Below are 111,963 nucleotides of genomic sequence, written 5' to 3'. Positions count from 1 at the left end.
CTGACGTTCTTCTTGCGTAACGTCTTGAGCCATTGGCGGATGCGCGCGGCGAACACCGGGTCATCCAGGAACAACCACGACTCATCGAGGATCAGCAACGTCGGCGCGCCGTCGAACCGCTCCTCGAAGCGCGCAAAAAGGTAATGCAGCACGGCCAGCACCGCAGCCTTGCTGTGCATCAGTTCCTCCATCTCGAAGCCTTGCACGTCGGCGCGGCCCAAGCGGTCGTGATCGGCATCAAGCAACTTGCCGTGGGCACCGCCGAGCACGTAGGGTGCAAGTGCCTGGCGCAGCGCGTTCGATTGCAACAGCACCGACAAGCCGGTCATCGTGCGTTGTTCCATCGGCGCGCCAGCGAGACTCCCCAGCGCCGACCAGATGGTCGCCTTCTCGTCGGGACCAATGGCCACGCCTTCGTGCGTCAGGCGGCCTTCGATCCACTCGCTGGCCCAGGCGCGATAGCCCTCCTGGTCGATCCGCGCGAGCGGCTGGAACGCGATCGCGCCATCCGTGCCGAGATCGTAGTGCTCGCCGCCGAGACCCAGGATGGTGGCGCGCATCGAGCGGCCCATGTCGAACGCGAAGATGCGCGCGCCGCGATAGCGCCGGAACTGCATCGCCAGCACGGCCAGCAACACCGACTTCCCCATGCCGGTCGGGCCGACGACCAGCGTATGGCCCACATCACCGATGTGCGTGACCAACCGGAACGGCGTGGCACCATCGGTGCGCGTGACGATCAACGGCGGCCCATCGAGATGGGCGTTCTTCTCTTGTCCCGCCCACACGGCCGATACCGGCATCAAGTGCGCGAGGTTCAACGTCGAGATGATCGGCTGACGCACGTTGGCATAGGCATGGCCCGGAATCGAGGAGAGCCACGCTTCCACTGCATTGAGCGTTTCGGGAATGGTCACGAAGCCGCGGCCCTGGATGGCACGCTCGACCCTGCGCAGCTTTTCGTCGGCGGCTGCCGCGTCGGCATCCATCACGGTGACGGTCGTGGTCACGTAACCGAAGGCCACCTGGTCGCCACCAAGCTCCTGCAGGGCGGCATCGGCATCGCTCGCCTTGTTGCTGGCGTCGGTATCGACCAGCGGCGATTCCTGCTGGAAGATCGTTTCACGCAAGAGCGCGACGACGTTCTTGCGCTTGGCGAACCACTGCCGGCGCAACCGGCCCAACTCTTTCTCGGCCTCGGCCTTGTCCAGGCACAGGAAGCGTGTGGACCAGCGGTACGCAAAGCCCAGGCGGTTGAGGTCATCGAGCATCCCCGGCCAGGTCGTCGTCGGGAAGCCGCGCACTGTCAGCACACGCACCTGCTCGTCACCCAGCATCGGCGCCAAGCCACCCACGAGTGAGGTGTCGGTCAGCAGCGCGTCCAGGTGAAACGGCACCTCGGGCACGCCGATGGCATAGCGGCGCGTCGAAATGCAGCCGTGCAGGTAGGTCAACGTCTCACTGTCGTCCAGCCAAGCCATCTCCGGCATCACGCCATCGAGCAGGTCGAACACGCGGTCGGTTTCGGCGACGAAGGCGCTCAGCCGGTCGCGCCAGTCCACGCCTCGGGTCGGCGTGTTCTCGTAGAGCAGCTTGCCGGCCCGCGCCCGCGATTCCTCCTGCGGCAGGTACAGCAGTGTCAGGTGATAGGCGCTCTCGAAGTGGCTGTCGGTTTCCTCGAACGCGGCGCGGCGCTCCTCGTCCACCAGCCAGGACAACGGTTCTGGAAAATCCGAGTGCGGGTAGTCCGCGGCCGGCCAGCGTTCGGCCTCGGTGAACAGCGCCCAGCCCGAGCCCAGTCGGCGCAGTGCATTGTTCAAGCGCGCGGTCGTGGCGATTAGTTCGCTCGGCGTCGCACTATCGAGGTCCGGCCCGCGAAAACGTGCGGTGCGCTGGAACGCGCCGTCCTTGTCGAGCACCACGCCCGGCGCGACAAGCCCTGCCCACGGCAACCAGTCCGCGAGCAGCGCGGGACGTTGACGGTATTCGGCAAGGTGCAACATGACATCAGCCTCACACGTCCAGCAGCGGTCGATGCTTAAGGTGCCGCGCGAAGACGGACATGAACTGCGGATCGACTCTCGCACCCCACACGGCGAGCGAATGACCGATCAGCCACAACGCGATACCGGGAATCCACAGTTGCAATCCCAGCCCCACGGCGGCGGCCAGCGTGCCATTGGCGATGGCCACGGTGCGCGGCGCGCCGCCCATCAGGATCGGCTCGGTGAGCGAACGATGCAGCGGCACCTCGAAGCCGGTGGCAGTGGACTCGTTCATGCCACCACCGCACCGCCGGAGAAGCTGAAGAACGACAGAAAGAAGCTAGACGCGGCGAACGCGATCGAGAGTCCGAATACAATCTGGATCAGGCGTCGAAAGCCGCCGCTGCTGTCGCCAAAGGCGAGCGTGAGGCCCGTCACGATGATGATGATGACCGCGATGATCTTGGCGACCGGCCCCTGGATCGAGTCGAGGATGGATTGCAGCGGCGCTTCCCATGGCATATTCGAGCCAGCCGCATGCGCAACCGTTGCCGCCAGACACGTCAGCAGGAGCAGCAGCCACGGCAAGGTTTTACGGAAAAACGGATCGTCGTAAAGGCGGGTTTGCGTCATGACGGGACTCCTGCTGTGGCGGCGAAGGAAGACGAGGAAGCAGGCGAAGCGCCTAGCACGGCATCGAGCCGATACCCGCGCTCATCGAAACCGACGACACGGGCGATGTCCTGGATGTGACGCGCACGGCTGCGCCCGGCGATGAAGACGACGACGTTGACCGCGTCGGCGATCAGCGCGCGCGGTGGGGTCACGGCAACTTCGAGAATCAGTTGCTCCAGGCGCAACAACGCGCCGTGAGCGGACCCGGCATGGACCGTGGCGATGCCGCCCGGGTGGCCGGTGCCCCAGACCTTGACCAGATCGAGGGCTTCGCCACCGCGCACCTCGCCGACAATCACGCGGTCGGGACGCAGCCGCATCGTGGCGCGTACGAGTTCGGTCATGGACACGACGCCCGGCAATGTGCGCAGCGGCACGTGATCGCGCGCCGCGCATTGCAGCTCAACGGTGTCTTCGAGCACCAGCACACGGTCGCCAGTGGCGGCGATCTCGGCGAGCAAGGCGTTGGCGAGCGTGGTCTTGCCAGTGCTGGTGCCACCAGCGATCAGGATGTTCTGGCGCTTGCGAACGGCACGTACAAGGAAACCCGCTTGCGCGCCCGTCATCATCCCGTCGCTCACATAGCGTTCGAGCGGAATCACCCCGACCGCACGCTTGCGCAGGGCGAAGGCCGGCCCTGGTGCGGCCGGCGGCAGGATGCCCTCGAAGCGTTCACCGGTCTCGGGTAATTCCGCTGACAGCAGCGGCTTATCGGCATGGACCTCGGCGCGCACGTGGGCAGCGACCAACCGGATGATGCGTTCACCATCGGCAGCGGAAAGCCGTACGTCCGTCGGTGCGCGCCCGCTGGATAGCCGGTCAATCCACAGCGACCCGTCCGGATTGAGCAGGATCTCCACCACGTCCGGATCATCCAGCGCGTCGGCGATCAGCGGCCCCATCGCCGTGCGCAACATGCGCACACGCCGGTCTAACGACCGGGCGGCTGGCGTCAGCAGATCATTCGCTTGCGCGTTCATGGTGTCTCTTCCGGCACCAGCGTGTCCGCATCGGCAGCGGCGTGCCGCACCGTGTCGGGCTGGATTTCCTCCACCAGCTCACGTACGAGGCTGTGTCCGCGCAGCAGGTGGCGACCCAGCTGCTCGATGAACTGCGCGAAACGCACCTTGCCTTGGGCGCGGGCCGCGTCCTGATGGGTCTCCGGTACCGGGGTACTCACCGTCAGGTAGTAACGGATGAACAGCGCCAGCGTTTCGATCTGGATAGACTGGTCTCGCTCCAGGCGCTCGAACTGGCGCGTGAGCCGATCCAGCCGTTTGGCGATCGCGGCCTCACGCTGGTCGCCGGCATCGGGCGAAAGCCAGGACGCCAGTGCCGCTGCAACGATGGACGACTTCGAGACACCTTTCTTGGTAGCCAGCTCATCGAGCCGCCGGGCGTGCTCAGGCGGGACGAACAGATTCAGACGGTACTGGCTCATAGCAGTATCCCGTCCGTCTGATCGAGCGTGGCCAACCGCGCCGTGCGTTGCAGGCGTGGGTCGAGCTGGGCGGGCATCGGCAACGGCAAGTCGTCGTCATCGAGTAGCGCTAGGTCGCTGGCCGCCTTATCGGGCGCCGGGACATAGGCCTCCTCGTCGGCCAGCTCGGGTTGGCGCCGCAGGCCACCGTCGTCGGTCGCGCCTTCAGGCAGCGTGATCGTTGCGACAGGCACACTCGGCATCACGGGAATGGGCAGTGCGCTCCAATCGTCAACGCGCCGCGCCGGTGTATCGACGTATGGGCCGCTTGCTAGCGCCGGCGGCGTGAGCACGCGGCGCTTGAAATTGGCATCGGCGTAGTAGCGCAGCTTCTTCGCACGGATCGGTGCATGGCCCGAGACCATCACCACGGCATCGTCGGGCGGGAGTTGCATCACCTCGCCGGGCGTCAGCAGCGGACGCGCCGTCTCCTGGCGCGACACCATTAGATGGCCCAGCCACGGCGCCAGGCGATGGCCAGCATAGTTGCGCTGCGCGCGCAGTTCGGTCGCAGTGCCCAGCGTCTCGGAAATGCGCTTGGCGGTGCGTTCGTCGTTGGTGGCGAACGTCACGCGCACATGGCAGTTGTCCAGGATCGAGTGATTGGCGCCATACGCCTTGTCGATCTGGTTGAGGCTCTGCGCGATCAGGAAACTGCGGATACCATAACCCGCCATGAAAGCCAGCGCGGACTCGAAGAAGTCGAGCCGGCCGAGTGCCGGGAACTCGTCGAGCATCAGCAGCAGACGATATTTGCGCGCGATACCGTCGGAGCCATCGAGCGATTCGGTCAGGCGCCGACCAATCTGGTTGAGGATCAGCCGGATCAGCGGCTTGGTGCGACTAATGTCAGATGGCGGCACGACCAGGTACAGCGATACCGGGTGCTCGGCCGAGATCAGATCGGCGATGCGCCAGTCGCAACGCGCGGTGACTTCCGCCACCGTGGGATCGCGGTAGAGACCCAGGAACGACATCGCGGTAGACAGCACGCCCGAACGCTCGTTGTCGCTCTTGTTGAGCACTTCACGCGCGGCGGAGGCGACGACCGGGTGCGGTGCCTCGCCACAGTGCTTCGTCGTCATCATCCGGTGCAGCGTCAGCTCGAACGGACACGCCGGATCGGAGAGGAAGTTGGCGACGCCGCGCAGCGTCTTGTCGGTGCCCGCATACAGCACGTGCAGAATCGCGCCGACCAACAGTGCATGACTGGTCTTCTCCCAATGGTTGCGCCGCTCCAGCGCGCCTTCGGGATCGACCAGGATGTCGGCGATGTTCTGCACGTCGCGCACTTCATGCACGCCGCGCCGCACTTCCAGCAGCGGGTTATAGGCAGCGGAGCGCGCATCAGTGGGGTTGAACAACAGGCAGTGCGAGAAACGCGTGCGCCAGCCGGCGGTGAGTTGCCAGTTCTCGCCCTTAATGTCGTGAACCACGACCGAGGCCGGCCAAGTGAGCAGCGTCGGCACCACCAGGCCCACGCCCTTGCCCGAGCGCGTCGGGGCGAAGGTCAGGACGTGTTCAGGGCCGTCATGCCGCAGGTAACGCGCGTGATGCAGACCGAGAAAGACGCCAGCGGTGCCGGTCAATCCAGCTTTGCGGATTTCCTTCGCCTCAGCCCAGCGCGCCGTACCGTAGGTGGCGACGCGCCGCGACTGTCGCGCACGCCACACCGACATGCCGATCGCGATAAACGCGGCAGTGAAACCGCTCGTCGCGGCGATGGTACCGCCCTTGAGAAACAGGCGCGGCGCATAAGCGTCGTACCAGTACCACCATTCGAACAGCCGCCACGGGTGATAGAAAGGCATGCCAAACAGGTCGAACCAAGGCGCGCCAAGGCGTAGCTGATAGCCCAGGTGTGCAGCGGTCCATTGGGTCGCAGCCCACGTTCCCGCGACCACAATACTGACAACCACCAGTATCTGGCCGAACAGCACACTGGTCCCGTTCATGCCGGCCTCCGACCTGCTCCATCGTCATTGCGACAGGACGTGCCGCGACCCGGAGCTTCGGCGCCTTGGTCAGTGTCGGTCAAAGACCGTTATCGCGATAGCGAAGATCGAAAACGCAAAATTTCCAGCATGGAAAACGTACAGCGCGTCACGGGGTTTGTGTGCGCACGACGGCGTAGCCAGCAACATGTCTCAACATCACGTGCTGCTTGCCAACGATTCAGAACTTCGGCGCTTCCTTGGGCGGGGTGTACTTCGGACCTTTGCCCATGAACAAGCGATGCCGCGCTTCAGAGGCGGCATTGCATTCGGCCACGCCCATCTTCGCGTAGTCGTTTGCGCACTGTTGTTCGACTTCGTGCAGTCGGCCGGGATGCGCCACCAACGAGTCCACCGTGTCGATGGGCGCGGCCCCGCTGCACCCCGCAAGCATGGCAGTCATCAACACCACGCCGATCTTGTTCATAGGACTTTCTCCTGCGACATGAGGCCAGGCCATTGAGGCGCTTTACGGTTTGTCGCCTGGCAAAGGAGCTTGATCGGATCTAACCCGATCGATGAAATGGCGCAATGCCTCGGATGCTTCACCGTCTGGGTGCAAAAGATACGTCGTCAACATGACGGCGCGGCCGGCCAACGGTCGCGTGACGATCTCGGGATGGCGAAAGTCGTCGATGTGAGTCGCGCTGGTGAGACCGATACCGTAGCCTGCAGCAATCAGTGCAATCAGCATGTCGTGCGTGCGCACATGATCGGCCACGATCGGCTCGGCATCCACGGTGCGCAGCACGCGCGCGATCTGCCGCGCACAGCCTTCACAGGCTTCAGGGTGACAGAGTACCAGCGGATAGCGCAGTAGCTCCCCTAGCGGAATCCGCTTGTGCGCCAGCAAGGGATGACGCGCCGGCACTGCAGCTACCAGTGGATCAAGCCACACCGGCTCGCTGACGATCCCGTCACCTACCTCGTCCGACTGAGCAAAACCCGCATCGTAAAGATCGCTGTGCAGTCCCTTAACCTGCTGCGCGAACGGCGTCTGGAACAAACGGGTCTCCACTTCCGGCTCCTCCGCACGACATTGGGCCAGGAGCGCGGCCAGACGAGATGGGACGATGCCATCGGACACTGCAATGCGCAGCGTGCCGTGGTAGCCGCTCGCGGCCGCCTTCACATTGATCCGGGCCTGGTCGAGTGCGGCGAAGACGCGGCGTACGTCTTCGAGAAACACCTGACCAGCCCAAGTCAGGCGCGTGCTGCGCGTGGTGCGCTCGAACAATTGCACGCCAAGATCGGATTCGAGTTCCTTGATCGCACGCGATAGCGGCGATTGTTCGATATGAAGTCGCTCTGCCGCGCGAGCAAAGTGGAGTTCTTCAGCGACAGCTAGAAAGCGACGCATATGACGAAGTTCCACGGAACAATCCCCAAATTGATAGTGCCAAATAGCTGTTTCGGTCCAATAACGCATCAGCAGCGGGGATGGCCATTAGGCGGCAAGCGACGATCGCTGCTCAAGGCCAGTGCCGCAGGCAGCAACATCATCGCTCCGCTGGTCGCGGCCATGCGATGCCGCCTGCTATTGTGTCCTTATCACACAGAAGTGAGGTTTCATGGCCAACATGTGGCCGAAAAGAGCCTTGGGGGTGATTAGTCGAATTCAATCGTCTCCCCTCCGTACTTCAAGGTGGGCAACCGCTTGTCGTCGATCCCCTGCATCCGCGTTGCGCGCGCGATATTCGCGAACCCGTCGTCGGGTCAAATTTGTTGCGACTTCTCGCACCCCAGCCCGCACGGCGTGGTTTCGACCTGCAGCGTCACGTGATGGATATCGAAGCGCGCTTCCAGCATCTGCGCCAGCCGGAGCCGCAGCTGCTCCGCGTCTGATGCATCACCATCCATGATCACATGTGCCGCCATCGCCGAACGCGTGCTGTTCAGTGCCCATACGTGAACATCGTGCAGCGCTGCCACGCCTGGAGTGGCCAGCATTTCGGCGCGAACTCGTTCGGTATCAACACCATCGGGTGCTCCCTCCATCAAAACATTCCCCGCCTGGCGAAGCAGTATCCATGTCCGCGGTAATACCCACAGACCAATCAGCACGGCGATGATCGGATCGGCGATGTAGAAGCCGGTGAACTTGATGATCAAGGCGGCGGCGATCACACCGACCGAGCCGAGCATGTCGGCCCAAGCTTCCAGATAGGCGCCTTTCACATTAAGGCTTTCGCCGCTACCGGCCCTGAGCAATCGCATCGAAATGAGGTTGACCGCCAACCCTAACAACGCAATAACCAGCATGCCGACGGAGGCCACGGATGGCGGTTCACTGAAGCGCCGCGCCGCCTCCCACAGGATGTAGCCGGCGACGAGAAACAACAGCCCACCGTTGACGAGTGCGCCGATGGCTTCCATGCGCGCGTACCCATAGGTGCGCTTTGCGTCAGGAGGACGTCGGGCCAAGCGCACGGCAGTCAGCGAGATCGTCAACGCGATCACATCGGTAGCCATGTGTGCCGCATCCGACAGCAGGGCCAAGCTGTTGGTGAGCAGACCGCCGATGACCTCGGCGAGAAGAAACGTGCCGGTCAGACCCAGCGCCCACCAAAGCGGCTTCTCGTGCTTGACCTCCGTGCCCACATGATCGTGCCCGGTACCCATCATCTTTCTCCGTTCGTGTAACTGCGCCACGCCATACGGAACACCCGCCAGGCCGAGCGCAGAAACAGCAGCAACAGCGCCGACGCAACCACCAAGTCGGGCCATCCCGCGCTGAACAGGCCAACGCCAGCAGCCGCCGCCAACACAGCGATACCTTCGAACACGTCATTGCGCGAGCATTCCCAGGCCGAAGCCATATTGACGTCGCCTTTGCGATAAGGCAGCAGCAAGCGCAGACACACGGCATTGGCGGCCAGGTTCAGCAAGGCCGCGATACCGATCGCCTCGAAGATCGGCACGCCCGGATGCAGGAGACGCCAGCCAATCTGGATCGCGACCGCGAGCGCAGCGCCGAGAATCAGTGCGCCCTTGAACAGCGCCACCCGAGCCTTCGCGCGACCGCTGGCACCAACTACCGCAAGGCTCAAGAGGTAGGTGAGCGCATCGCCCAGATTGTCCAGCCCACCGGACAACAGCGACGACGAACCACTGTAGATCGCCGCGGCCAGCATCATCACAAAGGTAGCGAGGTTGATCGCCAGAACGATTACCAACACTCGACGTTGCCGTGCCTGCAAGGCCGCAATATCGATGGTGGTAGCACAACACGTATCAGTCATGAACCGGTAACCCGATGGCTTGCATGCCTGCTTCAGGCATGGGAATCCCTCATTGCGGTGGCAACTCTACGCGGCCGCCGCCGCGTTATGAAATGACACCGATGCGGAGGCGGGAGTGCTCCCGCCGCCACGATCAGTCGTTGTCCACGCGCCCGTCGATCGGCCATGCTCGGTCCACCGTGCTCTGGTAGACCCAGCCAGCCACGCTCTGGCCCGTACGCCCGTGCAGCCGGATCAACTGCACCGCTCGTTCGGCTTGATCGTCTTCGCAAAACACCAGCAGCTTCACCTGCTTGGTGACCCGTTCGCCCATTTCGATCGAGTAGCTTTGCTCTTGCTCATTGAGTGCGGTGAGCAAGCCCTTTACGTCGCTCACCGACAGGTAACGGAACCCCGCATCCGCCAAGGCATGGATGACGTCAACGACGCGGCCGCGATGGATAAACGCTTTGACTTCTTTCATGGAGTGTTCTCCTTGGCGGTGCGCCGGGCGGCGCGTTCTTCGATCCAGTCGTACAACACCGGCAACAGCACCAGCGTCAGCAAGGTCGAGGTGATCAAACCGCCGACCACCACGGTGGCCAATGGCCGCTGGGTTTCGGCGCCCACGCCGCTGGACAGCAGCATCGGCACCAATCCGAGGATGGCCACGCTTGCCGTCATCAATACCGGACGCAGCCGTAAGGCAGTGCCGCGCACCACCGCGTCGCGCACGGACAAGCCCTTCTCGCGTTGCTCGTTCAGGAAACTCACCAGCACGATGCCGTTCAACATCGCCACACCGAACACCGCGATGAAGCCGATCGCCGAGGGCACCGACAGGTACTGCCCGGTGATAGCCAGCCCCACGAGGCCGCCGATGGTGGCGAACGGCACGTTGGCGAGAATCAGCGCGGCGTATTTCACCGAGTTGAACGCGGTGTACAACAACACAAAGATGAAGAAGATCGTGGCCGGCACGATCAGCGACAACCGCTTCAACGCCCGCTGCTGATTCTCGAACGCGCCACCCCATTCGCTGTAGTAGCCGGTAGGCAACTTCACCTTGGCGTTGATCGCAGCATTGGCCTCCTTGACGAAGCCGTCGATATCGCGACCGCGCACGTCCATCTGGATCACCGCGTAGCGCTGCAACTGCTCGCGACGGATGAACGAGTAGCCTTCGGCCTCGCTGACCTCGGCCACCTGCGACAACTGCACCAGAGCGCCGCCAGCCGTGCGGATCGGAATGCGTTGGATCGCGGGTAGCGAGTCCCTGTCGGCGTTGTCCAGGCGCACGGTGATGTCGAAGCGCTTCACGCCATCAAGCAGCGTGGTCACCGGCTCGCCGCCGATGCCATTATTCACTACGGTGAGCACGTCGTCGGCGTTGAGCCCGTAGCGCGCCAGTGCATCGCGGTCCACGCGGATGCGAATCTGCGGCTTGCCGATATTGGCCTCCAGTGCAAGGTCGGCCACGCCGGGCACACCAGCCAGTACGTCCTTGATCTTGCCGCTCAACCGATCCAGCTCACCCAGGTCATCGCCGTAGATCTTCAAGGCCAAGGTTGCGCGTACGCCGGAGATCAGCTCCTCGATGCGCATCTGGATCGGCTGGGTATAGCTCACCACCGCAGTGGGCACCGCTGCCGACAGTTCTTTCTGCATCGCTTCCTCGATGCTCTCTAGCGTTTCGCCCTTGCGCCACTGATCCTTGGGCTTGAGCGGCGTATACACCTCCATGTAGTTCACGTCGGCCGTCTCGCCCTTCTCGGCGCGCCCGATCATCGCCAGCGTGGTTTCGACCTCGGGAAATTTCTGCTTGATGAGCGCCGAGATCTGCCTGGAGATGTCGATCGACTCATCCAGCGATGCCGACGGAATCGAGGTGATACGCCACATGATCGCCCCTTCCTTGAGGTTGGGCATGAACTCCTTGCCAAGGAATGGGAACAACGCGAGGCTGCCGACGAGCGCCACCATGGCGATCACCACCACCTGCCGGCGCCGTGCCAGCGACCACGCCAGAATCGTCGCGTAGTGCCGCTTGATGAAGGCTACCAGCCGGGTGTCTTTCTCCTCCTTCGGCTTCAGCACCAGTGCCGCCAACACCGGAATCAGCGTCAACGCAAGGATCAGCGAGCCGGCCATCGCGAAGCTGATGTTGAACGCCATCGGCTTGAACATCTTGCCTTCCAGCCCCTGCAGGCTGAACAGCGGCAGGAACACCACGATAATGATGCCGATGGCGAAGGCGATGGGATTGGCCACCTCGCGCGCCGCCGCCAGCACCGCCGCGGTGCGATCCACTGGATCGCCATGCGCCTTGCGTTCGGCCATGATGCGGTAAGCGTTCTCCACCATCACCACCGCGCCGTCCACCATCATGCCGATACCGATCGCCAGGCCGGCTAGTGACATCAGATTGGCCGACAACCCCGCCTGGCCCATGCAGATGAAGGCGATCAGCATGGCCAGCGGTAAGGCCACAACCACCACCAGTGCGCTACGCAGTTCGCCCAGAAACAGGAACAGGATCAGGGCGACCAGGATCGAGCCTTCGATCAGGGCGCGCACGGCCGTTTCCACCGCGGCATTGACCAGTTCGGTGCGCTCGTACACCGGCTTCACCACCACGCCGGGCGGCAGCGACTGCTTGACCGTGTCGAGCTTGGCCTTGACTGCATCAACCACGCTTTTGGCGTTCTCGCCGATGCGGGCCAGCGCCATGCCCAACACTACTTCCTTGCCGTCGCGGGTGACGGCGCCGGTGCGCGGCGCGCCGGCTTCAGTGATGGTCGCCACGTCACGCACGTAGACCGGCGTTCCGTCTTCGCTCTTGAGCACGATGTTGCCCAAGTCCTTGGCGTCCTTCACCAGCCCCAGCCCACGCACGAGGTATTGCTCGCGACCCACGTCAACGAAGTTGCCGCCCACCTGCGCATTATTCGCCTGCAGGGCCTCGATCACATCCTTGAAGCCGAGCTGGTGCGCGATCAGCTTCATCGGGTCGATGCGCACCTGGTATTGCTTCTCTTGCCCGCCCCACGACGTCACGTCGTCCACACCCGGTGCAGTGCGCAGGATCAAGCGGATGGTCCAGTCCTGCAGTGTGCGCAGATCCATGTCGCTGGGTGCGTTCTTGAGCTTTTCATCGGCGCGCTCGACGGTGTACCAGAACACCTGACCGAGACCGGAGGTGTTCGGCCCCATCTCCGGCTTGCCGTAGCCCGCCGGCAGGCGATCGCCGACTTGCTGCAGTCGCTCGTTGACCAGCTGGCGAGCGAAGTAGATGTCCATGCTGTCGTCGAAATACACCGACACGTAGGACAGCCCGAACAGGCTCACCGAGCGGATTTCCTGCACTTTGGGCAGGCCAGCCAGCGCCGATTCCACCGGCGTGGTCAACAGTTGTTCGACGTCCTCGGCGGCCAGGCCCGAGGCTTCGGTATAGACATTCACCTGCACCGGCGTGACGTCGGGGAACGCGTCGATGGGCAGCTGGCGCACCGCTTGGAAACCCAGGAAGCCGATCACCACGAAGGCGATCAGCACCAGCACCTTGTAACGCAGAGAGAATTCGACCAATCGTTCCAGCATCATTCTTCTCCCAGCTGCGAGCGCAACAAGCGCGCCTTCAGGGCGAATGCGCCCTTGCGCACATACGGCATGCCGGGCTTGAGGCCCTCAGTCACCACCGTCCAGCCGTCGCGGGTGTCACCGGTGACGACCGGCGCCGGCTCGAACTGGCCCTTGCCCTTGGCCACGAACACGGTGGATTGGTTCTGTAGCAGCACGATGGCCTCGGCCGGCACGGCGAGCGCCTGCCGTGTGCCACCGACGGCGATGCGGGCCTCGACCAGTTCGCCCGGATGCAGCAGATCCTTGCGGTTATCCACTTCGATGCGCACCGGCACCGTGCGGGTGCGTTCGTTGGTCTGGTGCGAGCGCTGAATCACGGTGCCGGGCAGCGAGGTGTCGTGCGCCAGCACACGCACCGCGTCGTTCGGCTTGACCTTCTCGGCGTCCGCCGGGGCCATCTGCGCCTCGACCCACACCGAGTCTTCTTTGACCAGGGTGAACAGCGTGCGTCCCGGTTCGACTCGTTCGCCGACCAAGAAATCATCGGTCGTGACGCGACCATTGGCGGGCGCCAACAGGTCATAGCTGCCATCGGCCTGGGCCGAACCGGCCTTCAACAAGCCACGGACCTGGCCCTCGGACAGGCCGTAGGCGCGCAGCTTGGCGCGCGCCTGGTCGCGCTGCACCTTCGCTTCGTTGTAGCGTCGCGCGGACACCGCCTGGGGACCCAGCGCGGCAATGCGCTGCCAGTCCTGTTCGGCGACGATCAGTGTCCCTTGCGTGGCGGCTACTTCCACGCTGGAGAGCACGACTAGGGGCTCGCCAGCCTTAACGACGTCGCCGAGCTTGGCCTTGCGGGTGAGCACTTGGGATTCCACCCGCGGGGAGACCAGCACGGTGGAATAGGCATCGGCCTTCACTTCGCCGGGCGCCTTCAATTCATCGGTCAAGGTGCGGACCGCAGCCTTGTCGACCACGATGCCAGCTTCCTTGATGGCACTGGCATCGAGTGCGAGCGGGTTGGCGGGCGTGGCGTCCTGCGCCCAAGCGGTACCGCTGAGGGCAGCCAGCAGAGCGAGGCGGAGCACGCTGCGGTAGAGGAAAGTCTTGTTCATGGGGAAGCATCCTGGATGCGGCCATCGACCCAGTCGGTCAGACGGCCGGCGGCAGTGAGGTAGTCGAACCAGGCCTGCCAGGCCTGGCTTTCCAGCGCCAGTCCGGACAGCGCGGTGTCCAGGCTTTGCTTGAGCTGGACGAGGTAATCGGAGGTACTGATTTCACCGGCCCGCCAGAGCTTTTCCAGCAGCGCGGTGCGATCCTCGAACGCGGCGGCGCGACCGCCACGAAACGCTTCGGCCGCGCCGCGCAGAGCCGTGTAACGGGCCTGGGTTTCTTGCAGTCCGGCGCGCAACACAAACTGGCGCGAACGCACATCGGCCGCGGCCGCATCGGCTTCCGCCAGGGCGGCATCCACTTCGGCACGTCCGGTATTGAGCACCGGCAAGGGAATGGACACGCTCACCCCGATCACCTGGTCGGTGCGGGGTCCACTGCGCACCTGACCGCCGGTCAGGCTGAGCGTGGGATCGGGAATGCGCGCACGGCGGGCGACCTGTACACCCGCCTCGGCACTCGCTTGCCGGCCGCGGGCCTGGCGCAATTCGGGCAGCTCATCGACGGGTATCGGCGTCATGCTGTCCGCCGCCGGCGACAGGCTATCGGGCAACGGTGGCAAGGTGGTTAGCTGATCGCCGCTGACGGCCTGCAACGCGGCACGGGCCGCCGCTTCGTTGGCCGCGAGCGTGGCTTGTTGTACCTGAGCCTCGCCGAGCGCCAAGCCGGCCAGATCGCGCTCCGGACTGCTGATGTCACCCACCTTGAGCCGCTGTGCGGCCAGGTCGTCGAAGCGTTTCATTAACGCGAGGCGACGCTCACCCAAGGCGCTTTGTTGGGTCGCGAGGGCGGCCGTCGACCACGCCTTCAACCAACGGGCGGCCACGTCGCGACGTCGCACATCGTAGGTCGCCTCGGCAGCACGCAGTTGCGCGTCGCCTTGACTCGCCCGGGCGCGACGCTTGCCGGACAGATCCAGCGGCAGACTGATTCCGGCCGTGCGGCGATTGACGTCGGCGTTCTCTGCGTCGAGCGTGATCGATGGGTTGTACAGCGGCTGGGCGGCAGCACGCGCACGTGCGCGAGCCGCATCGCGATCCGCCCGTGAGGCTTGCACCTCGGGGCTGACTTGCCAGACGCGCTGTATCGCTGCCTGCAGCGGGGAGGACGCCAGGGATCGTGATGAGGCACTTATCGGTGGGGAAGGATCGGATGCGGGCGCGGCATGGAGCATCGCCGCGTACAGCAGGCACACGGCGCTGATCGGCACCGAACGTAAAACAGACATGAAGCCATCTCCTGAAAACAGTCACGGAGCGACGCACCGCACAGGCGGTTTCATCGCGCAACGAAGCGGTTTTTCAGGCGATAGGAGGGCGCAGCAGCGAACCGGTCGCTGCTGGTGTGAAGCCGGAGTGGATGGAGAGCGGAGCAAAGCGCGCGTCCATCTTGGCGAGGGGGAGCGGCGTACTCGCCGGCAGCGTCACCGAATGCGCGCAGGCACAATGGCAACTGCGCCCTTCACCCAGAAGACAGGGGTTCGCATCGTCAGTCGATACAGTACTGACGGCGGTATCCGCCAACAGAGTGGTCGGGGCAGCAGCGGTCGCCGAAGCGAATCGTGCCCCCGGTCCATCGGCCACGCAGATCGAACCGCTGACCAGCTTGATCAGCAGTACAGCCACGGCCAGAACCCACAGACCGCGGTGGCGACGCAGGCGAGTCAGTAATGAGGGCGCAGAACGGGGCATCCGTCGATCCTATACGACAGCCGTGTTGTTAGACAATTTCACTTGGGCGCCGGTCGTGATGAATTCAGACAGCCCCTACCGGCACTGTTTGATTCCTATGAAGGATGGTCTACCCCCAACACGACTTCTGTTGCTGGATCGGCGGACACGGCACGCTGCCGTACGAGCAGAACACGCAGCAGTCCCCCGCCTTGGGCCGGAGCAACTCGCCGCACCCCTCACAGTCGTAGAAGAACTGGCAGGCCTCGGTCGGCATGGTCTCGGTGGCTTGGTGGCCGCAATGCGGACAGGTCAGCGTGCTCTGCAGGATGAGTTCGGTCGTCATGCGTTTCGCCGGAAAAATGAGAGTGGAGTGTTGACGGGGCCTTCGCTAGCCCTTACCAATCGTGTCGATTCAGCGGGCATCCACCGTATCGCTGGCCGTGCGGCAGGACGCGCTGGGTGCTGGCGCCAGCAGATCACGGACCGACACCGCCACCATCAGCAGCAGGCCCGGATAGAGCAGCCATCCGGTGCGATGGCCACTGGCCCGCATCACGAATACCGCCACCAGCACCAGCAGCGGGCCGAGCATACCGAGCGCGGCACGCGGCCACTGCCGGTGACTGAGCCAGCCCAACGCGTTAGCAAGCAGCGCGATGGCAGCGAACGCTGGCAGCAAAATGCGGACAAACAGGCCTTCATATGGGCTTAGCGCACTCAGTCCGATCACCGCACCGAGACTGGCCAAGGCGGGAAAGCAATTCACGCAGGCCGCTGCCGAGACGACACTGCCGATCAGTCCGGCCTTGTCGGCCAGCCGAGTAAGCAGAGACATGGGGTTCTCCTTTCGCGTGGAATACCGATGGTCTAAGGTATTCCCGTAGTCAAGTACGGAGTCAAGCCCATGTCTTCCTCGCGGGATACGTTTTCCATCGGCGCCTTCGCCAAGGCAGCCGGGGTCAATGTCGAAACGATCCGCTTTTACCAGCGCAAGCGCCTGTTGGCGGAGCCCGTCCGTCCGCCGGGCGGCATGCGCCGCTACGGAAACGCGGAGGTCGCGCGGGTAAAGTTCGTGAAATCCGCGCAGCGGTTGGGGTTCAGCCTCGATGAGGTGGCGCAGCTGCTGCGACTGGAGGACGGCACCCATTGCACGGAAGCGGCCGGTCTGGCCGCGCTGCGGCTGGCCGATGTGCGCGGCCGACTGACCGACCTCACACGTATGGAGACGGCCCTCGCTGCGCTCGTCGAACAGTGCGGTGCGCGTCAACGCAGCGTGTTCTGCCCGCTGATCGCCTCGTTGCATGCCTGCTGAAATGACGGCAGGAGGGGGCGACGGGCATGACGTCAGTGAAGCGCATCGGCTGAATGTTGCAGCCATGCCTTGGCCACTTCGCCATGGGCCGTCGCGGAGCATGCCTTGGCGGCCTGTCGTCGCATCCGTTCAGTGCGCGCGCCGCGTGTGATCTGTCCGCTGCGCCGTGCCTTGGGTCAGCTCGGCACGCACGCAATGCGCGTCGACGATCGACGTTACCGTGGCATGCCCCGCCACCGCGAACTGCTGGCGGGGCTGCCCTTTGTTGGGAACCACGAAGGATGTCCGCATGACCTCCAGTCGCGCACCAACCGCCGGCAGCGGCGTGACTCGATAACAGACATCCAAACGCTGGCCATCCACATGGCCAATCCAGCCATCGGTGTAAGCATCGGTCGCGTACGCGACGCGGCCGATGGCGAGGTCCGCGAGCAGCAGCGGGAGGCTGAGACAAGCAGCAAACGATTTCATGGTCGTTCTCCAAAATGACGACCGCAACAACACCGCCACGCGCACGCATAACGTGCGTGGCGGTACTGCTTTCACGACCGCCGGCTGGCCCTCGACAATGGGGGCTAGCCGGCGACGTGGCCTGTCAACGTGCCGGACGGATCGCCGTCACCGTGCTGCCCGCACTGGCCTGGTGGAAGGTGAATTGCACCTCATCGCCCACCTTCACGTGCGTCAGTAGCTCCGGCGAAGCCACCTTGAACGGCATCGTCATGGCCGGCCATCCGATGGCGGCAATCGCCTCATGCTGCAGCGTGAGGGTGCCCTTGGTGGCGTCGACCGCCTTGACCACGCCCACGCCCTGCACGTCGGCGGGTGCGGCTTCGTGCATCCCAGCCATGCCCGGCATGTTGGGATCCATCTGCTGAGGGTGGGCAAACACCGGAGCGGTGATAAGCGCAGCGGTGATCGCGAGGGTGATGCATGGCTTTTTCATGAGTCAGTTTCCTTGTGGGTTGGGGTGAAGTGTGGCGTTTGCCTTGCTGACTTTGTGCAGGCGATGACGAACCAGCAGGCGGTACGCCGCGGGTATGACGAGCATGGAAAGCAAGGGTGCCGTGACCATGCCGCCGATCATCGGGGCGGCTATGCGCTGCATCACCTCCGAGCCGGCGCCATGGCCGAGCAGAATCGGAAACAGGCCGGCGAGGATCACCGCGACGGTCATCGCCTTCGGGCGCACGCGCTGCACGGCACCTTCGCGGATCGCTTCGTCCAGTGCTTCTGGGCCGGCGTGGGGATCGAGCGCAAGTTGGTGCTCCCAGGCATGGTGCAGGTAAAGCAGCATCACCACGCCGAATTCGGCGGCCACGCCCGCCAACGCAATGAAGCCGATGATTGTGGCCACCGACACGGCATGCCCAAGCAGCCAGATCAACCACAGGCCGCCGACCAGTGCCAGCGGCACGCTGGCCATGATCAGCAGCGCTTCGCTCACGCGGCGGAACACGGCATAGATCAACAGGAAAATGATCACCAGCGCGATCGGCACTACCACCTTGAGTCTTTCCATGGCACTGGCGAGGTATTCGAACTGACCGGACCACGCCACGGTCGTACCCGGCGGCAATTTGACTTGCTGCGCCACGGTGCGTTGCAGGCTGGCCACCACCGTGCCCAAATCGCTGCCGGCCGTGTCGACGTAGACATACGTGGCCAACTGGCCGGCCTCGCTTTTCAGCATGGACGGGCCCGCCACCACGGCGATGTCAGCCACCTGACCCAGCGTGAGCTGGGCGCCGTTGGCGGTGACGACCGGCAATTGGCGCAAGGCCTCGACCGAGTCACGCTCGGCACGTGGATAGCGCACGACGATGGGATAGCGCTCGCGCCCTTCGACGGTCTGACCGACCGGATCGCCACCAACCACGGTCGCGATCAGCTGCTGCACGTGCTCCTGGGTCAGCCCGTAGCGTGCCGCATCGTCGCGGCGGACATGCACGTCCACGTAGCGGCCACTGGTCGGGCGCTCGGCAATCGCCGAGCTGACACCGGGCACCGTCTTCGCCACCGTTTCGATCCGATCGGCCACGGTCTGCAGCGTGGCCAGGTCGGTCCCCAGCACCTTGATGCCGATCGGACTCTTGATACCAGTGGAAAGCATGTCGATCCGGTTGCGGATCGGCGGCACGAACAGGTTCGTCAGACCCGGCACATGCACGGCCTTGTCCAGCTCCGCCTTGATCTTGTCCATCGTCATGCCGGGCCGCCACTGGTCCTTCGGCTTGAAGGTGATCGTGGTCTCGAACATCTCCAGCGGCGCTGGATCGGTGGCGGTGTCGGCGCGCCCCGCTTTGCCGAACACGTGATCGACCTCGGGTACGGTCTTGATCATGCGATCGGTCAACTGCAGCAACTGCGAGGCCTTGCCGGCGGACAGTCCGGGCAGTGCGGTGGGCATGTACAACAACGTGCCTTCGTCCATCGCGGGCATGAACTCGCTGCCGAGCCTGGTCATCGGAATGATCGCGGTGAGCAGCAGCACACCGGCCAGCACCAAGGTCGCTTTCGGATAGCGCAACACGGCTTCGAGGAGGGGCCGATAGCCATGGATCAAACCCCGGTTGAGTGGATTGTCGCGCTCCGCACGGACGCGTCCGCGGATCAGATAACCCATCAGCACCGGTACCAGGGTCACCGCCAGCCCGGCCGCTGCCGCCATCGCGTAGGTCTTGGTGAAGGCCAGCGGCTTGAACAGCTTGCCTTCCTGCCCCTGCAGCGCAAACACCGGCACGAACGACAGCGCGATGATCAACAGGCTCACAAACAGCGCAGGCCCCACCTCGCCGGCAGCATCGGCGATCAGCGACCAGCGCTGTGCACCTTGCGGTTCACGTCCGTCGTTCGCGTTACGCCAATGTTCCAGATGCTTGTGGGTGTTCTCGATCATCACGATCGCCGCATCGACCATCGCACCGATCGCGATCGCGATGCCGCCGAGCGACATCAGGTTCGCCGTGACGCCTTGCAGATGCAGGGCAATGAAGGCAACCAGCACGCCAAGCGGCAGTGTGATCACGGCCACCAGCGCCGAGCGCAGGTGCCACAGAAACAATACGCAGACCAGCGTCACCACCAGGAATTCTTCGAACAACTTGCTCCACAGATTGCTCACCGCGGCGTCGATCAGTCGCGAGCGGTCGTAGGTGGGCACGATCTCGACGCCAGCCGGCAGGCTGCGCTGCAGTTCGGTCAGCCGCGCTTTCACGGCGGCAATGGTGGCCTTCGCGTTCTTGCCCGTGCGCATCACGATGATGCCGCCGACCACTTCGCCTTGGCCGTCCAGTTCGGCGAGCCCGCGGCGGAAGGTCGGACCTCGCCGCACGGTCGCCACGTCCCGCAGCAGCACCGGCACACCGCTGGCGTTGGTGGTGATCGGCACGTTTTCGAAGTCCGTGCGGCTCTTCAGGTAGCCTTCGCTACGCACCATCAGTTCCGCTTCGCCTTGTTCGATCACTGAACCGCCATTGGCACCGTTGGCGGCGCGCACCGCATCCACCAGTTGCGCCACGGTGATGCCGCGGGCGGCCAGCGCTTGCGGATCGGGCACGATTTGCCAGGCCCGTTCCATCCCGCCCAGGGTGGCGACCTCGGCGACGTTCGGCACCGTCTTGAGCTGATAGCGCAGGAACCAATCCTGCAGCGCACGCAGCTGGCCAAGATCGTGCTGACCGGTACGATCCACCAGCGCGTATTCGTAGATCCAGCCAAGTCCCGTCGCATCGGGACCGAGGGCAGGCGTGACACCTGCCGGCAGGCGATCACGGGCCTGGCTCAGGTACTCCAGGACACGCGAGCGCGCCCAATACAAATCGGTGCTGTCATCGAACAGCACATCGACATACGAGTCGCCGAAGAACGAAAAGGCGCGCACCGTCGTCGCGCCAGGCACCGACAGCATGGTGGTAGCCAGCGGATAGGTGACCTGGTCCTCGACCACCTGCGGCGATTGGCCCGGGTAGCTGGTGCGGATGATCACCTGGGTATCGGACAAATCGGGCAGCGCGTCGACCGGCGTGCGCGTCATCGAGAACATGCCCATCAGGGCCAAGGCCAGTGCAGCCAACAGCACGAACACCCGATGTGCTATCGCCGCGCGAATCAGAGCGGCGATCATGGTTTGCCTCCCATCGGCATGCCCGGCATCGGTGTACTGGCGGCCGGTACCGGTTCGGCGGTGGTGTCATTCAGGCGTTCCAACGCACCGGACAGGCTCGCTTCCGAATCGATCAGGAACTGGCCGGAGACCACGACCTTTTCACCGCCCGTGAGGCCGTCGAGAATTTCCGTATAGCCTCCGGCCGCACGCCCGATGCGCACCGGTACAGCACGGAAATGGCCATCCCCCTCAGCAACAACTACCCGCGCCTGGCTTCCGGTGGCGATCAGTGCGTCGTCCGGCACCACGGGCACGGCTTCGCCGGGTGCGGGACTGAGCTGCACGGTGGCGAACATGCCCGGGCTCAAAGCACCATCGGGATTATCGATCACGATGCGCGCGCGCTGTGTACGGGTGGCGCTGTCGATATCCGGCAGCAGCGTTTCCACGGTGCCGTGGAACCTTTGGCCGGGTAGTGCATCGACGCGCACCGCAACCGGCGTGCCCGCACGCACGACACCCGCCACTGCCTGCGGCAACGCGGCCTCGACCCACACGGTGGACAATCCATTGATCGTCATCAATGTCTGCCCGACATTGACCCGTTGCCCTTCACGCACGTCCAGCGTCGTGACGACGCCCGCCTGCGGTGCACGCAGGGTGATCGCGGCGCCTGAACCATGACGCACGCCCTGGATCTCTGCCGCAGTCAAACCCAATACCTTCAGGCGTTGCAGTGCGGCGGCGCGCAGGCCTTTCGCATCGGCCGACTGCGCTCGCTGGAGCGCGCCGTATTCCGCCAGGGCGCTGCTCCATTGCGGCGCCAGCAGTTCGGCCAAAGGCGCACCGGCAGCAACGGTTGTGTATGGCGCACGCACGTCCAGTTTCGTGATGACTGCATCGACCCGTGCGCTGACCGTCACTGCCTGCCGCAGATCCCAGCTGATGGTGCCCGGGACCCGGATCGCCGACGCCAATACGCGCCGCTCGACCGGTGCGGTACGCACGCCCAGGTTCTGCACCGTCGCTGGATCGATCCGGATGACATCCTTCGCGGCGCCTTCATCGGCATATTTGGGCACCATTTGCATGCCCATCGGTGAAAGCCCCGGCTTGGCGAAATGCTGTGCGGGCACCATGGGGTCGTACCAATAGAGGACTTTTTTGCCACCGGCATCGGAGGCAGGCAAGGCCAGTCCATCGGCCGGCGTCGCCTGCGGATGACGACGGCCGCCGACATACCCGGCCACTAGCAAAAATGCGGCTAGCACGAGGCCAGCAAGGATCATCAGTGCGCGCTTCATGGCGTCGTCTCCGAAGTCGGCAGCAGGTATGCCAGCGAGGCCCATAGCCGTGCCCGTGCAGCCAGCGCATCGGCATAGGTGAGGCGCAGTTCGATTTCGTCGCGCCGGGCATCGAGCCACGGTTGTAGCGAGCCGCCGCCGCGATAACCGGCGAGCGCGGCTTTCGCGCGGTCACGGTCGAGGGGTAGCAAGGTCTCCTTGTAGCGCTGGATCTGTCGATTCCAGCCCTGCCAACTCGCCAGCGCACGCGCTACCGCTTCGCGCTGCGCGCGACGTGCATCGGCGTGATCGGCTTGCACCGCATCCAACTGCGCACGCTTGGCGCTGATACCGCGATCCTGCCGGTTGCGGGTGAACAGCGGCAGGCTTACGCCCACCTGCACGGTCACCATGTCCGAGAGATACGGCGCGCGCCGGCCATAATCCACCGACACGTTCCAATCCGGGTGTTTGGCGGCACGTGCCTGATCCAGCGCGGCCTGCGCGACCTGTTCGCGCGCCTGCCATGCCTGCATCGGCGCCTGGCGGTCGATGTCCCGTTCAAGACGAGTCGCTGTGACCGGCAACTGACCGAAGTCCGGCGCTTCGGCAAGATCAGGAACGCCCTGACCCAGCCATCGCTGCAAGCCCGCCTGGGCAGCGGCGAGATCCGCGTTGTTTGCTTCCAGGCGATTATCGAGCGTAGCGGCTTCGGCACGGGTGGCCAGCGCGTCAGTGGCGCTGCCTTCGCCGCCACGCAGACGTGCTTGTGCGATCTGAACCGCCAAATCACTCTCGTCACGCAGTTCGGCCAGCAGGGTGCGTTGTTTTTGCGTTGCCCAGACATCGATCCAGGCATCGGCGATGCGCTCCTGCACGGTCTGTGCGGTGGCCACGCGATCGGCCTGCGCCGCATCGATCTGCGCATTGGCCAAGGTGCGCTCGGCACGGCGTGCGGCCCGTGACGGAATGGCTTGCATCACGCCGACGGTGCGCATCGTCATCCCGTCCGAGCGCAGGCTGAACGCCCCGGGGCTGGTGACGGGAAAACTGGAGAGCCCAAACGTCAGGGTGAGATCTGGCAACTGCCCGGCACGCGCGCCTTCCTCACGGGCCGCCGCCATATCGGCTGTACGCGCTTCAAGTTGTGGCGCTCGCGCCAAGCCTTGCCGAACGGCCGTTTCAAGCGTCAGTGATGGCTCGATGGCACCGGCCGTCGTTGCCAAAGCTCCCAACAGAAGCGCGGCCAAAACCGACGCCATCAGGCGCCGGACAAAGTGAAAGGACAACATGGATGAACACTCCGTCGATCTGCGATTCGCGCCGTGCCATGCAGCAGGGCGCCCGTCGGTAGGTACCGCGGCGCGTCAGATCAAATCAGGAGTGAGCAGAACAACAATATGGGCGGAGGTGGTGGCGCGCGCAAATGCCCGACACGTTGGAGCGCGCGATTCGATGGCGGAGTAACGGCCGTGACCGATATCAGCATCGGGGGCATCGCGGGCATTGGGTTCAGTGGCACCGACGCCGTGTGGGCCTCAACCTGCGTGGCGTGCTCGGGCATGCAATGCTTCTGGCACAGCGGACTGGCGGGGGTATCCCGATTCTGCGCACAGCCGTCGTCCATGCCCGGCATCGAATTCACCAACGCGGTCGCCGTCGCCGCTTCGAACACAGTCGGGCAAACATAAGCAGCCAGTGCCGTCTGCTGCCAAAGCATCAGCAGCGTCACCAGCCAGAACAGGCGGCGACGTGTGGTGCGACGCATGCGGAAAGGGCGAGCCATGGGCGACACTATATCTCCAAAATACCAAGCATTGCGTTGACTTGAATCAACTACGGGTTGTCGGCCGAGCCGCCCCCGCTGTTCTTACTAGCTCACTCGGAAGCCCGGATCGCGTCACGATAGACGTACTCCCGCCTTTGCCGGCGAAGGCATCGCGCTGGGCACGCCCCATTCGCCGACGTTGCTCATCTCAGCCATGCCGCTTACGGCCCAGCCGCAACGCATTGGCGACCACCGACACGGAGCTCAAGCTCATTGCCAAAGCGGCGATCATCGGGCTGAGCAACAGGCCCGTCAGGGGGTAAAGCACGCCTGCGGCGATGGGTACCCCCAATGCGTTGTAGAGAAAAGCAAAGCCCAGGTTCTGCTTCATGTTGGCGACGGTGCCGTTGGAAATCGACCGTGCCCGCACAATGCCCCGCAAGTCGCCCTTGACCAGCGTCACCTGCGCGCTCGACATCGCGACGTCGGTGCCCGTGCCCATCGCGATGCCGACGTCGGCACCAGCCAGCGCGGGCGCATCATTGATTCCGTCGCCAGCCATCGCTACCCGGTGCCCATTGGCTTGCAGTTGCCGCACGAGGTCGATCTTGTCCTTCGGGCGGACCTCGCCATGGACTTCGTCGATGCCCAGCGTGCGCGCGACCGCATGGGCCGTGGTGACGCCGTCGCCGGTGGCCATCACGATTTTCAGGCCAGCGGCGTGCAGTGATGCGATGGCGCCCGCGGTGGTGGCCTTGATCGGGTCGGCCACTGCGAGCAGGCCGGCCAGGGCGCCATCGACGGCCAGATACATCACGCTGGCGCCGGCTCGACGGAGCTCCTCCGCTGGAATCGAAAGAACGGATGGATCGACCCCGACCTCGTGCATCAACGCGGTGTTGCCGATCGCCAAGGCGGAGCCTCCCACCTTGCCGCGTACCCCGATGCCCGTGGCGGACTCGAAGCTCTCCGGCGTTTCCAGCGCCAGGCCACGATGACGGGCTTCCGCGACGATCGCGTCGGCCAACGGGTGCTCGCTGCCCTGGTCGAGACTGGCCGCCAAACGCAGCACCTCACGCTCGGTGAATCCTTCAGCCGCCAATGCGGTGTGGAATGCCGGACGGCCTTCGGTCAGCGTCCCGGTCTTGTCCACGATCAGGATGTCGATCTTGCGGAGGTTCTCGATCGCCTCGGCATCGCGGAACAGCACGCCTTCCCCGGCCGCCCGACCGGTCGCCACCATGATCGACATTGGCGTGGCCAGCCCCAACGCGCAGGGGCAAGCGATGATCAGTACCGAGATCGCATTGAGAACCGCGAACGTCCATGACGGCTCCGGGCCAAACAATCCCCACACGAAGAAGGTCACGACGGCGATCGCGAGGACCGCGAGCACGAACCAGAAAGCCACCTTGTCGGCCATGCGCTGCATTGGTGCGCGTGAGCGTTGCGCCTGCGCGACCAGTTGCACGATCTGCGACAGCACCGTCGCCGAACCGACTTTCTCCGCCCGCATCACGAGGCTGCCGGTACCATTGAGGGTTGCGCCAATCACGCTGGAGCCGATGGTCTTTTCGACCGGGACAGGCTCCCCGGTCAGCATCGACTCATCGACATGAGAACGTCCCTCGACCACCTCGCCATCCACTGGCACCTTTTCACCGGGGCGCACGCGCAGGCGGTCGCCGACGTGGACATGGCTGAGCTCGACGTCCTCCTCGCCGCCATCGTCGCGCAGGCGACGTGCGGTCTTTGGCGCCAGCCCCAGCAGGGCTTTCAGGGCGGTCGATGTCTTCGAGCGGGCGCGCAGCTCAAGCAGTTGGCCGAGCAAGGTCAGCGAGACGATCACCGCGGCGGCTTCGAAATAGACACCCACGCGGCCATGTTCATGGAACGACGCCGGGAACAGATCGGGGGCAACGGTGGCGACGACGCTGTAGCCGAACGCCGCGCCGACACCGATGCCGATCAGGGTCCACATGTTGGGACTCAGGTTGCGGACCGACTGCACGCAACGAACAAAAAAGGGCCAGCCGGCCCACAGCACTACCGGGATGGTCAGTACCAGCTCGATCCAGGTCCGGGTGTCCACCGGCAACTGGGGAAAGTAGTGGCCGAACATGGCCAGCACGAGCACCACCAGCGTCGCCGGCAAGGTCCACCAGAAGCGGCGGCTGAAATCACGCAGTTCGGGATTGTCCTCATCGTCCAGGCTCGGCATTTCCGGCTCCAGTGCCATGCCGCAGATCGGGCAAGTGCCGGGACCTTCCTGGCGCACCTGCGGATGCATCGGACAGGTGTACATCGTCCCCGCCGGCTGCGCGCCGGTGTCGTCAGATCGCTGGGCCAAATATCTGGCTGGATCGGCGACGAAGCGTTGCAGACAACGCGCCGAGCAGAAATGCTGCGTTACCCCTTCATGCTCGACGTGATGTGCAGTGCGGGCCGGATCGACCTGCATGCCGCATACCGGATCGAGTGCGCCCGCGTTCGGGTTGGCGCCGATGCCAGCATGGTGTTCGTTGGCAGTCATTCTTGCAGTCTCCGGAAGAACCTGTGGTGGTGCCCGAAACTCGGCGCCGGGGTAGCCAGCGGCGACGGTAGGGGTGGTTGTGGCCGGCCCGCCTGTGGGCGAGCCGGCCACGGAGGATCAGCCGCCCATGCTGCGGCAGGCTTCCGCACAGCGCCGACAGGCGTCAGCACATCGCTTGCAGTGTTCCATGTCGTGCGCTGCACATTGCTCCGCGCACCAGTCGCAAATCTTCGCGCACAGCGCGCAGATCTCTTTCTGGAACGGACTGTTGCGCGCCATGGCATCGGCACACATCCGGCACATGGCGGCGCATTCGATGCAACAGGCGGGGCAGTCATTCGAGCTTTCCTTGCCGACCATGTGCGTAAAACAGTTGCCGCACTCGACGGCGCAGTGGTCGCACGCGGTGATGCAGGCTTTGACAGCTTCAGTCAGGTGATGACTCATGATGGGTTTCCTCGGTAGTACCGCATGAACGGAATTTTCCCCAGGCGCTTCCGTGAGCGCGCCTATTCAAGTTCCGCGATTCCGTTGCAAGCCGGCCGGCAGCGATCAGGCCTCGGGTCCATGGGCGGCAAAGACGCGGGATGATCCATCCCGGCCGATCAACATCACCTCGTAGCGCTCCGGTGCGCCCATTTCCATGCCGGGCGAGCCCATCGGCATGCCCGGCGCCGCGAGGCCTCGGGCGTCCGGCCGCTCGGCGAGCAGGCGGCGGATGTCCTCCACCGGCACGTGTCCTTCGATCACGTAGCCGTCGACCAGCGCGGTGTGGCAGGACATGGCGCCGGGCGGCACGCCGAGCCGCGCCTTCACCGCCGCCATCGGCTGATCCTGATGCACGGTGACGGTGTAGCCCTGCGCGCGTATGTAGCCGACCCACGCGCCGCAGCAGCCGCAGGACGGGTCGCTGTACACGTCGAACGCGTTCGCGGCCATCGCCGCCGGCGCGAACAGCGCCGCAAACAACATGCTGATGCTCATGCGGGAAAGCCACCATTTCATCGTCATTCTCCTGATACCGGCGTGGTTTGCCACTGGACGGAGACGATCTTCCAGTCCTTGCCGTCCTGTTCGAGGTTAAGCAGTTCGCGGCTGCGCAGCGTGGTCGGCTTGCCCTTGACCATGGCCTGGATGTCGCTTTCGCTACCGACCATCGCGGTGTCGCCCATCGGCATCGAACCTAAGGAGACCGGGGTGATCTGGGCGTCCTTCAAGAAAGCGATGTCCTCGCCCAGATGGCCGTTGGCGTAGTCATCGCGCGTCTGGGTGTGACCACCTTCGCTGATCGCGGCGTTGGGTGCCAGCAACGCAAGCACCGCCGCCCGGTCGCCGTGCTGCAAGGCCGTATGGAACGCCTGCGCCACGGCTTCGGCCGCCGGTACCGCCTTCGGCTTCATACCCTCCAAGGACAATGAGGCGTCAGCGGCGGCACTCGCTCCGGCTTGTGCGTGAACATGACCCTCCTCAGGGTTGGCACCGTGGCTGTGACCGGCGTCGCGGGACATGTCCATGCCCTTCATGGCAGAAGCCCCATAGGCGTCTTCGTCGGCGGCACCATGGCTGTGGCTGTGGCCACCGTCTTCACCCATATCCATGTCGTGATCTGCGGGAGCTTTGGCCACCATGTCCTTGTACTGCGCGGGCGTCATGTCGGGCAGTTTTTGCAGGAACGCGACCATGCTCCAGATGGTCGGGTCGTCGTGGCTGCCGCCCCATGCCGGCATTGCGCTCATCTTGATGCCGTGCTTGATGATCCAGAACGCATCCCTCGGGTCGACCCGCGTCTGCGACAGGTTCGGTGGTTGCGGATACAGGCCCGGCCGGATTTCCGAGTCCTTCATGCCAGGCTTGAGATGGCATTCAGTGCACATGGCCGCGTATTGGCCGGCCCCCTTAAGGATCAGCTGCGGATCGTTGAGGTCAGGCACCGCGAGGTCTTCTGAACGGACATGGATGGAGCGCTCGCGCAGGGTCTGCAAGACCGCAAAGACCGGTTTGGTGTGGTGGTCGTCGGCACCGATGTTGTAGAGGCCCGAGTAGACAAACACGCCGGCACCGGCCGCCAGGATGGCGAGCACGGCGACGACGGTGATGCTGTGATGCTTGATATGTTGTTTCATGAGGATTCCCCTTAGAACCAGAGTCGGACGCCGGCCACCCACTGCCGGTCGAAGATGGGTTGATGATCGTCACGGGCAAAGTCGGCCGTGGCGCCGAAACGGCGTGTCCAGACCACGCCGATATAGGGCGCGAACTGCCGACGGATTTCGTAGCGCAAACGCAGCCCCAACTGGGCATCGGATACACCGCTGCCGATGCGTCGGGCCGGATCGGACTTGCCGTACGCGTTGACCTCGAATTCCGGCTGCAGGATCAGCCGCTGCGTGAACAGAAGTTCGTATTCGGCGCGCAAGCGGGCGGCCGTGCGGCCGGACGAGCCCACATAGCCTGTGGCTTCCAGCTCGAACCAGTACGGCGCCAGGCCCTGGATGCCGAACGCTGCCCAGTTGCGACCGGGACCTTCGCCCAGTTCGTGGCGTACCCCGAGCTGGGTGCTCCAGAAGGTGGCGACGTTGCGATTCCAGAACGCTTCGACGTCGCCGTCCTCCAGCTTGCCGCGGCTGCGTTCGCCTTCGGTGCGGAACCATAGCTTGTTGATGTCGTTGCCGTACCAGCCTTGCGCTTCCCAAGTCTGTCCGTTGCCGTTCTTGCCATGGAACGCTTCCAGCTGATCGAACAGCAGCATGCCCAGCGGCGCGTTGTCGGCCATGTCCATGCCTTTCATGGGGCCGTAGCCTATGCCGTCGGAATAATCCGGACTGCGCGCATCAGGTGGTGCATTGCCGCCCTGCATCGGACCCATCGTCATGCCGGACATCGAACCCACGCCCGCCATGCCACCGTGGCCTGCCTTCTGCGTATCGGTGGGCATCGTGCCGTGACCCATCCCCTTCATGGCTTGTTGGCTCATGCCAGACATGGACGAGTGATCCATCCCCGATATGGTGTCGGAGGACGCCGCTGACGCGGCAGACGCCGCCGAGCCCGGCATCGAGCCATGATCCATCCCCGGCATGGAACGGTGATCCATGCCGTGCATCGCGCCGTGGTCCATGCCTTCCATGTTCCCCATGTCATGCGACGGGGTGGACGATTTGGCGGGTGCGTGCTTCTTCACTTTCTTGGCTGTCGCTTGCGCGGCCGGCTTCGGAATGCTGCTCGCGCTGGCCGGCATGGTCATCCCAGGCATGCTGCCGTGATCCATGCCCGGCATCGTGCTCATGTCCATGGAGGACGTACTGCTCGACGGAGCCGGAACACTTTGTGCCGACACCACCCATGGCAAGGCCAGCAGCAGCGCGACCAGCAGCGCCGTGTGGCGCGGAGCGATTAAGATATGACGATGTGTTTTCATGACACCACCACCTCGCGGAACATGCCCGCCTCCATGTGGTACAGCAGATGGCAGTGGTAGGCCCAGCGGCCAGGGTTGTCGGCCGACACGGCATAGGTGATGCGCTGGGCCGGTTGCACATTGATGGTGTGCTTGCGCACCTGGAACTGACCTTCAGGGTTTTCCAGCTCGCTCCACATGCCGTGCAGGTGGATCGGATGGTTCATCATCGTGTCGTTGACCAGCACGATGCGCAGCCGCTCGCCGCTGTTGAAATGCACCGGCTTGGCGTCGGAGAACTTCACGCCGTCGAACGACCAGATGAAACGCTCCATATTGCCGGTCAGGTGCAGCTCGATTTCACGACTCGGTTCACGCGCATCGATCGGGCCACCGATGGTGTGCAGGTCGGCGTAGGTCAATACGCGCCGACCGTTGTCGCGCAGGCCTATACCCGGATCGTCGAGGTTGGTCCGCGGCATGTCGACATGCATGTCGACGCCGGGGCCGTACTCGGTGCGCGCGTGGCGGACCATGGGTTGACCGCCGGGCGTGAGATTGCCCATGCCTGGCATGGCCATCCCGTGCATGCCGCCCACGTCCATGCCGGGCATGGCATCCGCCGTATGCCCGCCGCCGTGGCCCATGGGGCCCATCGGCATGGCACCCATCATGTCCTCCATGCTCAGCCACACGCGCGGGTCCATCGCTGGTACGTCGGCCTGCATGCCCTCGCGTGGCGCCAGCGTCCCGCGTGCGTAGCCCGTGCGGTCGATCGACTGCGCGAACAGCGTATAGGCACGCGTGTCCTGCGGCTCCACGATCACGTCGTAGGTTTCAGCCACTGAAATGCGGAACTCGTCGACCGACACCGGAGCAATGTCCTGGCCATCGGCCGAGATCACCGTCATCTTCAGGCCGGGAATGCGCACGTCGAAAATGGTGGAAGCCGAACCGTTGATGAAACGCAGGCGCACCTTTTCGCCGGGTTTGAAGATGCCAGTCCAGTTGCCCGCCGGCGCCGCGCCGTTCATCAGGTAGGTATAGGTATAGCCGGAGACGTCCCCCAGATCGGTGGGATTCATGCGCATCTCATTCCACATCTTGCGCATCGCCAACGCCTGGCTCAGCCCCTTCTCGCGCACGTCGCGGAAGAAGTCGGGCACGGTGGGCTGGGCAAAGTTGAAGTAGTCGCTCTGCTTCTTGAGCTTGGCGTAGATGTGCTCCGGGTCCTCGTCGGTCCAGTCGTTGAGCATGACGACATAATCGCGATCGGTCGGGTAGCGCTCGGGGCCAGCCGGCTCGATCACCAGCGGACCGTACAGCGCGTTCTGCTCCTGGAAACGCGAGTGCGAGTGGTACCAGTAGGTGCCCGTTTGGCGCACTTCAAAACGGTAGACGAAGGTCTCGCCCGGCGCGATGCCATCAAAGGAAATGCCAGGCACGCCATCCATCTGGAACGGCAGAATGATGCCGTGCCAGTGGATCGATGTCGGTACACGCAAGCGGTTGGTCACGCGTAGGGTGACGGTGGTGCCTTCCTTCCAGCGCAGGATCGGACCGGGGATGCCACCGTTGACGGTGGTGGCCATGCGCGGCGCGCCGGTGTAGTTGACCGGCGTTTCGGCGATGTCGAGCGAAAAGTCGGTGCCGCTCAGCACGGTGGGGCGGCCGGGGCTGGTCAATGCCCAGACGTTTGGTGGACGAAGCAGGCCGAAACCAACTACGGCACCGCCGATGGCCACGCCTTGAACGAAGCGCCGACGTGACAAATCCGCCGGGGGCGGGGGAAGCATTTTCATGGGTCTCTCCAGGGCAAGCGATACCGACCATGCGATATCGATCACAGCCGATTGCTTGCGATCATCCACACGACGATCGCAAGCAAAGCTCATCGAAAATGAGGGAGAGTCAGACCGCCGGTGGTCGCAACGGAGGGGCAGTATTTACCGATGGCGCGCTGCTGGGCAGCGGCGTAGCGTAATTGGCGGTGATCGTCGCCGGGGCCACAACGTTAGCTGGTCCGGGTGGCAACGTGCTGCCGCACATGGCTGCACAGTTGCAGGCATGGCCCACTGAACCACCACAACAACCTGCATGGCCGTCGCAACAGGATGTCGACCCTTCGCTGGCCGTGTGGTGGTGACAGTGTTCACTGACCGCCGCAACCGTCGCGTGCATGGCATGCGAATGAGGGCTTCCCGTCATGCCCATCGGCGCAGCGGCCAATGAGTTGATGACCAGCATCAGCCACGCCAGCGCGCCCATCGCCCGGAGGCGACGTGAACGAGCGAGTTGACGCAGCGAGAAGGTCATGAGGCGAGCTTACCCGCGCGACCCGACACCCTCAACTCTGGAGTTGGGTATAGATGCCTCACGGCTTGCTGAAGCCCATGTGCAAGGTGATCTTGTCGCCGGCCTTCAGGTTGGCCATCGTGGATGGCGGAAAATGCACCTTCAAGGCCATCCCTTCGGTGGTCACGTCGACCACGCCCGTGCTTGCATTCACTGCCGTCACCGTCGCCGGCATCATGTGCATGCCCATCATCTTGTGCTGCATGCCTTTCATGCCCGGATGCATGGCATCCATCTTCTGCATACTGTTCGCTTCCGTCTTCGGCATGCTGCTCTGGGCAACGGTGACACCGCTGCCAGCCAGTGCAAACGCCACTAAACCAAGCATGGAATATAGTGATTTGCGAGAAATAGTCATGTGACCGTCTCCAACGCGAGTTGCCATACGCAACTGTATCGATCCTATGCCCACTTATGTGTACGGTAGTTGAAATTCCGGCTAATACCCTTGCTGCAGGCGACTTGGTTACACCTTCAAATAGCCTCAACGCCACAATGAGTTCTCGCATCTAAAGGTTCGGCGGCATCGATTCGCGTGAGCAATATGGCGCGAAGCTGCGAAACCTGGTCGTTACGGGATCGGCCGATAGATGCTGCTCACATATTGCCCATTGGCTGCTGGCTGATGGCTGATGGCCAAGTTTCCAACGATGAGGCTATCCAACCGTAGGGCCTCGCATTCGACCAATCTCCCAACTCACACTCGAGCCGCGCACCGTTACTGCAATCTGCTGCCCCATCCACTGCTCGATGACCGGCTTCCACGGAACCAGGCTGAATCCCATGCCGTCGTCCAACATGGCGTATCGGCCGCTGGCCAGCAGCACGCTGCGCCGGTAGATACCGGCCACACGCTGCCCATCGGTCACCGACCGATGCTCCAGGCCAGTTTCGGCAGCGATGTCACGCGTGGCCTTCGCCAACTCTCTGCTGCGCAGCGTCGCCAGTAGGTTACGCGCCAGAATCACTCGCTGCCCGCGCCGTTCAGCCAACCCCTGTTCCACCAGAAAGTCGGTGCGTTGGCGCAGCGTCTCCTTCACCTCTCCACCAAAGCCCATGTCGCCCAACCCCTTGCCACTTCCAATCAACTGCTGGTCCAGCCAGGTGGCACCGATCACGCGGGTCTGTCGCTCGATGGGCAGGTGTGACTTCAGTTCGATCGCGACGCCACCGCCCAGACGCTGGCTATCGTAGTGGCGGCCCTGTTCGGGCAGATCGTCCGGCACCTTCCATAGCCCCTCGGCCACACGCTCCACGATGCCGGCGCGGCGCAGGGCTTCGAGCCGGCGCACGTGCGCGGCCACTACTTCGTGCGGATCGCGGTCGGGCCTAACCTGGCCTTGGGCGACCGCCAAATGCCGGTCGGTGCGGTAGAGACCATCGACGGCCAGCGCGACGATGGTCTTGTCCGAGGCGCGTGCGCCGGCGGCGCCCTTGGCCTCGACGATGCTGCCGGTCGGGTATTGCTTCAGGTCCGTTCGTGGCGACAGCGTCACATAGTGCGCTTTGCCGTCCGTGCCATCCACGATGAGATAACCCTTGTCGTACAGCTCGTCGGCCAACCCCTTTGCAGCGATGCGGCCGATGATGGCGCGGCCATCCTCGCCCGGCTGGAACACGACCAGTTCGCGCTGCGTGCCGCCCATCGCCCGCTGCATGGTGCGAATGATGTCGCCGCGCTCGCCCATCGCCCGCAGAGTCGACTCGGCCTCGACGTGGATCACCCACGCGCCGGCTTGCGGTTGGCTCGCCAGCCCCATGCGCTGCAAACTTTGCAGGCGGCCAATCAACAGCTCGCGCTGGCGGTGCAGCCGAGCCTCGTTGAGGCGTTCGACATGCACCTGCCCATCGACGGCTTCGCGCTGCAAGGTGCGGTCCAGGCTGGTCCAGCGTTCCTGCTCGATTTCCCGTGCGAGCGTGCGTTGGATCTCCTGTTCGGTGCGCGGCCCCAGCCATTCGGTAGCGAGTTCGGCAGCGCGCTCGCGCAGGCCGCGGGTGAGGTATGCCTGCGCGATGATGAGGTCGCGGCCGGTGTCGTTCTTGCCGCGCAGGACGACGTGCGTATGCGGGTTGTCGGTGTTCCAATGATCGACTGCCACCCAGTCCAGCCGCGTGCCGAGGTCCGCCTCCAAGCGATTCATCAAGTGCCGGGTGTACGTGCGCAGATCGCCCAGCTCGGCGCCGTCCTCCGGCGAGACGATGAGACGGAACTGGTGCCGGTCGCCGTGTCCGCGTTCCTCGAACGCGGTGAGGTCGGCTTCGTCGGTCGCCGCGCCGTATGCCCTGCCCGGCTCGCCGTCGCGGCCCACGCCCTCGCGCTCGATGTAGCGCAGGTGCGTGACGGTCGAGCGTGCTCCGACCTGCTTCAGATATACCAACCGCACCTTGACGGCGGCGCGCCGCGAGTTGGCGGACAGCGACTGCCCGGTGAAGCGTGCCGCCACATGGCCGCGCCCCAACCGCGCGCCAGGCGTCTTGCCGCTCCGGCCACCGGTGGCATTGGCGGCCTTGCTCGTCTGGCGCAACACCTGGTTGATGAAAGCGTCTCCGCGGTGCTTCGGCGCGCCCGGGCGGATACGGAAACGGTCGTCGCCGTCCGAACGGTCGCGTCGGCTCATCGGGAAGCTCCATCCAAGGCCATCGCATCAGCGGATGGAAGGCACGCGATATCTCCTGAGCCGGCCTGACCTTGCTCCAACTCGCGGCACGGTGCCGCGTACCGGCGCGTGCCGCACCACCCCCATGTGCAGACACGCCTTGTGCGCACCGTGGTGCCGTACCCTTCAATCTTGCCCTGCATCTCTCCCCGACCTGACGGCACGGGGATGCGATGCCCCGGCGGCGCTGCGCGATGCGCAGCCTGCCAGCCGGCGAGCGCCTGCCATGCCAGCGGCATGGCGCGCTCAGGGCAAGCCGTCTGCACGGATGAAAACCACAGAGAATGTCGCGCAACGTGCGGCGCGAATGTGGCTGCACGGCTGACACGACGACACGGCGTGGAATACCGGAACGGCACGCCGGATGACACGATGATGCGCAGCGAACCGGCGGTCATCGTGGGCGTGCTTTCAGCCACACCGGATGCGCCACGCCAAGCACGGTGTCGGCGCGCACCGGTCCAAAATACCGGCTGTCGAACGACGCCGGGTTGGTCGTACTGAGCAGGAACAGTTCGCCAACGCGAAGACGCCGGCAGTGTGGCCAGGCATGCAGCGGTCGGCCCAGCCTATCGGTGCGCAACACGGCGGCCATCGGCACACCGTCGATGCGCACAATGCCTTCGGTGATGCACACCTGCTGCGGCGCGACGGCAGCGATCGATTTGAGCAGAGGGATGCGCAATGGCAGGTAACCGCGCCGCGCAGCCAGCGCGGCGGCGGTGGCCGGCAACGGAACCAGCACGATGCTGCCGACGTGCATCGCAGGTGACAGCGATCCAGCATGGCGTGCGAGCGGATCGATGCGATACCAGCCGACCGCCACGCTGTCGGACGGGTTGTACACCAGGCGCGACAGCGGCGACGCAAAGGACGCCCAAGCCAGCGCAGCTAGGCCGCCGGCGGCCAGTGTCGCCACGATGAGGAGAGTACGCCGGCGCGAATAAGGGTGCGGCGCCGTGTCGGTGGTGGGAATGGCCGTCATGACAGCGCCCTCCCCGCCAGCCAGGCGGCGTGCCGCTCGGCGGTGTAAATCGGCAATGGCCCACGCGCGATGAGCCGGTTGCCCAGCATGCGCCAGTACGCTGGCGATACGTCGACCGGCGCGATGCCCAAGGACTCGATGGCGTCGATGAGCGGCAGCACGAGGCGAACCATGCGTTCACCTTCGGCGTGCAGCAGCAGGCATGCGCCCGGCCACACACCAGGGATGCGCTGCGCGGCATCCATCGACGTGCATGCCTGCATCACCATGAGCTGCCAGCGTACCGTGCCGTAGTCGTTGGCCTCCCAGCGGATGCGGCAGAAGATCGACGCCGGCCAGAACGCCGCTACGCGCCGCCACCGATCACGTTGCACGTGATACGCCGGTTCACCGAAGCGCAGATAGAGGTTGAAACGATGCGCGACGTAAGCGAGCGAGACCCGAGTCAATAGCTCGTGATCGATGAGCGCCGCGAATGGCGGTGGCGCGACCGCTGCCACATAAGAAGAAGCATTCATGGGGTGTTCTCCGGGAACTCGCGCTCCAGCTGCACGCGTAGCAGCTCGGCCACCGTCACGCCTTGCGTGAAGGCCGAGACCTTGATGCGCGCACGCAGCGCGGGCGTGATGTCGAGCGTCAGGCGCGCGGTGTAGAGGTCGCCTTTCTGAAGGTCGGCGCCGTCGCCCTGGCGAATCCACGCCTCGGCGTGCGGATTCATCGGTGGACGTGCGCCGATGGCGGTGCGCTTGCTACGTGCATGACTCATGACGGCCACCGCAGCAGCTCGTCGGTCAGTGCCGTGATCTCGCATGCGGCAGCGCTGTTGGGTACCAGTTCACGTGCAAGTTGACCGGCCGCCACGCTGTCGGCAAAGACGATGCGCTGATGGATTTCCGATCGCAGCGATGGCAGCGGTTGTTCGGCGAGCGCACCGCGTGCCTCGCGGCCGATGACGGTGGTGCTGACGCGCCGGTTGATGACGAAGGCGGCGGCGAGCTGTGGCCGGAATACCTGCGCCTCGCGGATCAACGCCACCATCTCGGCACTCGCCCACAGATCGTAGGGACTCGGTTGCACCGGCACCAGCACACGGTCCGCTGCCAGCAGTGCCGAGCGCGCCAGCGCGGCGATGCGCGGCGGCCCGTCGATCACGACATAATCGCTGCGGCGTGCCAGCTCCGGCGCTTCCTGGTGCAGCGTCTCGCGTGCGAGGCCCACGGCGCTGAACAACCGTGGCAGACCCTGCTGGCTGCGTCGCTGGGTCCAGTCCAGCGCCGAGCCTTGCGGATCGGCGTCGATCAGGATGACCTGCTGACCGCGCAGTGCCAGTTCGCCGGCAATGTGCGTGGCGAGCGTAGTCTTGCCGACGCCACCTTTCTGGTTGAGCAAGGCGACGATCATCGGACGGTTCTCCCTGACGGAAAACGGTCTATTGATCGACCTGGGAAACGCGGTGGTTCGGGTCGTGGGTGTGGCCGTTGCTTTTGCGTTTCAGCAGCTGTCCACTGCCACGGCGTGGCTCTATTACCCGTTAGTGTTCTTGGGTTAGATAAGTTAGAGGCCGCGCAAGGCCGCGCGCTGATTGGGTTTGCGGCCGACTTTGTTGCCTGATAGCACGAGGACGTGTTGCCCGATAGCATGATACTTCGGTTGCCTGATAGCACGAGTCCATTCACCGCTTGTCCCCGAGTTATCCCCGTGCCGTGTACGGCACGGGCCGGAAGGTCAGCAGCTCCGCTTTGCGGTTGGGCATCCATTCGATGCCGAGCACATAGCCGGGCAAGGATTGTTTCGCCACCAGCGCACGCAGGTCGACGGCGAAGTCGTAAAACCGGGCCATGCTGCCGGACTTGCGATACAAGTACGCGAAGTCGAACTGCCAGCCGCCGGCCTGGCGTCCCCCGTGTTTGCGCACGAGGCGATACAGCCAGCGTTCGATGCCGCCGGTGAGCCGGAAGTACGCCGGGTCGATGGTCAGCACCAAGGTGGCATCGAGTACGCCGGCATAGAACCAATCCGGCAGGATCAGCTCGATGCCCAGTGACGTACCGTGCACATCGGCCCGCTCCTTCCACTCGTTGATCCACGAGAAGCGATGCAGACGCCGTTTGGTCGTCTCGCGGATTGAGGTTGCCACCGTGGTCGATTGCAGGCGATCCAGTGCGGCCTTGAAGCGCTGATAGTCGCGCAACGATGTGCCGCGCCCGATGAAGCGCAAGATCTCGTAAGGCGTGGCCCGCATCAGCCGCGAGGTCGGGATGCCGTCGTCGCGGGCTTCCACGATCTGGCTCGCGGCCCAGATCAGGATGTCGGCGTCCCAGATCGTGGCGATGCCGTGTTCCTGCGTGCCCTCCACGCGCACGGTCACACCACCGGAATGGAAGTCGATCGGCGTGGTGCGCCGCGACTTCGCCAACGAGAAGAACGGAAACGCCATCAGGTCCTGGCTGTCGCGCGGGGCCATGTCGCCCGGCAACGCGCGGAACAGCGTGAGCTGTTCGCGTGCCGGGCGGGACATGGCGAGGGCCGCCCACGCACTGCCGGTCAGCGTGCACGGCTGCCGGCCGAGTGACGCTCGGCGTACTCGGGGTCAGACGTGGCCTCGAAGCTGCGCGCATCGGCCCAGGCATCAAGATCCGCGACGGCGTACATGACGCGCCGGCCGAACTTGCGAAAGCGCGGTCCGTCGCCGATCACGCGTCGCTTCTCCATCGTGCGCGGCGACAGCCGCAGGTGGTCGGCGGCTTCGTCGTTGGTCAGGTAGCGCGGTGGTTGGGCAGTTGCAGCGGGTTGCGGGGCAACGGTATGGGCGGCATAGGGCCGCACAGGAGCGGGTCGCATGTGGGAAGCCTCCATCGATTGGGAGCACCGGCGGCGACAGTGCTGCCGGATGGAGGCAGTCTCGGAAAAGCGGCGGGTTGCGCAGAGGGTCGTTTTGCAGCGCAGGCAAAACGACCCTCTCCAAGTCATTCGAGTTGTGCGAGGCGGCGGTAGCCGCCGTGCATCAGCGTCCGGCCCCGGCGTACCAGGCGACGCACGCGCGAACGCAGGCCGCCGTCTGCGTACCAGCTTTCGGCGACCGTATCGACACCAAAAAGTCCCGCCCCCGTTTCGCGCAAGGACGCGCCCGCCAAGGTCGCATCGAGCGCCTGCAAGGTGTGTAGTTCCAGCAGCGCGGCAGGCGTGGGACGGCTGCGCGCCAATACCGAAGGCGCGGCGCTACCAGTGGCAGCCCGCTGTTCCAGCCAGGCCGTCAACAAGCGCTGGAGCGTGCCGACCGAGGCGCTGGCGCGGAGGACATGGACGTAGGCCATGCCGTCCGCAAGGCCCGGCGCCAACGCTAGCCGCAGGCAGCTGCCGGGCCAGCGCGCCAGCAGCAAGAGGCGCTTACCGTCGTGGAGAAGGCATTTGTGGCCGGGAATGCGCCAGAAGGCGAAGACAACGGCACCCGGCGGCGGATCGACGTCCGGATAGAGCTGGAGCACGCTGTCGTGGTCGGGGAACCAGACGGGATGCGCATCGCGCGCATCCCTTGCCGGGTCTTCGAGCAGGTGCAGGCCCCAGGCGTGCGCCGCATCGGATCGGCGATGATGGCGCAACCATTCGCGCCGATAGTCGGGGTTCCTGCGCAGGTACTCCCATGCCAGCGCAGGGCCGTCGAGGTGCAGCACGTAGAGATACGCAGCAATGGGATACCAAGGCTCGGCGCTTCGATCGACCATGGTGCACGCTTCCCTCATTGAGCAGGAACATCGCCACGGTCGTCGCTGTGCAGGGACGACGGTATCACTTCAAGGCGTCATCAGGCCTGGGGTAAAGTAACCATCGGTGTCCAGTCCGATAGGCTCCGGCATCTTGCACGTGCAGTCCAAATCGTGACGGCTGTGCGTGCGCGAATCGCACGCAGCACGTAACACCCTGCCGCAAGCCGCGTCCCGCATCGTGACTTTTTCGGTCAGGCAGCCCCCTCTCGCCACGCAAGAGTGGCGTTTCAGACAATCCGGGTATCGAACCAGACCAAGAAAGAAAGGAAGCGAGGCGCGATCAGTCCGGGATCGAGCCGTCGAGCTGTGCCACCCGCACATACCCGGATAGCGGCCGTGCTGCGTGGAAGTACAGGTCGCGCAGGATGGGCCGCCCGAGCGGCCCGACGATAGCGGCCAAATCTGACAGTTTCACCACGCCTAGTGCGGGCATCCCGATGCCAAGATCGATCAATCCCCAGGCTGTATTGCCGTCGGTGGGATCAAGCGCGGCCAGCAGCCAGGTCGCGTGCGCGTCCGGCGTGAACAGTCGTACCACCGGCATCGGGTCGACGGTCTGGCCAGCAGCGCGTGCCTCGCCGACGGCGAGCAGTTGCGCGCGTTGTTCGTCGGTAACGAGCGGCTGGGTCATGGCCAGGAATCCCACGAAACCAACAATGCATGGATACGCTTTGCCGCCAAGGCGCGGAAGCGTCGAAGCGGATGTGTGCTTTCGTGCGGAAGCACGAAGGCGAAAGCCATCGAATCCGTACATGCACGGAAACGTCGATGCGCAATGGCGCATATCAGGAAAGACACGGAAGCGGCTCTCCGGTTCTGTCGAAATCCGTCAAAGCTGATTTCAGTGACAGGACAACAGGCTAAATCGCCACCAATGAGTTAAAGATAACGTGGTTTTGATTGTCCCTCGACCGGACGCTTCTGTCCATGCAGAAGCGCCCCGTCCAACCCGGCCGACCGGCCGGCGCCACCACCTTCGATGCCGAACTGGCCCGGGCATTCGGCGCGGCGGTGCGCGCATTGCGGACGGAGCGCGGCATCGCCCAGGAGTTGCTGGCGAACCAGGCCGGGATCGAGCGTTCCCATTTGGGAAAGATCGAGCGCGGCGAGCACATGCCCACGCTGGCGATCATCTTCAAGATCGCCAGCGCGCTGGAGTGCAGCACGGCTGCACTGATGAGCGCGACGGAAAGCCAGCTCGCGGCGTCCGGCGCGTAGCTTTTGCCGTGCTGCCTCCGGCACCACGGCGCCCCGCCGCAAGGGGCCGGGCGCCGTGGTGGTGGTTAGTCCGCCTGCTGCGGCTTGCTGCGCGACCAGATCAGGTCGTGCGTGCCGCCCTCGCTTTCGATCAGGCGGGCATAGACCGTTGCCGGGAACGAAGGATCGTCGAGGGTCACGGACACGTAGGGCCGTTCGGCCTTGCTGACTTTCTTCCACGCCGCGCCGATGTCGTGGCCGGCCGCCTGTACGCGGAAGTCGGGGGCGTTCTCGCTATCGCCCTTATCGTTGGGAACCAGCTTGACCTTGACGTTGAGCGTCAGGGTGCGGAGCGTGCCGGTGAAGCCGTCTTTCTCTGCGGTGAAGGTGCCGATGTTAGCCATGATGTTTTCTCCTTTCGGGTTGAACAAGGTCGCGCCCATCGCGTCCTTGTTGTGAACCGGCCGGCGGGGGATGGGCCGGCCGCACCGCGCAGCGGGCGCAACACCGTGGAGCACCCGGAAGCGAAAAGAATTTGCTGCGCGAGGAAGCCGCGCAGCGGCGGGGAAATTGTTTTCGCTGGAGGGTTGCGGCCATGAAGCCCAAGGCGCAGCCGCGCCCTCGCCAGGATTCACAACGAGACAAGGACGCAGGGGCCGTCCGCCACCGAAAGGAGACAGGGCCGACTCGACATTCCGCACGACGGCTGCACCGGCTCGTGCCCTGACGAGGGCAAGGTCAACACCCCAGCGACAGGCGAGAACGCCCCCTGGCGCAACGTGCAGCGACGTGCTTGAGGCGTGGCGTGGAAGTTCCATAGGCAAGGCCGGGCGGCGTGTCGGTGAACCGTCCTTCGTGACGGCCAGGCGGCGAGCCACCAGCGTCGAGGACGGCACGCTCCGGCACAACCTGCTGCAGCAAGCTGGGGCGTAGCCCCACGGGCCCCGCCCATGGCGGGGGGCGCGCGAACCCGGCAAGCGGAGCGCGCAGCGCCGTCAGGCGCGAAGGCATGAGGGATCGAAGCCGGATGGCCGTGACGGCGCAGCCGGCACGGGGCGCAGCCCGAGAGCCCGGCGGCGCGCAAGCGCCGCCACGCCCTGTTCCCGCCTCCCTAACCAGCTACGCCGAAGCGAACGCCCTACAGGATGAAGCTGCCCTGGTCGGCATAGCCGTGCGGCTCGATCGCCACCGCGGCCACCCGTGCCTGCACGGCACGCTTGCACGAAAAACCCTCGCCGCCGTCCTGTATCCACGCGCCGAGCCGGCGCTCCAGCCAGCCATGCGCGGACGCCGCACCATCCTCGATACCGCCGCAACGATCCGCCTCGATCTCTCCGTTGCGCGGGTCGAGCAGCACATGGATCGACAGCTCATCGCCGCTGATCGCGGTAACGGCGGCGGTTGCCGACAGATCGCCGTCGAAGGTGAAGCGATACAGGCCGCGCCTGCCGCCGTTGTTCTTCGGATCGGCACCGGACCACCAGTCCTCACCCGGCGACAATCCGAACAGATGCTGCTCCAGGCCGGCGTTGATCGCCGCCACCATCAGGTTGCGCCACCCCGTCCAGCGCACCCCGCGCTGCTTGCGCAGCGGAAAGGTCTTGAACGGCGAGTAGGAACGATCCAGCTCCGGCAGCAGATGCAGGTCGTCGGGCGGGTTGTAGCCCAGTTGCCGCAGCCGCTGCACCGCACGCGCATTGTTCGGTTTGCTGGCCTCGGCAGTAGCGCGACCGGCGAGTGCGGCGCGTAGCGCCGCATGGGTTCTGAAGCCGAGCGCGGCGGCCACAACCTCGCTCATGTGCGCGGAACGGACGCCGTTAACGCGACGCTCTGCCCGCTCCTTGAGGTTGCGGACGGCGGCTTCGGAAACAAAGTAGGTAGATGCAGACATGCCGAATTCCTCTGTGCATGGCCGATGTCTGCCGATTACGCATCGACCGAAGGAATGGGCACGGTCAACGTCATGGATGAAGCGGTAGAGAGCGTCGTTTAACCCGGCAGAAGGTTCAGCGCGACGCGGCTGACACGAACATCATAGCGTCCGATGGCCGGGAAGCAAGGCGTTGGAGAATGCCCCGGACTTCCCCCGTCGCCGCCTGGCCGAAGGCGGCGACGGGACGATTTTGTCGTGAAACCGGGCGCGGCAAACTTACCGCACCCGGTTCGGGGGAAAGCCCCGGCGCAGTGCGCCGGGCCATGCCGCGGAGTCACGCGGCCAGCGCGTGAGCCTCCGCCTCGTTGGTGGCATCCTCCGGCGCATCGTCATCGCTCGCCGCCTCCGGTCCACCTTCCGGCTCCGTGTGGTGCCCGGTCTGGAACATCGCAGGCATCCAGCCGGTGCCCTCGGCCAGCCGTTCGGCTTCGCTGGCCATGTCGCCCTTCTTGAGCTTCGACAGGCGGGTGACGTGCGCCGGGGCGTACCGCCCGACGGCTTCCAGAATCGCGACCTTCGATACGTGCCGGAAATAACCCCCGGCGGTCGGCTTCCACCATGCGGCCATATCCATCCCCACGGCCTGCGCCAGTTCCACGCCGGGCTGGTGCTGCGTGGTGCGCGGCGTCACCACGTCCACGGTGGCCGCGACGCACACGGCCAGCAGCCGTACCAGCTCATCTTGCGACTTCGCCAGCAGCGCCGCGAACAGTTCGGCGCTGTCCCGTGGCAATCCGTCGCGCGCGACTTTCTGCGCCGTGCACAGCGCCACAGCGGCAGGCGATTCCGACACGTCCGGGGCAAGGCTTTCCAGCCGGCCCTTCACGGTCAGGCGCACGCCAAGCGGCAGGCCGTTGCCATAGGTGCCGGGCTGCAAGACAGTCTGCACCATGCCATGCGCCAGCGCGGCCAGCGCGACGTGCGGGTGCTGCGCGACTTCGATTTGCAGCGCCGCCGTGCGGTGGGCGCTCAACCGCTGCGCCAGCCGGTCGGAGACGTTCGCGGCCTTCGGTGCTTCGTCGGTATCGCCTTCGTCCTCGTTCGTCGCTCCGCCTTCCGCGAAACCCTGCCGCAGCCGGTGCAGCGTGCGCAGCGCCTTGGCCTCGGGCTCGCGCAGCAGTCCGCGATGGATCACGGTTTCGCCTTCGCGGTCGATGGTAACGATGGCACCGGCCACGGCACGCACATCCGGCGCGTAGTCCTGCAAGGCGTCCTCGATGGCTTGCAGTTCCCCAACCAGTTGGTCACGGCGTTCTTCCAGCGTTGCCACCTTGTCCTCGTCCTCGGCGTCGTAGGCTTCTTCCAGCGTCGTGTCGATCTTGTCGAGACGGCCTTGCAACGAAGCGATGCGACGAGCTTCGCGCGCAGTCGGCTCGCGGCGCTGGCGCGGCGCGTTCTGGAACGTCTGCCGGTCGGCGTGGCGCATCTGCGGCACGGCTTCCACCCATGCCCAACCTTCGGCACGCACTTCCTCGGCCTGCATGTCGAGCTTGCCGCGCACCAGCGTTTCCAGCAGCGCAGCGTCGGTCAGGTAGGTTCCTGCATCGCCTTCAGCGAACAGGTCGCGGCGGATGCCGCCGCCCGCCTCGGTGTAGGCGTCCAGCCCGACGAAACGCACCAGCGCATGACTGGCGCTGATTTCGCGCCCGGTCAGGCGCTCGCGCAGCGCGGACGCGCCGCGTTGCCACTCCGGTGCAGCGTAGAACGCGGCTTCCTGCGCAGCGTGATCGTCGGTGATGGTCAAAGCCATCAACTGCTCCAGCGTCACATCACCGGCGCGGTAGTCGGCCAGAAGGCGCGGCGAGACATTGGCGAGCTTCAGGCGGCGCTGCACCACCAGCGGGGACACGCCGAAGTCGGCGGCAATGTCCTCGATGGGGCGGCCTTCCTTCACCAGTGCAGCGAACGCCTCGAACTGGTCGGCGGGGTGCATCTGCTCCCGCAGCAAGTTCTCGGCCAGGCTGACGGTGCGCGCCGAGGCATCGGGCACCAGCAGGCACGGCACTTCGTGGTCGGCACTGATGCGCTTCTGCTTCGCCAACAGCTTCATGGACGTTCGGCGACGATCTCCAGCCACGACTTCGTAGTTCTCGCCATCGGCGGCGAGGATGACAACGAGATTTTGCAGCAGGCCAACGCGGGCAATGCTCGCAGCCAATTCCGGGATGGACTGGCGCGGCGTCGTGCGCGCGTTGCGCTTGGAGCGGCGCGGTAGCAGCCGCGACAGTGGCACCAGGATCAGGTTCTTGGTGGGGTCGGCCACTTCCAGCGGCGCGGCGGCTTCGATGACATGGGCTTCGGCTTTGGTAACAGCATTCATGGTGAACACTCCAATCGGTTGAGGGATGCAGCAGCACGGGAAGCGGTAAGGGCTGCTGCCCGCCCCTGCCGCTGTGGGGTTCAGGCTTTCAACTGGCGCAGGCCATCGGCCAGCAGCCACAGGGCGCGATTCAGGCGCAGGTCTTGGTCGATGCCCTGCACAGGGCGAGTGGTCTGGCGGCGACCGCTTGCAGCGCGTGCGGACAACCCGCCCTTGATGAGATTTTCCTGCGTGCGGTTGAACACGCTCCACAGGTCGTGGCGGCTGTCGTCGTGACGGCGCGGCGCGAGCAACTGCGTTTCGGTGATGGGCGCGGGCTTGCCGGGGTCGTCGTACTTCAGCGCCAGCGCGGCGCGGGCGAACACTTCCGATTCCCCGGCGTCCAGCGTGATGGCCTGCATGGCGTCGCGGGATGCCTGCGCACGCTCGAAGCCATGCAAGACGTCGTAAGCGCCTTCGATGACGTGTCCGGCCACGTCGCCCTTGTGCGGTACGCGCACGTCCGCCACGGTGTCGCCGCATACCAGCCCGTTCTGGCACACGAACCGGAACATGCCGGCGAGCATCTGATAGCTGCTCGTGCCGTCGTGCGAGTTCAGCAGGATGATTTCGTTGGCTTCGCGGCCATTGATCTGGCTGGCGTGGCGCAGCCGGATCATGTGCTTGGTGTACTCGCGGCGGTCGTCGTGGCGCACGCGGGTCTGGCACACCATGAACGGCTCGAAGCCTTCCCCGCGTAGTTCCTGCAGCACGGTGGCGGTGGGGATGTAGCTGTAGCGCTCGGAGCGACTTTCGTGCGGGGCGTCCGCGAAGATGGACGGAGCTACGGTGCGGATTTGGTCGTCGGTCAACGGATAGTCCGAACGCAGCACCGGCGAATGGGAAGCGAAGCGGGAGGCAAGTTGCATGGTCGTTCTCCTGACAGGGGTTGCTGTTCAATCCCCACCGGATTCCTAGATTCGGAGCCCGCTTTGGACTTCCGGTGGGGTCGGCGCGGAGACCTGGGCCGGTCTCGTTGCCACCGTCTTTCCTGAGTTCATCGCCCGCGACGGTCAGGAGCGCGCGGACGGGGGCCGTCAAGGAGGCAAGCGCAGGGTTGGTGCGGCCCGCAGGTGCAGCCGAGGACACGGCCCTGCGCGCCTTGACGGCACACGGCCGCGGGCTACAGTCGCGGACAAGGTGATGAAGTCAGGAAAGGCGGATCGACGGGCAACAGCCACTGCGTCGGCGCCAAGCCACGCAAGCGAAGCGCGCAGGCCCGGATCCCCGAACCGGGCCGAAGGCGTCAGCGATATGGAAGGCTGGCGAATGCCAGTCCCGTCAGGGATGAGCGGGTGGCGAACCTGGAGCAGCGCGATCCGCGCAGCGGAGGCGCAGAACTTCCACTCGCTTATTATTCATTCCGACCGCCGGCGACGGCTGCAGAACAGAACGTACAATCACAAGCAACCCGATGATGAAAGAGCATCGACCGCACGGGAGCGCCCCCACCACCTTGGAGGCAGACATTCTCAAGGTTCGGGCCTTTGAAATGGTTACAGTCCTCTTCTACGTGGAGGACTTGCGTCAATTCATCGTGCATTCCATTCGGTTCACCGACAAGCTGCTTGGCTCGATCCGGCTAACTAACGGGGAGACTAAAACCAAGGAGGGCAAACAGATGGATCTAGCGCGTGCAGCGCTGGTTTCCGAGGGGATCATCAATCAAGCCGAGAGCGACGAACTGTTTGATCTGATCAATTACCGCAATCTTATTGGGCACCAAATCCACGAGCTGACTGTGGATGTGGGGGCCTATTCAAATCGGACTCGTCTTGACCCCACGACCTATGAGCCCATCCCTGCCTATGACTACACGGCAGCAAAGCGGGCGAAGACACTCCGTCTCAAGGTCATGGAGGGAATGGCAGGCAAGTTCGTCATGGCAGTGAGCATGAGTAGTCTGGAGTTCGAGGCTGCCGAGAAGACTTATTGGGCCGAGATCGAGCGGCTGAAGAAGAAGATCAACAAGGGTATTGAACGGGCCAACAAAGCAATCACGGAAACGAACCGCGCCATTAGGTCCGTGCCCGAATCCGTGAGGGCGATGGCACAGCCCTATCACGCTCGCAACATCCGAGAGAATGGTTCCTTGACCAAGGCGGGCCGGACCTGCGCATTTCAACTCTTTGACGCCAAGGCAACTCCATTGGCTGTCGCCTATATGATGCGAATTTCGTTGAGGTCGGCAAATCGTTGGTTCAAGAAGTGGCAGATTCAAAACGGCTAGCTCATCGTAGCAACGCGCAAAGTCTTGTCTTTCGGCTTGAACCTCGCCAACCCGAGCGCCTGGCCGGTGAGGCCGCAGGCGTTAACTGTTAGTCTACGGGCCGCACGTCATTCACTCAGAGGATCTGCCATGGCTGTCAAACTCGATGGACTATCGCCGAAAGAACTGCAGGCGCTGATCGACCAGGCGCAGTCGCGCATGGAATCTGCCCGCGCGGCGCATATCCAGAGCGTCAAGGCCAAGATCGACGCGCTTCTCAAGAGCGAAGGCTTGCAGCTCTCCGACATCTACGCGGGACGGGGCGGCAAACGTGGCAAGCGTCGTGGCGCGGGGGTACCCAAATACCGCAATCCGGCCGACCCTTCCCAGACTTGGACCGGTTACGGCAAGCGGCCGATGTGGTTCCAGCAGGCGCTGAAGCGATCCGGCGTGACCGAGGAATCGCTGCTGATCACGCCCTCCACCCCGAAGAAGTCACCCGCGAGCAAGGCCGCCCGGAAGCAGGTGACGAAGAAGCCGCCCCGGAAGGCGACTAAGTAACGCCATCCTCTTTGGCGGGCTCGCCTCCGGAGCATCCGGACCCCTGGCTCAATCCTCCCAGGTTTCCGCCGTCGCCAGTTGCCGGGCCAACCAGGCGTCGTCGAGCAATTCCTCAAGGATCGCCAATGGAATCGTGCGCCAGTCGTAGCGATCCATGACCGGCGGAAACTGCTTTGGAAAGTGACACTGAAGGAAGGTCCGCTCGTCTTCCAGAGGAACTAGTTGCTCGTTGACCCAAGCATAGATTGCGTAGGGATGATTCGCCGTTTTCAGCAGAAGCTGGATAGGCTTTCCATTCACCCGGCAATACTTTCTTTCGTGATGATCGAGTGTGGTCGTCAACACGTCGGTGCCTTCGCATCGTGCTCGCGTCAAGAAATCGACCGCACATCGATGGATCGGATAGACGCGGACCCGGACGCCCCTGAGCACCGCCTCATCACCGTATTTGTCCGTCAACCATGCCCGCGCCGCGACCAAGCGATGGTTGCCGTTCGCGCATTCGGCCACCCCACCGAAGATCGACAGCCTCAACTGGTAGAGGCTGCTCGGTGCCGGGAAATACGCTTCTTTGGTCGGCGACTCGAAATAGTCGAAGACGTCGCTCGACCAGCCGTCGCCATGGATGCGATACGTGATCGTTCGCCAGGTATCGCCCGGCGACCAGAAATCCCGACGGCCCAACGCGACGATGCGGGCCACCGGCACGTCCACATAAACGGTTTGCTTGGCTTCAAAGTCAACGAGTCCATAAAGCCCGAGGTCCCTGTCCAGATAGACCGGACGGTCCAGCGATGCGCCGCTGGCCGTCCTGGCCGCGGTGTGGATGTGTTCAATAGCAGTCAGTGGCATCGATGCAGTGCCGGCGGTGGATGCTCCCAGTATGCCAACCTGACGGCGCGTAGCGCCGAAGGCGCGACGGTATCGGCTCCGCAGAAAGAAAAGCGGTGCGTCGCCCTGCAAGGCGACGCACCGGAGGGCGCCCAAGCGCGATCAGTTCGCCGGCCGCGCCATCATCGACTGAAGCCGCTCGATCACGCCGGGTTCGACGAATACGCACGGCAGGTCAGTCGCGATCGGCATGTTGAACACGCGAACGAACACGTCGCATCTCAGGTGCGCCACGCGGTCCGTGCGATATGCCTGTTCGGGCTTCAGTTTTGCACCGCCCGCCGGCGATCCGCTGCGTTGCGGATCACACTCGATTAGCGCGACAAAACCATCGTCAAACAACTTCTGGTGTTCGGCGCACAGGCCCCAGCCGGTGGCCGTGTAGTGCTCCATGCTCGCGCGCAGACGGCGATCCAGCAGGATGGTGCCAGTCTCGAAGCGAACGCCGCAGACAAGGCAAACGTGTTGTTCGAGGGAAACGTGCGATTTGTCGTTCATGACGATCTCCGGTTGCACGGGCGGAATTGCCCGGAACCGTCGCCAGCACGGCGCAGCGCAAGCCGTCAGGGGGCGAAGCCGACCGCTAGGACGCCAGCGCCATCGGCGCGCAGCCCTTGACGGCGAGAACGCCGTGATACGGTGAAGGGAACAGCAAGACCGCCCAGCCACCTCCCAGGAAGGCTCGGACAGGCAAGCGGAGTGCGCTGGCCCCGATCTCGGAGCCGTACCGAAGGCGTCAGCCGGGCGGAGCGAGGATGGAAGCCCGAAGGGGCGAGACTTGCGCAGCAAGGCTCGATGCGCAGGACGACAGCGCGACCGGCCATGATTGTCGGCCGGCGACGCTCAATTGAAGCTCAATCAGCCAAGGGAGACGACGGCCATGCCCCAACAGGAAAAGCTCGATGCGCTGTACCGGCTTCTGCAAGAGATGACGCTCTGCGTCAGAAAGGATGTCGTATCCACAAGCACGCGATGGACGGAGCGCATCGAGAAAACGCTGATGCTCGCCTTCATCACCGCCATGATTGGTCTGGCCATCACCGCCGTTTGGTACCGGCTCGCATCGAATAAACCTCTCCACGGCGTACCCGAGCCCATCAAGGTCATCTACCTTGTCGGCATGCTTTTGGCAGCGCTGTATATGATCACCATCATCATAAGTCTCGCGAGCATGCTCTGGCGGCATCGCCGCGAGCGTTTCGCCGCGGTTCTCAGGCCGCTCAAAAAGGACCTTTCCCAGGATCTCGACTTTCTGCTCCAGCTCGGAGACTTCGACAAGCCGACGTTGACGTATGGGCTTGTCCAGTACCGCCATCACTACGGAGTTTCGGACGGTCGGGTAGCCATGCTTGTCGGCGACATCCGCAAGATCGGACTGTTCCCCGCACTGATGGCGGTCGCCGTCGCCGCGGCGGCCCTACTCAAGGCAAGCGGCAGCAATCCCTTCCTCTGGGCACCTTTGATTCTCGCCGGTTGTTTCTATCTGGTGAGCGTCGTGGTGATTGGGCAGCGCGAACGGGCCAGCCAAGTGGTCGCGCTGCTGGAATACGCGGTTGACCAAGCCAACCAGCCGGAAACTATGGGTCCGGCCCTCAACGTCGGGCACGATGAGCGCGTTTCCAGCGTGCAACAACAGGGATCCGTCATCGCGGAACGCAGCACAAACACGAATGCGGCCGCCCTCCAGGTGGCACCATGATCCGTGTGAGGATCGATTTGCATGGCGCAGCAAAAAGGGGGCCGAAGCCCCCTTGGCTTAAAGCAGACCGCGCTCGGCGAACGACACCGTGCTGTTGCCGGCAATGATGAAATGATCCAGCGTGCGTACCTCGATCAGCGCCAGCGCCTCCCGCAACTGGCGCGTGATCATTCTGTCCGCTTGGCTGAGTTCGGGGTTTCCGCTCGGATGCGGGTGCGCCAAGATCACCGCCGCCGCATTGAGCCGCAGCGCTTCCTTGACGACTTCGCGCGGATGCACCGACGCACCGTTGAGGGTACCGCGAAACATCTCGACGTATTCAATCAGGCGATGGCGATTGTCGAGGAACAGCACTGCGAACACTTCGTGGTCGAGCCCGGCCAGCTTGGCGCGCAAATACGTCCTCACGTCGGCCGGTGAACTGAAATCGGCACCGCGCTGCATCTTCTGGTCGACGACCTGGCGTGCCGCCGCCAGGATCTGGTTGGCCGTCGCGCTGTGATAGCGGCCACGCGCATCGCGCACCAGCAGCGAGGATTCGGCAGGAGAGGAAATGTGCGACATGATCGTGCTCCGGTTGCTCGGGCGGCATTGCCCGGCACCGGCGCCAGCACGGCGCAGCGCAGCTGTCAGGGGACGAAGCCGGCCGCGAGGACGCCAGCGTGCGAGGCACGCGCAGCCCTTGACGGCGAGACCGCCGTGATACGGTGAAGGGAAACAGCAAGCCGCCCACCCACACACCACAACATCGGCAAGCGGAGCGCGCAGGCCCGCGAGGGCCGAAGGCGTCAGGGATCAAAGCCGGGTGGCCGCGACTCGGTACGAGGTGCGGCGCGCAGCCCGCGAGCCCGACGGCGGCATGCCGGGACGCTATCGCAGCAACCGTCTTCCAGTTGGATAAAACAACTATGGATACAGCAGCTGTCGACATCGCATCCTTCAACATCGACCGCGACGAAGTCCCTTTTGTCATGCCATGGCCTCGGCCTGGGAATCCGGCCGCTCTGCTCGCCTTCCATCGCTTCCAGGAATGGCAGACATTCATTGCAGAACGTGGACTGCACCCTGCCATACCGCGCATTGTTGGCGACAAGTTCCGCCGTGCCCAGCGACTCTACGCGTTAGCGTGGATAGACGCGGATCTAGTGAAAGCCGGCGAACTGGTCGCACTTACCGCGCTCGAACTGACGTTGACAGATCGGTATGGCGGTTTCTTCCGCCAACGACCCGCCCAGGCAGGCAACAAGCGAAAGCGCAGGCAGACGCCGATGTTGCACGACTTGCTTGAATACCTGGTAGACGGCGATGGCCTTACGGATGCGCAGCTGCCCTTCACGCGGCGCTACGGCGGCTCGGTCATCCCCATGTTGTGTCGTGGCCGGGCGACATGTAACGGATCAAGCACGGGGAATGTCTCGCAACCGATGCTCGCCGAGATTCGTAACTCGCTCGCGCATGGCGACCCATTCGATGGCCTGCCGTGGAGCGGCTTGCTCGAACTGGTCCGCGACCTGATCGAGTACGCCTACCGATCCTATTTGCTAGAAGCCCAAACAGGGGGTAGCCATTGAAAACCGGCCGTATTTCAATCAAACCCGACCTGGCACCCGTCGGGGTGACTTTGCCTCTCGTCCTCCTATGCCGGCTGCGGTCGAAGGCGGTGGCACCAGAATTGCCGAAAAAAATCCATATCTGAAGCCAACTTGGCCAATTTGCTACCATGGCTGACGACTGGCAGGCGTTGGGACCGGGTCTGCGGCCGTAGTCACAGGGGAGTCGAAGTAAAGTACGCCATGGCGCAACGAAAACAGCGCCATCCCCTGCTATGCCGCCGGATCCGCCACAAGAAGCGGACATAGGGACTTGGGCATGGCCGAGGCATCCACCGACAGGTTTTCAGCCGGCGAGCAGGGGCTGGGATACATCTACCAGGCACGCCTCGCACTGCTGCATCTCTTGCAATTACCTGAGGACACCGCCGTCTTCCTAGAAAAGGATGACGACCTCGATTTCATCGACGGAGGCGGTGGCAAGTCTCTGGCCTCACTCAAGCACAAGGCGGTCGGCGACAGGCTGACCGACCTGTCGACCGACTTCTGGAAGTCCGTCAACATCTGGCTCGCGCGGTACAACCGTGATGGTCGCATCGCATCGAACCTGCGGTTTTTCTTGTTCACCACAGGCACGGTATCGGCCGGCTCGTTCCTGGCTCGCCTCCTCCCCAACCAGCCCATCGCCTCCGGCGATGCGGCCACGCTGGCCGAGTTGGCCGATGCCACGCTCGCCAAGTCGACGTCGCAACTCATCGCGCCGATCACCACGGCGTTCAACGAACTAAGTGATACCGAGAAGCAGGATTTTCTCGAACGCATTCTGATCCTCGACGGCAGCCCGCGCATCGGTGACATCCCAGCCACCATCAAGGACAAGCACATGCGAAGCATCCGTCGCGAGCACCGCGAGTTTGTTTTCGAACGGCTGGAAGGCTGGTGGACTGACGCCGTGATCAAGCAGCTGAGTGGTGCCAGGACAGAAGGAATCTTCGGTTACGAAGTCTCAGACAAGCTGTCCAACTTCGCCGAGGAATACAAGGCGGACAACCTCCCCATTACCTTCCGTGGAAAGGTGCCCACCGACGAGATCGACACTGAGAACGATCCGCGCTTGTTCGTGGCGCAATTGCGCGAGACCGGCATTTCCGCCAACCGGATCAGGAGCGCAATCCTCGACTACTACCGCTCGTTCGAGCAACGATCGGCTTGGGCACGCGAGAACCTGCTGGTGTCTGGAGAAGTCGAGGAATATGAGGATCGTCTCGTCGACGAGTGGAGCCGCTATAAGGATGTCGTCTTCGAAAAGCTGAAGGACGATAGCGCCGAGGATGCGCTTCGCGATGCCGGCGCGACCCTCTATAACTGGGCGGAGTTCGAAACCGGGAAGATCGAATCCCTGCGCATCCGCGCGCGAGTCACGGAACCCTATGTCCTTCGCGGCAGCTTCCACATCCTGGCGGATGCCACACCGGAACCTAGGGTCTACTGGCATCCCAGGTTTCTCGACCGCCTCGGCAAGGTGCTGGGGGTGGCCCCATGAAGCGATGGGACCAGCGCCCGTTTGAGATTCGGAACCTGTTCAACCCAGCCTTCTGCGGCTTGGTCCTGTTCCGCGCCCTGCATGGCTACGAGGAAGAAGATGCCCGCGGCATGCCCTTCTCGCTGTCGCTGCTGGTACTGCCGCTGTGCCTGCACAAGGATTCGCGCGAGGTGATCGCCGGCAGTCCACGCAGTTACCTTCTCAAGACCACGGAGAGGAACCAGCAGGTCATGGTGGGCTTCGCCAACCGGGTCACGCAGATGCTGCCCTACGCCTTCGAGGGATTCGGCCTACTGATGGAAAGGGGCTGCATCGCCGTCGCGAACGATGGTCGCATCCAGACCGTGCCCAAGAAGGTACGCACAGCCGTCAAGGGGACCGATGAGACCATCACGTGCCAGAAAGTGGCTCGTATCGTCGGAAGGGAGTTCGCGCGCATCGCCGACCGGGCGACCATTTACACGACTTTCGGAATTCGCCCATGAAGATCTGTTCCATCCACATCTACAGCCACGACGGCCAGCGCCGTGATCTCAGGTTCAAGGTGGACGGGCTCAACGTCATCACCGGTCGTTCCTCCACCGGCAAGTCCGCGCTCTCCGACATCATCGAATACTGCATGGGACGCTCCACGTTCAACGTCCCCGAAGGCGTCATCCGCGACAAGGTGGCCTGGTTCGCCGTGATCTACCAGTTTGAAAAGGAGCAAGTACTGGTCGCCAAGCCAACCCCGCCCGGCGGCGGCGCCAGTTGCAGCACGGCAATGCTGCGAAGGGGCGCCCAGTTGCAGGCTCCCGAATTCAAAGACTTGGCGGTCAACACCGACGACGACAGCATCGTCGAACTGCTGTCGCGCCTACTCGGCATTCCCGAGAACCGTACCGATGTCGCGCTCGAACACAGTCGCGACAGCTACGATGCGAACGTCAAACACACGCTCTACTACCTGTTCCAGAAGCAGGGACTAGTTGCCAACAAGGACCAGCTCTTCTACCGCCAGAACGAGCAGTTCCAGCCGCAGGCAATCCGCGACACGCTGCCGATTCTGCTCGGCGTCTCCTCCCACGACCGATATGAACTGGAATCCAGGCTACGCACGGCTCAGCGGGATCTGAGGATCAGCAACAAGAAGCTGGAACAGGCGCGCGATACCGTCGATACATCGCACGAGCAGGCCATCGGCCTCTACTCGGAAGCCAGGGCGGTCGGTGTCATCGGCAACACAGACGGGAGCCCGAATGCCGACGGCGTCGTCGACACTTTGAGGTCGACGCTGATGTGGAAGCCCGAAACGGTGCCTGACGACGACGGCAGCCGGGTTTCGCTTCTGGAAGAAGAATTGGGCCAGCTGCGACAGGATCGCCGCGACACCCAGACCAGGATCGACGCGGCGCGCCAGTTTGCCAAACGGGCGGGTGGCTACGAAAGCGAGGCTGCCGAACAGATAGATCGTCTGGCCTCGATCAAGGCGCTGCCGAAAAATCCCGACAGCGGCGAATGGCAATGGCCGTTCAGCGAACGGAACTTGGCGCTGGAATCCCCGGTCGCCACCGTCCTGCTCAACGAGTTGGCGTCGCTCGATAAGGAATTGCGCATCGCCACCGGCCAGCGCCCGAAACTTGAAGCTTACCTGGCCGAACTGACCGGCAAGGCAGACGAGATCGCGGGCACCATCAAGCAGAAGGAAGCGGAGCTGTCCGCGGCGATCTCGGCCAACGAGGTCATCGCCCAGATGGGCACCCGCAACAACGCAGCTGCGCGTGTGGTCGGCCGGATCAGCCTGTTCTTGGAAACGCTCCTCCCGAACGAGGATCTCGCCAAGCTGGAAGCGGAGAATCGCCGCCTCAGCAACAAAGTGAAGCAGCTGGAGGAACAGATCGGTGCCGACGACAGCAACGAACGCCTGACCTCGATCCTCAACAACATATCGGCACAGGTGTCGCGGTACATCCAGAAGTTCAACGCCGAGTTTGGCCCCTATCCTGCGCGGCTCAACCTGCCGCAGCTGACGATCGTCTTCGATCGACCCGAGCGTCCGGTTCCTATGGGCCGGACCGGTGGCGGTGAAAATCACTTGGCCTACCACCTCTCGGCACTACTCGCCTTGCATCTGTTCGCAGCGCAGAACAACCGCCCGATCCCGCGCTTCCTGCTGATCGACCAGCCAACCCAGGTCTACTTCCCGTCCGAGCAGGTCTATAAGAACGCTGATGGCTCGGTGCAGAACACCGAGGCCGACGCCGACCTTGATGCGGTACGCCGACTGTTCGAGCTGTTACTGAAGTTCACGCAGGAGGACGCCCCCAGCTTCCAGTTGATCGTCACCGAGCACGCGAACCTCCGGGAGCAGTGGTTCCAGGCTGCTTTGGTAGAAGAGCCCTGGACCAAACCGCCTGCACTGGTTCCCGAGGATTGGCCGTAGAGACGACGCCCGCTCATTCAGGGACGTAGCCAACATGGAGATCGTCGGTGTATCTAGCGCAATTGAAAATATCGAATTTCAGAAAGCTGCAGACAGTCGATTTGAGCTTCCAGCCCGGATTGAACGTTCTGGTCGGGGCCAACAACGTCGGCAAGACCGCCGTCATCGACGCGCTGCGTGCTCTGCTGGCGGGATACGACGAACCCTACCCTCGACTGGATAGCGAAGACATGCACCGCCCCAAAGGTGGGGCTCCAGCAGGTGATATCGAATTCCGATACATCTTTCGCGACCTGGATGTGGACGATGAAGCCGACTTCCTCGCAGCACTGAAACCCGGCGACGCCGGCAGGCTTGAGGCCCATATCTCCATCCGTTACTCGGAAGCCGACAAGACCGGCCGACTGCGTGCCAAACGCTGGTGTGGCGACCACGAGGACCTTGGCCTGACCACCGACATGATGGAGAACTTACGCGGTGTCTATCTGCCGCCGCTGCGGGATGCCTCGCAGGGACTCAAGCCCAGCCGCAGCAGTCAGTTGTCACGCCTATTCCAGCTCCTCGCCGACGACGCGGGACGCGAAGGCATCAACGACGCGCTGAAGAAGCTCGACGAAGAACTGAAGAAGCATGAGCCGGTCGTCAACACGCATACGGCGATCAAGGGTCGCCACGACAGCATGCTCGGCCCGCAGCTTGCCCAGGTGCTCGACCTCGGCTTGAGCGGCAGCGATTTCCAGCGGCTGGCTTCGCGCTTATCGCTGCTGGTGGATACGTTCGAGATCGAGCAGAACGGACTCGGCTTCAACAACTTAATCTTCATGGCCGTGGTGCTCAGCGAGCTGGCCAAGAATCCTGACGCGAGATACCGCAGCTTGATCGTCGAGGAACCGGAAGCGCACCTGCATCCGCAGCTCCAAGCCGTGCTGCTCAGCTATCTGGAGATGATCAAGGCGGTTAAGGGCGAGAAGCCCGTCCAGTTGTTCGTCACCAGCCATTCCCCAAACTTCGCCAGCATCGCCGACCTCGACAGTCTGGTCTGCCTGGTCGACACGGGGAATTCCGTGGAGACGTTCTTTCCACGCACGATCACCTTCGACAAGGGAAAGCGCGAGAAATTGGAACGCTATCTCGACGTGACCCGTGCCGAACTGTTCTTCGCCCGGCGCGTCATCTTCGTCGAAGGTGCCGCCGAGTTGATGCTGGTAAGCGTGCTGGCGGAGAAGTGCGGTCACAAGCTACGCGTGCATGGCGTCAGCCTGATCAGCGTCGAAGGTCTGAACTTCGATTCGTTCCTCCCGCTGTTCGGCGAAAAGGCATTGAAGATCCCGGTGGCAGTCATCACCGACGCTGACCCGACTGCTGAACCGGAAGGCGGCGGGGAGGCGCAAGCTCTCTATCCGGCGCTTGGCGACGCGGTGAACGTGTCGGACAACACTGCCAAGATGAAGGAACGTGAAGACACCTTCGTCAAAGTCTTCCACGGACTCAAGACGCTGGAGTACGACCTGGCGCTACATGCCGACAACCGAACTGCGATGCTGGCCGCTCTCTCGGAGCTTCACCCAAAGATCGGCAAAGCGGTCTCGGCGGCGGTCGACGCTGCTGAAGGCGACGCGGCAAAGGCGCGCGCTCTGTTCAGCGGCATGTTCGAGCGCCCGCAGAATAACGTGCAGAAAGGCCGCTTCGGCCAAGCCTTGGCACAGGTGTTTGTCGATGGCGCCGCCTGCGTGGTACCGGACTACATAAGCAAGGCGATCGCCCATGCCTGCCAGGTTCAACAGGCCGCTCCATGACTCAGGTATCCGACGAGCAGCTGCAGATCATTGGCGCGCCGCTCGCGCCGATGTCCGTGATCGCCTGCGCCGGCAGCGGTAAGACGTTCACCGCCGTGCGCCGGCTTGCGCAGATGCGTCAGCATCTCGGTGAACACCGTGGCCGCGTCGCTCTCCTCTCGTTCTCCAATGTCGCGGTGGACACGTTCAGGCGCGAGTACCAAAACCTGGCGCAGAACACGTCCGGCGGATTTACTCATGATCGCGTCGAGATCGATACATTGGACGGGTTCATCACCCGCAATGTCCTGCATCCACATGCCTATCGGACGATGGGTGCGCAGCAGGCCGTGTTCCTGGTGACAGGCGGAGAAGCATTCCTCAACGGCTTCAAGTTCCGGACCGGCACGTACCCGCGCGATATCACGAAGATGCAGGTCGGCTTCGACCGCGGTAGTGTCTACTTCTGCTATGCGGACAACGACAGGACGCAAAGGCTGGACACCGCGTATGCGACGGGTCTCGTCCACCGTCTCGGGCGGGTGGGTGCCTACACTCACAACCTCGGGCGCTACTGGTGTTACCGCGTGCTGGACGACCAGCCCAACATCCTGCGCGTGCTGATCCGCCGCTACCCTCATATCCTGATCGACGAGGCGCAGGACATCGGCACGGTGCACCAGGCCATCATCGAGCAGTTTATCAACGCTGGCTGCCAGGTCTCGCTGATCGGCGACCCGAACCAAGGCATCTACGAGTTCGCCGGTGCGAACGGGATTTTCCTGACGCAGTACGGAGAACGGCAAGGCGTCAACAGTCTCGGCCTGACCAGGAACTACCGCTCCGTACCGGCAATACTGGCTCTTGCCAATGGGCTCTCGGCGCGTACCGACACCGCTGATCGGGGTGCACCCGAGACGACGCATGGCACATACTTCGTGCCCTACCGCAATGCCGAACGCGAGAACCTCATCGCCGCGTTCCAGGCTGCGGTGTTGGGCGCCGGCCTGAATATCGAACGCTCGGCGGTGCTCTGTCGAGGTCGTGACATGGCCGACCGGCTCGCCGGCAATGAAGGTGCACCGGGCCAGGGAACCGTCAAGGCTCTGGCACAGGCCGCGATCCTGCGGGATCGGCATCATGACTATCTCGGCGCGTTCAAACTGGTGGCTGCCTGTATCGTCGGCTTGCTGGCCAATCCGCCGCATGGACTCGTCGCACGGATCACGCAGCCTGCGCGCTACCCGGATGATCGGTTACTGCGCCGGCTCGTATGGACGTTCACCCGCGACCCGGATTTGGGGCTGCCCGCCGTTACATTGATCGGGGACACGCAGTGGCATCCGCAGCTACTGGAAAGGGCACGGGCACTGTTGGCGACGATCGAGCAAGAGCACGGACTGGCGGGCGCGAACAACCTGGGTAATAAGCTCGCGCGCAGAGGTTTGCCCAATACGCCGCTGATCGCTGCGGTCGATTTGGCGGCCAACAACGACGTGGTGCGAGTCCGCGTGGATACGGTGCATCAGGCAAAAGGCGAAAGCCTCGATGCAGTGCTGTACCTGGCGAACCGTGACCATGCCAACGCGCTATTGACCGGCGTGGATACCGAGGTTGGTCGCATCGGCTATGTCGCAGTAACCCGTGCTCGCAACCTCTTGTGGCTCGGCATACCGGCCAATGCGCTGGAGGAATTGCGACCGGCGCTGCTCGCTCGGGGATTTCAGGCGGCGGGCGTCGCAGGACTGGCGTGAGGGCCGGCAGTTGAACCTAAGAGTGTCAGAGGATGGCCTGCGGCCCTATCAGCGTCGACGCAACAGTTTGAAACTCGGCCCGGCAAGGCTTGGCTTCTACTTCGGCGTCTGCAGTGGCCACAGTGTCTGGCTAACCGGGGCATCACGAAACTCGCACATATGCGAGTCGTCATGGACAAAGATCGCATCGAATACCAAAAAGGCGCCCATCTCCATCAGGAGCGGCGCCAGGTACGTTGCCGCCTTGGCATAGCTGACGGCCGGCAACGGCCAGTTGTCGTAAACGAGCAGCCAGTTGGTCCGGTATCGAACAAACCCATCGGCGGTCGCCTTGGGCAACTTCTCCTTGACGTAGTGGGCTATTGCTGCCGCCCATTCGCGCTCCGGCGAATCGCCGACCCAAGCGCCACCGGGCGCATCCGCCTCGATCTCGCGCTTAAGTTCCGCGGCTGTCTTCCGTGGTTCACCCGGCGTAACGTGCGGGATGAAGTAAACATCCGGCCCCAAACCCTTCCCTCGCAGGAACTGCGCACGAGCAACGTTCTCGGGCACAGCTTCCGTATGTTCGATCCCGACGTCGTCGCCATCGGGCATGGCCAACAAGAAATCCGGTTTGTCCCGGTGGGTAAGCGTCAATGGAAACGAAAGCCGTTCCGCCGGCAGCGTCGCCAGCAAGTGTGCGATGCCGTACCGCTCTACATGGCAAGGTTTGCGCCCTTCCGAGCGCGCGGGAACCTCGATATCCAACTCGGCCAACCTGGCCTTTAACTCCGCCCAGGTGTCTGCCCGCAGGATGATGTCAGGCATCGGAGGGTCGCACTTCTTGAGGGGCCGCAGTGTGGCTACGATGTAAGTCCGAAACCACCGCGATCAACCTGTTGATCGGCTCGGCTAACCGCTTTGGCAACACGCGATGCTCTGTGTGCTTGCTCAACTCCGCAATCCAGCGATGCGCGATCCAGACGTCATCTTCCGGATGGTTGTTGTCCACACCGTTGCAATACTTGTATCCAACGAGCGCATCCGTGTGCGATAGCAGCACGCGCGCCATCGTCATGTGGAAACGATGGGCCTGAAGGTCTGCCGGGCCTTTGGGGCGTGGAAGCGTAAGACGCAGGCATCGCTGGTCGTTGAAGTCCTTCCAGTCTGGTCCAACGACCTGTCCCGCGCGCTCCAGCATCTTGCGCGATTGCTCGTTTTTCCCGTTGACCAACGCCACGGCGACCGCGTTCTTCGGGTATTCCAGCTTGTCGGCCAGCACGTTCATCCAGTGCACAAGCTTGTGCAAGGTGGCATCGTCCGCAAACACCAGGAACTGGTGACGTTGTTCGCTGTCGAGAAACGCCGGAAGTTGCGCGTAAAGGGGGTACAGTAGATCGTGGAGGTAGATATATGTCTGCCGGCGTCCTTGCTCGTGGCTCCGCGTGGTCGCAGTCAATACCTGCTGCGCCCACTCCGGCGTAAGTTCGGCCAGCGTCATCTCGGTGATGTCGATGGAGATGAGCGGAAAGCCGAGCGACTTGCCGATCAGCGCCTTGCGCCCATCGAAAGCGTGCCCAAGTTCGATTTCCACGCCGCCGAGAACCATTGGTTCCGTCTGGACAGGTGGGCCGAGCACAGCGACGTCAAGCCGGAACCGACTGCCGAAAGGAGTTTCCAGCGGATGTTCGGTCGCCACGCTGTCAGCGCCGAGCAGCAAGTTGCCTTCCAACGGGTAATCCGACGCATCCACGTCCTTGAATGACCAAGGCATCGCAAGCCCGGCATCCATGCGCCGCGCAAGCTCTGCGGCGACCAATTCCTTGGCGCGCCGGTGTTCGGAGCTTTCTTGCACGGTGCGCTGCCGACGACCTTCTTCGTCGTCGAAGTGTGCTCTTAGGTTGTACGCGTGATCGGCGGGAAGCTGCCGGAAGTGGGAACGACGGCGTAGCTTCCCGTTCTCAAAAGTGGGACTAACCCACGTCACCATCTGCTTCAACGCATCAGGAGACACCAGAGGCCATAGCTTGCGCGCGTGTTCCCGACTACGCACATCGCGCGCAGTGATTCGGGTCTGAAACAACCCTTTCCGCGAGAAGACGACGACGGCCTCATCCATGCTTGATGTTCAGCACTCTTGCGTCACGGTGCAGCGTCCGAGCGAAACCTGGCCCGAGTGCGGCGTACCGGCAACGCGCGACATGGTCAAGCGGCAACGGAAATACCGGGCGCATGGGTGCGCCGTGCCGGCTGCACAATGATTTCGACACGCTGGTCCAGCGACACCAGCGCCTGCATCAACCGTTCCAACGAAATATTCTGGAGCTTGTAGCGGCGTACCTGCGACACCTTGGGCTGGGTCATACCAGTGATCGCCGCCGTCTCGTTCTGACTCAGACCACGCCGGTCAATCAGCTCGTTGAGCTTGAGTGCAAGCGCCGCCTTCGCCGACAGTTCTTCCGCGTCGTTGAAACCGAGATCCAGCAGCACGTTGTCGGTGCCTTGTGGATTGTTTTTGCGAGCCATCACGTTCTCCCGCCCGCCCCATAGCGGGCGAGCACTGCTTTCAGCCGCTTCTCGATCAGTTCCACGTCCGGCTGCGGCGTGGCGATGCCGGACTTGGATTTCTTCTGGAACGCATGCAGCACATGCACCGCGTCGCCAAGCCGCACGGTATAGACCGCGCGGAAGGTGTCGCCCCGGTGGTCTTCCACCAGTTCGTACACCCCGGAACCCAGCCCTTTCCAAAGCTTGGCCGAATCCGGCGTGCCGCCCAGCTGGACGACAAACAGCGCCACACCCATGTCCTTCTGCACGTCGACCGGGAACTCCTTGAAGTCCTTTTTCGACGAGCCTTCCCAATAGAGAAGCTTGCGTTTCTGTACCATGAAATTATATCCGTTCGGGTATGAATGGCAAGCCCTGAATTGTCGTATCGCTGATACGCCAATTCAGGCACCACGTTCAGGAGCCGATCGCCGCCGGCGCTTCTGGCGCCGCGCGCTTTGTGCCAGGCGGCACTGCGCGCTTCGGGCTTTTTCGGTGGCGATAGGGTCGATAGTTGCCCTGACTGGTGCGGGTCTTCTCGCCTTCCGCGACGGGGTAAGCGGCCGGCGGCTGCACAGTCGGCGTAGCCGACGCCCGGCTGTCGATAGCGTCTCGCCGCAGGTTGGCGACCCTCTCAGCAGCCGCCCGCACCGGGTCATCCTCGGTATGCACATACGTCATGAACTGCGTGACGGTCTTGTGCGCGGTTAGCGCCATGCCTACCTTGATGGGAACGCCGGAATTGGCGATGTCAGTGGCTGCGCGATGACGAATGCCGTGCGTGCCGACATGCGGCACCTTGGCCCGTTCCAAGATGCGCCGCCAGGAGTTGTAATAGGTGCTTTCAGGCAGCGGTTCCTCGCTGTCGAAGATGGCCGGGCACACGTAAGGCGAATCGTTGATGCGCGGGGCATTGGACAACAGTTGGTAGGCTGCTTCGCTCATCGGCTTGGAAATGTCGCCGGTCTTGCTGTCTGGCCAGACGACGCGGCGATTCTCGAAATCGACCCAAGCCCATTCAAGCGTGCGGATCTCTATCATGCGTGCCGAAAACTCGAATTGCAGGCGGATCGCCAACGTCAGGGTCGGGTGTTCCAGCCCTTCGGCATCCGCCCGGTCGAGATAGGCATAGAGGCGCGCCAGCTCGTCGTTGACGATGTAGCGCGTCTCGCCATCTTCCCGGTACTTGGGGACGTGGCGGCACGGGTTTGAGCCGTCCGGCCGGTAGCCCCACACCTCGGCCATGTTGAGCATCTTGCGGAGGCAAGCCAGAATCCGGTTGGCCGTGACGGCGATATGCGCCTTGTCCCGCATCAGCGCCGTAATGTCCGCGCGCGTCAGGTCGGGCACCTTCATCTTGCCCAACGTCGGGATGATGTGACGGTCGATGTAGCCCTGGTAGGTATCGACCGTTCGGGGCTTGTTGCGCGGCTTCGAGTATTCCTCGATGAACTGCTCACACAACTCCTTGACCGTGGGGGCCATGCGCGCGGCCAGCTTGGCGGCACTAGGGTCGCTGCCCTTGCGCACGTCGGCCAGCCAGTCCTGCGCGATCGAGCGGGCCTGCTCGACGGTCAGCTCGCCGAATTGGCCGATTTTCGGCTTGCGGCGCTCGCCCCAGTTCGTGCGGTACTGGAGCATGAAGACCTTGCGGCCGTGGGCGGTGACTTTGCAGAGGAATCCAGGGACAATGGTGTCCCGCAGCTCGTAGTCTTTGCTGGTGATTTCGGCCGCATCGACGGCGGATTTGGTGAGCTTGATCTTGGCCATGACGCCTCCTAGTTCGAGATCGAACGCAGGAACCAGCCAGGAGCCACGGCATCGGAAAGTGTGCCGCAATCGGTCTGGTCAAGGCGTAAGGTTAGACGGGACTAACTCTTTGGAAAACCAAGCCCAGCAAGGCTTAGCGGGTTCCAGCGTAGCCCCATGCTATTCCTCAAGAACAATCTCAAAATCCGCTTCTGGCGACAGAGTGGAGGTTCGAGTCCTCTCACCGGTACCACGACGGAATCGAAAACCCCGCCCCGTGCGGGGTTTTTCGTGGCTACAGCTCCCGCACCACGCGGAAGCCCACGCGGCCGCTGCGCAGTTCGCCGTCGGCGCCCTGGCGGTAGGCCGAGTCCACCTGCTCCGGCGAACTGCCCCACGAGCCGCCGCGCAGCACGTGGGAGCGGCAGCCCGGGTTGACCCAGGCGCTGCCGTCGTTCGGCGCGCGGATGTAATTGTCGTGCCAGCAGTCCAGCGCCCACTCGGAGACGTTGCCGTTGATGTCGTACAGGCCGAACGGGTTGGCGGCGAAGCTCATCACCGGCGCTGGCCCCCAGTAGCCGTCGCGGTAGTTGCGAAAGGCGTGGCTCCAGCGACGGCCGCTGCGCGAGCGGTCGCCGGAGCCGGTGAGGTTCTCCACCGGCTGCTTCGGCGTGCCGTCGCCCCACCAGTAGCGGCTGGTGGTGCCGCCGCGCAGTGCGTATTCGAACTCGGCTTCGCTGGGCAGCCGGTAGGTCTTGCCGGTGCGCTGGGCGAGCCAGTCGGCATAGGCATTGGCATCGTTCCAGGAGACGTTCACCACCGGCAGGTTGTCGTCGGCCTTGCGGCCGGCGTAGTCGTCCTGCCAGGTAGCCGAGCTGTCGTCGCGCAGGGAGCCGCTGCGCTCGTCGTAGACGCTGGCGCCACCCAGCCGGATCGAGTCGGGCACGTAGTTGCTGGCGCGCACGAATTCGCGGAATTCCGCCACGGTCACGGCGCTGCGCGCCATGGCGAAGCCCTTGGCGATGGTGACCGTATGCTGCGGCTGCGCGGTACCGCTGGGGTCGTCGTCGGCGGATGCGCCCATGCGGAAGCTGCCGGTGGGAATCACCACCATCGCCGGCGCCTTGCCCGGCAGGTCCACGTAGCGGTCAGTAAACACCTGGCCGGGCTTGTAGTTGGCGTACAGGCGCGCGTTGGTCAGTTGCTCGTCGAACGCGGTCAGTGCCGCCAGGCCCGGGGCGATCGCCCGCACCTGCGCCGCCAGCTTCGTCGCCAGTTCCAGATTGCCGGCGTCCAGCGCCGTGTGCGCCTGCGCCAGCACGTTGTTGGCGCGCTGCAGGCGCATGTCGTCCACGCGCTTGTGCACGTCGATCATCTGCTGCGATCCGGGCCGGATCGCCTGCGCCTTGGCCAGCTCCTGGTCGGCCCCGGCGAAATCGTTCTGGGCCACCGCGGCCAGCGCGCGGTCGAGCACCGCCCGCTGCACCTGGGAAATGCCCTGCTCGGCCACCGCATTGTGTGGATCCAGCGCCTGCACCTCCCGGTACAGGTCCAGCGCGCTGCCGCCTTGCGGCCGGTCCGCCTTGCCCTGCTGCAGCAGGCCGGCAGCCTTCGCCAGCATCGGTCGCACCTGCTCTAGGGTCTTCAGGCTCGCCTCCAGCTGTGCCACTTCGGTCTCGGCATTCGGCAGCGTGCGCAACGCATCCAGCAGGTCCCGCGCCGCGTCGACGTCGCCGACCGCAATGTCCTGGTCGATTTCCGCGACCAGCCTGGCGCGCACGTCGAACATGCCCTGCACGGCGCGGCGGCTGTCCGGCTTGTCCTTCAGCGCCTGCCCGAACAACGCGGCGGCACTGCTCTCGTCGCCGACCAGCCGACCCGCGTGCAGCGCCTTGTTCGCCCGTTCCAGCAAGGCCTGCACCTGCGGCGGGTCCGCACCCAGCTGTTCCGGCAGGTTGGCGTTCTTGCCGCTGTGTGCGGCGATCACCGCCGCCGGCGCCAGCGTCAGCGGTGGCCCCGCGTTCAGCTCGCTGATCGCCGACACCCGCTCCGGCTGCAGGCCGCCGTCCGACGCGGCAGCGCCGAGCGACATCGAGCGACGCGGCGCCTGCACGGAATCGACGTGGAACAACCGCGGAAAGAAGTGGTACAGCAGGGCGAAGCCCAGCACGATCACCCCGAGCACGCCACCGAGCGTGCGCTGCCTGCGCAGGGTTGCGTTGTTCGGCATGGATGGGCGTCCTTGGTGCGGCCTGTTATCGTGCGCTGCCCACCATAGGCAGAAACTGCCAGCAGGGCAATCCGCGCCCTGCGCCTTCCCGAGGAGCATCGATGTCATTGCCCGACACCACCGCCGCCGACTGGATCGATCGCCCCGACGCCCTGCAGGCGTGGCTGGCCGCGATACCCGCCGACGCCGCCGTGGGCCTGGATACCGAGTTCATGCGTCGCAACACGTTCTACCCGCAGCTGGCGCTGCTGCAACTGGGCTGGCACGGCCGCTACGCCCTGATCGACCCGCTTGCGTTCGACATCGGCAATGCGCTGCAGCCGCGGCTTGGCGCCGACACGGCGGTCATCGTCATGCACAGCGCCGGCGAAGACCTGGAAACCCTTGCGCCGCTGCTGCCGGAAGGGCCGGGCCAGCTGTTCGATACCCAGATCGCCGCCGCCTTCGCCGGCATGGGCCTCGGGCTGAGCTACCGCGCGCTGGTCGCCGAACTGGGCGGAGCGGAACTGGACAAGGGCGAGACCCGCTCGGACTGGCTGCGGCGCCCGCTCACCGACGCGCAGCGCAGCTATGCCGCGCTCGACGTGGTCTATCTGGAAACCATCCACGATCAGCTGGCCGAACGCCTGCGCCAGCGCGACCGCAGCGCCTGGCACGCCGAGGATTGCGCGCGCCTGAAGTTGCGCGCCAGCCATCGCGACGGCGACCCGCAACCGCAACGGGCGCTGCGCGGCGCCGCCGACTGGCCCGAAGTGCAGCAAGCGCTGCTACGCCGCCTGCTGTTGTGGCGCGAGCGCAGTGCACGCCGCCTCGACGTGCCTCGACCCTGGCTGCTCGAGGATGCCCTCGCGCTCAACCTGGCGCAGCAGCCGCCGACCAGCCTTGGCGACCTCGAGCAGCGCAGCCGCGGCCAGCGTGCCCTGCGCGCCGCCCAGCGCGGCGAGCTGTTCGAACTGCTGGCCCCCGCGGTGAGCGCCGAGGAAATCGCCGCCACCGCACGCATCCCCGGCTACCCGCAGGGCGAGGCCAAGAAGGCGCTGGCCGCCATGAAGACCCTGGTCGACAACCTCGCCGGCGAACTCGACCTGCCGCCGGGCCTGCTGTGCTCGCGCAAGCTGCTGGAGGAATACGTGGTCACGGCCGAATGGCCCGAACTCCTGGAAGGCTGGCGCCGTCAGGTGCTGCACGACCGCCTGGCCTCGCTGCTTCCCGGCTGAGCCCGCACGCGGGGTCTTGGCGAAGCTCCGCCACGCTGCTAACATTTGCCGCTTGCCGTGGGGCGGTAGCTCAGCTGGGAGAGCGTCGCGTTCGCAATGCGAAGGTCGTGGGTTCGATCCCCATCCGCTCCACCACGTCATCCACGAAAAAGCCTCCGCCTGCGGAGGCTTTTTCGTGTCCGCCGCCCGTCGGCCCGTTCAGCGTCCGTAGTCGAGCGCGTGCGCCACGTCGGGACCGAGGCCGCGCAGGAAGGCTTCGACCTGGGTGGTGTAGTCGCCGGGCGTGCCGAGCAGTTCGTTGATCTGCGCGTGCGAGAGATCCTCCGGCAATGTCTGCGCGCGTCCGCCCCATGCGATGGCCTTGTCGACGAAGGCCTGCGCCGCCGGACAGGAGTCGGTACGGCGGCTGGAACACACCGCAAGGAACGGTGCGGCGCGGGCCTGCAACTGCTGCTGCGGCGACACCGCGAGCCAGCCGGCCGGGTCGCTGCCGAAGGCGCGGTCGTACAGCGGCAGGTGGCGCGACTGCATGATCCGGACCACGTCCAGCGCGGCGCTGTCCAGCGCCACCGTGCCCAGCCACGGTCCGGCGCCGCGGTCGCGGGCAATGGACGGCGCGGCGGCCAGCAGCGCAACCAGGTGCGCGCCGGCGGAATGTCCGATCAGGATGAATCCGCGGCGATCGCCGCCCCACTCGGCTGCCCGCCGCTGGGCCAGCGCCAGCGCCTGCGCCACGTCCTGCGCCTGCTGCAGCGGCGCCGCGTCCGGCAGCAGGCGGTAGTTGGTCGAGATCACCACGAAGCCACGCGGCACCCAGCGCGCCACCTTGTTCTGCACCACGTTGCGCATGGCCTTGTCGCCGTTGCGCCAGGCACCGCCATGCACCAGAAGGATCACCGGCGCCTGCCGCGCGTTCGTCGGCATGTAGACGTCGAAGCGCTGGCGCGGATCGCTGCCGTAGGCCACGTCACGCACCACGCGGACGCCGGCCGGCAGGTCGACGGTGCGGCTAGCGAGGCGGCGTGCCCACGCCTCGCGCAGGCCATCGGTGGCGGCGCGTGCCGGCAGGCTGGCCGCCAGCGCAAGCAGGGCGGCGGCGATGCAGGGGACAAGTCGCGGCATGACGCATGCTCCGGGCACGGAATGCGCCCTGCGCACGGGAAACGCGGGCCGGTGCGATCGGTGTACCGGCCCGGTGCGCTCAGTGCGCGCTGCCGGCTCCCGCCCCGCACAGTTTCTCCATCAGCTCGACCTGCACATTGCGGACGGGCTCGCCGGCAGGTGCCGAAGGGTGCAGGTATTCGCCGTCGGGCTGCAGCAGCGAGGCACTGGCGTTGTCGGCGAGGTAGCACAGCAGGGCATGGTGGATGCGCTGCTGCAGCTTCTTGCCCTCGATCGGGAAGGCGGTCTCGACGCGGCGGTCGAGGTTGCGTTCCATCAGGTCGGCGCTGGACAGGTACAGCTGCGGCTCGCCGTCGTTGGCGAACCAGTAGGCGCGGCTGTGCTCGAGGAAGCGGCCGATCACCGAGCGCACCCGGATGTTGTCCGAGACGCCCGCCACGCCGGGGCGCAGGCTGCAGATGCCGCGCACGATCAGCTCCACCTGCACGCCGGCGATGCTGGCCTTGTACAGCGCGCGGATCACCTTCGGCTCGGTCAGCGCGTTGACCTTGAGGATGATCTGCGCCGGCTTGCCCGCCGCCGCGTGCGCGGTCTCGCGCGCGATCAGTTCGAGCAGCGCTTTCTTCAGGGTGAATGGCGCGTGCAGCAGCTTCTTCATGTGCAGCACCTTGCCCATGCCGGTGAGCTGGCTGAACAGCTTGTGCACGTCCTCGCACAGCGCCTCGTCGGAGGTGAGCAGGCTGTAGTCGGTGTACAGCCGGGCGTTGCCGGTGTGGTAGTTGCCGGTGCCCAGATGCGCGTAGCGCACCAGCTCGCTGCCCTCGCGGCGCTGGATCAGCATCAGCTTGGCGTGCGTCTTGATGCCGACCACGCCGTAAATCACCATCGCGCCGGCCTGCTGCAGGCGCGAGGCGAGGCTGAGGTTGGATTCCTCGTCGAAGCGCGCGCGCAGCTCGACCACCGCGGTCACCTCCTTGCCGGCGCGGGCGGCGTCGACCAGCGCGTCGACGATCTCCGAATTCGCGTTGGTGCGGTACAGCGTCTGCTTGATCGCCAGCACCTTCGGGTCGGTCGAGGCCTGGCGCAGCAGGTCGACCACCGGCGCAAACGACTCGTACGGATGCAGCAGCAGCACGTCCTGCTTGCCGATCACCTCGAACAGGTCCTCGGCGTGCTGCAGCGCTTTGGGCAGCGCCGGCGTGAATGGCGGGTACTGCAGCTTCGGGTAGCTGACGTTGTTGGCGATGCGGAACAGCCGCGCCAGGTTCACCGGGCCGTTCACCTCGTACAGCTCCGACTCGTTGAGGCCGAACTGCTTGAGCAGGTAGTCGGTCAGCTCCTTCGGGCAGTTGTCGGCCACCTCAAGCCGCACCGCGTCGCCGAAACGGCGCGAGTACAGCTCGCCGCGCAAGGCCAGCGCCAGGTCCTCGACGTCCTCCGGGTCGAGCGTGAGGTCGGCGTTGCGGGTCAGCCGGAACTGGTAGCAGCCGAGCACGGCCATGCCGGGGAACAGTTCCTCCGCATGGGCATGGATGATCGAGGACAGCAGCACGTAGTTGTCGCCGCCCTCGCAAATCTCCAGCGGCAGGCGGATCAGTCGCGGCAGCACGCGCGGCGCCGGCACGATGGCCAGGCCGGAATCGCGGCCGAACGCATCCACGCCGTCCAGCCGCACGATGAAGTTGAGGCTCTTGTTGACCAGCAGCGGGAACGGATGGGTCGGGTCCAACCCGATCGGGGTGACCAGCGGCGCCACTTCCTCGCGGAAATAGCGGCGCACCCACAGCTTCTGCTTGTGCGTCCATTGCGTGCGCCGCACGATGCGGATGCCGTGCGTGGCCAGCTCCGGCAGGATGCGCTCGTTGAGGATCGCGTACTGCCGCTCGACCTGCCGGTGCGCGATTTCGGCGATCTCGGCCAGCGCGCGCTTCGGCGCCACGCCGTCCGGGCCGATCATCTCGTGATCGAGCGCGATCTGGCCCTTCAGGCCGGCCACGCGGATCTCGAAGAACTCGTCCATGTTGGCGGAGAAGATCAGCAGGAACTTCAGCCGCTCCAGCAATGGCGTGCGTTCGTCCAGCGCCTGGTCCAGCACGCGGATGTTGAACTTGAGCTGGGACAGCTCGCGATGGATGTACAGCCGGCTGTCGGTGAGGTCCGGCCCGGTTGCCGACAGTGCGGCATCGTTGGCGGCGGGCGCAGCGGCGTCGGTCGGCAAGGTCTCGCGAATCAGTCGGCTGTTCATCGGTGCACCGGGTCCGGCAAGGGTGGATGCAGCATTCCTGCATGGTAGCCCGCCGCGGACAAGCCGGGACGAGTACGGCACCGGCAGGTCAGGCCGCACTCAGCCTGCGGCATTTTCCTGACCGCAGGATGACACCTGGAGCCGCGGTCGAACGACCGGCACATGCGGGCCGCCGCCCGTTTGCCCTATGGTTGGCGCCCCCATCGGCCCTGTCGCCGAACCCGCCCCCGTCGATCGAACGCCCCATGCAGACCCGCGTCGAAAGCGCTCCGCTGTCCCCTGCCGCGATCTCCCCGCCCGACGACGCCACGCCAGCCGCCGAGTCCACCCGTTACGACGTACTCGGCGGGATCAGCTTCGCGCACATGCTCAACGACATGATCCAGTCGCTGATCCTGGCGATCTACCCGATCCTGAAGCACGACTTCCAGCTCAGTTTCGCCCAGGTCGGCCTGATCACCCTCACCTACCAGCTCACCGCGTCGCTGCTGCAGCCGCTGGTGGGCACGTTCACCGACCGCCGGCCGATGCCGTACTCGCTGCCGGTGGGCATGGCCTTCACGCTGTGCGGTCTGCTGTTGCTCGCCACCGCGCCGAATTTCCTGGTGCTGCTGGCCGCCGCGGCGCTGGTCGGCACCGGCTCGTCGGTGTTCCACCCGGAATCCTCGCGGGTGGCGCGGATGGCCTCGGGCGGACAGCATGGCCTGGCGCAGTCGCTGTTCCAGGTTGGCGGCAACGCCGGTTCGTCGCTGGGGCCGTTGCTGGCGGCGTGGATCATCGTGCCGCACGGGCGCGGCAGCGTGGCGTGGTTCTCGCTGGCCGCGCTGCTGGCGATCGTGGTGCTGCTGCAGGTGGGACACTGGTATGCGCGACACCATGTCGGGCGCGCCAGGTCGGCGGCCCGGCAGCTTGCGGCGGCACTGTCGCGCCGGCGGATCATCGGCGCGCTGGCGGTGCTCGGCCTGCTGATCTTCTCCAAGTATTTCTACCTGGCCAGCCTCAGCAGCTATTACACCTTCTACCTGATCCACAAGTTCGGCGTGTCGGTGCAGAGCGCGCAGGTGCACCTGTTCGTGTTCCTGTTCGCGGTGGCGGCCGGCTCGCTGGTCGGCGGTCCGGTCGGCGACCGGGTCGGGCGCAAGTGGGTGATCTGGGTATCCATCCTCGGCGTGGCGCCGTTCACCCTGCTGCTGCCGCACGTCAACCTGATGTGGACCGGCGTGCTCTCGGTGATCATCGGCCTTGTGCTGGCCTCGGCGTTCTCGGCGATCCTGGTCTACGCACAGGAGCTGATTCCCGGCCGCGTCGGCATGATCTCGGGACTGTTCTTCGGCCTGGCCTTCGGCATGGGCGGCATCGGCGCCGCCGTGCTCGGCGGACTGGCCGACACGCACGGCATCGAATACGTCTACCAGCTGTGCGCATACCTGCCGTTGATGGGATTGATCACGGTGTTTTTGCCGGACCTGGAACGCCCGAAGCTCGTGTAGGAGCGCACCCTGTGCGCGAATGCTCTTCGTCACGTGACGAAAAGCTCGCGCACAGGGTGCGCTCCTACACGTCGATCACGACCGGTTCCGGCTCCAGCCGCACGCCGAATTTCGCCTCGACGCCTGCAATCACCTGCTGTGCCAGCGCCCACAGCTGCGGGCCGGTCGCCTTGCCATGATTGACCAGCACCAAGGCGTGCCGGTTGGAGATGCCGGCGTCGCCCTCGCGCAGGCCCTTGAAACCGGCGGCCTCGATCATCCATGCGGCGGACAGCTTGCAGCGGCCATCGGCCTGCGGCCATGCGGGCAACTCGGGGTATTCGCGCTGCAGCGCGCCGGCCAGCGCGGCCTCGACGATCGGGTTCTTGAAGAAGCTGCCGGCGTTGCCGATCACCGCCGGGTCGGGCAGCTTGCGCGTGCGCAATCGCACCACCGCCTCGGCGACGTGGAACGGCGCAGGCTTGGCCACGCCCATGCGTGCCAGCTCCTCGTCGATGCCGGCGTAGTCGGTGCGCAGCGGACGGCTGCGCGGCAGCACGAAGCGTACGGCGGTGACGATGTAGCGGCCCGGCTCGTGCTTGAACAGCGAGTCGCGGTAGCCGAAGGCGCAGGTGGCGTGGTCCAGCGTCACCACGCGGCGTTCGCGCGTGTCCCACGCCTCGACGCTCTCGACGAACTCGGCCACTTCGCAGCCGTAGGCGCCGATGTTCTGGATCGGCGCGGCGCCGACTGTGCCGGGAATCAGGATCAGGTTTTCCAGGCCGGCGTAGCCCTGGCCCAGGGTCCAGCGCACGAAGTCGTCCCAGCGCTCGCCGGCGGCCACCGCGATGCGCGCGCTGTCGCCGTCGCTCTCCACCTGCACGCCGCGGGTGGCCATGGCCAGCACGGTGCCGTCGAAATCGCCGGTGAACAACAGGTTGCTGCCCTCGCCCAGCACCAGCAGGCGGCTGTTGCGTACTGCGGGGAAGTCGAGCAGCTCAGGCAGCTTCGCCGCATCGCGGATTTCGGCCAGCAGCCACGCACGCGCATCCACGCGCAAGGTGTTGCGGTTTGCCAGCGAGGCGTTCTCGATGAGCGTGTAGCCGCCCATGTCGGTGCGTTCAGGCGACATCGGCTTGCTCACATTGACGGCGGATCTCGTTGACGCATTCGGCGACCAAGGCCGGCCCGCGGTAGATCAGGCCCGAATAGAGCTGCACCAGCGAGGCACCGAGTTCCATCTTCTCGGCGGCGTCGCTGCCGTCGAGGATGCCGCCCACGCCGATCAGCGGAATGCGGTCCTGCAGGCGCCGGTGCATGCCCGACAGCACCGCGGTGGAGCGGTCGAACAGCGGCTTGCCGGACAGCCCGCCGGCCTCGCTGCCGCGCGGATCGTCGGCCACCGCCGTGTGGTCGATCGTGGTATTGGTGCAGATCACCCCGTCGATGCCGGTGCGCAGCAGCACCTCGGCGATCGCGTCGAGCTCCGCTTCGGAAAGGTCCGGCGCGATCTTCAGCAGCATCGGCTTGCGCCGCCCGTGCTGCGAGCCGAGTCGCTCCTGCGCCTCGCGCAGCACCGAAATGAAGCGGCGCAGCGTGGCTTCTTCCTGCAGGTCACGCAGGCCCTGGGTGTTCGGCGAGGAGATGTTCACCGTGACATAGCTGGCCAGTTCGTACACGCGGGTCAGGCAGAGCAGATAGTCGCTGACCGCCTTCTCGTTCGGCGTGTCCTTGTTCTTGCCGATGTTGATGCCGAGCACGCCGTGGTAGCGCGAGCGCTGCACGTTGCGCACCAGCGCATCGACGCCGGCGTTGTTGAAGCCCATGCGGTTGATGATCGCCTCGTGCCGCGGCAGCCGGAACAGGCGCGGCCGCTCGTTGCCCGCCTGCGGCCGCGGCGTCACCGTGCCGACCTCGATGAAGCCGAAGCCGAGCGTGTCGAGCGCATCCAGATGTTCGGCGTTCTTGTCCAGCCCAGCCGCGAGTCCGACCGGGTTCGGGAAGCTGACGCCGAACACCTTGGTCGGCAGGTCCGCCGGCGGCTTGGCGATCCACTGGGAAAAGCCGCTGCGCTGGGCCACGCCCAGCGCATACAGGGTGGCGCGGTGCGCGGTCTCGGCGTCGAGCTTGAACAGCAGCGGGCGCAGGATGTCGTACATGGATCAGACCAGGTGGCCCGCGAAGATGCGGGTGTCGTAATCGAAGCTTACCGTGCCGTTTTCGGCACAGCTGTCGAACAGTTCGCGCAGCGCGCGCAGCATCGGTTCGTGCCGGGGATCACCGGCCTTGGGCACGTACGAGGACGACATCAAGCGCCCGCGCAAGGCCTCGAAATCGAGCTGCTGCGCGTGCTCGAAACGGGCCGCGCCGCGAAAGCCGGCGCCGAACCAGGCGCGCATGCGCGCGTCGTCGGCGTAGCGTTCGGCCACGCTGGTGTAGTCGGTGCCGTAGGCCAGCAGCAGCGCCTCGTAGCCTTCCAGGAAACGCGTGCCGCCGAGGCGGCGCGAGTTCCACCAGATCGCCGCCAGTCCGCGCGGACGCAGGATGCGCGCGAATTCGCGCCGCGCCGCGCCCTCGTCGAACCAGTGGAACGCCTGCGCCGCGGTGACCAGATCCACGCTGGCGTCGGGCAAGCCGGTGGCGTCGGCGCTGCCGTCGACCGCATCGAAGCCCGCGTACGCCTGCAGCCAGTGTTCGGCGGCGGTGCGCATCGGCGCATTCGGCTCCACCGCGGTCACCCGGTAACCGGCATCGAGGAACAGTTTCGAGGAGATGCCGGTGCCGGCACCCACATCCGCCACACGCCAGCTGCTGTCCACGCCCTGCTCGCGCTGCAGCCAGTCCAGCAATGCCGGCGGATAGTCCGGCCGGTAGCGCACGTAGTCGTCGACGCGGTCGCTGAAGCGCGCGGTGGATGACAGGTCAGCCATTGAGCATCTGCCCGCCGTCGACGACCAGGGTGTGGCCGGTGATCCAGCCTGCCCACGGCGAGGCCAGGAACAGCGCGGCATGGGCGATTTCCTCCGGCTTGCCGAAGCGGCCGAACGGGATCTTTGCCAGGGTGGTGCGGTAGAGCTCCGGCTGTTCCAGCTTGCGGCGCTCCCACAGGCCATCGGCAAACGCGATCGAACCCGGCGCGATCGCATTGACGCGGATGCGATGTTCCGCCAGTGCCAGTGCCTGCGAGGTGGTGTACTGACTCAATGCCGCCTTCACCGCCGCATACGCCGCGCCGTTCGCGCGCGGGCGGAACGCGGCGATCGAACTGGTGTGCAGGATGCATCCGCGTGGCGATGTCTTCAGATGCGGCAAGGCCGCGCGCGAGGCGCGTACCGCGGCCATCAGGTCCACGTTGAAACCGGCGCTCCACGCCTCGTCGCCGTCATCGAAACCGTAGCCGCTGGCGTTGTTGACCAGCACGTCGATGCCGCCGAGCGCGGTGGCTGCATTCGCCACATAGGCCTCGATGGCGCGGGCATCGGCCAAGTCGCAACTCTGCGCATGTGCCGGCGCGCCGTGGGCGGCCAACGCCTGGCGGGTTTCCTCCAGCGCCGCGGCGCCACGTGCACAGACCGACACCGCTGCGCCGGCTGCGGCGAAGCCCAGCGCAATGCTGCGACCGATGCCGCGGCTGCCGCCGGCGACGACGACGCGATAACCGGTGAAGTCAAAAGGCATGCGGGGCATCAATGCCAGTTCGAGAAGGCGAAACCGAAGATCAGTGCAGCGACGACCACGAACACCACCAGCACGCCCAGCAGCAGCTGCACGTAGCCGAGCACCAGCCCGGCCACGGCCATGCCGTCGCCCTCGGTGCGGGCATCGAGCGGACTGCGGCGAATCTCGCTGCGCGCCAGGTGACCGCAGACGATCGCCACGATCGCGCCCACGAACGGCAGCACGCACCAGGCCAGGATGCCGAACACCAGGCTCACCACGGCCAGCGAACTGGTGCCGGTGCCCGGGCGGTAGGATGGTTGGTAGCTCATCGGATCGCTCGCTCAGGCAAGAGGTGGAAGCGCCGTCGTGCATCGTCGCCGGCAGCGGGCGGCCAACCGCCCGCGACCTGTTCATCCCCTCAGAAATCGAACTTGATGCCCTGCGCCAGCGGCAACGCGTCGGAGTAGTTGATGGTATTGGTCTGCCGGCGCATGTAGACCTTCCACGCATCGGAACCCGATTCGCGGCCGCCGCCGGTTTCCTTCTCGCCGCCGAACGCGCCGCCGATCTCCGCACCGGAGGTGCCGATGTTGACGTTGGCGATGCCGCAGTCGGAACCGGCCGCCGACAGGAACTGCTCGGCCGCCTTCAGGTTGGTGGTGAAGATCGACGAGGACAGGCCCTGCGGCACGTCGTTCTGCATCGCGATGGCTTCATCCAGTGTCTTGAACGGCATCACGTAGAGGATCGGTGCAAACGTCTCGGTCTGCACCACCTCGTCGGAGTTCTTCAGGCCGGTGATGATGGTCGGCAGCACGAAGTTGCCCTTGCGCTCGGTCAGCGCCTTGCCGCCGGTGGCGACAGTGCCGCCGGCCGCCTTGGCCTTCTCGATCGCGGCCAGGTAACCCTGCACCGCTTCCTGGCTGTTCAGCGGGCCCATCAGCGTGGTGGCCAGGGTGGGATCGCCGATCTTGCCCTCTACCTGCTTGTACGCCTTGACCAGGGTATCGACCACGCTGTCGTGGATCGACTCGTGCACGAACACGCGGCGGGTGGTGGTGCAGCGCTGGCCGGCGGTGCCGACCGCGCCGAACACGATGCCGGGGATCGCCAGCGCAAGGTCGGCCGTCTCGTCCACGATGATCGCGTTGTTGCCGCCCAGCTCCAGCAGCGAGCGGCCCATGCGCTGGGCGACGCGCTCGCCGACCATGCGGCCGACCTTGGTCGAGCCGGTGAAGCTGATCAGCGGGATGCGCCGGTCGTCGACGAAGGCCTGCGCCAGGTCGCTGCCGGCGTCGTTGAACAGGAAGAACAGGTCGGGGAAGCCGCCGGCCTTCAGCGCGTCGTTGCAGATGCGGAGGGTGGCGATCGCCGACAGCGGCGTCTTCGGCGACGGCTTCCAGATGCAGATGTCGCCGGCGATGGTGGCCAGCATGGCGTTCCACGCCCACACCGCGACCGGGAAGTTGAACGCGCTGATGATGCCGACCAGGCCGAGCGGGTGGTACTGGTCGTACATGCGATGGCCGGGGCGCTCCGAGTGCATGGTGTAGCCGTACAGCATGCGGCTCTGGCCCACCGCGAAGTCGGCGATGTCGATCATCTCCTGCACTTCGCCGTCGCCCTCGGGCTTGATCTTGCCCATCTCCAGCGCGACCAGCGAACCGAGCGCGTCCTTGTGCTTGCGCAGCGCCTCGCCGCACAGGCGCACCGCCTCGCCGCGGCGCGGCGCCGGGGTGGTACGCCACACTTTGAACGCTTCCTGCGCGCGCTTGATGATGATTTCGTAGTCGGCGGCGCTGGAGGCATGCACGGTGCCGAGCACTTCGCCGGTGGCCGGGTTCACCGGCTGCAGGGTGCCGGCATCGGTGGTCTTCGACCACTCGCCTTGGCCGAGGTAGCCGCCGGACTGCTCGCCATCGAGGCCGAGCGCGCTGAGGATTGCATGGGACATGGATGTCTCCTGGACGTGCGGCGCCCATGGGCGCCGTGGGTTGAATCGGCAATTGCCCATTCTAGCAGGCCGGCAGGCATGGCTTCGTTCCTGCCGCCGTGCTGTGGCAAGAACCAGAAGCCGCGCTCCCTCTCCTGCCTGCAGAGGGGAGGAGCCTGGCGTCGTGCTCCCTCCCCTGCCTGCAGGAGAGGAGCCAGGTACCGTGCTACCTCCCCTGCAACGCAGGGGAGGGTTGGGGTGGGGTCGCTCTTGGTCCGGCTCTTCGGCAACCCTGCGCAACCCCCTCCCGACCTCCCCCTGCAAGCAGGGGGAGGAGCCAGGCGTCGTGCTCCCTCCCCCTGCCTGCAGGGGAGGAGCCAGGCGTCGTGCTCCCTCCCCTGCCTGCAGGAGAGGAGCCAGGTACCGTGCTCCCTCCCCTGCAACGCAGGGGAGGGTTGGGGTGGGGTCGCTCTTGATCCTGCTCTTCGACCAGTGCGCAATCGCACCATGGCGCGATCCATGCGAAAATCCCGGCGCTGCCCTCGTAGCTCAGTTGGATAGAGCGGCCCCCTCCTAAGGGGCAGGTCGGACGTTCGAATCGTCTCGAGGGCACCAGTCACCGCAAGCGAGGGCCGGCCACGCCGGCCTTCGTGCTTTGCGGCTCAGGAACTGCACGACAACATCGAGCAGCCGGCCTTGTGCCGCGCCCAGTCCGGGCGCTTGCCCGCATACGCCTCGCGACCGGGCTGGTCGTCGTACGGATGGCGCAGCACGTCGAGCAGTTCGTGGATGCCGGCGAGATCGCCCTGCTCCGCGCGGTCTATCGCCTGCTGCGCCAGGTAGTTGCGCAGCACGTAGCGCGGATTGGCCAGGCGCATGCGTTCGCGGCGCCGCTCCGGCGGCAAGGGGTCATCGGCCAGCCGCGCCGCGTAGCGGGTCAGCCAGTCGACGAGCGCGGGTTCCGCCGCGCGCCGCTTCGCTTCGTCGTAGAACGCCTCGCCGAACGGCGCCAGCGTGGGCGTCCGCGCATCGAGGTCGGCCAGCGCGCGGAACCACAGCGTCATGTCGACCTCGGCCTGCTGCATCGACGACTGCAGCGACCGCATCAGCGCCACGTCGTCGTCGCGGCATTCGGCCAGGCCCAGCTTGGCGGCGACGTTGGCACGGTCGGCGGCGGCATACGTGGCGGCGTAGTGCTGCAGGCCTTCCTCCAGCGCTCCGACGCCGTCGAACAGCGGCGCCAGTGCGCCGGCTAGGCAGCTCAGGTTCCACCACGCCACGTCCGGCTGCTGGCCGTAGCGGTAGCGGCGGCGCTGCGCGTCGGTGGTGTTCGGCGTCCAGTCCGGATCGTAGTCGTCGACCCAGCCGTACGGGCCGTAGTCGATGGTGAGGCCGAGGATCGACATGTTGTCGGTATTCATCACCCCGTGCACGAAACCCACGCGCATCCAGTGCGCCATCAGCCTGGCGGTGCGCTCGCAGACCTGGGTGAACCATGCCGCGTACAGCGCCTCGCCCTGCCCGTCGAGCTCCGGGAAATCGCGGCGGATGGTGAACTCGACCAGCCGGCGCAGCAGCGCGATGTCGCCGCGCGAGGTGGGCAGCTCGAAGTTGCCGAAGCGGATGAACGAAGGCGCCGCGCGACACACGATCGCGCCCGGTTCCGGCGCGGCGTGGCCGTCGTAGAACATGTCGCGCAGCACCGTCTCGCCGGTGCCGACCAGGCTCAGCGCGCGCGTGGTGGGCACGCCGAGGTGATGCATCGCCTCGCTGCACAGGAACTCGCGCACCGAGGAACGCAACACCGCGCGACCGTCCGCGCCACGCGAATACGGCGTCAGCCCGGCACCCTTCAGCTGCAGTTCCCAACGCTCACCGGCATCGTTGACGACCTCGCCCAGCGAAATCGCCCGACCATCGCCGAGCTGCCCGGCCCAGTGGCCGAACTGGTGCCCGCCGTAGTTGGCCGCGTACGGCTGCATGCCGTCGAGCAGCGCATTGCCGCCAAACACCTGCGCGAACTCCGGCGTGGCCACGTCCACGGCGCTGAATCCCAGCGCGGCCGCCATCTCCGCCGAATGCGCCAGCAGGCGCGGCGCGGCCACCGGCGTCGGGTCGACCCGCGAATACAACGCGCCCTCGACCTGGCGCAGCCGCGCGCCCTGCTCCGCATCGCCGGGCAGCTCGCGCACAAACGCATTGTCGAAACGAAGATCGGGCATCGGCGCGCCTCGGAAAGCTGCAGCCTATATCCGGGCGCCGTCGGCCCGATGCAAGGCCGCGACGCAGTCAGCGCGCCACGGTCCGCCCGCGGCGTGCCGGACGATGGATCGCCTGCAGCCGCTGGTAGACGGTCATCACCGCGGTGCCGTAATTTCTGGCCAGGGCCGGCGTGTGGCTGTGGTAGTAGCCCACGCCGAGCACCCGGTCGCGGGTCTGGCGCATGCCGTCGCGCAGGATCTTCGCGGCCACGGTGATGTTGGTGCGCGGATTGAGCAGGGTCAGCGGGTCGCGCACCACGTCGCGGTGCATCGGGTAGTAGACCTGCATGATGCCGACGTCCTGCACGGCCGAACCGAACTGGCTCGCCTCGGCCATCGCCAGCTGCACGTCGTGGCGATCGCCACGCACCAGATGATCGTTGACGCGGAACAGCCACGGCGTGGGCGCGACCTTGCCGTCCGGGTACAACGCCTTCGACTCCACCAGGGCGATGCTGTACAGCAGCAGCGGATCGACGCCGGAGGCCTTGCCGATCTCCGACCACAGGCTGTCGCGCGAAGTGATGTCCAGGTCGGGTTCCTCGATCGGCATCATCAGGTCCATCGTGCTGACTTCGGACAGCAGCTTGCGTTCGGCCGCGCCCGCCGTGGGGCGGGCCGTGGGCGAAACCGCCGGCACGTCCGTCGACACGGGTGCCATCCGCGCGGGCGCGGGCCTGGTCGGCAAGGCTGCCGCGTGCATGGCCGATGCCGGCTGCGCCGGTGCAGCGAGCGTCTCGCTGGCCGGCCTCGATCCCGTGTCGGGGTGCGCCATGCCGAAGCGCAGCAGCACCAGGGCAACGCCGGCGACGGCGCTCATCGCCACACCCGCCAGCAGCCGGCGCCGCTGCACGCTTTTCCCTCCGAACCACGCCGGCAGAGGCACCCGCATCCACGGCGGCACGCGCATGCCGGCAAACCGATGCAGGCTGGCGACCAGCGCCGCGTGCCAGTCCTCCAGCGGCCACGTGGGCGGCAGCAGCCAGCGCTCCGCCTGCGGCTGCGGCGCACGCGGGGGTAGCCGCCCCGACACGCGCCGCGAACGCATCCACTGCGCCGGCGCCGGTATCATGACCGTTGCGGCGAGGGGACGGCATGTCGACGAATCGCCGCATTTCCAACGCGCCGGCGCCATCAGATGGACGCGACCCGGCGTCCGCAGCATGCTCCGCGCCGCCATGGCGCCCGTGGCCGGATGCCGGCCACCGACCCCGGCGCAGCCGTGGCTGCCGCCGTGCGAGGCATCCGCGGTCATGGGAGTCGAGCCGTCCACGGGGAATCCTGTTCAGAGGCACGGTCGCGGCCAGCTCGCGGTGCCGAAGTCCGCCATTAAATCAGGTTTGCGCGGCCAGTTCCCGCATCCGGCCGCACGACATTCACGCATGGCGCCGGTGCGGCACACCCGAACCGGTGCGCCGGTCAGCCGTTATAGTCGGCTGCCGATCGCTGCGAAAACCGCATGAAGCCGACACCCGCCAACGACCTCAACGCCGACGCGCTGCCCGAGGACGCCCCCTACCTCGCCGCGACCACGCGCTGGCTGGAGCGCGCGGTGATCGGGCTGAACCTGTGCCCGTTCGCCCGCGCCCCGCACGTGCAGGGCAAGCTGCGCCTGCGGGTGAGCCATGCGCGCGACACCAACGCGCTGCTCGACGATCTGTGCGGCGAACTGCAGTCGCTCAACGCACTGTCTCCGGACGAGTGCGAGACCGGCCTGCTGGTCCACCCGTTCGTGCTCGGCGACTTCCTCGACTACAACGACTTCCTCGACGTCGCCGATGCCGCCTTGCAGACGCTGGGGCTGCAGGGCGAATGGCAGGTGGCCAGCTTCCATCCCCATTACCAGTTCGCCGACAGCGCGCCCGACGACATCGAGAACCTCAGCAACCGCTCGCCGTACCCCATGCTGCACCTGCTGCGCGAAACCAGCATCGAGCGCGCGATGGAAACGATGAGCGACACCGACAGCATTTACCGGCGCAACATCGAGACGCTGCAACGGCTGGGCATCGATGGCTGGCAAAAGCTGTGGCGCAACGACACGGATTGAACACAGCCATCCAACCCGGAGTTCACACTCGCGTCAGGCGAAGCTGTCACACTGACGAGTGAAAAATATCCCCGACCCCTACGCCGAAAGCGTCGACCCCAGCGTGCAATGCACGACCTGCGAAGCCGTGTGCTGCCGCCTCACCGTGGTGCTGATGCCCGAGGACCGGGTGCCCGCCTGGCTGGTCGATCATGACGAGCACGGCATGGCGATCCTGGCCAAGGGCGAGGACGGCTGGTGCGCCGCGGTCGACCCGAACACTTCCCGCTGCACCATCTACGCGGACCGCCCTGCCATCTGCCGCAAGTTCGCGATGGGCAGCCCGAGCTGCCGCGACGAGCGGCACAAATGGTTCGGCAACGCGATTCCCACCGCGGTACGCGTGCTGTAGGTGAGCAAATCACCTGACCGTACCGGTCAGGTCACCGTCCACGTAAAACCTCCCATCCGGTTTCAACGTGAACGTGGATGACGCTACCGGACAACCTGGTGGGTTCCGGTGGGTCGTGAACGTCATGGATGCTGTTTTGCCATCCCCTTCTTCAAGGATCGACTCGGCCACTTCGATCTCGTTGGCACCCGTCATCCAGAGATAACCACCCACCGGCGTTTCGCCCAAGTCCCCCAATCGGGCATAGACCAACCCCACCGCGTGTGCGCTACCACGGCTCGGGCGATCTTCCACATCGAAGAACCTGAATACGACAGTTCCGGCGCCGCCTTCGGTGGACTTCGTGTCCACTGCCAAACGCCCAAAATCCCGCAACGGGATGACTTGCCTGCGTTCAAACCTCAGTGCCGGGCAGTTTGCGGTGCCCTCTTTCGCGATAGCAGGTTGCACAATAAGGAACAGCACGCCAGCAAACGCACCGAGCAAGTAACGCATCGCGACGGTCCCTCGAAATTCGTGGATGGTGGTTATGGATTGCTGAAAACCGGCGCGACCTCGCCGGCATCGAGCACGCGCCATTCGCCCGGCGGCAATGCGCCCAACGCCAGCGCGCCGATCGATATCCGCTGCAGCGTCTCGACGTGATTGCCGGTGGCAGCGAACATGCGGCGCACCTGGTGGTAGCGGCCTTCGGTGACGGTGAGGCGCACGTGGCGCGGCCCCAGCACCTCCAGCGCGGCGGGCGCCAGCGGGGTGGTTTCCCCTTCCAGCAGCAGCGTGCCGCTGGCGAACAACGCGCCTTCGTCGCCGCGCAGGTCCTGTGCCAGGGTGGCCTCGTAGACCTTGGCCACATTCGCCTTCGGCGAAATGATCCGGTGCAGCAACGCGCCGTCGTCGGTGAACAGCAGCAGGCCCGAGGTGTCGCGGTCGAGCCGGCCCACCGTTGAAAGCGCCGGCGAGCGCACGCGGTAGCGCGGCGGCAGCAAGTCATACACCACGCGCCCCGGGTCCTTGCGCGAGCAGGTGACGCCGAGCGGCTTGTTCATCATCAGGGTCAGCCCGGGCGGCGGATCGAGCGGTTCGTCGTCGACGCGGATGGTCTCGTACGGCACCACGTCGTCGGCGTACAGCACCTCGCCCGCGGCGTCGGTGATGCGCCCGGAGCGGAACAGCTGGGTCACGTCCTTGCGGCTGCCGTAGCCCAGGTTCGCAATCAGCTTGACCAGTTTCATCCGCGTACCCCTGTCGCCTCGATCACCTTGAATCCTTCCTGCACGGCCAGCGTGCGCACGTCATGGAAACGCGAAGCCAGCACCGCCTCGTACGGCAGATGCCGGTTCGCCACCATCAACAGCCGGCCCGCCGGCAGCAGCGCCCCGGCCGCACTGACGATGAATGCGCGGCCCAGCTCGGGCAGGTCGGCGCGCCCCTGGTGGAACGGCGGGTTGCTGACGACGGCGTCATAGCGTTGCGTCAGGCCGCGGGTCACGTCGTGCCAGTGCACCGCCACCGCGACGGCGTGGCCGCTTTCCCGCACCGCCCGCGCCAGGTTCGCCCGCGCCGGCTCCAGCGCGCGGGCCTCGGCCTCGTACAGGTCGAGCGCATCGACCCGCGGACAACGCGCCACGACCTGCGCGGACAGATAGCCGTAGCCGGCGCCGAGATCGGCCACGCGACCGTGCAGGTCCGCCGGCAGGTACTCGGCCAGCAGCGCCGAGGCGCGGTCGATGCGGTCCCAGGCGAACAGGCCGGGGCGGCTGACATAGCCGTCGGCGATCGTGCGCGGCGCGTCCAGCGCCAGCCATGCGGCCAGCAGATCCTGGTCGATGCCACCCGGCGACGGCGTGCACCAGAACACGCGGCACTTGTGCTTGGACAGGTGCTGCACGGCGCCGGCCAGTTTCGCCAGGTCCGCCTCGCCCGACTTCGCGCCTTCGGCATTCGGCATCGCGGCCAGCAGCGTGCCGCCCGGCGCCACGTGTGTCAGCGCGCGGGCGAACAACGCGCGCGCCTCCTCGCGCTGGCGCGGCGGCAGCAGCAGCACCAGCGGAAATTTTTCATCGGCGGTCGCTTCGCCCACGCGCAGGCCGCAGCGGCCCAATTCGTCGGCGAACGGCAGGAAGCTCTGCTCGCACAGCCAGCCGGGCTGCGCCATCTCGCGCAGGCGCGCCCCGGTGCGGGCGCGCAGGAACAGCGCGCGACCGTCCGCCGGCAACTGCAGCTCGCCAGCCTCGAACGGTACAAACAGGGCCGCCAGCGCCGCATCCGGCGCGGCCGCGAAAAATCCGCCGGCAGTCACGTCATCCCTTCCACACCTCGAACAGTGGCGGCATTGTACGTGGCGGCCGGCGCGCCGCCGCGACCTACACCGCCCGGCCCATTCGGCCGATCCAGCGGTACATCGCCCAGGTCACCGCCACGAACAGCACGCCGCCGATCCAGATCGCGGCGACGTGGAAATTCTCGCCCACCAGCGCCAGCGGCGCGTTGCGGTCGGCGAAGCCCAGCTTGTCGGAGAACGCCACCAGCGCCGCCACGATCACGCCGAGCAGGCTCTCGCCCACGATCAGGCCGGAAGCCAGCAGCACGCCGAGCTGCTTGGTCGGTTCGGGCCGCGGACCACGCTCGGCGCGCTTGTCGAACCACGCGCCGACCAGTGCGCCGACCACCACCATCAGCGTGGTGGAGGTGGGCAGGTAGATGCCCAGGCCCACCGCCAGCGGCGGCAGCCGCATCGACTTGCCGGTGCGCGCCAGCGCCTCGTCCAGCACGATGATGCCCACGCCGATCGCCGCGCCGATGGTGATCAGGCTCCAGTCGATATTGCCGGTGATCACGCCCTGCGCCAGCGCCGAGATCAGCCCGGCCTGCGGCGCCGGCAACGCACGCGCGGGATCCACGCCCGGTGCGCCGAGGAAGCCGTAGGCCTGATTGAGCAGGTCCAGCACCGGCGGGATCACCAGCGCGCCGGCGATCACGCCGATCACCAGCGCCCATTGCTGCAGCGCGGGCGTGGCGTCGACCAGCTGGCCGGTCTTGAGGTCCTGCAGGTTGTTGTTGGCGATCGAGGCCACCGCGAACACGATCGCGGTGATGAACAGCGCGAACGCCACCAGCGCCTTGCCGGCCTCCTCCGGCAGCATCGACTTCACGCCCAGCACCAGCAGCAGCGCGGCGATGATCACCACCAGGATGCCCACGCCCGACAGCGGGCTGTTGCTCGAACCGATCAGGCCGGCCATGTAACCGCACACGGCAGAGACCAGGAAGCTCAGGATCACCACGAACAGCACGCCGCCGACCACCAGCAGCACGGTGTGTTCGCCCAGCCCGCTGATGTTGCTGAAGTGGCCCAGCAGCCACGCCACCGGGATCAGGCACAGCAGGGTGATCAGGCCGACCACGCCGATCGGCATGTCGTGCTCGGTGCGCGGCAGCGTGGCCAGCTGACCGGCCTTGCGCACGCGCGAGGCAGCCATCGCGCCAGCCAGGCCGCCGATCACCGGCTTGACCAGTTTGGCCAGCGTCCAGATCGCCGCCACGCCGATGGTGCCGGCGCCGACGAAGCGCACGTAATGGCTCCACGCACCCTGCGCCACCGCGTCGGCGGCGCCGTCGGCCGGGTGCAGCAGCAGGAAGTGCGGCACCGCCCAGCCCCAGCCGATCAAGGCACCCACCAGCATCGCCACGCCCACCCACAGGCCGACCAGGTGGCCCACCGCGAACAGCGCGAACGACAGGCTGAAATCGAAACCGGTGGCGGCGCCCTTGTCGCCTACGCGGAAGTAGCTGGACACCGCGGCGGCGAACAACTTGGTCTGCACGATCACGTAGAACGCCGCCGAGACGACCGCGCCGGCGACCACCGCCTTCAGCCCCGCGCCGCCGGATTCCACCGACCCGGCCGCCTCCTCCGAACTGGAGCCCACCTTGAGCACCTCGGCGCAGGCCACGCCTTCCGGGTACGGCAGGTCCGAGTCGGTGACCAGCGCGCGGCGCAGCGGGATGGTGTACATCACGCCGAGGATGCCGCCGGTGGCACAGATGCCGAACGACATCCAGAAGGGGAACCCGTTCCACCAGCCGATGATGATCAGGCCGGGCAGCACGAAAATGATCGAGGACAGCGTGCCGGCGGCCGAGGCCACCGTCTGCACGATGTTGTTCTCCTGCATGGTCGAGTTCTTCAGCGAGCGCAGGATGGCCATCGAGATCACCGCCGCCGGGATCGAGGTGGCGAAGGTAAGGCCGGCCTTGAGGCCGAAGAACACGTTGGCCGCGGTGAATACCACGGTGATCACGATGCCGATGATCACCCCGCGCAGGGTGAACTCGACGCGCGGCGACGCGCTGGACACTGGCTGTACGCTCACGAATGGTGTCCCCTGACTGGCTGGATGAAGCGGTGGAAGATAACGTGGAATGGTCGCACATGCTCACCGCAGTGCGGGAAAACCGACCCGATCCGGCCATCGCTCACAACACCATCCGGCTCTCGAACCGGCGCGACTTCCCGGTCAGCGGGTCGGCAAAGGCCAGGCTGCGCGCCAGCAGCTTCAATGGCCGCCGGTAATCATCGGCGGCCTTGTCGGTCAGTACCGGATACAGCGTATCGCCGCAGATCGGCGCGCCCAGCGCGGCCATATGCACGCGCAGTTGATGCTTGCGGCCCGTCACCGGATGCAGCGCATAGCGCCAGCCATCGGTGCCGCGCGCGGTCACCTCGATCCGCGTCTCGGTGTTCGGCTCGCCATCGACCTCCTGCATGCGGAAGAACGGTTCGCCCGCCACGATGCGCGAGCGACGCAGCAGCGGGAACGACGCACCCGGCAGTGCAGGCGCCAGCGCCTCGTAACGCTTGTCTATCCGCCGCTCGCGGAACAGCGCCTGGTACGCCGCGCGGCTGGCCGGATTCGCCGAAAACAGCAGCAGCCCGGCAGTGGCGCGATCGATCCGGTGCAGCGGCACCAGCGCGGGATTGTCCAGCCGGCGCATCAACCGGCGCAGCAGGGTCTGCTCGACGAAGCCGCCGGCCGGGGTCACTGGCAGGAAATGCGGCTTGTCGGCCACCACCAGATGCTCGTCGACATGCAGCACGGTTTCGGTGAACGGAATCACCGGCTCGTCCATCACCTCGCGGTAATAGTGGATGCGCATGCCCGCGCGATACGGCGTCTGCGACGTGATCGCGACGCCCTGCCCGTCCAGCACGCGCCCGCGCACGATGCGGTCCAGCCACTGCTCGCGGCTGATGGCGGCGAACTGCGCGCACAGGGCATCGAGCGCCGTCGTCCAGCCACCCGCCGGAAGATGCACGGTACTGGCATGGACGTCGCGGACGAAGGATGGCGTGGGCTGGGGCATGCCCGCCGCAGTCTAGTCCGTCACCAGACCGGTGGCTGGCGCGGGGTCCGCGCCAGCCACCGCCCGATGCAACATGCCGCTCCCCTGCCGGGGTGGCAGCCGTCGACGAACTGTTACAGGCCGATGCCCAGGCCGACCGTGGCGCTGGTGTCGCCATGGCCAGCCAGCGCGGCTCCGAAGGTCACCGCCACCTTCGAGGAGAACGCGTGCTGCACGCCCATCGCCACCGCACCGCTGCCGCGATAGCTGCCGACGGCCATACCCAGGCGGGTGTTGCTGGCGCTCACTGCCGAGGCGCTGGATGCCATGCCGGCCATGGCCGCACCGAGCGCGCCGATGCGGTCGATGCGACCGTCCTGGCTGGCGAAACGGTCGTTGACCTCGCCCCGGAAGCGATTGAACTCCTCGCCGACGCCCAGCGCGGCCAGCTGCCGGTCGGTATACGCCTGCGCCGCCGACAAGGCACGCACGTCACCGGCATCGGCATAGGTTTCGGCGGTCTCCATCGCCGCGTCGAGCTGGCGCAGGTTGATGGCGTCGGTAGCCTGCGTGGCGTCGGCGACGTTGACGATCTGGCGTTCATCGCCGGCACGCCCCACCGAGACCGTATTGCTCCGGTCGGCCACCGACATGATGCCCAGCGCCACCGACCGATCCGCGGTCGCCGAGCTGTTCTGGCCGATGGCGACCGCCTGGGCACCGGCAGTGACCGCGCTCATGCCGACGGCCACGCTGCCGACGCCTTCGGCACGCGATTGCGCACCCATCGCGGTGCTGTAGTTGCCCATACCCTGGCTGGCGTAGCCATAGCTCGAGGCCTGCACCCCCGCACCGACGGCGCGGGCGCCGACGGCGGTGGCGGCGTCGGCACGCGCGTCGCTGCGCAAGCCCATGGCGGTACTGTCGTAGCCGGCCGCGCTGCTGAGCAGGCCGACCGCCGTGGCGCCTTCCGCATTGGCCTTGCTGTCGTTGCCCAGCGCCGTGCCGTTCTGCCTGGCGGTGCTGCGGGTGCCGACCGCCAGGGCGTCTTCGTAAGCACTGGCGTTGTAGCCGATGGCGGTGCCGTTCGCCCCGGCGGCGTAGCTGCCAAAGCCGAACGCGCTGCTCGTGGTACCCAAAGCGGTGGCCGAGCTCCCCACCGCGGTGGAGTTGTTGCCCAACGCCGAAGACGCCCCGCCGATCGCCACGCCACCTTCGACCGCGGAGCTGCTCTCGCCGCAGGCGAGCGATATCATGCTCGGCGCCGCGAGGGCACCACCGTTGTATTCCGTGCCAGGGGCGCCGTCGCTCAGTTCGCAGGTGTCCCCCGCCCATGCCGTGCCGGTGGTCGACAGCGCCAGCAGCAAGGCTGCCGCCAGCGCGTTCCTGTACCTCATGTTCATGCTGTTCTCTCCCGGCCGGATGGCCCTTCGGTATGGTCGCTGCAGCACGCCGTGCTGCTCCCCGGAAGGACAAACGCGAAAACGGGAAAGAAAGTGCCACGCTCCTAGGGCAAGGCCAGGCAGGTCTCGATGGCGAGCGTGGCTTCGGCCATGCACTGGCCCTGGACGGGATCGCCGGAATAATCGCGCAAGTCATCGCGAAAACTCCCCAGCATGGCGGTATCGCCGATCCTCGACGCATGCAGCAGCGACAGCATCCACACACGCATCCAGCTGCGGCTGGTGGCGCTGGGCGGTTGGCGTTCGCGCAGGTCCGCCAGCAGGGCGGAGGCGTTGGCCGCATCGCCATGCAAATGCGCCAGTTCGGCACGGGCAAGCAGGAATTCGGCGGAAACCACCGCGGAATCGGAAGCATGCGTCGCCGCGCAGGTGTCCAGCAGTGCGGTCGCCGCCGCCGGCCGGGCCTGGCGCAACAGCACCGAGGCTTCCATGCCGCAGTTCCTCAACCAGTAGGCCGCGCCGTTGTCGAGTTTTCCCAGCATGATGCGATCGGTGTGCAGGTCACGGCGGGCACCCTCGAAATCGCCGGTGCCGGCACGGCTGTAGGCACGGTTGTAGCGACACGACTCGGCATGCACGTCGTTGCGATCCAGCGCCTCGTCGATGGCGATGTTGCGGTCGTACCAGGACAGCGCGCCCAGCAGGTCGCCACGCTGCTGCAGCACCGCGGCCAGGTTGCACGCAGCTACCGCGGCATACATGTGCGGCTTGTCGTAGATGCGGTCGGTGATCGCCAGCGCCTGCCGTGCCAGCGCCTCGGCGCGATCCAATTGCCCGGCATTGCGATAGCTGGGTACCGAATCGGCCAGGTGGAACGCGTACGTGCCATCGTTCTCGCCGTACAGCCGACGCGCCACCTCCAGGCGCTGCGCGTGCAGTTCGAGACGCTCGGCGCGGTCATCGGCACGAGCACTTTTGGCGAGGCTCGCCGACAGCGCATTGAGCGCATCCATGTGCAACTGCGTGCTGGCCAGTCCGGCAGCGGGAATTTCCGTCGCCAGCTGGCGCAGACGCTGCTGGGCGTCGTCGCGCTGGTCGGTCTTGGACAAGGCGGCGGCCAGCAGGAGTTCCGCCGACAGGCGATCAGCGGCGGGCGCGCGCGCCCGCCGCACCCAGTCCAGCGCCTGGCGGAAGTGCGCGATCGACACATCCAGCGGCCCGCGTACCCGATGCAGCCGGCCGAACTCCAGGTGCACCTGGGACAGTTCGTATGCCGGCGGCGGATCGATCGCCTGCAGCGTGCGCAGGGCCAGTGCAAGATCCTGCTGCGCGCGATCGAAATCGTTGAGCGCGATGCGCGCGCCACCGGTAATCAGCAGGACGTCGGCGGCCGCGCGCGGGTCGCGCTGCAGCAGCTCGCTGCGCGCGCGTGCGGAACCCTGCCCCAGCAGATCGAGCGCATCGGGCACCTTGCCGCTGGAAGCTTCGGCCGAGAGGAACACCCCGGACAGGAAATCGCGCACGATCACCGCACGCCGCGCCTGCTCTTGCGCGTGGTTGCGCTGGATCACCACCTGCACCGCGCCGGCGGTGAACAGCGCAAGCACCAGCGCCGCCGTGGCCACCGCGGCACGATGCCGGGCCACGAAGCGCGCCAGCCAGTAGCGCACGCTGGGTGGCCGCGCCGCGACCGGGCGCCGTTCGCACCATGCACGCAGGTCGTGGGCCAATGCCTCCACCGAGGAATAACGCCGCTCCGGTTCCTCCGCCAGCGCCTTCATCAATACCGTATCCAGGTCGCCGGCCAGGCTGCGCGCGCGACCGCGCTGCTGCGCCTGATCGCCCTCCGCCGGCACCCGCGACGGCGCCGTGATCGCCCTGCCGTGCGCCGCCGGCCGCGGCGGGCGGCCACACAACAGCCGATACAACAAGGCACCCAGGCCGAACACGTCGGCCGCCGTGGTGGCGCGCGCGCCGGCCAGCTGCTCGGGCGCGGCGTACTGCGGCGTCAGCGCGCGCGCCCGCGATTGGGTGGCCTCGATCAGTTCCTCGTCGAGCAGGCGGCCGATGCCGAAATCCACCACCCGCACGTGGCCCTCGCCATCGACCAGCACGTTGGACGGTTTCAGGTCGGCATGCACGACCAGGTTGCGATGCGCATAGGCCAGCGCCGCACACACATCCAGCACCAGCGCCACGCGCTCGCGCACCGACAGGCAACGCGCATCGCACCACTGGTCGATGCGCTCGCCCTCGACCAGCTCGATCACCAGGTACGGCGTGCCGTCGGCGGTTTCGCCGGCTTCGTGCAGATGGGCGATGTGCGGATGGTTCAGCCGCGTCAGGATCGCCTGCTCGTGGCGGAAACGCCGCAGGCCATCGCCGGCCAGCGCGCCCAGGGTCAGCAGTTTCAGGGCGGCGCGCTGGCGATGCGCGCCTTCGCCGCGGCAGGCCAGGTAGACCACCGACATGCCGCCGCGGCCGAGCTCGCGCTGCAGTTCCCAGCCACCGATCGCGCGACCGACCATGCCGCCGGCCGCACGCTCGCCCGCCGATTCGCCATCCGCGACCCACGGCAGCGGTTGCTCCAGCGCGCCGGAGCGGGCATGCGCGCGCAACAGGCGCTGTACGCGATCGAGCAGTTCGGGCGGCAGCGACATCGCCGCCAGCGTCGGGGCGCGCTCGGGTTCGGCGAGATCCAGCAAGCGGTCAAGCAGCGCATCGGCGCGCACCCAGAGTTCGCGTTCCGATGCGGGCATGGTCATGGCGGTGCCAGCGCCGTGCCGGGCTCGAGCTGCGCATACAGGAAGGCCCGCGCGCGCTCCCATTCGCGTTTGGCGGTGCGTTCGGAGCTGCCGTGCAACTCGGCGATCTCGGCGAAGCCGAAGCCGGCGAAGTAGCGCAACTCGACCACTTCCATCTGCCGGGGGCTGTGCTCGCGCAGCAGCTCCAGCGCCGCGTCCAGCGCCAATACCTCGTCGTCGGCGGCAATGTGCGGCATCAGCCGGTCGGTCAGGGTGAGGTCGGCCTGCATGCCACCACGCTTGAGCGCATGCCGGCGACGGGCTGCGTCGACCACGATCGAGCGCATCGCGCGTGCCGCGCAGGCGAAGAAATGCTGGCGATCGTTCAAGTTCAGGCTGCCGCTGCCAGTCAGGCGCAGGAACGCCTCATGCACCAGCACGGTCGGCGTCAGCGTGGCTTCCGCCGTGGCCAGCCGCGAACGCGCCAGCCGGCGCAGCTCCGGATACAGCACGGCAAATACCTCGGCCAGCCGTTCCGGCTCGCCGCTCCGTGCCCGCGCCAGCAACTGCGTGATCTCCGCCATGCCTCGTCCCCTTGTGCCGCCGCTTCCGGCAGCCCCCTCGGCCGGAGTCTACCTGCAGTACGTGTCCCGGAAGGTCGTGCTGGCACGTTTTGGCGCGCTTTCGCGTTTATCCTGCGGGAGAGCGCCAAACCGGCGCCGGAACCGCCACTGGACAGGAACCCGGAGGAATCATGCCCGTCGCCACCCTCACCAGAATGACGTTGTTCGCACTGCTGTTGCTGGGCACCGGCACGGCCGGCGCCGCCGATGTCCGCGGCAGTGCCGATCATCCGCTGCTGCCGCGCTACCAGGGCGCCGAGATCGTGCGCTACGAGCAGCACGCGTTTGCCAGCCACGCGTTGCTGAATGCGCCGGCCAGGACGCATGGCGGCCTGCAGAAGAACCTGTCGTCGACGTTGCCGCTGGAAGGCCGGCTCACCCGCATCAGCTACCGCGCGCCGGCCGAGCGCGCCACGCTGGAAGTGTTCCGCAATATCGAACAGGCACTGCAGGCGGCCGGCTTCAAGCCGCTGTTCGAGTGCGCGGCCGAAGCCTGCGGCGGGCGCAATTTCAACCTGGCGGCCAGTGGCGGCGAGCTGTACTCGCTGTTCGGCGATTATCCGCAGGAGCAGCGCTATGTCGCCTCGCGCCTGCAGCGCACCGAGGGCGACGTGTATGCCTCGGTCTATGTGGTCTTCAACAAGTCCGGCGGCGGTCCCAACCGCCATCGCGCCATGGTCCAGCTGGACGTGGTCGAGCTGAAGCCGATGGAGCAGCACATGGTGGTGCTGGACGCCGGCGACCTGCAGCGCAAGCTCGACCAGGAAGGCCGCGTGGCGATCTACGGCATCCTGTTCGACACCGACAAGGACAGCATGCGCAGCGACTCGGCCGCGCAACTGCAACAGATCGCCGCCCTGCTCAAGCAGCAGCCGCGGCTGAAGGTGCTGGTGGTGGGCCACACCGATGCGCAGGGCAGCATGGAGCACAACCGCGATCTGTCGACGCGGCGTGCGCAATCGATCGCCACCGCGCTGGCCACGCAGCACGGGATCGATCGCGCACGGCTGACGCCCATCGGCATCGGCATGGCGGCACCGGTGGCCAGCAACCGCAGCGAAGCCGGCCGCGCGCAGAACCGGCGGGTGGAGCTGGTGGATATCGCAACGTCGCCGCAGGCCCGCTGAACATCGTGACCGGAGCCTGGCGCCGCGCGCTGACCAGCGCGGGCCGGGCTCCGATCATCGCCAGCGCGTAGAATGGCGGGCTTGTTGTCTCAAGGCACGCCCATGGCCCTCAACGCCACCATCTACAAGGTCGAACTGCAGATCAGCGACATGGACCGGCATTACTACGCCACCCATGCGTTGACCCTGGCGCGACACCCGTCGGAAACCGAAGAGCGCCTGATGGTGCGCCTGCTCGCGTTCGCGCTGTACGCCGAGGATCGGCTGGAGTTCGGCAAGGGCCTCAGCGACGAGGACGAGCCGGCGCTGTGGCGCAAGGCGTATACCGACGAGATCGAGCTGTGGATCGAGGTCGGTCAGCCCGACGAGACGCGCATCCGCAAGGCCTGCGGCCGCTCGCGCCAGGTGGTGGTGGTCAGCTACGGCGGCAACGCGGCGGAGATCTGGTGGAACAAGGTCGGTGCGCCACTCAGCCGCAACAAGAACCTCACCGTGCTCGACATCCCCGCTCGCACCGTGGCCGAACTGGTCGCCCTGCTGCAGCGTGGCATGCGCCTGCAGGTACTGGTACAGGACGGCCAGTTGCAACTGATGAACGAGACGGATGCGGTCGCCGTCGATCCGCTCAAGCGCATGGTCGCGGCCGAACTGGTGAGCTGAGGCCCACCGCCGGCCATCCCGCGGCGGTTTCCCGCATAATCCACCAGCCGATCCCATCCCTCTTCCCGGAGTCATCCATGCGCTGGTTGTTGCCCCTGCTTGCCGTCTTCGCCCTCGCCGCCTGCAGCACCCCGCCGCAAGCCCACGCCAACGGACAGGTCGACAAGCTCACCGTGATCGACCAGAAGGTCGGCACCGGCGCCGAAGCGAAAGCCGGCATGGACGTGCTGGTGCACTACACCGGCTGGCTGTATGACGAAAACGCGAAGGACAAGCACGGCGCCAAGTTCGACAGCTCGTACGACCACGGCGCACCGTTCAACTTCACGCTCGGTGCCGGCCGGGTGATCGACGGCTGGGACCAGGGCGTGGTCGGCATGAAGGTCGGCGGCAAGCGCACCCTGCTGATTCCCGCCGAACTCGGCTATGGCGCCCGCGGTGCCGGCGCCGACATCCCGCCGAACGCCTCGCTGGTGTTCGACGTGGAACTGATCGACGTCAGCACGCCCTGAGGTCCGTAGGGCGGGCACTGCCCGCCGGCTTCTGCTTCGCGTGACCTTGTCGAGGAGCGGCGGGCGGTGCCTGCCCCACGAAGCATCGGTGTCGCCAGTCAGTCGCCCCGTGCCGCCGCCTCACGCCCCTGCTGACGGATGATCGCTTCTTCCCGCGCGTCGATGATCGACTGCATCACGCTGTCGACGTCGGCGATGGTTTCGTCGAACTCGAAATGGCCGGTGAGCTCGCTGTCCGGATGCAGCTCGCCCAGTTCGTACAGCGCCCACATCTCTTCGCCGTAATACGTATCCAGCAGCTCCGGCGCAAAGCGCGACAGGCTGATGGTGATGTTGCCCACGTCACGCCGCAGCATCGCGCGCGCCGCGTTGTTGCCGGATGCGCTGACCGCCTGCGGCAGGTCGATGATCACCGGACCCTCCGGCCCCACCAGCACGTTGTACTCCGACAGGTCGCCGTGGATCAGCCCCACGCACAGCATGCGCGCGACCTGCCGCATCAGGAAGCGGTGGTACTCGCGCGCGGTGTCCGCTGACAATTCCACTTCACCGAGACGCGGCGCGGAGTAGCCGTCCGCATCGGTGACCAGCTCCATCACCAGCACGCCATTGAAATAGCCATAGGGTTTCGGCACGCGCACGCCGGCGGCGGTGAGCTGATACAGCGCATCGACCTCGGCATTCTTCCAGGCGGCCTCGGCCTCCTTGCGGCCGAACTTGGTCGCCTTGCCCATCGCGCGCATCTGCCGGCTGCCGCGCACCTTGCGCCCTTCCTGGTATTGCACGCGTGCCTGGAAACTGCGCTGCGCCATGTCCTTGTAGACCTTGGCGCAACGGATGTCCTCGCCCGAGCGGACGACGAAGACGGAGGCTTCCTTGCCGCTCTTCAGCGGTCGCAGCACCTGATCGATCACGCCCTCTTCGATCAGCGTCTGCAGGCCCTGGGGAGTTTTCATGCGTGGGGGAACTTCAAGGTTTCGTGGAATAACGCCCATTATGGCCGATCGGCGCCCCTGCCCGGGTTGTCGCGGCCGCGGCGCTCAGTTCGCAGCCGACAGCCGATCGCGCGCCGCCGCCGCGATCTCGAACGAATGCCGCCGCGCCGCGTGCTCGAACACGTTGGCGGTGAGCAGCAGTTCGTCCGGCCGGTGCCGGGCGATGAATGCCGCGATGCCCTCCTGCACCGTGCCGGCGTCGCCGACCACCGCGCAGGCCAGCGCGCGCTCCACCATCAGCTTCTCCGGCGGCGTCCAGTACGCCTCGATGTCGTCGATCGGCGGCGGGATCAGCCCCGGCTTGCCGCGGCGCAGGTTGATGAAGCTCTGCTGCTGGGTGGTGAACAGCCGCCGCGCCTCGGCATCGCTGCCGGCGGCCACCACGTTCAGGCCCAGCATCGCGTACGGCTGCCGCAACCGTGCCGACGGGCGGAAATCGCGCCGGTACAGCGCCAGCGCCTCGTCCATCGCGTCCGGCGCGAAGTGCGAGGCAAACGCGTACGGCAGGCCGAGCTGCGCGGCAAGCTTCGCGCCGAACAGGCTGGAACCGAGCAACCACACCGGCACCTCGACGCCGGCGCCCGGTACGGCGCGCACCGGCTGGCCGGGCGTGGCCGGTTCGAAATAGCCGAGCAGTTCCAGCACGTCCTGCGGAAACGCCTCGGCGCTGTCGAAGTAGCGGCGCAGCGCCCTTGCGGTGGGCTGGTCGGTGCCGGGCGCGCGGCCCAGGCCCAGGTCGATCCGCCCCGGGTACAGCGAGGCCAGCGTGCCGAACGCCTCGGCCACCTGCAGCGGCGCATGGTTCGGCAGCATGATGCCGCCGGCACCGACGCGGATGGTCGAGGTACCGCCGGCCACGTGGCCGATCAGCACCGCCGTCGCCGCGCTGGCGATGCCCGGCATGTTGTGGTGCTCGGCCAGCCAGTAGCGGCGGTAGCCGAGCCGTTCGGCCAACCGGGCCAGGTCGAGCGTGTTGCGGAACGCCTGGCTGGCGTCGCTGCCTTCGGTGACCGGCGCCAGGTCGAGGATGGAAAACGGGATCATGTCGGGCTCTTGCCAAAGGGATGGCCTCGATGTGGGGGCTGTCGCGCGAATTGCCACCGGTGCCTGCAGCCGCCCGCCAGCTCGCCCCCAGATGCCGAAACAGCCTAGACTTGCCGCGTGTCAAGCGTCACGTGTCGCCGTCATCCAACCATACCGGGAGAGCAGCATGAGCAAGGGCATGGACTCGAAGAAGAACGAGAAGAAGAAACCCGCGAAGACCCTGAAGGAAAAGCGGGCCGCCAAGCAGGAAAAGAAAAAGGGCAAGTAGGCCGACCCCTCCGCATCGTGGCGCAGGGGTAGCGTCGCGGCACGCTGACCTGCACCGCGTCGTGCCCGCCCGCGGCCGGCTCCTCCTGCCCGGGCTAAATTTTCCCGGCCCGCCGCCGATAGCCCGAAACGGGTTGCCCAGGAATCGGCGCTCGCGGACGAGGGTCACGGAACATGGGGAACATGTGGCGGCGCATTTTTCGCGGCCGGCAACCAACGGCTCAGGCAAGCCGCGCGCGGCCAGCCACCGCGACGCCCGCACGGGCATCCCTGGTCGCTCCGGCGACTCGGCCGGTGGTGCCGCTGGCGGATGTCGCGGACCGCTTCCACCGTTTCGTATTGAGCCTTCCCGACAGCGACGCCGACGAACCTCGCGCGTCCGAGCTTGCCACGCTCAAGCGGCTGGAGCGGCTCGGCGCCCGCTTCGACGTGCGCAGCCTGCCGCGTCTGCCGACGGTGCTGCCGCAGCTGCTGCGCGCACTGAAAAACGACAAGGCCGGCGGCGGCGAGCTGGCCAGGCTGATCGGCCGCGATCCGCTGATGGTCGGCGAGATCATGCGGGTCACCGGCAGCGTGCACTACCGTGCGGCACAACCGATCACCAGTCTGCAACAGGCGGTGGTGGTGCTGGGCCAGGACGGTTTGCGCCGGGTACTCACCCAGCATGTGATGAAACCCATCCTGCAGGCCCACGCCGGCGCGTTCGGCCACGCCGCCGGCGAGCGCCTGTGGCATCACGCCGAGCGCTGTGCGCACGCCTGCGCCTGGCTCGGCAGGAACAGCGGCTGCGATGGGTTTGAGGCGTACCTGGCGGGCATCGTCTGCCACGCCGGCGACGGCGCCGTGGTGCGCCTGCTGGACCCCGTGCAGCCTGCCGCCGACGGCGAGTCGCTTTCATCCGGCTTCCTCGCCGGCTGTGCCAGACTCGCCGCGCGGCTTTCGCTGCAGGTGGCGCAGCACTGGGAACTGCCGCCGCGGGTGATCGACGCGCTGGCGGAACGCCTGGCCCCGGCGATGCCGGCAGCGTCACCGCTGGGCAATGCCCTGGCCGTGGCCGACCTGCTGGCGATGGCCCGGCTGCTGGCCGAACACAAGCAGCTTGCCGACGAGCCGGACCTCAGCCAGGGCTGGCCCGAGGTCTTCGTCCCCAGCCTGGTGGCTCGCTGCCAGCAGGATCTCCAGCGCCATTTCCCGGACGCCTGAGCACTCCGCGATCCGCAGCGCCAGTACGGCGATGCTGGCGCTGACCCAGGCGCGCCCGCGCGTGCGCCGCACCATCCAGACCGCCAACCCCGGCACCAGCACGCCGAACGCACCGAGCAGCGCCCGCGCCGGGCGCGTGTGCACGATGAACGGTTACAGCAGCAGGCCACCCAGCTGGACCAGCAGCAGGGTCGCCAAAGGGTGCCGGATGATCCGCGCCAGCCAGCGCAAGTGGGCGAAGCGGCCCGGCTTGCCCGTGGCCGTACTTTCGTCGCTCCCGTCCATGCATCCAACCTCTCGTCGATCGCCGCAGTGCCGGCACCCGCCCGGCACCCTTCCGCCGTTTCATGATGGCCGATCGAGATGCATCGGCTGCACGACCAGTCCAGTGCTGCTGATCGTCAGCGGCCCACTGGGCACGAAGCCGAAATGCAGGTACACCGGCACTGCCATGGCCGAAGCGTTCAAGGTGAAGTGGCGCGTACCGGCGCGCCGCACCGCATCGCGCATGGTGCGCTGCCACAGCCGGCGCGCGATGCCGTGACCGTGCATGCGGGTCGCGACGAAGAACTGGAACAAGTGGGAATCCTCGCGCATGGCCGCCACGCCGACCAGGCGCCCGTCGTCCTGCCACGCCAGATGGAAGCGCTGGCCAGCCAGGATCTTCCCGCGGATCACCCGTGTGCGCATGCCCAGCAACAGCGGCCGCGCCGCACTCGCCGGCTGCTCCGGCAGGATCCAGCGCCGCGTCACCCGGCGCGCCAGCACGCCGATCGCGAGCGCATCCGGTGGACTGGCGAGGCGGTATCGGATGACCATGGCGGGGCCGGAACGCACGCTTCAGGGATGACGGGCGCGCCACGCCGCCAACGCCGCCTCGTAACGTTCGAGCGCCTCTTCGTGGACGTCGTAGACGCAACGCACGCAACCCTCGCCGCAGCAATCGGCGGCGTCCGGCTCGCTCGGGCGCTGCGGCGGCGGATCGGCCGGATCGAAGCTCGACGGTGCAGGATGGGCGGGATTCACGGCACTCCAGATGGCTTCGTGTTCCGGGCGAACGCTCCGCCCGGGACACGATGGTGCCGCCGATCGCCACCGCGACTCAAGCTGCCGTGGCGAACCGGGTCATTTCGCCGGCTTGCGGAAGCGGTAGATGAACTGGTCGGTGTGGCCGCGTATCGACTTGTCGAACACCTTGCGGTCGTGCGCGTCGGCCGGATTGCGCAGCGCGCCGCTCTCGCCGTCGAAGACGAAGCCGGCCGCTTCCACTTCCTGCTTCACCACCGCCGGGTCGATGCGATGCAGGGTGTCGGTGTCGGCCAGGCCGGAACCGGCCGGTGCGGCGTGGTCGATCACCACGAACAGGCCGCCGGGCTTGAGCGCGTCGTAGACCTGCCTGTCGAATTTGCCCATGTCTACCGGCCCCATGAACGAGTCGTGGTAGTCGTGGTAGTTCTGCGCGGTGAATACCACGTCCACCGGCTCGGGCACGCTCAGCGCGGCGGCCGCCTGCGGCAGCAGGCTCACGTTGGCGTAGTGCGGCGTGGCCACCAGCTTCTGCCACTCGGCGTAGCTCTCGGCGGAGTACTTCTCCATCTCCTTCGGCCACACGGTGTAGACGTGCCCCTGCGGGCCGACGATGGCGCTGAACACGCGCGTCCAGTAGCCGCTTCCCGGCACCAGCTCCAGCACCTTCTGGCCCGGCTTCACTTCGGCGAAGGCCATCACCTGGGCCACCTTGCGGCGGGCGTCGTCCGCCTTGTCGGCCTGGCGGGCCGGGTCGTCCAACGCCTTCTTCACTGCGGCGCTGACCGCGCCGCCATGCGCCTCGGGAACTTTGCACAACGCCACCGAAGGCAGCGCAAGAGTCAGCAACAGGGCAAGCACGGTCGGACGCATGGCATATCTCCACAGTGACGGGCAACTCCGATTGTGCTCCCGAATCGTGGCGGCGGGCGCGTGCCGCCCGGCATGGCGGCGCAGGCGCGGCAGGTGCGGAGAAAATCCCTACCCAACGAATGGCCTATCCGGCCGGACACGCGCTCTGGCAAAGTGCGGCGATCGGCTTGCAGCCATGGGGGAAGGCCTGTCATGCGTATACCCATCCAGTACTCGTTGGGCGCCTTGCTGGCGCTCGGCGTTTTCGCTGTTCATGCCGCTGCGGCGGACGGCCATGCCCGCGACCCGGCCCAGCCGGTCGACCAGGCGTATACGGCGCAGATCCTGAAGTTCACCACCGCCCCCTCGTTCAACTCGCCGTTGACCGACTACCTGCCCGCCTCCGCCAGCGTGCCCACGCCGGACAAGGTGCTCGGCCACATCGCCGGCGCGCCGGACTACCTGCCCCACGTGGCCGAGATCCACCGCTATTTCCGCGAGCTGGCCGCCGCCAGCCCGCGGGTAAAGGTGTTCAGCATCGGCAAGAGCGAGGAAGGCCGCGAGATGATCGCGGTGGCGATCGCCGACGAGAGCCTGCTGGCCGACCTCGACACGAACAAGGCGCGCCTGGCCAAGCTGGCCGACCCGCGCAGCATCGGCATGGACGACGCCGTCGCCGACCAGCTGGTCGCGCAATCCACGCCGGTCTACTACATCACCGGCGCCATCCACTCCACCGAGACCGGCTCGCCCACCGCGCTGATGGAGCTGGCCTACCGCCTGGCGGTGGACGAGGCGCCGTACATCCGGCGCATCCGCTCGCACGTGGTCACCCTGATCACGCCGGTGGTCGAGGTCGACGGCCGCGACCGCATGGTCGACCTGTACAACTGGCACCTGGCGCACCCGGGGCAGAACTATCCGCGGCTGCTGTACTGGGGCCACTACGTGGCGCACGACAACAACCGCGACGCGATGGGCATGTCGCTGAACCTCACCCGCCACGTGGCCGACACCTTCGTCGGCTGGCACGCGCAGGTGCTGCACGACCTGCACGAGTCGGTGCCGTTCCTGTACGACAACACCGTGGGCGACGGCCCGTACAACGCCTGGATCGACCCCATCCTCGCCGGCGAGTGGCAGCAGCTGGGCTGGGACAACGTGCAGCAGATGACCAAGCTCGGCATGCCCGGCGTGTTCACCCACGGCGACTTCGACACCTGGAGCCCGGGCTACCTGATGTTCATCGCCGCCATGCACAACGGCATCAGCCGCCTGTACGAGACCTACGGCAACGCCGGCGCCGACACCGTGCAGCGCATCCTCGATCCCGAGGAATACCAGCGCACCTGGTACCGGCCGAACCCGCCGCTGCCCACCGTGCTGTGGTCACAGCGCAACAACAACAACTACCAGCAGACCGGCCTGCTCACCGCGCTGGATTACTTCGCCGGCAATGGCCAGCAGTTCCTGAAGAACTTCTACCTGAAGGCCAAGCGCTCGATCGAGAAGCCGCAGCAGGCCGGCCCGGCCGCCTACGTGTTCCCGGCCGACGACAAGCGCGTTGGCTCGCGCGCGCAACTGCTGCGGGTATTGCAGCTGCAGCACGCGGAGATCAGCCGCACCAGCGCGCCGGTCACGGTGACCCTGCCGAAACCGGGCGACGACAAGAAAACCGAAACGCGCACGTTCCCCGCCGGCAGCTACGTGGTGCGCATGGACCAGCCGTATTCGCGCATCGTCGACACCCTGCTGGACCGCCAGTACTGGTCGCCGAAGGACCCGCAGCAGCACCCCTACGACGACACCGGCTGGTCGATGGGCGACCTGTTCAACGTGCAGGTGGTGCGTGTGACCGACACCGCGATTCTCGATGCGCCGATGAGCCGGCTCGACGGGCGAGTTGACGTGCCGCAGGGACTGGCAGCGATCGACATGCCGTCGGCGAAAAAACTGCCGCGCATTGCGCTGATGCACACCTGGCTGAGCACCCAGACCGAAGGCTGGTGGCGCATGGCGCTGGACAAGCTCGGGGTGCCGTACGACTACATCAGCACCCAGGACATGGCGAAAGCAGGCAATCTGCGCGCGAAGTACGACGTGATCCTGTTCGGCCCGGTCGGCGGCGCCAGCACGCAACGCATCGTCGACGGCCTGCCGATGTGGGGCAAGCCGATGCCGTGGAAAACCACCGCGCTGACGCCGAATCTCGGCCGCATCGACTCGACCGACGACATCCGCCCCGGCCTCGGCGAGAGCGGCGTCGCCAACCTCAAGCGCTTCGTGCAGGCCGGCGGCCTGCTGGTCACCGCCGAGGACACCGCGCAGTTCGCCATCGACGTGGGCCTGGCTCCCGGCGTGTTCGTCACCAGGACCGACAAGCTGAAAGTCGTCGGCAGCGTGCTGCAAGCGAAGTTCGTCGACCGCGGCAGCCCGATCGCCGCCGGCTACGGCAGCGACGACCTGGCGCTGTACAGCGCAGCCGGCCAGTCGTTCAAGGTGTCCAACCTGCTCACCGGCGACAAGGGCCTGCCGACCGCGAAAGAGTTCCAGCGCCCGACCGGACGCGGCGGCCCGCACGACACCGACATGCCCGAAGGCCGCGCCTCGATCGCCCCGGCCGCGCTGCCCGACGTCAAGCCATGGCAGCCGCTGCCGCTGAACGCCGAGCAGATGCGCAACAACCCGTGGGTCATTCCCCCCGATCAGCGCCCGCGGGTGATCCTGCGCTACGCCGACGCGAAGAACCTCTTGATCTCCGGCCTGCTCGACGGCGGCGACGAGATGGCCGAACGCGCCGCCGTGGTCGATGCCCGCTACGGCAAGGGCCACGTGCTGCTGTTCGCCAGCAACCCGATCTGGCGCGGCGGAACGATCGGCAGCTATCCGCTGGTGCTCAACGCCATCGTCAACTTCGACAGGCTGGATACACCGCCGACCAAAGCCAAGGATTCCCCATGATGCCTGGGCCAGCCGGCCCGGGCCATCAGGCCCTCTCGATGGAAACCACCGCAGCGCCGTGGCGCACTTCCGCACCGTCGTCGCTGACCCTGACCCGGTTGCGGCCTTCGCGCTTGGCCCGATACAGCGCCTCGTCGGCATGCGCCATCAGCGAGTGCAGTTCATAGCCTGAGCGGACCGAGCAGGCGACGCCGAAACTGGCGGAAACCTGTATGCCGGAGTCATCTTCATCGGACGCCGCCGCGGCAACCGCCGCGCGGAGCTGGTCGGCGCGCACCAGCCCCTGTTCCAGCGAGCATTCGGGCAGCAGAATGCCGAATTCCTCGCCGCCGAGGCGACCGAAGACGTCGGTCGAGCGCAGGTGCGCCTTGCACGCATCGACGGCGCATTGCAGCACGCGATCACCCACGGCATGGCCGTGGGTGTCGTTGATGGCCTTGAAGTGATCCAGGTCGATCAGTACCAGGCAGGCATCACGCGAAGCCCGCCGGCAGTATTGCAATTGCAGCTCGGCCTCGTTGAGAAAGTGCTGCCGGTTGAAAATGTCCGTGAGTCCGTCGCGGCGCGCCAACCGCATGAAGCGCAGCTGGGAGCGCTTTATCCGGTAGGCCCAGAAGGCAATGAAGGCCAGTACCGTGGTCAACAACACCATGTACAACCGACCGGCCTCGGTGGCCTTTCTGTCCAGAGTCCGCTGCAGTTGCAGGATCTCGTTCTGCTTGCTCAGCACGTCGACCTCGAGCCTTTTGGCCAGGAGCTGCTGCTGGACGATCTGATAGGCGAGCGCACGCCTGCTCACGGCATCCAGATAGCCTTCATTGGCCTTCATGTACTGCTCGTGATATGACAGGGCGGCATGCATGTCGCCCTGTCGCTTGGCAACCAGGTACAGGATCTTGTAGGCGGAGCTCAACGACTCGGCGTAGCTGTTGCTTGGCGCACGTTCGACGACCTTGAGCGCCGCCTGGGCAGCCTGCGGCGTTTGGTTGTTGTCCCAGAAGGCTTCCGCCAACAGCGCATCGAACTGGGACAACAGCCAGACGTAACCACTCCGCTCCACTTCCGAATAGCTGTCGTTCAGCAGCCGGATGGCCCTGTCGGCATGACCCTGCTGCACGGCCAGGCTCGCAACGTAGAAACGAATGCCGTTGGCGTAGAGCCTGTTGCCTACGCTGATGCATTCAGCGATGCCCTGGTGAAACTGCCTTTCGATGCCATCCAGCTTCGCACTCTTGTAGAGGGCCGCAAGCCTGGTGTAGTCAGCTATGCACGTGTAATCGTCGGGCGTCTTCCTCTGCCTGCTCAGTTGATCCGCATAGTCCAGGGCAAGGTCGTACTGGCCTGCTTCTTCGTAGAGATAGGCCGCCGTGGCCAGGGCCTGCGAACGAATATCCGCATCGACTACTCCCGGCAATCTGGCGAGCAATTCACTCAGCCGCTGGAATGCCTCCTGATACCGGGACCGCTCCCCCAGGCTGTTTACCAGGAACAACCCGGCACGGAAGCGCAGCGTTTCGTTGCGGGACTTCTCCAGCAGCTCTTCGACCACCGAATCGGCCAGATCGTAGTTGCCGCTATAGGCAGCCTGCCATGCCTGAAGATAACGAAGCTGCTCCTGCTGATCGGACGTCAGCTTGCCGTACTCGTTGTCCAAACGATCGAGCAGTTGCAGGAAACGGGCATGATCCGACGTCCGGCTCGCCTCAGCCTGCTTGATCAGCAACACGGGATCATCGACATTCACGGGTACGGTCGAAGCGACCGTACCCGTGACGAACACGCCGAACAGGATCCACCCTGCAACCGCTGCTCGGCAATGCCTGCCGAAGGCGCGCATCGGCTAACCCAATGACCCCACGACTTCCATCGCCGCATGCCGCACGCTTTCCTCGTGCTCGGGGCTTTCCTCGGTGTCATCGTCCTCCTGCTCTTCTTCCTGTTCTTCCCCAGGAATGAGCATGGCGCACAATGGGGCCACGTCGAACAAAGCCTCGAGCCTCTGGCGGTCCCCGGCGACAAGCGCCTCACGCGCCTGCTGATCCATCCCCACGTTCGCAAGCACGCACTCGAGCTCGCCAGGTGAGGCACGATTCAGCAGCGCGTCCTGCCCTACCCACTCAAGAAAATCGACGACATCCGGCATGTTGCATCCCCTGGCTGTTTTTGACTCATGTTCAGTGCCGCGCCAGGATACGTGGATTCTCCATGCGCAACGCGCCGGGCAATCCTCTCCGGGGCTCAGGCACGCCGCTCGTGGTAATACTCATCCTCTTCGTTGATTCCCGGAATCAACAGGCAACGGACCTGGGCGGGAATCAGCAGGCAGCATACATTCTGAGCCCCCACCAGCGCCGTCAAGCGCTGCTGGTCCTTCGCCAACACGGCTTCACGGATTTCTGGATCTACCTGCATGTCCGCCAGGACATGCTGAACCTCCTTCGCCGAAGCATAGCGCAGGCTGGCGTTCTGCCCGATGGTCTCAAGAAAATCAATGATATTCGACATGACAAGTCTCCTGGCGTCCGGATGAATGGATTACGCAGACCGTCCGACCCTGGCCGCCGAAAAAATCCGGCGCGAACAGCGGAACCCTGAAATCTGCGCCAATCCATCGTAGGAACACCGCCGACGACAACCTGTCTACCCCATCACGAAACCCCGACCTGCTCGCCGTCCAGTTGTGCCAATCGGGCCCGGATTTCCGGGTTGGGCTGCAACGGGCCGACCGGCGGCAGCACTACGGTGTCTTCCATGCCGACCTCCGCCTGCGGCAGGTCGGCCAACCGGATGCGCACGATCCGGGGCTGCTGGATCGGCAGCGTTGCACCACGGTAGATGGTGATCTCGTGGTCCGGCGGGTAGTCGCGCGCCAGCACCTCGACCAGCAATTCGCGGTACGCCGGCCCGGTCGAGAAGCGCGCCAGCGACTGGTCACCGACCAGGCCCACCTGCCACAGCACCAGGTAGGCAGTCGGGTCGATCCTGCGCTTGTAGAACAACAGCTGACTGGCCTCGAAGTGCTGGCAGCCGTAGCGGCCCGGGTCGATGCCAAGGTCGGCGTAGAGGCAGTCCTCGGCCGAGATGCCCGGCTCCATGTGCGCCTCGTAGCCCTCGCTGCGGGCCACCTCGATCGACTTGTGCGGCGCCCACGCGAATACGCCGGGGTGGCCGTAGAACACGCCGCACACCCGCTTGCCCGCGCGCACCTCGGTCATTATGGCCTCGACCATCTCGCGGTAGGTCTGCATGCGCGACTTCCCTTCGCGGTAATACGGCTGCAGGCTGCGCACGTCCGGATGCATCTTGTGCAGCCACATCTCCACGATACCGTCGGAGAGCCCGGCGAACACCACGTCGGCCTGCTCGATGTAGCTGCGCGCCAGCGGGCCGAGGTGCGAGCCCAGGGTCATGCCCAGGCCCACGCAGACCAGGCTTCCGGGGGAATTTGCTGCATCCATGATGCGCGTCCGTTTCGGCAGGAGGTGGACGGCATTATTCACTCGCCTGCGGCGATTGCGCCAGCTGGCGCTACGCAGCCGGGCCGGACTTCGCCGGCAGTACCTCCAGCAGAGGCTTGATCAGCTCCAGCGGCAACGGAAACACCACGGTCGAGGACTTGCCGTTGTTGGACATGTCGACCAGCGTCTGCAGGTAGCGCAGCTGCAGTGCCTGCGGCTGCTGCGACAGCAGCGCGGCGGCGTCGCGCAGCTTCTCGGCTGCCTGCAGCTCGCCGTCGGCGTGGATCACCTTGGCGCGGCGCTCGCGCTCGGCCTCGGCCTGGCGGGCGATCGCGCGCACCATGGTCTCGTTGAGGTCGACGTCCTTCAGCTCCACGTTGGCGACCTTGATGCCCCACGGGTCGGTGGCCTCGTCGAGGATCGCCTGCAGGGTGTGGTTGATCGAGTCGCGCTGCGACAGGATCTCGTCCAGCTCGTGCTGGCCCAGCACCGAGCGCAGTCTGGTCTGCGCCAGCTGGCTGGTGGCCTGCAGGAAGTTCTCCACCTGCAGCACCGACTTGTCCGGCTCCACCACGCGGAAGTAGACCACCGCGTTCACCCGCACCGAGACGTTGTCGCGCGAGATCACGTCCTGCGGCGGCACGTCCATCACGGTCACCCGCAGGTCGACCCGGATCATCCGCTGCACGAACGGAACCAGCAGTACCAGACCGGGCCCCTTGGTGCCCGTGTAGCGACCCAGGGTCAGCACCACGCCACGCTGATACTCCGGCAGGATCTTCACCGCCGAGAACAGCAGCAGCGCGCCGAGGACGATCAATACACCGACGAATCCGAACATGGTCATCTCCTGCCCTTCATGAAACTTCCGCCGGCTCGACCCGCAGCAGCAAGCCCTGCCGCGACACCACGCGCACCCGCGCACCGGCCGGCAGCGCCGTATCGCATTGCACACGCCAGCGCTCGCCGCGCACCAGCATCCAGGCCTCGCCGCCGGCGCCCACCGGCTCCAGCAGCTCGCCGAAGTCCGCGAGCATCGCCGCATCGCCGGTGAACGGGCGAGCGCGGCGCGCACGAAACACCAGCCACAGGATCAGGGCCAGCAACGCCGCCGCACACACCGCGATCCCGGCGATCACGCCGAGGTTGACGGCATAGCCCGGCACAGCGGTGTTCATCAGCATCACCGAACCCACCACGAACGACACCAGCCCGCCGATCCCGAACGCACCCACGCTGGGGTTGACTGCCTCGGCCACCAGCAGGCCCACGCCCAGCGCCATCAGCGCCAGTCCGGCATAGTTCACCGGCAACAGTTGCAGCGCGTACAGGCCCACCAGCAGACAGATACCGCCGGCGATGCCCGGCAGCAGCGCACCGGGATGCGTGGCCTCCAGCACCAGCCCGAAGATGCCAGCCAGCAGCAACAGGTAGGCGATCGTGGGGTTGGTGATGATCGCCAGGAAACGCGTGCGTGCACCGGGCGCGTACTCGTGCACCGCCGCGCCCTTCAGGTGCAGCGTGACCTCGCGCTCACCCACCTGTACCTTGCGTCCGTCCGACTGGGCCAGCAGGTCGGCCACGTCGGTCGCCACGAAGTCGATCACGTGCTGCTGCGCAGCCTCGCTGGCGGTCAGCGTGGCCGCACCGCGCACCGCCTGCTCGGCCCACGCCGCGTTGCGCCCGCGCAACTGCGCCAGCGAACGGATATAGGCGACCGCATCGTTCATGACCTTGTTCGATTCGGCATCGTCGCTGGCCGGCAACTCGTCCTTCGCGACGGAGCCGCCCGCTGCCGGCTGCTCGCCGGCCCTGGGCATCGGCAGTGGCGTGGCACCGCCCAGCGACACCGGCGTCGCTGCGCCCAGGTGGGTGGCCGGCGCCATCGCCGCAACCTGCCCGGCGTACAGGATGTAGGTGCCGGCCGAGGCCGCGCGGGCGCCGCCGGGGGCGACGTACACCAGCACCGGCACCTTGCTGGCCAGCATGCCGGCGATAATCTGCCGCATCGAATCGGCCAGCCCGCCGGGCGTATCCAGCCGCAGCATGATGGCTGCCGCACCATCGGCCACGGCGCGTTTCGAGGCGTCGTCGAAATACTCCGCGGCGGCCGGTCCGATCGGGCCGTCCAGCGTGATCTGCGCCACCATCGGTCGGGGTGCCGCAGGCGGGGCGGCAGCGGTCGCCGGCATCGCAAGCACCGGCAACATGCCGCAGAACACGACCCATGCCGCCCTCGACCAGCGCATCATCGGACCCGCCTCCAGGCGATTCGTCATCGACCCGACCATCCTAGCGCGGACAGCAGGCACAAATCCGCGGCTGCCGGAGGTGGCCCTTGTACGGTGGGTACCGGCGAATAGCGCACGCCGGCAGGCGCCGACACCGGAAGTCCGGCATCAACCTCGCCCGCTCACTGACAGGCGCCAGACCCAGCCAGCGCCAACGGCATTCACCCGGGGGAAACGAGTCCGCACGCTGTCAGACGGCGCCAAGCAACCGGCCACGCCTCGCGCAAGGACGGCCCCTGCCACCGATGCCGACTTACTGCCCGCCGGAGGCCTTCGGCGTCGGCGGCCTTACTGCCGGCGATTCGCCGGCGTAGTCACGTCGCGCGTCTCCGGCATAGGGCGAAATCTGACACTTCGCCTGGGTGTGAATGTCGTCACGGCACGCCTTGGAACCGAGCGTGCTCAGGTAATTCACGTACTCCGCTTCCGAAAGCCGGTGGTCGCGATTCGAATCGTATTGATCGAAATGTGCCCGCAGTCCGGGCAGATCTTTCGGAACCTCGGAGCGACTGATGACTCCGTCGCCGTTCTTGTCGACATTGGAGAAATAGAGCGGTGAGTCGGAAGGGTTCCCCGTCGCGGCATCCTGGGCCGAGACGGCTGAAGACATCGAAGCCCCGGCTACTGCCATCACCGTGCAAAACGTCACGAAACCGAGCTTGTTCATGATTCACTCCATTGCGTCAGATGACGATGCGGGCATCGTCCTGGATTTGTGCAGTCCGGCTCGCCTGCCAGTTGCAAAAGACTCGTCGACAGCTGCGCTGCCTGCCCCTTCGACTGACGGCCAGGCCCAGCATAATCCTTGACAGATGAGATGCAACCTGGAGTTCGTGGCTATCACGCCATCGAGCCGGACCACCGGCCAGCCGTTGCGGCAACGTCATCGCCGACGTCGCGCATGCCGCGATTCAATCGCCCTGCAGCGGCCACTCCGCCAGCACCCGGTAATCCGCCTGACCGACCACGCTGTGGACCAGCGCGAACCGTTCGACCCGCCATGCCACTGGCTCGATGGGCGTGACACCCAGTCGCACGCCCTGGCTGTAGGCGACCGTGACGTGTGGCGTGAAGCTACGCGCGACATGGCGGCCCTGTCCGGCCAGCACGAGCCCTCGACGCAGGTTCTGCCACAGGCGCTGCAGCGGTTCGGGCACGCGCGCACTGCGCAGGATGCACGGCGGTTGCCGGCCCTGGAAGCTGGCCGCCTCGTGCAGCACCCACTCGAACGGCGCCACGTGCAGCCCGCCCGCAGCAGCCATGGCGGCATCGACCACATCCTGCCGCAACAGCACGTGGTCACCGAGGAAATGCAGCGTGGCGTGGTAGCGCGCCGGGTTCACCCAGCGTGCGTGCAGGTCGGGATGGCGGGCCTTGAGCGCGATCGCCGCTTGCGCCAGGCGCGCTTGCGGCGCCGCGTCCGGCAACAGCGCGAAGAACAGTCGATGCAACGGCGTCGCTTCGATGCCGCTGCCGCCGAGCAGGTCGGCCTGGGCTTGAGCGGGAAAGTGCGATCGGATCGTCATCGGCGGCGCCGCAGGATGGAAGGTGTGGCCGGGGCGCGATGTGACACCACCGCGGCGACGCCGTCAACGCGTATCCGGCAGTGCCTGTCCGACCAGCAGGCCGCGAAGGGTGCGCAGCTTGGCCTTGATCCGCACCTCGTTGGCCGGACCGGTGCGCAGCAGCAGCTTCTGCCCGGTCGACAGCGATTCCAGCGCGGGATCGACATAGACGTAGAACGCCTTCGAGCGCACCACGGCCAACGGCCCTTCCGGCTCCGGCGCGGCCAGCAGGTCGTCGATCGCCACGATCAGGCGGTCGTTGAAATAACCCTGCGGATAACCCAGCTGACGGTACGCCTGCTGGAACAAGGGATAGGCATGCGCGTACCAGGCCACCAGCGCCTGCGGATCAACGGCATCGACGACCCGCATGTATGGTGCATAGCGTGCGTAGTTTCGCTCGCCGAGCACGGGAGAACCGCCGGTTTCGTCGACCACGAACGCGCCCTTCGGCACGCGCGCCGGCAGCGTGAACACGGCCAGCCCGTCGTGGCGCGGCAGCGCATCGACGGTCGCCACGATGCGCGCAACGAGCTGCTGGCTTACCAGCAGCGAGGCCAGGTCACTGTCGGCGCCCAACGTGGCGAGTGCGGCAGCCACGCCGGCGTCGCTTTCGTCCAGCGTCGGCAGCGCGCTGGTCGACGCCGTCGCCGGCACCACCTGCGCCTGTTCGATCGGATGCTGGATCGCCGGCGCGGCAGGCGGCGCCGCCGAGGCCGAAGCTGCCGGTGCCGTCTGCGGCGATTCGCCGGCATGCATGGCCTTGCGGGCGAGGTATGCCCCCGCCGCCACGATGGCCGCCACCACGACCACCGCCGCGATCCAGCTGCCTGTCGAAGTCTGCTTGCCCATGATCGCTCCCTAACGTCGGATATCGGGTTTGGACTGGCTTGCGCGCCATTCGTTCATCGCCTGCGTCCGGGCCGGCGCAGACCACCGTACCAGCCCGACGGCGGATCCAGCGCGGCCCGCGCCGGGCGTGGCGCGGGCGAAAGCCGGACCACGCAACCTTTTCCCGGTCTCCGGTAACAAACGGGTCACGCCGCATCAACGGCGCAATCGTTAAACGATGAGCCGCGCAACCGGCCGCGCCCGCACCGGTCCTGCGGGACGACCGGCACCATCCGCGCGGCGGGCGCATCCCGGATGTGGAGGGCCGACCCATGAAAACCCGATGCGTATTCAGCACGCCCGACTT

Annotated in this window: 106 protein-coding genes and 2 tRNA genes (2 of these 108 cut by a window edge); 23 read left to right on the top strand and 85 right to left on the bottom strand. The window is 65.8% G+C overall.

Annotation, left to right across the window (positions count from 1 at the left end; genetic code table 11):
• The 17 genes from trbE to merC form a co-directional block, all read right to left on the bottom strand.
• Positions 1 to 2,003, bottom strand: the 5' portion of a protein-coding gene (gene trbE / locus R5H19_RS13195; protein ID WP_318159453.1) for a conjugal transfer protein TrbE. 424 nt of this gene lie to the left of the window's left edge; the window shows 2,003 of its 2,427 coding nt (coding positions 1–2,003); the start codon lies at positions 2,001 to 2,003; its stop codon lies off the left edge, out of view.
• A 10-nt stretch (positions 2,004 to 2,013) separates the two neighbouring features.
• Positions 2,014 to 2,280 carry a VirB3 family type IV secretion system protein gene (locus tag R5H19_RS13190; protein WP_318159452.1) on the bottom strand — a complete coding sequence of 89 codons (267 nt, stop codon included), beginning with the start codon at positions 2,278 to 2,280 and terminating at the stop codon, positions 2,014 to 2,016.
• A complete protein-coding gene (locus R5H19_RS13185) occupies positions 2,277 to 2,618 on the bottom strand; it encodes a TrbC/VirB2 family protein (RefSeq protein WP_318159451.1) in 342 nt (113 codons plus the stop codon). The genes R5H19_RS13190 and R5H19_RS13185 overlap by 4 nt, the downstream gene beginning before the upstream one ends.
• Positions 2,615 to 3,640: a P-type conjugative transfer ATPase TrbB gene (trbB, locus tag R5H19_RS13180; RefSeq protein ID WP_318159450.1), complete on the bottom strand. Its 1,026-nt coding sequence runs from the start codon at positions 3,638 to 3,640 to the stop codon at positions 2,615 to 2,617. Before trbB ends, R5H19_RS13185 begins: the two co-directional genes overlap by 4 nt.
• Positions 3,637 to 4,101 carry a CopG family transcriptional regulator gene (locus tag R5H19_RS13175; protein ID WP_318159449.1) on the bottom strand — a complete coding sequence of 155 codons (465 nt, stop codon included), beginning with the start codon at positions 4,099 to 4,101 and terminating at the stop codon, positions 3,637 to 3,639. The genes trbB and R5H19_RS13175 overlap by 4 nt, the downstream gene beginning before the upstream one ends.
• Complete coding sequence (locus R5H19_RS13170) at positions 4,098 to 6,095, bottom strand: conjugal transfer protein TraG (protein ID WP_318159448.1); 1,998 nt, start codon at positions 6,093 to 6,095, stop codon at positions 4,098 to 4,100. The genes R5H19_RS13175 and R5H19_RS13170 overlap by 4 nt, the downstream gene beginning before the upstream one ends.
• A 220-nt stretch (positions 6,096 to 6,315) precedes the next feature.
• The gene (locus tag R5H19_RS13165; protein WP_318159447.1) at positions 6,316 to 6,561 is read right to left on the bottom strand and encodes an EexN family lipoprotein; all 246 of its coding nucleotides are present in this window, start codon (positions 6,559 to 6,561) and stop codon (positions 6,316 to 6,318) included.
• Between the two features lie 42 nt (positions 6,562 to 6,603).
• Positions 6,604 to 7,509, bottom strand: a complete 906-nt coding sequence (locus R5H19_RS13160) for a LysR substrate-binding domain-containing protein (RefSeq protein ID WP_318159446.1) — start codon at positions 7,507 to 7,509, stop codon at positions 6,604 to 6,606.
• Positions 7,510 to 7,850: 341 nt separating this feature from the next.
• Positions 7,851 to 8,756: a cation diffusion facilitator family transporter gene (locus R5H19_RS13155; protein ID WP_318159547.1), complete on the bottom strand. Its 906-nt coding sequence runs from the start codon at positions 8,754 to 8,756 to the stop codon at positions 7,851 to 7,853.
• Positions 8,756 to 9,376: a cation transporter gene (locus tag R5H19_RS13150; protein ID WP_318159445.1), complete on the bottom strand. Its 621-nt coding sequence runs from the start codon at positions 9,374 to 9,376 to the stop codon at positions 8,756 to 8,758. Before R5H19_RS13150 ends, R5H19_RS13155 begins: the two co-directional genes overlap by 1 nt.
• 133 nt (positions 9,377 to 9,509) lie before the next feature.
• Positions 9,510 to 9,839 carry a P-II family nitrogen regulator gene (locus R5H19_RS13145; protein WP_318159444.1) on the bottom strand — a complete coding sequence of 110 codons (330 nt, stop codon included), beginning with the start codon at positions 9,837 to 9,839 and terminating at the stop codon, positions 9,510 to 9,512.
• A complete protein-coding gene (locus tag R5H19_RS13140) occupies positions 9,836 to 12,955 on the bottom strand; it encodes a CusA/CzcA family heavy metal efflux RND transporter (protein WP_318159443.1) in 3,120 nt (1,039 codons plus the stop codon). The genes R5H19_RS13145 and R5H19_RS13140 overlap by 4 nt, the downstream gene beginning before the upstream one ends.
• Positions 12,955 to 14,052 (bottom strand): efflux RND transporter periplasmic adaptor subunit, encoded by a 1,098-nt coding sequence (locus R5H19_RS13135; RefSeq protein WP_318159442.1) that lies wholly within the window; start codon positions 14,050 to 14,052, stop codon positions 12,955 to 12,957. The genes R5H19_RS13140 and R5H19_RS13135 overlap by 1 nt, the downstream gene beginning before the upstream one ends.
• A complete protein-coding gene (locus tag R5H19_RS13130) occupies positions 14,049 to 15,197 on the bottom strand; it encodes a TolC family protein (RefSeq protein ID WP_318159546.1) in 1,149 nt (382 codons plus the stop codon). The genes R5H19_RS13135 and R5H19_RS13130 overlap by 4 nt, the downstream gene beginning before the upstream one ends.
• A 214-nt stretch (positions 15,198 to 15,411) precedes the next feature.
• Positions 15,412 to 15,735 carry a hypothetical protein gene (locus tag R5H19_RS13125; protein ID WP_318159441.1) on the bottom strand — a complete coding sequence of 108 codons (324 nt, stop codon included), beginning with the start codon at positions 15,733 to 15,735 and terminating at the stop codon, positions 15,412 to 15,414.
• 175 nt (positions 15,736 to 15,910) lie between these two features.
• Entirely contained in the window at positions 15,911 to 16,126 is a 216-nt protein-coding gene (locus tag R5H19_RS13120) for a GDCCVxC domain-containing (seleno)protein (protein WP_318159440.1), read from the bottom strand.
• A 69-nt stretch (positions 16,127 to 16,195) separates the two neighbouring features.
• Entirely contained in the window at positions 16,196 to 16,618 is a 423-nt protein-coding gene (gene merC / locus R5H19_RS13115; RefSeq protein ID WP_318159439.1) for an organomercurial transporter MerC, read from the bottom strand.
• 69 nt (positions 16,619 to 16,687) lie between these two features.
• Between merC and merR the strand changes: the two genes are divergently transcribed.
• Positions 16,688 to 17,095, top strand: a complete 408-nt coding sequence (gene merR, locus R5H19_RS13110; protein ID WP_318159438.1) for an Hg(II)-responsive transcriptional regulator — start codon at positions 16,688 to 16,690, stop codon at positions 17,093 to 17,095.
• A 129-nt stretch (positions 17,096 to 17,224) separates the two neighbouring features.
• On the opposite strand, the gene R5H19_RS13105 is transcribed toward merR, so the two are convergent.
• The 22 genes from R5H19_RS13105 to R5H19_RS13000 form a co-directional block, all read right to left on the bottom strand.
• Positions 17,225 to 17,566 (bottom strand): hypothetical protein, encoded by a 342-nt coding sequence (locus tag R5H19_RS13105; RefSeq protein ID WP_318159437.1) that lies wholly within the window; start codon positions 17,564 to 17,566, stop codon positions 17,225 to 17,227.
• Between the two features lie 124 nt (positions 17,567 to 17,690).
• Positions 17,691 to 18,041, bottom strand: a complete 351-nt coding sequence (locus R5H19_RS13100) for a copper-binding protein (protein ID WP_318159436.1) — start codon at positions 18,039 to 18,041, stop codon at positions 17,691 to 17,693.
• Between the two features lie 3 nt (positions 18,042 to 18,044).
• A complete protein-coding gene (locus tag R5H19_RS13095; RefSeq protein ID WP_318159435.1) occupies positions 18,045 to 21,221 on the bottom strand; it encodes an efflux RND transporter permease subunit in 3,177 nt (1,058 codons plus the stop codon).
• Positions 21,218 to 22,507, bottom strand: a complete 1,290-nt coding sequence (locus R5H19_RS13090; RefSeq protein ID WP_318159434.1) for an efflux RND transporter periplasmic adaptor subunit — start codon at positions 22,505 to 22,507, stop codon at positions 21,218 to 21,220. Before R5H19_RS13090 ends, R5H19_RS13095 begins: the two co-directional genes overlap by 4 nt.
• Complete coding sequence (locus R5H19_RS13085) at positions 22,504 to 23,778, bottom strand: TolC family protein (RefSeq protein ID WP_318159433.1); 1,275 nt, start codon at positions 23,776 to 23,778, stop codon at positions 22,504 to 22,506. The genes R5H19_RS13090 and R5H19_RS13085 overlap by 4 nt, the downstream gene beginning before the upstream one ends.
• 80 nt (positions 23,779 to 23,858) lie before the next feature.
• The gene (locus tag R5H19_RS13080; RefSeq protein WP_318159432.1) at positions 23,859 to 24,254 is read right to left on the bottom strand and encodes a hypothetical protein; all 396 of its coding nucleotides are present in this window, start codon (positions 24,252 to 24,254) and stop codon (positions 23,859 to 23,861) included.
• 208 nt (positions 24,255 to 24,462) lie between these two features.
• Positions 24,463 to 26,787, bottom strand: coding sequence for a heavy metal translocating P-type ATPase (locus R5H19_RS13075; protein WP_318159431.1), 2,325 nt, complete (start codon positions 26,785 to 26,787; stop codon positions 24,463 to 24,465).
• A 117-nt stretch (positions 26,788 to 26,904) separates the two neighbouring features.
• Positions 26,905 to 27,234 carry a four-helix bundle copper-binding protein gene (locus R5H19_RS13070; protein WP_318159430.1) on the bottom strand — a complete coding sequence of 110 codons (330 nt, stop codon included), beginning with the start codon at positions 27,232 to 27,234 and terminating at the stop codon, positions 26,905 to 26,907.
• 105 nt (positions 27,235 to 27,339) lie between these two features.
• On the bottom strand, positions 27,340 to 27,792 hold the full coding sequence (locus R5H19_RS13065) for a DUF411 domain-containing protein (protein ID WP_318159429.1): 453 nt from the start codon (positions 27,790 to 27,792) through the stop codon (positions 27,340 to 27,342).
• 2 nt (positions 27,793 to 27,794) lie between these two features.
• The gene (locus tag R5H19_RS13060; protein ID WP_318159428.1) at positions 27,795 to 28,910 is read right to left on the bottom strand and encodes a c-type cytochrome; all 1,116 of its coding nucleotides are present in this window, start codon (positions 28,908 to 28,910) and stop codon (positions 27,795 to 27,797) included.
• Between the two features lie 11 nt (positions 28,911 to 28,921).
• A complete protein-coding gene (locus tag R5H19_RS13055; protein ID WP_318159427.1) occupies positions 28,922 to 30,205 on the bottom strand; it encodes a copper resistance protein B in 1,284 nt (427 codons plus the stop codon).
• Positions 30,202 to 31,986 (bottom strand): copper resistance system multicopper oxidase, encoded by a 1,785-nt coding sequence (locus R5H19_RS13050; protein WP_318159545.1) that lies wholly within the window; start codon positions 31,984 to 31,986, stop codon positions 30,202 to 30,204. The genes R5H19_RS13055 and R5H19_RS13050 overlap by 4 nt, the downstream gene beginning before the upstream one ends.
• A 572-nt stretch (positions 31,987 to 32,558) precedes the next feature.
• Positions 32,559 to 32,897, bottom strand: coding sequence for a hypothetical protein (locus tag R5H19_RS13045; RefSeq protein ID WP_318159426.1), 339 nt, complete (start codon positions 32,895 to 32,897; stop codon positions 32,559 to 32,561).
• Positions 32,898 to 33,195: 298 nt separating this feature from the next.
• The gene (locus tag R5H19_RS13040; protein WP_318159425.1) at positions 33,196 to 35,157 is read right to left on the bottom strand and encodes a relaxase/mobilization nuclease and DUF3363 domain-containing protein; all 1,962 of its coding nucleotides are present in this window, start codon (positions 35,155 to 35,157) and stop codon (positions 33,196 to 33,198) included.
• 433 nt (positions 35,158 to 35,590) lie between these two features.
• Entirely contained in the window at positions 35,591 to 36,181 is a 591-nt protein-coding gene (locus R5H19_RS13035; protein WP_318159424.1) for a S26 family signal peptidase, read from the bottom strand.
• Positions 36,178 to 36,699, bottom strand: a complete 522-nt coding sequence (locus R5H19_RS13030; protein WP_318159423.1) for a DUF2840 domain-containing protein — start codon at positions 36,697 to 36,699, stop codon at positions 36,178 to 36,180. Before R5H19_RS13030 ends, R5H19_RS13035 begins: the two co-directional genes overlap by 4 nt.
• The gene (locus R5H19_RS13025) at positions 36,696 to 36,947 is read right to left on the bottom strand and encodes a chromosome partitioning protein ParB (protein WP_318159422.1); all 252 of its coding nucleotides are present in this window, start codon (positions 36,945 to 36,947) and stop codon (positions 36,696 to 36,698) included. The genes R5H19_RS13030 and R5H19_RS13025 overlap by 4 nt, the downstream gene beginning before the upstream one ends.
• A complete protein-coding gene (gene parA / locus R5H19_RS13020; protein WP_318159421.1) occupies positions 36,944 to 37,582 on the bottom strand; it encodes a ParA family partition ATPase in 639 nt (212 codons plus the stop codon). The genes R5H19_RS13025 and parA overlap by 4 nt, the downstream gene beginning before the upstream one ends.
• Positions 37,583 to 37,871: 289 nt before the next feature.
• A complete protein-coding gene (locus tag R5H19_RS13015) occupies positions 37,872 to 38,699 on the bottom strand; it encodes a replication initiator protein A (protein WP_318159420.1) in 828 nt (275 codons plus the stop codon).
• 26 nt (positions 38,700 to 38,725) lie between these two features.
• The gene (locus tag R5H19_RS13010) at positions 38,726 to 39,022 is read right to left on the bottom strand and encodes a helix-turn-helix domain-containing protein (RefSeq protein WP_318159419.1); all 297 of its coding nucleotides are present in this window, start codon (positions 39,020 to 39,022) and stop codon (positions 38,726 to 38,728) included.
• 125 nt (positions 39,023 to 39,147) lie between these two features.
• Positions 39,148 to 39,903, bottom strand: a complete 756-nt coding sequence (locus tag R5H19_RS13005) for a DUF2285 domain-containing protein (protein ID WP_318159418.1) — start codon at positions 39,901 to 39,903, stop codon at positions 39,148 to 39,150.
• 322 nt (positions 39,904 to 40,225) lie between these two features.
• Positions 40,226 to 40,576, bottom strand: a complete 351-nt coding sequence (locus R5H19_RS13000) for a DUF2958 domain-containing protein (RefSeq protein ID WP_318159417.1) — start codon at positions 40,574 to 40,576, stop codon at positions 40,226 to 40,228.
• Positions 40,577 to 40,872: 296 nt separating this feature from the next.
• On the opposite strand from R5H19_RS13000, the gene R5H19_RS12995 reads away from it, so the two are divergent.
• Positions 40,873 to 41,163, top strand: a complete 291-nt coding sequence (locus R5H19_RS12995; protein WP_318159416.1) for a helix-turn-helix transcriptional regulator — start codon at positions 40,873 to 40,875, stop codon at positions 41,161 to 41,163.
• A gap of 65 nt (positions 41,164 to 41,228) precedes the next feature.
• On the opposite strand, the gene R5H19_RS12990 is transcribed toward R5H19_RS12995, so the two are convergent.
• The 4 genes from R5H19_RS12990 to R5H19_RS12975 all read right to left on the bottom strand — a co-directional run bounded on the left by R5H19_RS12990 (position 41,229) and on the right by R5H19_RS12975 (position 46,303).
• The gene (locus R5H19_RS12990) at positions 41,229 to 41,546 is read right to left on the bottom strand and encodes a DUF736 domain-containing protein (RefSeq protein WP_318159544.1); all 318 of its coding nucleotides are present in this window, start codon (positions 41,544 to 41,546) and stop codon (positions 41,229 to 41,231) included.
• 734 nt (positions 41,547 to 42,280) lie between these two features.
• Positions 42,281 to 43,033, bottom strand: a complete 753-nt coding sequence (locus tag R5H19_RS12985; RefSeq protein ID WP_318159415.1) for a hypothetical protein — start codon at positions 43,031 to 43,033, stop codon at positions 42,281 to 42,283.
• A gap of 316 nt (positions 43,034 to 43,349) precedes the next feature.
• The gene (locus R5H19_RS12980; RefSeq protein WP_318159543.1) at positions 43,350 to 45,395 is read right to left on the bottom strand and encodes a ParB/RepB/Spo0J family partition protein; all 2,046 of its coding nucleotides are present in this window, start codon (positions 45,393 to 45,395) and stop codon (positions 43,350 to 43,352) included.
• Positions 45,396 to 45,475: 80 nt separating this feature from the next.
• Positions 45,476 to 46,303, bottom strand: coding sequence for a DUF932 domain-containing protein (locus tag R5H19_RS12975; RefSeq protein ID WP_318159414.1), 828 nt, complete (start codon positions 46,301 to 46,303; stop codon positions 45,476 to 45,478).
• 545 nt (positions 46,304 to 46,848) lie between these two features.
• On the opposite strand from R5H19_RS12975, the gene R5H19_RS12970 reads away from it, so the two are divergent.
• Both R5H19_RS12970 and R5H19_RS12965 read left to right on the top strand, forming a co-directional pair.
• On the top strand, positions 46,849 to 47,664 hold the full coding sequence (locus R5H19_RS12970) for a hypothetical protein (protein ID WP_318159413.1): 816 nt from the start codon (positions 46,849 to 46,851) through the stop codon (positions 47,662 to 47,664).
• A gap of 129 nt (positions 47,665 to 47,793) precedes the next feature.
• Positions 47,794 to 48,204, top strand: a complete 411-nt coding sequence (locus tag R5H19_RS12965) for an H-NS histone family protein (protein WP_318159412.1) — start codon at positions 47,794 to 47,796, stop codon at positions 48,202 to 48,204.
• Between the two features lie 48 nt (positions 48,205 to 48,252).
• Here the strand turns inward: R5H19_RS12965 and R5H19_RS12960 are convergent, their stop codons facing one another.
• The gene (locus R5H19_RS12960) at positions 48,253 to 49,056 is read right to left on the bottom strand and encodes a hypothetical protein (protein ID WP_318159411.1); all 804 of its coding nucleotides are present in this window, start codon (positions 49,054 to 49,056) and stop codon (positions 48,253 to 48,255) included.
• 141 nt (positions 49,057 to 49,197) lie between these two features.
• Complete coding sequence (locus R5H19_RS12955) at positions 49,198 to 49,593, bottom strand: ATPase (RefSeq protein ID WP_318159410.1); 396 nt, start codon at positions 49,591 to 49,593, stop codon at positions 49,198 to 49,200.
• Positions 49,594 to 49,975: 382 nt separating this feature from the next.
• Between R5H19_RS12955 and R5H19_RS12950 the strand changes: the two genes are divergently transcribed.
• Positions 49,976 to 50,794, top strand: a complete 819-nt coding sequence (locus R5H19_RS12950; protein ID WP_318159409.1) for a hypothetical protein — start codon at positions 49,976 to 49,978, stop codon at positions 50,792 to 50,794.
• A 57-nt stretch (positions 50,795 to 50,851) separates the two neighbouring features.
• Here R5H19_RS12950 and radC read toward each other — a convergent pair whose 3' ends face one another.
• Positions 50,852 to 51,358, bottom strand: coding sequence for a DNA repair protein RadC (gene radC, locus R5H19_RS12945; protein WP_318159408.1), 507 nt, complete (start codon positions 51,356 to 51,358; stop codon positions 50,852 to 50,854).
• A 344-nt stretch (positions 51,359 to 51,702) separates the two neighbouring features.
• Between radC and R5H19_RS12940 the strand changes: the two genes are divergently transcribed.
• The 6 genes from R5H19_RS12940 (at position 51,703) to R5H19_RS12915 (ending at position 59,838) form a co-directional block, all read left to right on the top strand.
• Positions 51,703 to 52,365: a hypothetical protein gene (locus R5H19_RS12940; RefSeq protein ID WP_318159407.1), complete on the top strand. Its 663-nt coding sequence runs from the start codon at positions 51,703 to 51,705 to the stop codon at positions 52,363 to 52,365.
• 298 nt (positions 52,366 to 52,663) lie between these two features.
• The gene (locus R5H19_RS12935; protein ID WP_318159406.1) at positions 52,664 to 53,887 is read left to right on the top strand and encodes an ABC-three component system protein; all 1,224 of its coding nucleotides are present in this window, start codon (positions 52,664 to 52,666) and stop codon (positions 53,885 to 53,887) included.
• On the top strand, positions 53,884 to 54,372 hold the full coding sequence (locus tag R5H19_RS12930; protein WP_318159405.1) for a three component ABC system middle component: 489 nt from the start codon (positions 53,884 to 53,886) through the stop codon (positions 54,370 to 54,372). Before R5H19_RS12935 ends, R5H19_RS12930 begins: the two co-directional genes overlap by 4 nt.
• On the top strand, positions 54,369 to 56,309 hold the full coding sequence (locus tag R5H19_RS12925) for a DUF3732 domain-containing protein (protein ID WP_318159404.1): 1,941 nt from the start codon (positions 54,369 to 54,371) through the stop codon (positions 56,307 to 56,309). The genes R5H19_RS12930 and R5H19_RS12925 overlap by 4 nt, the downstream gene beginning before the upstream one ends.
• A gap of 47 nt (positions 56,310 to 56,356) precedes the next feature.
• Positions 56,357 to 58,105, top strand: a complete 1,749-nt coding sequence (locus R5H19_RS12920; RefSeq protein WP_318159403.1) for an ATP-dependent endonuclease — start codon at positions 56,357 to 56,359, stop codon at positions 58,103 to 58,105.
• Positions 58,102 to 59,838: an ATP-dependent helicase gene (locus R5H19_RS12915; protein ID WP_318159402.1), complete on the top strand. Its 1,737-nt coding sequence runs from the start codon at positions 58,102 to 58,104 to the stop codon at positions 59,836 to 59,838. Before R5H19_RS12920 ends, R5H19_RS12915 begins: the two co-directional genes overlap by 4 nt.
• A gap of 96 nt (positions 59,839 to 59,934) precedes the next feature.
• On the opposite strand, the gene R5H19_RS12910 is transcribed toward R5H19_RS12915, so the two are convergent.
• The 6 genes from R5H19_RS12910 to R5H19_RS12885 all read right to left on the bottom strand — a co-directional run bounded on the left by R5H19_RS12910 (position 59,935) and on the right by R5H19_RS12885 (position 66,343).
• The gene (locus R5H19_RS12910) at positions 59,935 to 60,645 is read right to left on the bottom strand and encodes a hypothetical protein (RefSeq protein ID WP_318159401.1); all 711 of its coding nucleotides are present in this window, start codon (positions 60,643 to 60,645) and stop codon (positions 59,935 to 59,937) included.
• Positions 60,638 to 61,936, bottom strand: a complete 1,299-nt coding sequence (locus R5H19_RS12905; RefSeq protein ID WP_318159400.1) for a hypothetical protein — start codon at positions 61,934 to 61,936, stop codon at positions 60,638 to 60,640. The genes R5H19_RS12910 and R5H19_RS12905 overlap by 8 nt, the downstream gene beginning before the upstream one ends.
• Positions 61,937 to 62,022: 86 nt before the next feature.
• A complete protein-coding gene (locus R5H19_RS12900) occupies positions 62,023 to 62,343 on the bottom strand; it encodes a helix-turn-helix transcriptional regulator (protein WP_318159399.1) in 321 nt (106 codons plus the stop codon).
• On the bottom strand, positions 62,343 to 62,705 hold the full coding sequence (locus R5H19_RS12895) for a type II toxin-antitoxin system RelE/ParE family toxin (protein ID WP_318159398.1): 363 nt from the start codon (positions 62,703 to 62,705) through the stop codon (positions 62,343 to 62,345). The genes R5H19_RS12900 and R5H19_RS12895 overlap by 1 nt, the downstream gene beginning before the upstream one ends.
• Positions 62,706 to 62,781: 76 nt before the next feature.
• A complete protein-coding gene (locus R5H19_RS12890; RefSeq protein WP_318159397.1) occupies positions 62,782 to 64,134 on the bottom strand; it encodes a site-specific integrase in 1,353 nt (450 codons plus the stop codon).
• A 274-nt stretch (positions 64,135 to 64,408) separates the two neighbouring features.
• On the bottom strand, positions 64,409 to 66,343 hold the full coding sequence (locus tag R5H19_RS12885) for an SUMF1/EgtB/PvdO family nonheme iron enzyme (protein ID WP_318159396.1): 1,935 nt from the start codon (positions 66,341 to 66,343) through the stop codon (positions 64,409 to 64,411).
• Between the two features lie 101 nt (positions 66,344 to 66,444).
• Between R5H19_RS12885 and R5H19_RS12880 the strand changes: the two genes are divergently transcribed.
• Positions 66,445 to 67,560 (top strand): HRDC domain-containing protein, encoded by a 1,116-nt coding sequence (locus R5H19_RS12880; RefSeq protein ID WP_318159395.1) that lies wholly within the window; start codon positions 66,445 to 66,447, stop codon positions 67,558 to 67,560.
• Positions 67,561 to 67,619: 59 nt separating this feature from the next.
• A tRNA-Ala gene (locus R5H19_RS12875) sits at positions 67,620 to 67,695 on the top strand.
• A 63-nt stretch (positions 67,696 to 67,758) separates the two neighbouring features.
• On the opposite strand, the gene R5H19_RS12870 is transcribed toward R5H19_RS12875, so the two are convergent.
• Positions 67,759 to 68,682 carry an alpha/beta hydrolase gene (locus tag R5H19_RS12870; protein ID WP_318159394.1) on the bottom strand — a complete coding sequence of 308 codons (924 nt, stop codon included), beginning with the start codon at positions 68,680 to 68,682 and terminating at the stop codon, positions 67,759 to 67,761.
• 79 nt (positions 68,683 to 68,761) lie between these two features.
• Positions 68,762 to 70,927 carry a polyphosphate kinase 1 gene (gene ppk1 / locus R5H19_RS12865; RefSeq protein ID WP_318159393.1) on the bottom strand — a complete coding sequence of 722 codons (2,166 nt, stop codon included), beginning with the start codon at positions 70,925 to 70,927 and terminating at the stop codon, positions 68,762 to 68,764.
• A gap of 245 nt (positions 70,928 to 71,172) precedes the next feature.
• Between ppk1 and R5H19_RS12860 the strand changes: the two genes are divergently transcribed.
• Positions 71,173 to 72,417 carry an MFS transporter gene (locus R5H19_RS12860; protein ID WP_343230728.1) on the top strand — a complete coding sequence of 415 codons (1,245 nt, stop codon included), beginning with the start codon at positions 71,173 to 71,175 and terminating at the stop codon, positions 72,415 to 72,417.
• Positions 72,418 to 72,481: 64 nt separating this feature from the next.
• Here the strand turns inward: R5H19_RS12860 and murB are convergent, their stop codons facing one another.
• The 6 genes from murB to R5H19_RS12830 all read right to left on the bottom strand — a co-directional run bounded on the left by murB (position 72,482) and on the right by R5H19_RS12830 (position 78,010).
• On the bottom strand, positions 72,482 to 73,507 hold the full coding sequence (gene murB, locus R5H19_RS12855) for a UDP-N-acetylmuramate dehydrogenase (RefSeq protein ID WP_318159541.1): 1,026 nt from the start codon (positions 73,505 to 73,507) through the stop codon (positions 72,482 to 72,484).
• 10 nt (positions 73,508 to 73,517) lie between these two features.
• The gene (locus R5H19_RS12850; protein ID WP_318159392.1) at positions 73,518 to 74,555 is read right to left on the bottom strand and encodes a quinone-dependent dihydroorotate dehydrogenase; all 1,038 of its coding nucleotides are present in this window, start codon (positions 74,553 to 74,555) and stop codon (positions 73,518 to 73,520) included.
• Between the two features lie 3 nt (positions 74,556 to 74,558).
• Positions 74,559 to 75,326 carry a class I SAM-dependent methyltransferase gene (locus R5H19_RS12845; RefSeq protein ID WP_318159391.1) on the bottom strand — a complete coding sequence of 256 codons (768 nt, stop codon included), beginning with the start codon at positions 75,324 to 75,326 and terminating at the stop codon, positions 74,559 to 74,561.
• Positions 75,319 to 76,074 carry an SDR family oxidoreductase gene (locus tag R5H19_RS12840; protein ID WP_318159390.1) on the bottom strand — a complete coding sequence of 252 codons (756 nt, stop codon included), beginning with the start codon at positions 76,072 to 76,074 and terminating at the stop codon, positions 75,319 to 75,321. Before R5H19_RS12840 ends, R5H19_RS12845 begins: the two co-directional genes overlap by 8 nt.
• 8 nt (positions 76,075 to 76,082) lie before the next feature.
• Positions 76,083 to 76,385 (bottom strand): DUF4190 domain-containing protein, encoded by a 303-nt coding sequence (locus tag R5H19_RS12835; RefSeq protein ID WP_318159389.1) that lies wholly within the window; start codon positions 76,383 to 76,385, stop codon positions 76,083 to 76,085.
• Positions 76,386 to 76,474: 89 nt separating this feature from the next.
• Positions 76,475 to 78,010 (bottom strand): aldehyde dehydrogenase family protein, encoded by a 1,536-nt coding sequence (locus R5H19_RS12830; RefSeq protein WP_318159388.1) that lies wholly within the window; start codon positions 78,008 to 78,010, stop codon positions 76,475 to 76,477.
• 517 nt (positions 78,011 to 78,527) lie between these two features.
• Here R5H19_RS12830 and R5H19_RS12825 point away from each other — a divergent pair.
• Positions 78,528 to 78,604, top strand: a tRNA-Arg gene (locus R5H19_RS12825).
• A 47-nt stretch (positions 78,605 to 78,651) separates the two neighbouring features.
• Here the strand turns inward: R5H19_RS12825 and R5H19_RS12820 are convergent.
• A complete protein-coding gene (locus tag R5H19_RS12820) occupies positions 78,652 to 80,211 on the bottom strand; it encodes a YdiU family protein (RefSeq protein ID WP_318159387.1) in 1,560 nt (519 codons plus the stop codon).
• A gap of 67 nt (positions 80,212 to 80,278) precedes the next feature.
• Positions 80,279 to 81,322 carry a transglycosylase SLT domain-containing protein gene (locus R5H19_RS12815; protein WP_318159386.1) on the bottom strand — a complete coding sequence of 348 codons (1,044 nt, stop codon included), beginning with the start codon at positions 81,320 to 81,322 and terminating at the stop codon, positions 80,279 to 80,281.
• A 387-nt stretch (positions 81,323 to 81,709) separates the two neighbouring features.
• On the opposite strand from R5H19_RS12815, the gene R5H19_RS12810 reads away from it, so the two are divergent.
• Both R5H19_RS12810 and R5H19_RS12805 read left to right on the top strand, forming a co-directional pair.
• Complete coding sequence (locus R5H19_RS12810; protein WP_318159385.1) at positions 81,710 to 82,300, top strand: DUF1415 domain-containing protein; 591 nt, start codon at positions 81,710 to 81,712, stop codon at positions 82,298 to 82,300.
• Positions 82,301 to 82,358: 58 nt separating this feature from the next.
• Entirely contained in the window at positions 82,359 to 82,691 is a 333-nt protein-coding gene (locus R5H19_RS12805) for a YkgJ family cysteine cluster protein (RefSeq protein WP_318159384.1), read from the top strand.
• A 9-nt stretch (positions 82,692 to 82,700) separates the two neighbouring features.
• On the opposite strand, the gene R5H19_RS12800 is transcribed toward R5H19_RS12805, so the two are convergent.
• The 8 genes from R5H19_RS12800 to R5H19_RS12765 form a co-directional block, all read right to left on the bottom strand.
• On the bottom strand, positions 82,701 to 83,186 hold the full coding sequence (locus tag R5H19_RS12800; protein WP_318159383.1) for a hypothetical protein: 486 nt from the start codon (positions 83,184 to 83,186) through the stop codon (positions 82,701 to 82,703).
• A 32-nt stretch (positions 83,187 to 83,218) separates the two neighbouring features.
• Entirely contained in the window at positions 83,219 to 83,923 is a 705-nt protein-coding gene (locus tag R5H19_RS12795) for a 16S rRNA pseudouridine(516) synthase (RefSeq protein ID WP_318159382.1), read from the bottom strand.
• Positions 83,920 to 84,990: a methyltransferase gene (locus R5H19_RS12790; RefSeq protein ID WP_318159381.1), complete on the bottom strand. Its 1,071-nt coding sequence runs from the start codon at positions 84,988 to 84,990 to the stop codon at positions 83,920 to 83,922. The genes R5H19_RS12795 and R5H19_RS12790 overlap by 4 nt, the downstream gene beginning before the upstream one ends.
• 64 nt (positions 84,991 to 85,054) lie before the next feature.
• Positions 85,055 to 87,064, bottom strand: a complete 2,010-nt coding sequence (locus tag R5H19_RS12785; RefSeq protein ID WP_318159380.1) for an oligopeptide transporter, OPT family — start codon at positions 87,062 to 87,064, stop codon at positions 85,055 to 85,057.
• Between the two features lie 103 nt (positions 87,065 to 87,167).
• Positions 87,168 to 88,055 (bottom strand): pseudouridine synthase, encoded by an 888-nt coding sequence (locus R5H19_RS12780; protein WP_318159379.1) that lies wholly within the window; start codon positions 88,053 to 88,055, stop codon positions 87,168 to 87,170.
• Positions 88,056 to 88,168: 113 nt separating this feature from the next.
• Positions 88,169 to 89,437, bottom strand: coding sequence for a YadA-like family protein (locus R5H19_RS12775; RefSeq protein WP_318159378.1), 1,269 nt, complete (start codon positions 89,435 to 89,437; stop codon positions 88,169 to 88,171).
• Positions 89,438 to 89,541: 104 nt separating this feature from the next.
• Positions 89,542 to 92,202 (bottom strand): serine/threonine-protein kinase, encoded by a 2,661-nt coding sequence (locus R5H19_RS12770; protein ID WP_318159377.1) that lies wholly within the window; start codon positions 92,200 to 92,202, stop codon positions 89,542 to 89,544.
• Positions 92,199 to 92,765, bottom strand: coding sequence for an ECF-type sigma factor (locus tag R5H19_RS12765; protein ID WP_318159376.1), 567 nt, complete (start codon positions 92,763 to 92,765; stop codon positions 92,199 to 92,201). Before R5H19_RS12765 ends, R5H19_RS12770 begins: the two co-directional genes overlap by 4 nt.
• Positions 92,766 to 92,935: 170 nt before the next feature.
• Between R5H19_RS12765 and R5H19_RS12760 the strand changes: the two genes are divergently transcribed.
• The 3 genes from R5H19_RS12760 to R5H19_RS12750 all read left to right on the top strand — a co-directional run bounded on the left by R5H19_RS12760 (position 92,936) and on the right by R5H19_RS12750 (position 95,103).
• Positions 92,936 to 93,931, top strand: coding sequence for a DUF4892 domain-containing protein (locus R5H19_RS12760; protein ID WP_318159375.1), 996 nt, complete (start codon positions 92,936 to 92,938; stop codon positions 93,929 to 93,931).
• A gap of 102 nt (positions 93,932 to 94,033) precedes the next feature.
• Positions 94,034 to 94,591 carry a YaeQ family protein gene (locus tag R5H19_RS12755; RefSeq protein ID WP_318159374.1) on the top strand — a complete coding sequence of 186 codons (558 nt, stop codon included), beginning with the start codon at positions 94,034 to 94,036 and terminating at the stop codon, positions 94,589 to 94,591.
• 77 nt (positions 94,592 to 94,668) lie between these two features.
• Positions 94,669 to 95,103, top strand: a complete 435-nt coding sequence (locus R5H19_RS12750; RefSeq protein ID WP_318159373.1) for an FKBP-type peptidyl-prolyl cis-trans isomerase — start codon at positions 94,669 to 94,671, stop codon at positions 95,101 to 95,103.
• A gap of 98 nt (positions 95,104 to 95,201) precedes the next feature.
• On the opposite strand, the gene R5H19_RS12745 is transcribed toward R5H19_RS12750, so the two are convergent.
• Positions 95,202 to 96,059, bottom strand: a complete 858-nt coding sequence (locus R5H19_RS12745) for a PA4780 family RIO1-like protein kinase (protein WP_318159372.1) — start codon at positions 96,057 to 96,059, stop codon at positions 95,202 to 95,204.
• Between the two features lie 84 nt (positions 96,060 to 96,143).
• Positions 96,144 to 97,142, bottom strand: a complete 999-nt coding sequence (locus R5H19_RS12740) for an LLM class flavin-dependent oxidoreductase (protein ID WP_318159371.1) — start codon at positions 97,140 to 97,142, stop codon at positions 96,144 to 96,146.
• Between the two features lie 606 nt (positions 97,143 to 97,748).
• On the opposite strand from R5H19_RS12740, the gene R5H19_RS12735 reads away from it, so the two are divergent.
• Positions 97,749 to 98,612: an HDOD domain-containing protein gene (locus tag R5H19_RS12735; RefSeq protein WP_318159370.1), complete on the top strand. Its 864-nt coding sequence runs from the start codon at positions 97,749 to 97,751 to the stop codon at positions 98,610 to 98,612.
• 153 nt (positions 98,613 to 98,765) lie between these two features.
• On the opposite strand, the gene R5H19_RS12730 is transcribed toward R5H19_RS12735, so the two are convergent.
• The 4 genes from R5H19_RS12730 to R5H19_RS12715 all read right to left on the bottom strand — a co-directional run bounded on the left by R5H19_RS12730 (position 98,766) and on the right by R5H19_RS12715 (position 100,511).
• On the bottom strand, positions 98,766 to 98,897 hold the full coding sequence (locus tag R5H19_RS12730; RefSeq protein WP_318159369.1) for a hypothetical protein: 132 nt from the start codon (positions 98,895 to 98,897) through the stop codon (positions 98,766 to 98,768).
• A gap of 60 nt (positions 98,898 to 98,957) precedes the next feature.
• On the bottom strand, positions 98,958 to 99,431 hold the full coding sequence (locus R5H19_RS12725) for a GNAT family N-acetyltransferase (protein ID WP_318159368.1): 474 nt from the start codon (positions 99,429 to 99,431) through the stop codon (positions 98,958 to 98,960).
• Between the two features lie 21 nt (positions 99,432 to 99,452).
• Entirely contained in the window at positions 99,453 to 99,638 is a 186-nt protein-coding gene (locus R5H19_RS12720) for an oxidoreductase-like domain-containing protein (protein ID WP_318159367.1), read from the bottom strand.
• A gap of 99 nt (positions 99,639 to 99,737) precedes the next feature.
• Complete coding sequence (locus R5H19_RS12715; RefSeq protein ID WP_318159366.1) at positions 99,738 to 100,511, bottom strand: class I SAM-dependent methyltransferase; 774 nt, start codon at positions 100,509 to 100,511, stop codon at positions 99,738 to 99,740.
• A 192-nt stretch (positions 100,512 to 100,703) separates the two neighbouring features.
• Here R5H19_RS12715 and R5H19_RS12710 point away from each other — a divergent pair, with 192 nt between their 5' ends.
• Positions 100,704 to 103,451 (top strand): M14 family zinc carboxypeptidase, encoded by a 2,748-nt coding sequence (locus R5H19_RS12710; RefSeq protein ID WP_318159365.1) that lies wholly within the window; start codon positions 100,704 to 100,706, stop codon positions 103,449 to 103,451.
• A 25-nt stretch (positions 103,452 to 103,476) separates the two neighbouring features.
• Here the strand turns inward: R5H19_RS12710 and R5H19_RS12705 are convergent, their stop codons facing one another.
• From R5H19_RS12705 to R5H19_RS12665, 9 genes are all read right to left on the bottom strand, one after another.
• Positions 103,477 to 105,288 carry a GGDEF domain-containing protein gene (locus R5H19_RS12705; RefSeq protein WP_318159364.1) on the bottom strand — a complete coding sequence of 604 codons (1,812 nt, stop codon included), beginning with the start codon at positions 105,286 to 105,288 and terminating at the stop codon, positions 103,477 to 103,479.
• A 3-nt stretch (positions 105,289 to 105,291) separates the two neighbouring features.
• A complete protein-coding gene (locus R5H19_RS12700) occupies positions 105,292 to 105,594 on the bottom strand; it encodes a hypothetical protein (RefSeq protein WP_318159363.1) in 303 nt (100 codons plus the stop codon).
• Positions 105,595 to 105,689: 95 nt separating this feature from the next.
• Positions 105,690 to 105,956 (bottom strand): hypothetical protein, encoded by a 267-nt coding sequence (locus tag R5H19_RS12695; RefSeq protein WP_318159362.1) that lies wholly within the window; start codon positions 105,954 to 105,956, stop codon positions 105,690 to 105,692.
• Between the two features lie 143 nt (positions 105,957 to 106,099).
• Entirely contained in the window at positions 106,100 to 106,909 is an 810-nt protein-coding gene (locus R5H19_RS12690; protein WP_318159361.1) for an SAM-dependent methyltransferase, read from the bottom strand.
• Positions 106,910 to 106,979: 70 nt separating this feature from the next.
• Positions 106,980 to 107,750: a slipin family protein gene (locus tag R5H19_RS12685; protein WP_318159360.1), complete on the bottom strand. Its 771-nt coding sequence runs from the start codon at positions 107,748 to 107,750 to the stop codon at positions 106,980 to 106,982.
• 16 nt (positions 107,751 to 107,766) lie between these two features.
• Positions 107,767 to 109,161 (bottom strand): nodulation protein NfeD, encoded by a 1,395-nt coding sequence (locus R5H19_RS12680; protein ID WP_318159540.1) that lies wholly within the window; start codon positions 109,159 to 109,161, stop codon positions 107,767 to 107,769.
• Between the two features lie 292 nt (positions 109,162 to 109,453).
• The gene (locus R5H19_RS12675; RefSeq protein ID WP_318159359.1) at positions 109,454 to 109,867 is read right to left on the bottom strand and encodes a hypothetical protein; all 414 of its coding nucleotides are present in this window, start codon (positions 109,865 to 109,867) and stop codon (positions 109,454 to 109,456) included.
• A gap of 244 nt (positions 109,868 to 110,111) precedes the next feature.
• Entirely contained in the window at positions 110,112 to 110,726 is a 615-nt protein-coding gene (locus R5H19_RS12670) for a 2'-5' RNA ligase family protein (protein WP_318159358.1), read from the bottom strand.
• 63 nt (positions 110,727 to 110,789) lie between these two features.
• Positions 110,790 to 111,617 (bottom strand): DUF3014 domain-containing protein, encoded by an 828-nt coding sequence (locus R5H19_RS12665; protein WP_318159357.1) that lies wholly within the window; start codon positions 111,615 to 111,617, stop codon positions 110,790 to 110,792.
• Between the two features lie 311 nt (positions 111,618 to 111,928).
• Here R5H19_RS12665 and R5H19_RS12660 point away from each other — a divergent pair, with 311 nt between their 5' ends.
• Positions 111,929 to 111,963: the start of a hypothetical protein gene (locus R5H19_RS12660; RefSeq protein ID WP_318159356.1), read on the top strand. It continues 463 nt past the right edge of the window; 35 of the gene's 498 nt are visible here — the first part of the coding sequence; the start codon lies at positions 111,929 to 111,931; its stop codon lies off the right edge, out of view.

Source organism: Rhodanobacter sp. KK11 (genome assembly GCF_033345435.1).
Classification (GTDB): domain Bacteria; phylum Pseudomonadota; class Gammaproteobacteria; order Xanthomonadales; family Rhodanobacteraceae; genus Rhodanobacter.
This window is presented reverse-complemented; position numbering and strand designations above follow the sequence as displayed.

Excerpts from the sequence above, each read along its gene's own strand:
- R5H19_RS13190 (WP_318159452.1), bottom strand. The coding sequence starts at position 2,280 with ATGAACGAGTCCACTGCCACCGGCTTCGAGGTGCCGCTGCATCGTTCG.
- R5H19_RS13185 (WP_318159451.1), bottom strand. The coding sequence starts at position 2,618 with ATGACGCAAACCCGCCTTTACGACGATCCGTTTTTCCGTAAAACCTTG.
- R5H19_RS12815 (WP_318159386.1), bottom strand. The coding sequence starts at position 81,322 with ATGATACCGGCGCCGGCGCAGTGGATGCGTTCGCGGCGCGTGTCGGGG.
- R5H19_RS12970 (WP_318159413.1), top strand. The coding sequence starts at position 46,849 with ATGATGAAAGAGCATCGACCGCACGGGAGCGCCCCCACCACCTTGGAG.
- R5H19_RS12780 (WP_318159379.1), bottom strand. The coding sequence starts at position 88,055 with ATGCCCCAGCCCACGCCATCCTTCGTCCGCGACGTCCATGCCAGTACC.
- R5H19_RS12745 (WP_318159372.1), bottom strand. The coding sequence starts at position 96,059 with ATGAAAACTCCCCAGGGCCTGCAGACGCTGATCGAAGAGGGCGTGATC.
- R5H19_RS12930 (WP_318159405.1), top strand. The coding sequence starts at position 53,884 with ATGAAGCGATGGGACCAGCGCCCGTTTGAGATTCGGAACCTGTTCAAC.
- merC (WP_318159439.1), bottom strand. The coding sequence starts at position 16,618 with ATGTCTCTGCTTACTCGGCTGGCCGACAAGGCCGGACTGATCGGCAGT.
- R5H19_RS12890 (WP_318159397.1), bottom strand. The coding sequence starts at position 64,134 with ATGGCCAAGATCAAGCTCACCAAATCCGCCGTCGATGCGGCCGAAATC.
- R5H19_RS13060 (WP_318159428.1), bottom strand. The coding sequence starts at position 28,910 with ATGAAACAACATATCAAGCATCACAGCATCACCGTCGTCGCCGTGCTC.
- R5H19_RS12915 (WP_318159402.1), top strand. The coding sequence starts at position 58,102 with ATGACTCAGGTATCCGACGAGCAGCTGCAGATCATTGGCGCGCCGCTC.
- R5H19_RS13155 (WP_318159547.1), bottom strand. The coding sequence starts at position 8,756 with ATGGGTACCGGGCACGATCATGTGGGCACGGAGGTCAAGCACGAGAAG.
- R5H19_RS13100 (WP_318159436.1), bottom strand. The coding sequence starts at position 18,041 with ATGAAAAAGCCATGCATCACCCTCGCGATCACCGCTGCGCTTATCACC.
- R5H19_RS13120 (WP_318159440.1), bottom strand. The coding sequence starts at position 16,126 with ATGACGACCGAACTCATCCTGCAGAGCACGCTGACCTGTCCGCATTGC.
- R5H19_RS12725 (WP_318159368.1), bottom strand. The coding sequence starts at position 99,431 with ATGGTCATCCGATACCGCCTCGCCAGTCCACCGGATGCGCTCGCGATC.
- R5H19_RS12755 (WP_318159374.1), top strand. The coding sequence starts at position 94,034 with ATGGCCCTCAACGCCACCATCTACAAGGTCGAACTGCAGATCAGCGAC.
- R5H19_RS13080 (WP_318159432.1), bottom strand. The coding sequence starts at position 24,254 with ATGCGTCGCACCACACGTCGCCGCCTGTTCTGGCTGGTGACGCTGCTG.
- R5H19_RS13145 (WP_318159444.1), bottom strand. The coding sequence starts at position 9,839 with ATGAAAGAAGTCAAAGCGTTTATCCATCGCGGCCGCGTCGTTGACGTC.
- R5H19_RS13095 (WP_318159435.1), bottom strand. The coding sequence starts at position 21,221 with ATGATCGCCGCTCTGATTCGCGCGGCGATAGCACATCGGGTGTTCGTG.
- R5H19_RS12730 (WP_318159369.1), bottom strand. The coding sequence starts at position 98,897 with ATGGACGGGAGCGACGAAAGTACGGCCACGGGCAAGCCGGGCCGCTTC.
- R5H19_RS12770 (WP_318159377.1), bottom strand. The coding sequence starts at position 92,202 with ATGACCATGCCCGCATCGGAACGCGAACTCTGGGTGCGCGCCGATGCG.
- R5H19_RS12835 (WP_318159389.1), bottom strand. The coding sequence starts at position 76,385 with ATGAGCTACCAACCATCCTACCGCCCGGGCACCGGCACCAGTTCGCTG.
- R5H19_RS12795 (WP_318159382.1), bottom strand. The coding sequence starts at position 83,923 with ATGAAACTGGTCAAGCTGATTGCGAACCTGGGCTACGGCAGCCGCAAG.
- R5H19_RS13170 (WP_318159448.1), bottom strand. The coding sequence starts at position 6,095 with ATGAACGGGACCAGTGTGCTGTTCGGCCAGATACTGGTGGTTGTCAGT.
- R5H19_RS12980 (WP_318159543.1), bottom strand. The coding sequence starts at position 45,395 with ATGAATGCTGTTACCAAAGCCGAAGCCCATGTCATCGAAGCCGCCGCG.
- R5H19_RS13055 (WP_318159427.1), bottom strand. The coding sequence starts at position 30,205 with ATGAAAACACATCGTCATATCTTAATCGCTCCGCGCCACACGGCGCTG.
- R5H19_RS13175 (WP_318159449.1), bottom strand. The coding sequence starts at position 4,101 with ATGAGCCAGTACCGTCTGAATCTGTTCGTCCCGCCTGAGCACGCCCGG.
- R5H19_RS13030 (WP_318159423.1), bottom strand. The coding sequence starts at position 36,699 with ATGAATGCTTCTTCTTATGTGGCAGCGGTCGCGCCACCGCCATTCGCG.
- R5H19_RS12765 (WP_318159376.1), bottom strand. The coding sequence starts at position 92,765 with ATGGCGGAGATCACGCAGTTGCTGGCGCGGGCACGGAGCGGCGAGCCG.
- R5H19_RS12740 (WP_318159371.1), bottom strand. The coding sequence starts at position 97,142 with ATGATCCCGTTTTCCATCCTCGACCTGGCGCCGGTCACCGAAGGCAGC.
- R5H19_RS12955 (WP_318159410.1), bottom strand. The coding sequence starts at position 49,593 with ATGAACGACAAATCGCACGTTTCCCTCGAACAACACGTTTGCCTTGTC.
- R5H19_RS13005 (WP_318159418.1), bottom strand. The coding sequence starts at position 39,903 with ATGGTCGATCGAAGCGCCGAGCCTTGGTATCCCATTGCTGCGTATCTC.
- R5H19_RS12670 (WP_318159358.1), bottom strand. The coding sequence starts at position 110,726 with ATGACGATCCGATCGCACTTTCCCGCTCAAGCCCAGGCCGACCTGCTC.
- R5H19_RS13075 (WP_318159431.1), bottom strand. The coding sequence starts at position 26,787 with ATGACTGCCAACGAACACCATGCTGGCATCGGCGCCAACCCGAACGCG.
- R5H19_RS12820 (WP_318159387.1), bottom strand. The coding sequence starts at position 80,211 with ATGCCCGATCTTCGTTTCGACAATGCGTTTGTGCGCGAGCTGCCCGGC.
- R5H19_RS12760 (WP_318159375.1), top strand. The coding sequence starts at position 92,936 with ATGCCCGTCGCCACCCTCACCAGAATGACGTTGTTCGCACTGCTGTTG.
- R5H19_RS13165 (WP_318159447.1), bottom strand. The coding sequence starts at position 6,561 with ATGAACAAGATCGGCGTGGTGTTGATGACTGCCATGCTTGCGGGGTGC.
- R5H19_RS12830 (WP_318159388.1), bottom strand. The coding sequence starts at position 78,010 with ATGTCCCATGCAATCCTCAGCGCGCTCGGCCTCGATGGCGAGCAGTCC.
- R5H19_RS12985 (WP_318159415.1), bottom strand. The coding sequence starts at position 43,033 with ATGTCTGCATCTACCTACTTTGTTTCCGAAGCCGCCGTCCGCAACCTC.
- R5H19_RS12840 (WP_318159390.1), bottom strand. The coding sequence starts at position 76,074 with ATGCCTTTTGACTTCACCGGTTATCGCGTCGTCGTCGCCGGCGGCAGC.
- R5H19_RS12665 (WP_318159357.1), bottom strand. The coding sequence starts at position 111,617 with ATGGGCAAGCAGACTTCGACAGGCAGCTGGATCGCGGCGGTGGTCGTG.
- R5H19_RS13105 (WP_318159437.1), bottom strand. The coding sequence starts at position 17,566 with ATGAAATCGTTTGCTGCTTGTCTCAGCCTCCCGCTGCTGCTCGCGGAC.
- R5H19_RS12685 (WP_318159360.1), bottom strand. The coding sequence starts at position 107,750 with ATGTTCGGATTCGTCGGTGTATTGATCGTCCTCGGCGCGCTGCTGCTG.
- R5H19_RS12910 (WP_318159401.1), bottom strand. The coding sequence starts at position 60,645 with ATGCCTGACATCATCCTGCGGGCAGACACCTGGGCGGAGTTAAAGGCC.
- R5H19_RS12675 (WP_318159359.1), bottom strand. The coding sequence starts at position 109,867 with ATGAACAAGCTCGGTTTCGTGACGTTTTGCACGGTGATGGCAGTAGCC.
- R5H19_RS12750 (WP_318159373.1), top strand. The coding sequence starts at position 94,669 with ATGCGCTGGTTGTTGCCCCTGCTTGCCGTCTTCGCCCTCGCCGCCTGC.
- R5H19_RS12690 (WP_318159361.1), bottom strand. The coding sequence starts at position 106,909 with ATGGATGCAGCAAATTCCCCCGGAAGCCTGGTCTGCGTGGGCCTGGGC.
- R5H19_RS12850 (WP_318159392.1), bottom strand. The coding sequence starts at position 74,555 with ATGTACGACATCCTGCGCCCGCTGCTGTTCAAGCTCGACGCCGAGACC.
- parA (WP_318159421.1), bottom strand. The coding sequence starts at position 37,582 with ATGATCGTCGCCTTGCTCAACCAGAAAGGTGGCGTCGGCAAGACTACG.
- R5H19_RS13140 (WP_318159443.1), bottom strand. The coding sequence starts at position 12,955 with ATGCTGGAACGATTGGTCGAATTCTCTCTGCGTTACAAGGTGCTGGTG.
- R5H19_RS12710 (WP_318159365.1), top strand. The coding sequence starts at position 100,704 with ATGCGTATACCCATCCAGTACTCGTTGGGCGCCTTGCTGGCGCTCGGC.
- R5H19_RS12975 (WP_318159414.1), bottom strand. The coding sequence starts at position 46,303 with ATGCAACTTGCCTCCCGCTTCGCTTCCCATTCGCCGGTGCTGCGTTCG.
- R5H19_RS12800 (WP_318159383.1), bottom strand. The coding sequence starts at position 83,186 with ATGCGTTACTTGCTCGGTGCGTTTGCTGGCGTGCTGTTCCTTATTGTG.
- R5H19_RS13040 (WP_318159425.1), bottom strand. The coding sequence starts at position 35,157 with ATGAGCCGACGCGACCGTTCGGACGGCGACGACCGTTTCCGTATCCGC.
- R5H19_RS12860 (WP_343230728.1), top strand. The coding sequence starts at position 71,173 with ATGCAGACCCGCGTCGAAAGCGCTCCGCTGTCCCCTGCCGCGATCTCC.
- R5H19_RS12995 (WP_318159416.1), top strand. The coding sequence starts at position 40,873 with ATGCAGAAGCGCCCCGTCCAACCCGGCCGACCGGCCGGCGCCACCACC.
- R5H19_RS12705 (WP_318159364.1), bottom strand. The coding sequence starts at position 105,288 with ATGCGCGCCTTCGGCAGGCATTGCCGAGCAGCGGTTGCAGGGTGGATC.
- R5H19_RS12810 (WP_318159385.1), top strand. The coding sequence starts at position 81,710 with ATGAAGCCGACACCCGCCAACGACCTCAACGCCGACGCGCTGCCCGAG.
- R5H19_RS12960 (WP_318159411.1), bottom strand. The coding sequence starts at position 49,056 with ATGCCACTGACTGCTATTGAACACATCCACACCGCGGCCAGGACGGCC.
- R5H19_RS13050 (WP_318159545.1), bottom strand. The coding sequence starts at position 31,986 with ATGAAAATGCTTCCCCCGCCCCCGGCGGATTTGTCACGTCGGCGCTTC.
- R5H19_RS12695 (WP_318159362.1), bottom strand. The coding sequence starts at position 105,956 with ATGTCGAATATCATTGATTTTCTTGAGACCATCGGGCAGAACGCCAGC.
- R5H19_RS12900 (WP_318159399.1), bottom strand. The coding sequence starts at position 62,343 with ATGGCTCGCAAAAACAATCCACAAGGCACCGACAACGTGCTGCTGGAT.
- R5H19_RS12700 (WP_318159363.1), bottom strand. The coding sequence starts at position 105,594 with ATGCCGGATGTCGTCGATTTTCTTGAGTGGGTAGGGCAGGACGCGCTG.
- R5H19_RS13070 (WP_318159430.1), bottom strand. The coding sequence starts at position 27,234 with ATGAGTCATCACCTGACTGAAGCTGTCAAAGCCTGCATCACCGCGTGC.
- R5H19_RS13135 (WP_318159442.1), bottom strand. The coding sequence starts at position 14,052 with ATGAACAAGACTTTCCTCTACCGCAGCGTGCTCCGCCTCGCTCTGCTG.
- R5H19_RS12680 (WP_318159540.1), bottom strand. The coding sequence starts at position 109,161 with ATGATGCGCTGGTCGAGGGCGGCATGGGTCGTGTTCTGCGGCATGTTG.
- R5H19_RS12950 (WP_318159409.1), top strand. The coding sequence starts at position 49,976 with ATGCCCCAACAGGAAAAGCTCGATGCGCTGTACCGGCTTCTGCAAGAG.
- R5H19_RS12990 (WP_318159544.1), bottom strand. The coding sequence starts at position 41,546 with ATGGCTAACATCGGCACCTTCACCGCAGAGAAAGACGGCTTCACCGGC.
- R5H19_RS13010 (WP_318159419.1), bottom strand. The coding sequence starts at position 39,022 with ATGCGACCCGCTCCTGTGCGGCCCTATGCCGCCCATACCGTTGCCCCG.
- R5H19_RS12870 (WP_318159394.1), bottom strand. The coding sequence starts at position 68,682 with ATGCCGCGACTTGTCCCCTGCATCGCCGCCGCCCTGCTTGCGCTGGCG.
- R5H19_RS13015 (WP_318159420.1), bottom strand. The coding sequence starts at position 38,699 with ATGTCCCGCCCGGCACGCGAACAGCTCACGCTGTTCCGCGCGTTGCCG.
- murB (WP_318159541.1), bottom strand. The coding sequence starts at position 73,507 with ATGGGCGGCTACACGCTCATCGAGAACGCCTCGCTGGCAAACCGCAAC.
- R5H19_RS13085 (WP_318159433.1), bottom strand. The coding sequence starts at position 23,778 with ATGTTGTCCTTTCACTTTGTCCGGCGCCTGATGGCGTCGGTTTTGGCC.
- R5H19_RS13000 (WP_318159417.1), bottom strand. The coding sequence starts at position 40,576 with ATGACCCAGCCGCTCGTTACCGACGAACAACGCGCGCAACTGCTCGCC.
- R5H19_RS12940 (WP_318159407.1), top strand. The coding sequence starts at position 51,703 with ATGGATACAGCAGCTGTCGACATCGCATCCTTCAACATCGACCGCGAC.
- R5H19_RS12880 (WP_318159395.1), top strand. The coding sequence starts at position 66,445 with ATGTCATTGCCCGACACCACCGCCGCCGACTGGATCGATCGCCCCGAC.
- trbB (WP_318159450.1), bottom strand. The coding sequence starts at position 3,640 with ATGAACGCGCAAGCGAATGATCTGCTGACGCCAGCCGCCCGGTCGTTA.
- R5H19_RS12895 (WP_318159398.1), bottom strand. The coding sequence starts at position 62,705 with ATGGTACAGAAACGCAAGCTTCTCTATTGGGAAGGCTCGTCGAAAAAG.
- R5H19_RS13045 (WP_318159426.1), bottom strand. The coding sequence starts at position 32,897 with ATGACTATTTCTCGCAAATCACTATATTCCATGCTTGGTTTAGTGGCG.
- R5H19_RS13150 (WP_318159445.1), bottom strand. The coding sequence starts at position 9,376 with ATGACTGATACGTGTTGTGCTACCACCATCGATATTGCGGCCTTGCAG.
- radC (WP_318159408.1), bottom strand. The coding sequence starts at position 51,358 with ATGTCGCACATTTCCTCTCCTGCCGAATCCTCGCTGCTGGTGCGCGAT.
- R5H19_RS13025 (WP_318159422.1), bottom strand. The coding sequence starts at position 36,947 with ATGAGTCATGCACGTAGCAAGCGCACCGCCATCGGCGCACGTCCACCG.
- R5H19_RS12925 (WP_318159404.1), top strand. The coding sequence starts at position 54,369 with ATGAAGATCTGTTCCATCCACATCTACAGCCACGACGGCCAGCGCCGT.
- R5H19_RS13090 (WP_318159434.1), bottom strand. The coding sequence starts at position 22,507 with ATGAAGCGCGCACTGATGATCCTTGCTGGCCTCGTGCTAGCCGCATTT.
- merR (WP_318159438.1), top strand. The coding sequence starts at position 16,688 with ATGTCTTCCTCGCGGGATACGTTTTCCATCGGCGCCTTCGCCAAGGCA.
- R5H19_RS12845 (WP_318159391.1), bottom strand. The coding sequence starts at position 75,326 with ATGGCTGACCTGTCATCCACCGCGCGCTTCAGCGACCGCGTCGACGAC.
- R5H19_RS12965 (WP_318159412.1), top strand. The coding sequence starts at position 47,794 with ATGGCTGTCAAACTCGATGGACTATCGCCGAAAGAACTGCAGGCGCTG.
- R5H19_RS12775 (WP_318159378.1), bottom strand. The coding sequence starts at position 89,437 with ATGAACATGAGGTACAGGAACGCGCTGGCGGCAGCCTTGCTGCTGGCG.
- R5H19_RS12715 (WP_318159366.1), bottom strand. The coding sequence starts at position 100,511 with ATGCGTCCGACCGTGCTTGCCCTGTTGCTGACTCTTGCGCTGCCTTCG.
- R5H19_RS13035 (WP_318159424.1), bottom strand. The coding sequence starts at position 36,181 with ATGACGGCCATTCCCACCACCGACACGGCGCCGCACCCTTATTCGCGC.
- R5H19_RS13065 (WP_318159429.1), bottom strand. The coding sequence starts at position 27,792 with ATGAAATGGTGGCTTTCCCGCATGAGCATCAGCATGTTGTTTGCGGCG.
- R5H19_RS12935 (WP_318159406.1), top strand. The coding sequence starts at position 52,664 with ATGGCCGAGGCATCCACCGACAGGTTTTCAGCCGGCGAGCAGGGGCTG.
- R5H19_RS12905 (WP_318159400.1), bottom strand. The coding sequence starts at position 61,936 with ATGGATGAGGCCGTCGTCGTCTTCTCGCGGAAAGGGTTGTTTCAGACC.
- R5H19_RS12885 (WP_318159396.1), bottom strand. The coding sequence starts at position 66,343 with ATGCCGAACAACGCAACCCTGCGCAGGCAGCGCACGCTCGGTGGCGTG.
- ppk1 (WP_318159393.1), bottom strand. The coding sequence starts at position 70,927 with ATGAACAGCCGACTGATTCGCGAGACCTTGCCGACCGACGCCGCTGCG.